This is a genomic window from Fertoeibacter niger (genome assembly GCF_009380135.2).
In the GTDB taxonomy this organism is placed as follows: Bacteria; Pseudomonadota; Alphaproteobacteria; order Rhodobacterales; family Rhodobacteraceae; genus Fertoeibacter; species Fertoeibacter niger.
Genome location: NZ_WHUT02000008.1, coordinates 171,071 through 274,875, shown reverse-complemented (window position 1 = coordinate 274,875; position 103,805 = coordinate 171,071). Strand labels below are relative to the sequence as shown.

The window sequence follows — 103,805 nt, the reverse complement described above, 5'->3', positions numbered from 1 at the left end:
GGCCACGAAAGCCGCACTCTGCCTGATGATCGCCGTCGCGACAGTTGCTGCGCTGATCCGCCGGCTGGGCGCACGACGGCGGCGACCAGACAGAGGCTGATCCCCCTTGCGCCAACCGGCGGGCTGATAGCCGTCACCGACATTGCGGATCCAGGCGCTTCCAGTGACTGCGTATCGGTCAGCGCCAGCACCGCCGCGACGCGTGGCCCGGGTGGCGATGTCGTCATCGCCCTGATTGATAGAGCGTGTGATGCTGCTGTCTTCGCTGTGTGGCCTCATGCGGCGGTGTCCCTTATCGGCCGCGCGGCGTAGCGGTTGGCAAACCGGTTCCAGAACCGCGCGCCTTTGTGGGTCACGTCAATGTCAGGCAAGGGCCGCCTCGGCACAACTGCGGCGCAAGCCGCCTGGCACCGCCAGAAGGGCCGCAAACCCGCAGTTGCCCTTGGTCAGATCCTCAAGCGTGACCGTGTCCAGCGCATGATGGAACGCTTCAACAGCGCGGGCGACGTAGCCGCGCAGGCGACAGGTTTCTGGCAAAGGGCAGGTGTTTGTTTCCGGGTCGAAGCACTCGGCAAAGGGCGTGCCAGACTCGGGCACGCGAAAACCGCTGCGACTGCGGAGCGTTTCTATGAACCCCTGCGCCTGCAGCGCGTTGACCACCTTGAGCAGATGGTTCAGCGAAGCTTTGCAGGATCGCGCGATTTGGGCTGGCCTTGTCCTTTGCACCGCCGTCCACGCCGAAGTGCCGAACAAACTGTTGACCATTCTGACCGCGCCCGAAGTGCAGACCCGGCTGATGGCGATGGTTCTGACCATGAACGCGATGGCGGCCGGGGCAGAGGCTGAAACGGCAGGCCAACCACCCCGGGATGCAAGCCCGCAAGGTTTGGTGAAAATGATGAGGAAAAGAGCGGCCTGTAGGTTCAGGTCTGCGCCATCTACCTGACCGGCAAGGGGGCGAACACGTCTGTGCTGCTGGAGGGCGCGACCGCCGCCGCATCCGATGCCATGGGGGCCGCAATCGTGGCGCCTGGCACCAGCGTGATGAGCTTTTGATGAACCCTTTCCTCCGGATTGGCCTCGGACGTCGGGGGCGCAACTCACAGCGACAGGCAGCGCAAAAATTCAAAACTTGGAATATGTTTGATCCAGATCAAAACACCGCCGCGAAACATGTGCGAGGAATTCAAGATATTCGAGGAGGAGAATCCATGACCCTGAAAGGTCTATCGACATCGCGCCGCGCATTTCTGGGCCTTGGCGTTGCAGGGCTGGCGGCAGCCAGCCTTGGCCTGCCCGCGCGTGCGGCGCGCGTGACGACAAAGGCGCGGATCGTCATCATCGGAGCGGGGGCTGCGGGCACCGCCCTGGTCAACCGCCTGGTCGAGCGGCTGGATGGGGCGGTGATCACCATCATCGACGCCCGTGCCGAGCATCTGTATCAGCCGGGGCTAAGTCTGGTTGCGGCGGGGCTGAAACCCGCGTCCTACACCGTGTCGCAGACCAGTGACTGGCTTCCGGCTGGCATCACACTGGTTTCCGAAAATGCCGCTGCCATTGATCCGATCACAAAGACCGTAGCAACCCCGGGCGGGCAATCCATCGCCTATGACTATCTGATCGTCGCGCCCGGCCTCGTTCTTGACCATGACGCCATCGAAGGCTTCTCGCTGGATATGGTCGGCCAGAATGGCATTGGTGCGTTGTATGCCGGGCCGCAATATGCCGCGAAAACCTGGGAGGCGGCGTCGAAATTCACGCAGGAAGGCGGCGTGGGTCTGTTCACGCGCCCGGGCACCGAGATGAAATGTGCTGGCGCGCCGTTGAAGCACACCTTCCTGATCGACGACATCGCAAGCCGGGGCGTCGGCGCGGGCAAATATGAAATCCACTACACCGCCCCGCAGCAGGCGTTGTTCTCTGTGCCCATCGTGCATGAAAAGTTGCGGATGCTGTTCGAGGAACGGGGTTTCAACAGCTATTACGGACGGGCGCTGAAATCGATCGATCCGGGCAGCAGACGCGCGACCTTTGTTGAAACCAAGGTCGATCCGGCCACCAAGGTCGAGACCAAGACCGACATCGAGATGCCCTACGACTATCTGCACGTCATCCCGCCACAGCGCGCGCCAGACGTGATCCGCCAGTCGGGCCTGTCCTGGGCCGACAAGTGGACGGATCAGGGCTGGGTCGAGGTCGACATGAAAACCCTTCGCCATTTGCGCTACCCCGACGTCTTTGCGCTTGGTGATGTGGCAGGCGTGCCCAAGGGCAAGACGGCGGCCAGTGTCAAATGGATGGTGCCGGTGGTGGAAGATCACCTGATCGCCGCCATCGAGGGCCGCGAGGGGACCGAGGCTTACGACGGCTATACCTCCTGCCCGATGATCACCCGGGTTGGTCGCGCGATGCTGATCGAGTTCGATTATCACAACAATCTTGTCCCCAGTTTTCCCGGTGTCATCGCCCCGCTGGAGGAGTTGTGGATCAGCTGGCTGATGAAGGAGGTGGCGCTGAAGGCCACCTACAACGCAATGCTGCGCGGCAAGGCATAGGGGAACCGCCATGAAAGAGCTGACATTCGGAACCCTGATCGCGGTGTTCGAGGAAATCTTTGGCCGGGGCCTGTTCTGGGCCATGGTCGCGGCGGCGGTGTTGGTAACGCTGGGATATATCTATGTGCTGGTGCGTGACCGCTCGGTGTCGTGGCGCAAGTTCCTGCTGGCGCAGGTGTCGATGCCTCTTGGCGCGGTGGCGGCGGTGCTTTTCGTGCAGGTGATGACCAACTCGCATCTGCGCGACGTTGGCGGGCCGGTCGATCTGATCGTGCTCTTGGGGGTGGCAGGACTGGGAGCCGTTGGCGCCGCCATCCTTATCTACACCGCGCAATCGCTGTTCTTCCGCAAGCCCAACCCCTGATCCACAGCGCGGCCCCACGATGTCGTTCAGGGGCCGCCCTTTTTAACAGGAGACTATGATGGCCAGACCAACTGATACATGGGGGCCGCAATACTTTCTCGCCTCGGTCGGGGCGGGGGGCCTGGCGGTCTCGTTCTTCTTGTGGCTTTACATGTGGGTGCCGCATCCGGGCCAGCAGGTGCCGGTGTTCGAGGATATTGCCAGCGCCTGGGGCAAGGGCGATCCGTTGCAGATGATCATGATCGCGGTTGCCATGACCGCGATTGCGGCAGCGGCCTTTGTGAACCTGAAACTGCTGATCTGGAACCTTGGCCGGTTTTCCTCGTTTCGACTTACCCCGGCATACGACCGGTTGCGCCAGACGAATGGCGAGGCGCAACTGACAGCCCTGCCGCTGGCGATCGCGATGGCGATCAACGTCGGCTTTGTTCTGGGGTTGGTGTTCGTGCCGGGGCTGTGGGGCGTGGTGGAATATCTGTTCCCGCTGGCGATTGCGGCGTTCCTTGTGACCGGGCTGCTGGCCTTGGCGCAACTGGGCACGTTTTATGGCCGGGTCTTTGGCACGGGCGGCTTTGACTGGGCAGGCAACAATTCCTTTTCGCAAGTGATGCCGGCCTTCGCGCTTGGCATGGTTGGTGTCGGACTGTCTGCGTCTGCGGCCATGTCGGCCAATCCGGTGACGGCGGGCGCGGCCATTGTGCTGGCGGTGGTGTTTCTGGTGATTTCGGCCTTGATCGCAATGTTGGCCGTGGTTCTGGGGCTGGTCTCGATGGCGCAGCATGGCACAAGCGTTGAAGGTGCGCCGTCCCTGACGATCATCGTGCCGTTGATGACGGTGCTGGGCATCCTGACCTTGCGCGTGACGCACGGGATGGGCGCGCATTTCGACGCCCACGCAGCGCCCGGTGACTATCTTTGGATGCTGTCCGCCTTTCTGGGCGTGCAAATCGCATTCCTGCTGTTCGGTGTGGCCGTGCTGAGGGCGCAGGGATATCTCGGTCGTTTTGTAACCGGACCCGAGGTATCGGCAGGCAGTTTCGGGCTGGTCTGCCCGGGCGTGGCGCTGGCTGTGATGCTGCAGTTTTTCATCAACAAGGGATTGGTCGGGGCCGGGCTGATCGACAAGTTCGGCACCGCTTACTGGGCCTTGTCCGCCCTCTCGGTTGCGGCGCAGATGAGTGCCGTCTGGATCGTGCTGGTCCTTTACCGCAAGCATTTCAGACCAGACCGGTCAGTGCCCGCGACAGCCGCCGAGTAGCACATTCCCAGCAAAAACCCGCGCGCCCTGCATGGGGCGCGCATCAGTAAAAGCCCACCTCACGCACGTCGATTTTGGCGGCATGGTTGCGACCGAAGGCCACGACGGCAACCGACCGAAGGCTGCTTTCACGCAGCACATCGCGCAGCATCACACCGGATGGCGCAAAAGCGGCAAACGGCAGACGCACCTCTGCCCACCCGTTGGTCACGTCAAAGCCCGCCTGATAGTATTGCCAGGGCAGGATCGTGCCACGGGTCCGCAGGTGCACGAAATAGGGCTGGTCATTGCCACGCACGATCAGGCGCACGCCAGTGGTGCCCTCGGGCGGGGATTCGCGCAGTTCCATCTGCATCTGGATGAAGCCGCCGTTGTTTTCCGTGCTGACACGGCCCGTCATGCGCGCAAATGCACCGTCAACGTCCCGAAGGAAAGTCACCTGCCCGCACGACACACCGCCCATCACAGTATCAGCGAAGAACCGCCACCGGGTTTCCGGCTGGATCTGAAAGTCTTCGATCATCGCCTCATCCGCAAGCAGCGGCCCAGCACCGCCCAAAGCAGGCATCGTCACCATGGCCGGTGGGTTCATCCCAGAACGCGGCAACAATGGGGGTGGTGGTCATCGCATGCTCCTTTTGGCTTGTGCGCCCGGCGGCAAGGGGGCCGGGCGCGTAGGGGGTTGTCGGGTGGGCTCAGAGCATCTTGGTGGTGAAATACCAGTCCACGGTGTTCAGGCCTTCGGCCATGCGCGCATCGGCCGCAGCGGAGGTCTGCGGTGTCGGCACGATCACAGGCTGGCCGGGATGCCAGTTTTCCGGGGTCGACACCTTGTGTTCGGCCGAGGTTTGCAAAGCCACTATCAGCCGGTGGAATTCATCCACCGAACGGCCATTGGTCATGGGGTAATAGACCATAGCCCGCAGCTTGCCTTCGGGGTCGATCACAAAGGTTGCGCGAACCGCCTGCGTATCCGACGCGCCCGGCATGATCATGCCATAGGCTTGCGCCACTTTCATGTCCAGATCGGCGATGATCGGGAAGGTGATGTCGACACCGAAGCTTTGCTTGATCGACCGCACCCAGGCAATGTGGGCGTAATGGCTGTCGATCGACAGACCCAGAAGTTCGGTGTTCAGGGCGGCGAAGTCATCGGCGCGCTTTGCAAAAGCGGTGAATTCAGTCGTGCAGACCGGCGTGAAATCGGCCGGATGCGAAAACAGGATCAGCCATTTCCCCTTGTAGTCCGACAGAGACTTCACGCCATGCGTGGTGAGCGCAGTGAAATCAGGTGCCGGTTCATTCATCCGGGGAAGGCCCGCCGGGGCTTGATGGGACGTGGTCGGGGTGATGGCGTTCATGGCATCCTCTTGGGGTTTGGTGTTGCGATGCGCCCGTGATACACCTGCTTTATAAATAGTATAAACTGATTGTTCGGCTTATAGTAATTGCTAAAATCTATTATACTACCCACATGACAACCCTGCGCCAGCTTCGCTTTCTTGTAGCCCTGTCCGAAACGCTGAACTTTTCGCGTGCGGCCGAGATCTGCCATGTGACCCAACCCACCCTTTCGGCAGGGCTGAAGGAACTGGAGGATCATCTTGGCGCACCTCTGGCCGAGCGATCAAAACGATCGGTGATGCTGACGCCGCTGGGGGCGGATATCGTGCGCCGCGCCCGGGTGGTCCTGAACGACATCGCCGATATCGAGGCGCTGGCCCATGCGCAGGCAGGCCATTTGCAGGGCGATCTGCGCCTGGGGGCCATTCCGACGGTGGGTCCGTTTCTGGTGCCTCGTGCGCTGCCCTTGTTGCGCAAGGCCTGGCCCGATCAACGCCTGTTCCTGCGCGAGGAGTTGACAGAGTCGCTGCTGGCGGGTCTTGCCGAGGGTCGGCTTGACCTTGTTCTGATTGCGCTGCCCCATGCGGTTGGCAACATCGCCACGGAACTGCTGTTCGAGGATGGCTATCAACTTGCCACGCCTGTTGGGCACCCCTTGTCGGGCTGCCCGGATGTGACCGGTGCCAAGCTGGCACAGGCCTCGCTGTTATTGCTGGAAAAAGGCCATTGTCTGCAACGTCACGCTCTGGAAGCCTATGCCGAGATGGGCACGCCGCCAGGCGACACCTTTGCCGCCACAAGCCTGCCCACCCTGATCTCGATGGTGGAAGAAAGCCTCGGCCTCACGCTTTTGCCGCAGCTTGCCGTTGATGCGGGTGTCGCGCGCGGCCATGCCATCGCACTTACGCCGCTACCCGGGGCATGCCCACGCCGGGTGGTCCTTGGCTGGCGAAAAACGTCGCCCCATGCGGAGCGCTTTCGCAAGATCGCCGCGTTGTTCCGTGATGCCCGTGCCAGCCTGGCCAAGGCGCCGCTTGGCTAGGCTGTTCGTGAGACGGCGGCGCCACCTCTCGCGAGCTTGAATTGCACGCGAACATTCGCCCTGCCCAGATCACGTGACCGCTTCCCGCAGCCGCAGATGTGCCCAGGTGGGTTTGCCAAGATCCGCAAAGAGGATGAAGGCGATCTGATGTTTGCCTTCATCGCCTGGCACCGCCACATCTGGGCGGTCTGCGGGCTCTGCGACGCTAGCCGAGGGCTGGGGTGCTTGGCGCTCTCAAACGCAGCAGGACTGCCTCGACATCGTCCAGCAGGTCTGTCCAGGCTCCCTCTTCATCAATCCCGTTGATGCGCATGAGAAAAAGACCCTCCACGGCCAGAAAGGCCACGCGCGCGGTTTGGGCATCCGGGCTTGATCCGGACAGGCGCGCGAATATGCCGTGATACCATTCGCGTGTTTCCTGAAGATTTGCCGGGTCTTCCAGATAGCTGACCAGCAACGCCGCCATCTTGGCGTTCATCGCCTGCTGCGAAACCCGCGTTGCCGCGATGTAGTGAAGGACGAAGCCGACCGGATCCGCCGCTGACTGTTCATTCAGCAGGGCGTCGAACTGGCTGGTCCAGCGGTCAATCAAAGCGCGCACAAGCGCGTCCTTGCTGGCAAAGGAATATTGCACCCCGCCCTTGGAAATGCCCGCCGCCTGTGCCAGCGCGCCGATGGTCAAGGCAGCGCCACCGCCGCTGCGCACGATCCCTTCGGCAAGATCCAGCAAGTTTTCGCGGCTGATCGTAGGTGCTCTGCCCATCTATCCCCCAAGATTCAGATCGCCATTGAATTCCATACGTATGTATTTATATCGGCGACAGCAACAGATTCGTCAGGTGAACCATGGCTATCCAAACCCCCGACCCGAAACGCTGGCTGGTGTTGCTGGCCGTCATGCTGGCATTCTTGCCTGTCGTGCTGGACATGACGATCCTGCATGTCGCAATGCCCACCCTGACACAGGCCCTGAACGCCTCGGGGACCGAGGTGCTGTGGATCATCGACATCTACCCCTTGCTGATGGCCGGGCTTCTGGTGCCGATGGGCACGTTGTCGGATCGGGTTGGCAACCGCAAGATCCTGCTGACCGGGTTGATCATTTTCGCTGCCGCGTCGGTCTTGGCAGCCTTTGCCCAAAGCGCGGCCACCCTGATCGGAGCCCGGGTATTGCTGGCGCTCGGGGGATCCATGATCATGCCCTGCGTTCTGGGCTTGATCCGCAAGACGTTCGAGGATGACGCCGAGCGCGCCATGGCACTGGGTCTTTGGGGCACGGTCGGGGCTGCGGGGGCTGCGGTCGGGCCGCTGGTTGGTGGCGCGCTTCTTGAACATTTCTGGTGGGGCTCGGTCTTTCTGATCAATGTGCCGGTCATGCTGGTTGTCGCACCGGTCTGTTGGTTTCTGCTGCCGCGCGCCGAGAAAACCACGCCGGGCAAATGGCCGATCGGTCAGGCATTGCTGCTGATCGCGGGGATGATCGCCGTTGTCTACGGCATCAAGGCCGGTTTCGGCGGCAAGCAATCCCTGGCGGTCACAGGCGTGGTGATTGCGTCTGGCATCGCGGTTCTGGCGCTGTTCGCGCATAAGCAACTTCATGCAGCCGAGCCGATGCTGGACCTTTCGCTGCTGTCACATCCTGCAATTGTCGCGGGCCTGATCATGGCGATTGTCGCCGCAGGATCGCTGGCGGGGGTAGAGCTGACGCTGGCGCAGGAACTGCAATATGTGCTGGGCAAGACGCCATTGCAGGCTGGCATTTTCATGGTGCCCATCATGGCTGCTGCCGCTGTGGGCGGGCCGGTTGCAGGCTATCTGTCCAATCGCTTCGGCCTGCGACTGGTCGCAAGCCTGTCGATGGCGATCGCATCGCTTGCATTGGCCTTGCTTGCGCAAAGCGATTTCAACAACCCGGGCTATCTGGTGCCGCTGGCGCTTGCGGTGCTGGGCCTGACGCTGAGCATCGGGCTGACGGCTTCGTCCATCGCCATCATGGGCGCGGTCGATGCCAGCAAGGGGGGTGCCGCCGGTTCGCTGGAGGCCACGGGATATGAGCTTGGCACCGGTCTGGGCATAACCTTGTTCGGTGTCTTCCTGTCGGGGGTGTTTCGTCGCGCGGTCGAGTTGCCCGACGGTCTGACGCCTGATCTGGCCGCCGAGGCCGCCCAAACCATCGGCGACACCTATATCGTTGCGACCCGGCTTGGCGGCGCGCAGGGCGAGGCACTGATCGCGGCTGGCAAGGCCGCCTTTACGCAGGCCCATGCCGTGCTGCTGACAACCTCGTCCGCAGTCATCATGGTGTTGGCGGTGGTGGTGTTCATCGCGCTTGCGCGACACCGCGCATCAGCCGCGACTTCGCACCATTGATCGCTGCCGGCCCAAGGCATTGTGCAAAGGTTCTGCGCCAAGCAACGCCTTGAGACAGAACGCCTGACCATGGCTGCGCTGAGCGCGCCACGCGCTTTGGGCAGAAGCCATTGGGCACCGGCTTGCCAGAAACACCCAGGTTCCCATGTCCGTCGGGCAGAACTCGGCCACCAGCACGCTGGAGGGTGGACCCCGGTGCGTCTTTGATACAATGGCCTGACACCCTCATTCTGTGCAGCTCAACCAGACCGTGACACACCTATTGAGGATGATCTCTTTCAAGGGCTGCGCGACACCGACGCTTGGGCTGCGGCACCATGCAACGGGTCCGTTCCAGGGGCGGGTCAGTTGGTCAGACCGCAATCCCAGACTATGCCTGCCATCAGCCGCAACGCCTGTTCTGCCATCGCCAGATCCATATGTTCGTCGCCCGAATGCTGGCCGCAGGCACGATGGGAATGGGGAATCCAGACCGTGGGCATTCCTGCGATATCTGCAAAGACATGGTTGGGCACCGATCCGCCAATATTGGGCAGTATCGCAGGGGCATTGCCCAGAGTCCGGGTGATCGAACCTGCCAGCCGGTCAACCCACGGGCTGCGAAGATCCGTCCGGGTAGCAGGTGACAAGCTGCCCGGCACCTCTGCCACCGTCACATCCGAAAATCCGGCAGCATCCAGATATCGGCGCAATGCGGGCACGATGTCATGTGCATCGGTGCCAACCACAAAACGCAACTGGCAGACCGCACGCGCGCTGGCCGCAATTGCCGCGACCGGGGCGGCATCGTTGCCCGCCGCCAAGGCCAGCACGCTGAGGCTGTTCCAGCCAAACACCCGCTCTGCCGGGGTCAGGCCAGGCTCGCCCCAATCCGGGTCGATCCGCCCTGCCACGTCGCCCAGTCCGCAATCGGCAATGGCGCGGCGTATGTCATCGGTCAGGCTGCCCGGACGCCATTCGGGCACGCGCAGGGCACCCCTTGCATCGGTCAGGCTGGCCAGCGCATGTGCCATACGGATCGCAGGATCGGTCAGCAACCCGCCCCAATGGCCAGAATGCTGCGGGCGATCACGCGGTGCGGCCGCCAATGTGAAGCGCAACGAGCCGCGCGCGCCCAGAAACAGCGTGGGCCTGCCCAGATCCAGCCGCGGCCCGTCGGATGCGATCAGCACATCGGCTTTGAAACGGTTGGGTTGAGTGCGCAACAAATCCGCCAGCCCCGGCGAGCCGCGCTCTTCGCCCATTTCGATCAGCAGGCGGCAATTGAACCCCAAGAAGCCACGCGTGGCGATCACCGCGCGCAGCGCTTCGATGTTGAGCGCGTGCTGACCCTTGTTGTCGGCGGTGCCCCGGCCATAAAGCCGCCCCTCGCGCTGGACAAGCTGGAACGGGTCCAAAGCCTGCGTCCAGCCGTCGCCGGCTGCAACCACATCGCCATGGCCATAGACCAGCACAGTGTCGAAAGCTGCGCTCTCTGTCCGCTCAGCCAGCAAGAAGGGCAGTTCTGGCGCGACCGGATTGTTCAGGACCGTGCAAGCAAAACCTAGCCCGCGCAGATCCGGGGCCAGAAGCTCCTCCAGATACTGCCGCATCACCTGCCCGCACTGCGGCGCTTGGCTGACCGTGGGCAAAGCGATCAGTTCGGCCAGCCGGGCCTGGAACTGGCCAGACGTTACCGTGTCGCCCGCACGATCAATGGCGGCCTGCCGCGCCTGCACAGTCTAGCCCCGCATGTGGCAGGCCACCATATGGCCTTGGCCACAGGGTTTCATCTCGGGCCGCTCTGTCGCGCACAGCGGAAGTTTGCGGATGGGGCAGCGGGAATGGAAATGGCATCCTGTCGGAGGGTTGATCGGGTTGGGCAACTCGCCGGACAGCTTGCGCCGCACCTTGTGGCGACCAGGTTCGGGAACCGGAATGGCCGACAGCAGCGCTTCCGTGTAGGGGTGCTGAGGCCCCGCATAAAGGGCAGAGGCATCGGCAATTTCCACCACTCGGCCCAGATACATCACCGCGATACGGTCGCTGACGTTTTCCACCACCGACAAGTCATGCGCGATGAACATGTACGCGAGCCCCAGATCATCCTGCAAATCCTTGAGCAGATTGACCACCTGCGCTTGGACCGAGACATCCAGCGCCGACACAGGCTCGTCACAGATGATCAGTTTGGGTTCCACCGCAAGAGCCCGCGCAATGCCCACCCGTTGCCGCTGGCCGCCGGAAAATTCATGCGGATAACGGCGCATGTGTTCGGGTTTCAGCCCCACCCGGTCCAGCAGCGCGGCAACCCGGACACGGCGATCGGCGGCATCGCGTCCCAGACCATGGATGGTCATTGCCTCGGCAATGATCGCGCCGATGGTCATGCGCGGATTAAGCGAGGCGAAGGGATCCTGAAAGATGATCTGCATGTCGCGCCGCAAGGCTTGTTGTCCGGCACCGTCCAGTGCGCGCACATCCTTGCCGTCAAAGGTCACACTTCCGCCCGTGGGCTCTATCAGACGCAGGATGCAGCGCCCGGTGGTTGACTTGCCGCAGCCGCTTTCGCCGACCACGCCCAGGGTCTGGCCCGCCCTCAGGTCGAAGCTGACCCGATCCACTGCGTGCACGGCCAGTTTGCTGCGACCGAACAACCCGGCCTGGATGGGAAAGCTCTTGCTCAGGTCACGAACCGAAAGCAGGGGGGCGGTCATGGCGCGATGGCCTCCGGGACGGAATGGAAACAGGCAAAATGATGATCGGCCGATGGGCTGGTCATCGGCGGTTGGGCGGCCAGACAATCTGCCTGCGCAAGCGGGCAGCGCGGGGCAAAGCGGCAACCCGGCGGATTTGCATATTGCGACGGGATCGATCCGGCAATCGTGTCCAGCCGCTTGTGCCGACCCTGTCCGCCGTCCAGTCGCGGTATCGACCGGATCAGACCGCGGGTGTAAGGATGCGCGGGGGCAGAGAACAGCCTATCCACCGTGCCTTCTTCGACCACACGTCCGGCATACATCACCACGGCGCGCTCGGCGGTTTCGGCCACCACCCCCATGTCATGGGTGATCAGCAGGATGGCCGTGCCCAGCCGTTCCTTCATGTCCTGCAGCATGTCCAGGATCTGCGCCTGAATGGTCACATCCAGCGCCGTTGTCGGCTCGTCCGCGATCAAGAGCTTCGGCTCGCAGGCCAGCGCCATGGCGATCATCACCCGCTGCCGCATCCCGCCGGAAAACTGGTGCGGGTAATCGCCCACGCGGCGCCGCGCGTCCGGTATGCCGACCATATCCAGCATTTCCACCGCCCGGTCCACTGCGGCTCGGCGGCCCAGGCCCATGTGCTGCCGGACCACCTCGGCAATCTGTTCTCCGACAGAATAGACCGGGTTCAGCGCCGTCATCGGTTCCTGAAACACGATGGCGATTTCGCGGGCTCGGATGCGGTTCATCTCGCGGATCGACAAAGGCACCAGATCGCGCCCCTGCCACAGGATCTGGCCGCTGGTGATCTGGCCCGGCGGCATCGGGATGAGTTTCAGCACTGAATGCGCGGTCACGGACTTGCCGCAGCCGCTTTCGCCCACAAGCGCCAGGGTCTCGCCCCGTGCCACGGTCAGGCTTACCCCGCGCACCGACCGGACAAGGCCTTCGTCGGTGTGAAAGCCGGTATGCAGATCGCGGATTTCCAGCAAGGGAGTTGTGGTCATGGGTCAGCGCACCTTGCGCGGGTCCAGCGCATCGCGCAGGCCGTCGCCAATGAAGTTGATGGACAGCACTGTAAGAAAGATCGCCAGGCCGGGAAACAGCGCCCAATGCGGGGCGATGCTGAGGAAGTCCTTCGCATCGAACAGGATGCGCCCCCAGGTCGGCGTATCGGGAGGAAAGCCCAGGCCAAGGAAGGATAGGGTGGATTCTGCGATGATCGCCTCGGCCACGCTGATGGTGCCTGCCACGATCACCGGCCCCAGAGCATTGGGCAGGATGTGCAGCACCACCTGCCGCAGGCGCGAGGCGCCCAGAGCGCGCGCAGCCTCGACAAACTCGCGTTCGCGGATGGTCAGGAACTGGGCCCGCACCAGCCGCGCCACCGGCATCCAGCGCAGGCCGCCGACGACCGCGATGATCAGCACGAACACCCCGACCTCGGGCCCGACCAGCCCCTTCAGCGCATCCCGGAACAGATAGATGATCAGCAGCAGCAGCGGCAGGGTGGGCAGCGCCAAGAACAGGTCGGTCAACCACATCAGAAAGGCATCCAGCGGTCCGCGTGACATGCCGGCCACCGCGCCGACCAGCGTCCCGATGACCACAGCAACCAGCATCGCGGCAAAGCCGACCGCCAGCGACACCCGCCCGCCATAGAGCAGCCGTGCCAGCAGATCCTGTCCCAGATCATCCGTGCCCAGCGGATGTGCCGCGGATGGCATGGCCAGCCGGGCGCGAAAGTCGATCTTGTCGATCGGCACGTTCCAGATCAGCGGTCCCAGCAGAACCAACGCCACCAGCAGGCCCAGCACCACGGTTCCCACCACTGCCATCCGGTGCTTGCGGAACCTCTGCCAGGACGTGGGCGCCCGGGGTTCGTCTGCCACGGTCAGTGTAGTTTGATGCGAGGGTCCAGCCATCGGTACAGCACATCCGCGATAAGGTTGAACAGGATGACGAGGCAGGCAAACACGAAGGTCACCGCCATGATGACAGGCGTGTCATTCGCCATGATCGACGAGATCAGCAGCGACCCGATCCCGGGCACGCGAAAGATCTGTTCGGTGACGATGGCCCCGCCAAAGACCACCGGCAATTCCAGTGCCACCATCGTCACCACCGGGATCAGCGCATTGCGCAGCACGTGCTTGACGATGACGACCCGTTCCGGCAGCCCCTTGGACCGCGCCGTCACGACGTAATCCAGCCGGATCACCTCCAGCACCGAAGACCTCACATAGCGCGTCCAGGACGCCGCCTGGAACAGCGCCAGCACCGTCACGGGCATGATCGACTGGCGCAGCTGCGCCCAGACCCAAGCGCCGCCGGTCTGTTCCAGATCCGCGCGGTAGATGAATGGCAACCAGTCCAACGTGATGCTGAACAACAGGATGAACAGCAGGCCCGTGAAGAAGGTTGGCAACGAGAACCCGATAAATGCCAATGTGCTGGCGATCTGGTCAAAGACCGAATAGGGCCGCATCGCCGCCAGCACGCCGACAGGCAGGGCAATGGCCAGTGCCAGCGCCTGTGCCGATCCAACCACCAGCAGCGTTGCCGGTATGCGTTGCCAGATCAGCGTGCCGACGTCGATCCGGTTGACAAGGGAATAGCCCCAGTCACCCTGCACCATCGCCAGCGCCCAGTTGACATAGCGAATGTGGATCGGCTGATCGAGGCCCAGCTTTTCGCGCATGTTGGCGATCACGTCGGGCGGGATGCCGGGGTTGCTGACCAGTTCGCCGAACACGTCGCCTGGGGCGAGGGCCAGCACGGCATACAGCACGACGCTGGCCCCTATGACCGACAACATGGCAATTGCCAGACGCCGTGCCAGAAACACCGCCATGTCAGTCCCCCTCGCCAGGTCGCAGGGTTACTGCCTCAGGCATCATAGTGCCAGTCCGACACGCGCCAAAGATAGCTGGTCCAGGTGCTGAGCGGGGCCTTCAGTCCCGTGCGAAGCCCGGCCGCCACCTTGCGGTAGATCAGCGGGATCACGACCACATCTTCGACGATCAGATCGTTCATGCGGATGAACATGGCAGCACGTTTCACCGGATCCATCTCGACCGAGGCCGCCGCCTCGAGTTCGTCGAACTCGGCGTTGCGCCAGCGGGTGACATTGCGCAACTGCCAGTTGTTCGCCTTTGCCGAGACTTCCGATGACAGGAACTGCTGCATGAACAGCCCCGGATCAGGTTCGCGCATGGGCGAGGTATACATCTGGATGTCACAGTAGAAATGCCCGAACGTGTCGGAGTTGCCCGGATCGGCCGAGAAAAAGATGCCAGGCGCCACGACCTTCAACTCCATGGCGATGCCGGCTTCCTCGCAGGCCTGTTTCACGACGGTCTGGGTTTTCTGGCGCTGGCCGGCCGTGGGCGACTGGAACACCAGCGACAGCTTCACCCCGTCCTTTTCGCGAATGCCGTCGCGCCCGCGGACCCAGCCGGCGGCATCAAGAAGGCCGTTCGCCTTGTCGATGTCGAACTCCCAGCTGGTGTTCTTTGAGGTAAAGCGGTCCGGGGTGTTGATAAAGTTGCCCGTCGCCTCGCCCGAGCGGCCATAGATGAACTCGGCGATTGCGGCACGGTCGACCAGCAGGGCCAGCGCATCTCGCACCGCCTTGTCCTTGAAAACGGGGTGCTGCGTGGTCACGCTGGCGCGTTCACCATCGACCTCGGTCCACGGGTCGGTGGTGTTCAGCTGCATGTGTTCGATGTTTGCGCCTGCGATCAGCCGCACCTCGCCCTGACCGCTTGCACCCATGCTGTCGAGGATCTCGTCCTCGACCGACAGGTTCCAGGCAAAGTCATATTCGCCCGTCTGCAAGACCGCCCGCGCGGCCGAGGCCGCATCGCCGCCGCCCTTCATTTCAATCGCGTCAAAGTAGGGGCGGTTCGGAACGTGATAGTTCGGGTTCGCCTTGGCCGAGATCAGGTCGCCCGGCACGAAATTGGTGATGATGAATGGCCCGGTGCCCACGGGGCGCAGGTTCATCGGGGCATCCTTGGCCCTGGCACCGCGATAGTCCTGATACAGGTGCTTGGGCAGGATCAGCCCACGGGTGCCGACGAAGGCGTCGGGCCAAAACGGCCTGGGTGTCTTGAAGACCAGCCGGATGGTGTGATCATCGATCTTTTCGAAGGTAACATCGCGGTAGGTGCCCATCGTATAGGCCAGCGTTTCAGGATCCGACGCGAATTCGGCCGTGAACAGGCAGTCATCGGCGGTAAATGGCGTGCCATCATGCCAGGTCACTCCGCGCTTCAGCTTCCATGTGACTGAGGTTCCGTCTTGCGATACGCCGCCGTTTTCCACGCTTGGCAGTTCCTCGGCCAGGATGGGGGTCAGGTTGCCCTCTTCATCCCAGCTGGCAAGAGGTTCGTAGAAAAGATAGATCGCATGCTGGTCAGCCGAACCCACCGCAAAATGCGGGTTCAACTGCGAAGCTGGCTGCCATTGCAACAGCTTGACCGTGCCACCACCGCCTGCCTTGGTGGGCGTGTAGTCGAAACTCGTCTGGGCATGGGCGATGCCGTTGTGTGCAAGCATGGTGGTTGCCAGCGGTGCAGTCAGGCCCACAGCCAGCATACGCTGCACAAAGTCGCGCCGCGACATTGCACCTTGCTTGACGCGGCCGATCAGGCCGCGAATTTCCTGTTCCTTCATGGCTTCATCCCTGTCTGGGTCTGGCCCTTCCCCCATGCGGTGGTGGGCTTGATTGCGGAATCGTCTGTCTGCGTTCCGATTACAGGCAGGTTACAGCAGGCTTCCGATGCGTCAAGATAAAATATAAGTTATCTCTTTAATTTCGTCTAACAGATAAAAGATACTTGTTTGAAGCGCTCCGGACGACTAGCCTTCGCCTCAACTGGTGCGTGCCACCTCGTCGAAGGCCGATTCCATGCTGAACACCAACACAGTCACCGAGGACGCACCGGCCTGCTGCGCCGCGCTTTTCCCGGTTACGCGCGACTGCGTCTATCTGGACACAGGCAGCGCCGGCCTTGCGCCGGCAGGCATGGGGGCGGCCGCCGCGCAGTTCTATGATGTTGCAAAGACGATGGGGTATAACGGCCGCGCCATCTGGCAGGACAGGGCCGCGCATGTGCGCGGCGCATTGGCGACATTCCTGGCGGTGGAGGGCCCCGAGATTGAGTTCTTGTCAGGCACGACCGATGCGCTGAACCTTGTCGCGCACAGCATGCCCTGGCAACCGGGGGACGAGGTGGTGTTCGCCGAGGATGACTTCCCATCGGTCCGGCTGGCATGGCTCGCGGCGGAACGGGCCGGCGCAACGCTGAAACCTGTGGCCATCCCCTCCGAAGCCGAGCGGACCGAGGCGCTGATCGCCGCCATCACCCCGCGCACCCGGCTGGTCGCCACGGCGCATGTGCAGTCGGCCAGCGGCACGAGAGTGGATCTGGACCGGATCGGCCAGGCCTGCCAAGCGCAGGGCGCGCTGTTCGTGGTGGATGGCATCCATGCGCTTGGGGCTACGCCGATCCCGCTTGACCATGTCGATGTCTTTGCGGCCGGTGTGTTCAAATGGATGCTGGCAGGCTTTGGCCTGTCGGTCTGTGTGTTAAGGCCGCGGGCCCGCGCGATGCTACGCCCGGCCTACCGCGGCTATCTTAACCCTGACGAGGGCGATGGCTTCCGGTTCGCCCATGTCAATTACCCCGGCCTCTTTGCGCTTGCGGCATCAATGGACCTGATGCAAGGGCTGGGGTGGGGCACGATCCACCGGCGCACATCGGCCCTTGTCGACTGGCTGGCGGAAGATCTGCAGGATCTGGGCATCGAACTTGCCGCGCCACCCTATGCCCGTGCCGGCGTCGCCAGCCTGCCGGTGCCCGATTCCGCTGCGGTTCAACGGGCGCTGGCGGCACAATCCATCCACGTGGCATCCAAGGGCCCGCTGTTGCGCGCCACGCCATTCTTCTACAACTCACGCGAGGATATCGCACGGTTCGTGCGGGCCCTGAAAGGAGCGCTGCGATGATCCCTGCCGCTGTTCTGGACGATCTGGTGGCCCTGCGCCGCGACATTCATGCCCATCCCGAACTGGGGATGGAGGAATTCCGCACTTCGGCAATGGTCGAGGACCGTTTGCGCAGCTGGGGGATCGAGACCGTGACAGGCATCGGCAAGACCGGGGTGGTGGGGATCATCCACGGTCGCCTTCCCGGTCAGCGGATGATCGGCTTGCGCGCCGACATGGATGCCCTGCCGATTGCAGAAACCACGGGCTTGCCCTGGGCCTCGACCACGCCGGGGGTCATGCATGCCTGCGGCCATGACGGACATACCACGATGCTGCTGGGTGCGGCCCGTCATCTGGCAGAGAACCGCGATTTTTCCGGCACTGTGATCCTGATCTTTCAGCCCGCCGAGGAAGGGCGCGGCGGCGCGCGCGCAATGGTTGCCGACGGTCTTTTCGACCGCTATCCCTGTGACGCGATTTACGGCATGCACAACTGGCCTGGCGCAGCGATCGGCAAGATCGCTGTGCGCCCCGGCCCTGTGGCGGCGGCGGGCGACCGTTGGCGCGTGACTTTCCGGGGCACCGGCGGACATGGTGGCGCAACGCCACACCTTGCCACCGATGTGACGGTGGCGGCAGGGCATTTCCTGCTGGGGGTGCAGACAATCGTCAGCCGCAATGTCGCCCCCCAGGAAACTGCCGTGGTGTCGGTCGGCCATGTTGCGGCCGGGGCGCTGGATGGGCCCAATATCATGCCGACGGAACTTCTGGTGGCCGGAGTCTGCCGCAGCTATCTGCCGCATGTTCGCGAAGTGCTGAAGGCACGCCTGACCACCCTCGCCGAAATGCACGCAGCTGCGCAGGGATGCACCGCCGAAGTCGCCTACTGGCGCAGCGGATATGCCGTGATCAATGCCGAAGCCCCGGCGCTCGCCGCACGCGCCGCAGCCATCGCGGCGGTGGGTGAGGAGAATTTTGTTCCAGACCGTCCGCCAAGCACCGGGGGCGAGGACTTTGCCGAAATGATGCAGGTGGTGCCGGGCTGCATGGCCCACATTGGCAACGGCGACGACAGCCTGAACCCTGCCCCGCGCTTGCATCGCCCGGATTACGACTTCAACGATGCCGCAATCCCGCATGGAGTCGCCTTTTGGGTTGAACTGGTGCAGCAAGAGCTTGGCGCGTTGCGACGATCACTGTAGCACGATGAATGTATAATGTATCCTTGATCCGGGCCGTGTTCGGTCCGGGCCCGCCGCAAAAGACAGGTATCTGCATGGGAAACGCCCCTATCCGCTCTGCCCGCCCGCCCGTCCATCTAAAACGCCAGACCATGGCGGGTCAGGTCGCCGAAGAACTGCGGCGCCGCATCCTGTCGGGCGACTATGCCGAGGGCGAGCAACTGCTGCAGGAGCAGCTGGCGCAGGAATTCGGCGTCAGCAAGGTTCCCGTCCGCGAGGCGCTGCACCTTCTCGAAGCCGAGGGGCTGATCTCGCAGCAGTTCCATCGCGGCGCCGTCGTCACCGGCATTTCTCCCCGGGATCTGATGGAGCTGTTCGAGCTGCGTGCCCAGATCGAGGGCTGGCTGCTGGGGCTGGCCATGCCGCGGGCAACCGAAGCCGACATCGGCGCGGCCAGCGCGCGCAACGCCCAGCTGCGTGCCACGACAGATGCGGTCGTGGGATGGGATCTGAACTGGCGCTTTCATGAAATGCTGTATGTGCCCGCGGGCAAGCCGTATATCCTGGATCACCTGCGTCAGTTGCACACCCGCACCGCCCGCTATGTGCGCGAGGTCTATGACACCGCGACAAGCCGCCAACAGGTTACCGAAGAGCATGAAGCCATCCTGCACGCCTATGCGCGTCAGGATCCGGGCACGGCTTCATTGGTGTCGGACCATATCCTGCGCGGCGCGCGCAAGCTGACCGACCGGCTGTCAGAGATCCAGTTGCAACCAACCGCTCCCTGATGGCTGGAGCGCTGGTTCCAGATAGAGCTCCGGCTTGGACGCAACTAAAGTATACTTTCTATTTCCGCTTATCGTACAGATCTTCCACGAGGTCACATGCTCAGAAGCCCCCGCATCGCCATCGTTGGCCTGCATCTCGAGGCCAATGGTTTTGCCCCGCCGACAACGAAACAGGATTTTCTGGCTGAGTGCTGGGAAGAAGGTGACGCGATCTCCGCCCGGGCCCGCCAGGTCAGCCATTTGCCGCTGGAACTGCGAGGGTTCTATGCCAGGATGGATGCCACCGGGCCATGGGAGCCGGTGCCGTTGATCGTGCTGGCAGCCCAGCCCGGCGGGCCTGTGGAACAGGCTGTGTTCGACGAATTCCTGTCGATTGCCGAAACCCGGTTGCGCGCGGCCGGGTCGGTGGATGCCGTCTATGTGTGCAGCCACGGCGGGTCGCTATCGACCGGCGATGATGACAACGACGGCACGCTGGTGCTGCGGATCCGCAATTTGGTGGGGCTGGATATCCCCATCGTCATCACCCATGACCTGCATTGCAACGTCTCGCGTCGCATGGTCGAGGCGGGGGATGCGCTGGTGGCTTATCGCACCAACCCGCATGTGGACCATCGTGAATGTGCAGCTGAGGCGGCTGACATCCTGCGTCGCATGACCGGACCGGAACGCCTGCGCACCGCCAAAGCGCATGTGCGGGTGCCGATTGTGCCCTGGCCGGCGACAACAATGCTGTCAAGCGAGGGGCCCTATGCAGACCTGCTGCACTTGGCGAGGCAACTTGGCGCAACCCCGGTTGTCAACATCTCGGTCACAGCGGGGTTCGTGTTATCGGACCTGCCGAAATGCGGGATCACGGTGAATGTAACGACCGAGGGCGACAAGGCACTTGCGGATGCTCTGGCCAATCGCATCGCGACCGCTGCCTGGGCCGATCGTCACAGATATTTCGCAGATCTGCTGTCGCTGGATCAGGCTGTAGGCATCGCGGCCGAGGCGGCCATGGGTAGGCGCGCGCCGCTGATCCTGGCGGATGTGGCAGACAATCCGGGAGGCGGTGGGCTGGGCAACACCACGTGGCTGCTGCGTGCCCTGCATGAAGCCCACGTGGGCGGCGTGATCCTGGGGTTGTTCTGCGACCCTGCACTATCTGCACAGGCCCATGCGGCAGGCGTCGGCGCGCGTTTTGACGCCTGCTTTGCCCCGGTCGAATCCGAGTTTACCCGCAGCTTCGCATGCCCCGTCACAGTGCGCGGGCTGCATGACGGGACGGTCGTCGGGCGCCGGGGCCGCGATGCAGGACGCGAAATCAGACTGGGACCGAGTGCGCTGGTGGAACTCGACAGTTCCGGCATCCGCGTCGTCGTCACCTCGCTGCGCGAACAGCCGGCCGACCCGATGCCGTTCGAGATGTTCGGCATTGACATAGCCCAAGCCCGCGTTGCCGTGCTGAAAAGCTGCGCCCACTTCCGGGCAGGCTTTGACGAATTCTTCACCCCTGACCGGATCCACGAGGTCGACGTGCCGGGCCTGACCAGCAACGTGCTGGAAAACTTTACCTTTCGCGGGCTGCAGCGGCCAATCTGGCCCCTTGACCGAAATTTTGAATGGGCACCGCCCTCCCCCTGAGATGCTTGGAGACTGCCATGGCTCGCTGGAGCTACCGTTACGAACTTTACCGCCATCTGCGCGCCAACGCGCAAACCATATTTGCCGAGGCGCGGGCAGCCGGCGCCGATCTGGGCATCACGCCCGAGACCCGCGGCACCGTCGGCCTGACCGGCGCGGTTTCGGCCATGCACGGTGCGCTGCGGCGCGAGGTGGCCGAGGCGATGGACGCCACAGCCTTCAAGCCCGTCTCCAGCGCGGCGCTGGACGAGGAAATCCGCCATCTGATCAAGCAGACCTATGGCGACGGCTACGATGCGGCGCTTGTCAACACCTGCGAAGCGGGATTGATGGTGGCCTTTGACGTGCTGTGCGCGCCGCCGACACTGGGCAGGGGCACACCCTATCGCGGGCGGTATCTGGCGCTGTATGAGCGGTTCATGCACCACCCGGGCGCCTATGGCCGCCCCTTTCCGCCGAAATACAAGGAATATCTGGCCGAACAGGGCGAAAGCTCGGGCGAATACGGCATTCAGGGAAAGCGCGTGGCAGATTTGGACGTCGCCATGGTGCGGATGGCCGGTGCCGATTACACGGCGCATGGCATCAAGCACCATCCGGCGCTCAACCTGCTGCACGTCGATGCGCCCGCAACAGTGGCGCGGCTGGAGGCAATGGCCGAACGCCATGCGGGATCGCTGGTTGGTCTTGCCTCGCTGGCCTATGATACTCCGGGCTACGGCTATGGGCAGAAAGGCCCTGACGGCACACCGCTGATCCAGTCCGGCATGGCGCGCATCGCGCAGGAATATGATGTGCCCTATATCGTCGATAACGCCTGGTCAGCGCCCATCGTCGGCGCCGACATCCGCAAACTGGGAGCCGATGTGATGGTTTACAGCATGGACAAAGTGACCGGCGCCCCCACCTGCGGCCTGATCATCGGCAAGGAAGAACCGATGATCCAGATCCGCCGGGCGCTTGGCATCCACGGCCCACGCGCCGGGGGCCTGTCGTCACATGGCAAGGCGTCGTTCAATGCGATTGATCCGGGCAAAGAGGCGCTGGTCGGCGCGCTTGCAGCCATGCGCATCTTGCGAGAGCGGCCCGGCGCGGTGCTGGGTGCGCTGGACCGGCTGCACGAACTGGTAGTCGAAGAATTCCAGACCATGCCCGAGCCTCTGCGCCAGGGGTGGACGATCTTCAAGTCGCGCAATTCGCTGGTGGTGGAACTGACCTACAACGGCACTTGGGGTGCGCCGGATGCGCATGGCAACACCGCCATGGGTATTCCAATCTTCACCGTCGAGGACATGTATGCTGGCACCAACCTGATCCAGGCCGGGCTGCAGCAGATGGGCCTGGCACCCACCATCACATTCGACGGCAATATCTGGGTGTCGAACGGGCTTGGCAACGTGGACGGCAATGGCAACCTGCTGGAGGCACCGACGCGCCTTGCCCTGCGCGGTCTGTTCCGCATGATCGAAATTGTCAGCCGCCACGCGGGGTATCCCGCATGACCACGGAACCGACCAGGCCACCCATGACCCGCTTTGACTTTGACCTTTACAGTGATACGAAAACCCGCCCGTCCCCCGGCATGCTGCGCGCGGTGCTGGAGGCCGAGGTTGGCGACGAACAGCATGGCGAGGATCCGACGGTTGACCGGTTGACGGCACGGGTCGCTGCGATGCTGGGCAAGGAGGCGGCGGTGTTCGTTCCCTCGGGCACCATGGCCAACGAAATCTCTATGCTGGTGCAGTGTCGCCCCGGCGACGAGATTCTGGCCCACCGCGACTCGCATCTGCTCAATTTCGAGGCTGGCGGCGCTGCGGCACTGGCAGGCGCGATGGTCCGCCCGCTGGACGGGCCACGCGGCATGTTCGATGCCGATACGGTGCGCGCCGCCTTGCGCCGCGTGGCACGCGTTCTGCCACACAGCCGGGTGGTGGTGTTTGAACAGACCACGAATCTGGGCGGCGGCGCTGTCTGGCCAATGGACCAGATGACCGAGATTGCCACACTGGCGCGCGATGCCGGGCTCGCGGTGCATATCGACGGCGCGCGACTGATGAACGCCTGTGTGGCCAGCGGGGTCGGGCCTGCGGTCTATGGGGCGCTGGCCGATACCGTCTACATGGACTTTACCAAGGGGCTCGGCGCGCCGTTTGGTGCCGTGCTGGCCGGCGACCGGGACACGATCAACGCGGCCTGGCGCTGGAAACAGCGGCTGGGCGGGTCCATGCGGCAGGCGGGCCTGATGGCGGCGGCCTGTCTTTATGCGCTGGATCACAACATCGACCGGCTGGCGATCGACCATGCCAATGCTCAGACGCTGGCCAGCGGGCTTGCCGCCTTGCCGGGGGTCGCGGTGCGCACGCCGGAAACCAACATGGTCTTTGCAGACCTGACGGATTCCGGGATGACGGCGGTCGAGTTCGACCGTGCCCTGTGGTCGGTCGGAGCGCGGGTCAGCATCCAAGGGCCAACCACGATCCGCGCCGTCACCCATTTGGATATCGATCGCAGCGGCATCGACCTTGTGGTTGAGGCCGCAGGCCGAATTCTTGCCGGGCGGGGGCCGCGGGCATGACGCATCCCTATTACAGCGCCCGTGCCCCGCAGATCGCGGCGGAGTTCCGAGACAGCCTGCGCCTTGCCGCGCCCGCCTTTGCACGTGCAGCGCCGCAGCTTGACATTGACGCCCTCTGGCCCGAGATCGCGACCCAATTGCAAGACGTGATCGCGGCGCTGCCCTGGGTCGGGGGCGATGGCGGGCGCATGACGGGATATTTCGAACAGAACGCCGGGGTGATCGCCCTGGGTCGGGTGCTTATCGCCCATGGTCTGCCCAAACCCGTCGCTGCCCACCTTTTGCAGCGCACATTTCTGGCCCGGCTTGGCGCAATGGACAGGGACGCACGTTCTGCGCTTGGTCATGCCTTCATGTCACCCGCCTCGCTTGACCGGTTGCGTTTCCTGGCCCTCGAAAGCCAGAACAAGGAAAACCCCGGCGATTTCGTCTACACTTTTGTCGAACCGGGCCAAGAGAATGGCGAAACCTTTGATTTTGGCCTGAATTATCAGGAGTGCGGTTTCTGCAAACTGTGCGGAAAAACCGGCGACACTGACATCTTGCCAATGATCTGTGGCATGGACGAAGAATCCTATGCGCTGCGCGGGGTGCGGCTGACCCGGACCCAGACCTTGGCCAGCGGTGCAACGCACTGCAACTTTCGCTATCGCCAGATGACTCCGGGCGAAATGCCTGATCCGGAAAGCTGAGGCCGCATGACCCAGATAACCACCCCCGATGCGCCGCGCGCCCTTGGTCCCTATTCCCAGGGGCGCTGCATTGGCAACCTGCTGTTCACCGCCGGGCAGATCGGGCTTGATCCCGCCACGCTGACCCTTCCCCGGGAGCCGGAGGCCCAGATCAGGCAGGTTTTTGCAAATCTGCGCGCCATCGTCACGGCGGCGGGTGGCGACACCGGCAGCATTCTGAAGTTGACCGTCTATCTGACGGATCTTGACCATTGGCCCCTCGTCAACAGCGTCATGGAATCGGAGTTTACCGCCCCCTACCCCGCCCGCACCGCCGTCGGCGTTGCGGCCCTGCCCTTGGGCGCCTTGGTTGAAGTCGAGGCGGTGGCCCAGATCTCAACCTTCTGACCACAGATCAGGGCTCACAGATCCGGGCCACCAGCGCAGCGTTGTTGCGGGTAGTCCTGTTGCCGCGCATGCCAGTCAGACAGACGGCGGCCCATCCCTTGCGCGGCATTGCACGGACAAGCGCGCACGCCTTGAAAACCGCCTGAGAGTTTTGGTTGCTAGTCTGGGATCGGGACGCCGCCTTCTTTCAGACAGCGAAGTGCGAAGCTTGACCGCGAATGGCGGATGCCCGGCACACGATAAAGCCGGTTTCGCAGGAACTCTTCATAGCCCCGCGTGCCATTCACCGCGACCTTGATGATGTAGTCATATTCCCCCGTTACCAGCCAGACCTCGATCACCTCGCGCATTTCCGCCATCTGGCGGCCAAAGGTTTCCAGCACGGCATCGTCGTGCCGGTCCATGGTCACTTCGATCAGCACGGTTTCGGACACGCCCAACCGGTCACGGTCCAGCCGCGCCGTATAGCCGAGGATGTAGCCTTCATCCTCCAGCCGCCTTGTGCGCTGCCAGCAAGGGCTGGGCGACAGGCCGACATGCTCTGCCAGTTGGGCATTCGTGATACGCCCGTCTTTTACCAGCTCGCGCAGAATGCGTCTGTCGATTGCATCCAGAGAGGTTGAAGAACTCATGCTGCCATTTCCGAATAATTCAAATGGATCATCTGCAAAATAGCAAAATTGCCAAAAGATCAAAAGAATATTTTCTGGTTTTGCAGTTAGGCTTTTCGTGACTTCCAGAAAGAGGCGCACTGTGCCAACCATCGAATTCCGCACCGCAGCCCCGCTTCAAGCCGTGCAAAGAGCACTGGACGAGCTGGCGCGGGCAGGTTTTGACCTGGCCCAACTTTCAGTCCTTTCCACGCAGACTGACGCTGCGGTCCGCCTTGCGTTTGTCGGGGCGGGCAGCGTTCCGCCACGCACCTATGCCCTTCGCGTGATGGGCATCCCTTGCATCCATGCCATGTCCCTGTCGGAAGACCTGCATCCATGACCCACACCGCCCTCAGCCTGCGTTTCGCGGCGCCTGATGTCCGGCCCGGCGCCGCCCCTGACTTCTCGCAGTTTCAGGTTCCGGTCGCGGGCGAGATGCCCCGCCCCGCCATAGACGCCACCCCCGAGACCCTGCGCGACCTGGCTTTCGGCATGATCCGGGTGCTGGATGACACGGGTCAGGCCGTGGGCCCCTGGGCCGACATGCCCGACCTGACCGACGACATGCGCCGCGAGGGTCTGCGCCACATGCTCAAGCTGCGGGCCTATGATGCGCGGATGCTGCTGGCGCAGCGCCAGCAAAAGCCCAGTTTTTACATGCAACACCTGGGCGAAGAGGCGGTCTCCTGCGCATTTCAACGCGCCCTGCGCCCCGGCGACATGAATTTTCCGACCTATCGGCAGGCGGGGCTGCTGATCGCCTCGGGCTATCCCGTCAAGACCATGATGTGCCAGGTTTATGGCAATGACGGCGACCCGGTGCGCGGGCGGCAGTTGCCGGTGTTCTATTCCTCCAAGGAACACGGTTTCTTTTCGATCTCGGGCAACCTTGGCACGCAATACATTCAGGCCGTGGGCTGGGCCATGGGATCGGCAATCGCGGGCGATGACAAGATCGCGGCAGCCTGGATCGGCGATGGCTCGACCGCTGAAAGCGATTTTCATGCGGCCATGGTCTTTGCCTCGACCTACCGGGCACCGGTCGTCTTGAACATCGTCAACAACCAATGGGCGATTTCCACGTTCCAGGGGCTGGCGCGGGGCGGGGCGGGGTCTTTTGCGGCGCGTGGCCATGGGTTTGGCATCCCTGCGTTGCGGGTGGATGGCAACGATTATCTGGCCGTGCTGGCCGTGGCCCGCTGGGCCACTGAACGCGCCCGTGCAAACCTCGGCCCCACGCTGATCGAACATGTCACCTACCGCGCGGCGGGCCATTCAACGTCAGATGATCCGTCTGCCTATCGCCCCTCGGACGAGGATGCCTGCTGGCCGCTGGGTGATCCGGTCCTGCGGCTGAAACAGCACTTGATCGCCCGCGGTGCCTGGAGCGCGGAACGCCACATCCAGGCCGAGGCCGAGGTCATGGCCGAGATTGCTGCTGCACAGAGAAAGGCAGAGGCCATCGGCACGCTGCACAGCGGTCGTCGCCCCAGCCCCGCCGAGATGTTCGATGATGTCTATGCCGAGATGCCCCCGCATCTGCGGCGCCAACGCCAGCAAGCGGGGTTCTGAAGGATGCCGTGCATGACGATGATCGAAGCCATCCGCGACGCGCTGGATGTGGCGCTTGCCCAAGACCCCGAAGTTACGGTCTTTGGCCAGGATGTGGGCTTTTTCGGCGGCGTCTTCCGCTGCACCGCAGGCTTGCAGAAGAAACACGGCGAGACGCGGTGTTTCGATACGCCGATCTCGGAGCTTGGCATCGTCGGGGCCGCCATCGGCATGGCCAGTTACGGCTTGAAACCCGTGGTCGAGATCCAGTTTGCCGACTACATGTATCCGGCCTATGACCAAATCGTGTCCGAGGCCGCGCGTCTGCGCTTTCGTTCGGCTGGCGAGTTTACCTGCCCCATGGTTATCCGCATGCCCACTGGTGGCGGCATCTTTGGCGCCCAGACCCACAGCCAGTCACCCGAGGCGTTGTTCACCCATGTGGCGGGGCTGAAAACCGTCGTGCCCTCGAACCCGCATGACGCCAAGGGGCTTTTGCTGGCAGCCATCGCCGATCCCGACCCGGTGATCTTTCTGGAGCCCAAGCGCATCTACAACGGGCCCTTTGATGGCCACCACAACCGCCCTGTCACCGCTTGGCGCAGTCATCCCTTGGGTGAAGTGCCCGAAGGCCCCTACACCCTGCCGCTGGGCCAGGCCGTGATCCGCCGCGAGGGGGCGGCGCTGACGGTTCTCGCCTATGGCACGATGGTGCATGTGGCCTTGGCCGCCGTGCAGGAAGGCGGCATTGACGCAGAGGTCATCGACCTGCGCACCCTTCTGCCGCTGGATCTTGAAACCATCACCACCTCGGTGCGCAAAACGCGCCGCTGTGTCGTGCTGCATGAGGCGACCCTCACCTCGGGCTTCGGCGCGGAACTCGCGGCCCTCGTTCAGGCGGAGTGCTTCTGGCACCTTGAGGCCCCGGTTGAGCGCGTGACGGGTTGGGACACGCCCTATCCTCATACCAACGAATGGGATTACTTCCCCGGCCCGGCCCGCGTGGCCGCCGCCTGTCACCGTGTGCTGGAGGTGAAGTGATGGGTATCCATATCATCCGCGTTCCCGACATCGGCGAAGGCATCGCAGAGACAGAAATTGCCGAATGGTTCGTGAAACCCGGCGACCTGGTGGCCGAGGATCAGCCTATCGCCGCGATGATGACCGACAAGGCCACGGTTGATGTGCCCACCCCCGTCGCTGGCCGCGTCATTGCCTTGGCGGCCGAGGTGGGGGCAACCCTCGCCGTGCGGGCCGAACTGATCCGTCTGGAAGTAGCGGGCGAGGGAAACCTTGGCACGGAACCGCAGGCGCATCCCGCCGCCGCGTTTGCTCCGGTGATCAAGGCCGATCCGGCCCTGCAGCCCTCTCGGCCCGCCGCCACCAAAGCCGCACCATCCCGCCACACGGGCGCGCCCCTGGCTGCGCCCTCGGTCCGGGCGCTGGCGCGCGATACCGGGGTTGACCTGCGCCTTGTCACGGGCTCTGGCCCCGAGGGGCGGATACTGCGCGAGGATGTCGCGAATTTTGACGCGCGCGCCCACTCTGACCGCGGCCCCCGCCTGAGGGACAGCGTCGAGGAGGTCCGCATCATCGGCCTGCGCAAACGCATCAGCCAGCGGATGCAGGAGGCAAGCCGCGTCCCCCATATCACAATCGTCGAGGAGGTGGACGCAAGCGCGCTGGAGATCCTGCGCCTGCGCCTGAACGACCGTGCCAGATCGCGCCCCGGCACGCCCAGGCTGACGCTGCTGCCCTTGATCACCCGCGCCATCGTGCAGGCGGTGGCCGATCAGCCGATGATGAACGCCCACCACGACCCGGACGCCGGCCTTGTCCGCCGCTTTGGTGCGGTGCATATCGGCATCGCGGCCCAGACGACGCAAGGTCTTGTCGTGCCCGTCTTGCGCCACGCCGAGGCCCTTGGCCTGACTGAAACGGCAAGCGAGATCGCCCGTCTGGCCGACGCGGCCCGAGGGGGCCGCGCCACTCGCGACGAGCTTTCGGGATCGACCATCACCATCACCTCGCTGGGCACCCTCGGGGCACTTGCCACCACGCCGATACTCAACGTGCCCGAGGTCGCCATCATCGGCATCAACCGCATGGCAACCCGGCCCTTCTGGACCGGATCGACCTTCGAGCCGCGCAAGATGATGAACATCTCCTGCAGCTTTGATCACCGGGTGGTCGATGGCTGGGATGCCGCTGTTTTCGTCCAGAAGATCAAGGATTTGCTGGAGACTCCTGCCCTCTTGTTCGTGGAGCCATGAGATGGACCAGATCACCTGCCGGATTTTGGTCATCGGTGGCGGCCCCGGCGGCTATGTCTGCGCCATCCGCGCCGGGCAACTAGGGCTTGATACCGTCCTCGTCGAAGAGGCGGCGCTTGGTGGCACCTGCCTGACCGTGGGCTGCATCCCCTCCAAGGCGCTGATCCATGTGGCCGAGGAATTCCACCGCCTGTCGCAACTGACCGCGGCCGCCGTGGCTGGTGTCCGCGCCGGGGGGGCGGCCCTCGACCTTGCGGCGACGATGGGCTGGAAGGATGGGATCGTGCAGCAGCTGTCGTCAGGCGTAAGCGGGCTTTTGCGGAAGGCCAAGGTCCGGGTCATCCAGGGCCGCGGCGAGTTGCGCGACGGCAAGACGGCGGATGTGGAGACTGCGGAGGGCCGGGTTTCGATCCGCTGCGAAACGCTGATCATCGCCACGGGGTCCGAGCCGGTAGCCTTGCCCCATCTGAACTTCGGTGGCGATATCCTGTCCTCGACCACCGCACTGGCGCTGAATGCGGTGCCTGCGACGCTGGCGGTGGTGGGCGGCGGCTATATCGGGCTGGAGCTGGGAATGGCCTATGCCAAGATGGGTGCCAAGGTCAGCGTGGTGGAGGCCGGACCGCGCATCCTGTCCGCCTGGGATGCCGAGTTGACCGCGCCGCTACGCCCCGCGCTGGAGGCTTTGGGGATCACCGTCCTGACCGAGGCAAAGGCCGGTGCCCATGCCGGGAAAATGCTGTCGGTCGAGCATGCCGGATCGGTCCTGAAAGTCCCGGCCGAAAAGGTTCTTGTCACCGTGGGCCGCAAGCCGCGCAGTCAGGCCAACGGCATCAAGGGCCTGCAACTGGACATGGCTGGTCCTTTCCTGAAGATCGACGCGCAATGCCGCACCTCGATGGCCGGGGTTTATGCCATCGGCGATGTGACGGGCGAACCCATGCTCGCGCACCGCGCCATGGCCCAGGGCGAGATGGTGGCAGAGCTTTTGGCCGGGCACCGCAAGGCATGGGACCGCCGCGCCATGCCCGCCGTCTGCTTCACCGATCCTGCAATAGTCTCGGTCGGCCTGCTGCCCGATCAGGCACCGCAAGGCGCAAAGGTCGCTACCTTTCCCTTTGCCGCCAATGGCAAATCGCTGACCGCCCATCGCACCGATGGCTTTGTCCGCGTCGTTGCCGATCCGGCAGGCCGCGAGATCCTGGGCATTCAAGCCGTGGGCGCGGGCGTTGCCGAATGTGCGGGCGAATTTGCGTTGGCGATCGAGATGGGCGCGACCCTGGCCGATGTGGCCGCGACCATCCACGCCCATCCCACCCGAGGCGAAGCCTTTCACGAGGCGAGCCTGCGGGCACTGGGGCGGGCCTTGCATCTGTGACGCCACCCGGATGGAGGAAAGGGCACGGGCCTTGAGTTGGACGGCCCCAAGACAGGCCGTTGTCTTTATTCGATTTCGTGTTTTGCCTTCACGGTTTGCGCGACATCGGGCAAGCGGACGGGTGGCAACCTTGCCCTAAACGCCGCCGATGGCCGCTACGCGTTGATCGACGCGATAGTCGTAGAGCCAGCTCATATGGTCGTAAAAGGCAGGGTTTGTCATGTTGGCGAATACGTCATCGCGCGCCGCCGCCGCCGCGCCGCCGGGGTGGAACACATTGTCCCCGATCAGCCGCGAGCCGATCTGAACACGGGCCGTCCGGGCCTGACGCTCGCGGGAATAGTCGGCTGCAATGCTGGCGGTGTTCCGGCCGGACTCTATCAGGCCAGCCAGGCAGACGGCATCCTCAATCGCCATGCAGGCGCCCTGGGCGAAGTATTGCAGCGTCGGATGCGCGGCATCCCCCAGCAGCAGCACGTTCCCGTCCGCCCAGGTCAGAACGGGGTCGCGGTCGCACAGCACCCACCTTTTCCAGTCTTCACCCGCCGTGATCGCGCGCAACACAGTGTCGGACAGATGGCCGAACACGCGCAGCACATGGTCATTGGCGACCGGCTCTCCCGCCACGGGGCGATCGTTCGCTTCGTGGACTGTTGCCACCAGATTGAACGACTTCCATCCCTTCAACGGGTAATGGACCACATGCACCTTGTGGCCCACCCAGATGGTCATCGAATCCCATCGCAGATCCTCGGGCATCTTCTCCAGCGGAATGACGGACCGGAATGTAGAATGCCCGGACACGCGCGGCGGGCCGTCGCCCAGCATTGCCTCGCGGATCGCCGACCGGATACCATCTGCCCCGATGATGAGGTCTGCCTCCAGATCAGGGCGCCCGGCCAGATGAAGACGGGCACGTTCGCCGGTGCGTGTATAGCCGGTCACCCGATGGTCGGTGCGGATGTCAACCAGCCCCGTCGCCTCGGCGTTCCGCAAAAGCGCCGTGTGAAGATCGGCACGGTGAACAACGGCATAGGGATAGCCGAAACGCGCGCGGAAGGGATCGGCCAGATCAAACTGGCGGATGCGCCCCCCGGTATCGGCATTCATCAGATCGAACGCCTTGACCGTCACGGCGTCCCGCAGCAGAAGATCAGTCAGCCCAAGGCTTTCCAGCGCGTGAAACGCGTTCGGGCCCAGCTGAATGCCGGCACCGATTTCGCCCAGAACAGGCGCGGCCTCAACCAGGGTGCTGGCAATACCGTGCCGCGCAAGTGCCAGGGCCAAAGCGACACCGCCGATGCCTCCGCCTACGATAAGAATATTCACAATGGCCCCCGTCCTGTTCCTGCCTGGGCATCTGGACCACCCTCGGCCCACGCGCCGCGAGAGGAGTCCCCAGAGACAAAAGACTGCATAATTTATCGTAATGCAAGAAAAATGTGTGGTTATGCATGCGCATCGCGTCGGAAAGCCTCGGCTCTCCCAAGGCCAGCAAGCGGACAGCGAGTGCCGAGCCAGCGCAAATACAAGACAAAATTATTGTAAAACGATAATTCATGTGTATCTTGAGCAAATCCCATGATTTGGAGAGTTGCCATGACACAGACCGAAATCGCGCCGTCCCGCCTTGAGGACTTCATGACCAGGCTGCCCCCGCTGGCGCTGGCGCCGCTCTGGGAAGTCTTGAAGGGGCTGGTCCCGCCGGAACCCAAGAGCAAGGCGCGCGCGCATTTCTGGCGTTACCCCGAGGTGCGCGAACTGCTGATGGAGGCGGGTGGCCTGCTGACCGCCGAAGAGGCGGAGCGGCGCGTGCTGGTGCTGGAAAACCCGGCCCTTGCCGGTCTGTCACGGATTTCCAACACGCTATACGCCGGGTTTCAACTGGTGCTGCCGGGTGAGGTGGCCCCCGCGCACAAGCACACCGCACAGGCGATGCGCTTCATCATCGAGGGCGAGGGCGGACATACGACCGTCGCGGGCGAGCGCACCTTCATGCAGCGCGGCGATTTCGTCGTGACGCCAAACGGCGCGTTCCACGATCATGGCACAGATGGCAAGACGCCGGTCATCTGGCTGGACGTGCTGGACGTGGTGATGGTCAACTTCTTCGAGGCCGCCTTCAGCGAGGAGTTGGGCGATCACGGCGTCCAGAATGTCCGCCTGTCACAGCATGCGTCGAACAACCGCTGGGGCAAGGGGATGCTTCCGATCCGCAAGGACGCGCCTTACGGCCTTGCCAGCCCGGTAATCTCATACCCTTATGACCGCAGCCGTTCGGCGCTGATGGGGGTCAGTCGCGACTGGGACATCGACGCGCATCACGGATTCCAGCTGAAATATGCCAACCCGAACGATGGCGGGTGGGTCATGCCGACGATGGCAACGTGGCTGACGCACCTGCCGGCCGGGTTCCAGACGAAGCCCAGCCGTTCGACCGATTCACAGATCGTGCTGGTGTCCGAAGGGTCAGTCACCTTGAAGATCGCCGAAACCGAGGTGACGCTGGAAGAGAATGACGTGGCCATCATTCCAAGCTGGAAGATGCGGCAGATGCAGGTCAAACAGGATACAATCCTGTTCTGCGCCTCGGATCGCGCGGCGCAAGAAAACCTTGGTTTCTGGCGCGAGGAGCTGGCCTGAGCCAGACGATCCGATCCCGGACACCGGCAGGGGCTGGATCGCCCGGCGACACGACTCAACTGCGGAAGGACAAGCCACCCATGGCCAAGCTGGCACTTTCGATGGCGTTGCACCCCTATGATCGCACACAGGCCATTCTGGATGGGACTGTCACGGTCGAAGGCTGCTCGGTCAACACGATCCCTCTCGGCGCGGAAGAGGCATTTGCCCGCGCCATCGGATCGCAGCAGTTTGATGTCACCGAGATGTCGCTTGGCAGTTACCTGGTGCAGAGCGCGTCAGGCACGGCAGAGTATCTGGCCATTCCCGTGTTCCTGTCACGCAGCTTCCGGCATGGGGCAATCTATGTCCGCGAGGGGAGTGGCATCGACAGCCCCGAAGACCTGCGGGGCCGCCGTGTCGGCGTGCCAGAGTATCAGATGACCGCAGCCCTTTGGGCACGCGGTCTTTTGCAGGACGATCACGGCATTTCGGCTGGCGATATCGCGTGGACAACGGGTGGGCTGGAGCAGGCCGGCCGGCACGAGAAGGCACCGCTGCGGCTGCCGGAAACGATCCGCGTCACATCGTGCGGACCGTCCGAAACGCTGACCGGACTGGCCCAGCAGGGTCAGATCGACGCGATCATCTCGGCCCGGGCACCATCTTCCGTGGGTCAGCCGGGCGGCATGCGGCATCTTTTCCCTGACCGTCGCGCGCGCGAAGAGGATTATTTTCGGCGCACCGGCATCTTTCCGATCATGCATGTGGTTGCCCTGCGCCGCAGCCTGGCCAAGGCCCATCCGTGGCTGGCCCAATCCCTGTTCAAGGCGTTCAGCGCTGCGAAGGCGCGGGCGATGGACGGGCTGCGCGAGGTGGGCGTCTTGCAAGTGATGTTGCCGTGGCTGGCCGATGATCTGGCCCGCACTCAGGCCGTGATGGGCAGCGACTTCTGGCCCTATGGGGTCGGACCAAACCGCGCCACACTGGAAACCGCCGTGCGGCATGCGCAGGAACAGGGGCTGACGCGGGAGCGTGTCCCGGTCGAGGCACTGTTCGCCCCCGGATCGGGGTCAGACGTGAAGATCTGAACCACGATCGCGGGTCAGTCAGCGGCCCCGGTCTGCACCGGGGCCTTGGCAGGATCCTAGCGCACGGTGACTTCCATCGTGCCGATGCCATCCATGCGGGCCACCATCGTATCGCCGGCCTTCACCTCGCCCACGCCTTCCGGCGTGCCGGTAAAGAGGATGTCGCCGGGGTGCAACGTATACCAGGAGCTTGCCATCTCGATCAGTTCGGCCACGCCCAATACCAGATCGCGGGTATGAGCCTTCTGCCTGACCACACCGTTCACCGTCAGTTCAAAGCCGAGGGCGCCCGGATCGGGGATCTCGTCCGCCGTGACCAGCCACGGCCCAATCACCGAATAGCTGTCCAGCGACTTGCGGAAGCTGCGGTCCTCCGGACCGCGCACCGTCATGTCAAGGCCGATGGCATAGGCCGCGACATGGGCCAACGCATCCGCCGATGACACGTTCTTGCAGGTCTTGCCGATCACCACCGCAAGCTCGATCTCGTGGTCGTTGCGGCGCTGCCCATCGCCAATGACAACCGGCGCATCGGGCCCGATCAGCGATGACGTGGCCTTGAGGAACAATCCGATCTCGCGGATCTGCTTCATATGGGCGGCATTGCCGTGGTTCAGGTCTGCCTGGTCCCGGACTTCCTCCAGGTGCCGCGCGTAATTCACCGGTGCGGCCACCAGCTTGCCCGGATTGCACAGCGGCAGCCGCAGTTGAACCTGGTCCATCGGTATTACCGGCTTTCCAGAAATGTCGATCCGCGTCACGATCTCTGCCAGACCCGCGATCATCACGTCATGGGCAGGATAGGGATAGGATGATCGGGGCAGGTCGGCGAATGCAGAGCTTACATCGACAACGCCCTCGGGCGTCACCACCCCGAACTTGCCCTCGTCATAGCGGCAGATTTTCATTTGATATCGGTCCCAGGCTGAGTTGATGGCCAACGCAGCAGGCTGCCCGGGCCGGATCGTCGCTCTCCCCGGCCCGCCCTGCATGCTGCGGATCTTGTGAGCCAATTTAGCACGACTTTTATCGTATAACAATAATTTTTATGCCATTTGGCGAATCTTGACCGTGCTATCGCATTGCGCATAGAGGGTGCGATACGATGCCCGGCAGGATCACCGCATCATCCAAGCGGCCTTACTGGCTGCGCCTCTGCGCGGCGTTGATGCGGGCGGTCGCCGCGATGACGAGATCCTTCAGCCGGGCGATGGTGGGGCCATCCATGTGTTCCGCTGTCGAGGCGAAGCCGAGGCTGCCAAGAACGGTATCGTCGGCGGCGATGATCGGGCTTGCGAGCCCGACAAGCCCAGGATCCAGCTCGCCATAGGTGACGGTTCCGCCCCCGCGCCGGATCACGCGCAAGGACTGCTTCACACCCTCCCAGTCATCGCCCAATCCCGCGGCTGCGAAACGCCCCGGATCCTGTTCGAAAAACCCCTTCACGATGCGCGAGGGCAAACCGGCCAGAATGACCTTTGACGCCGCCCCGCGGTGCAACGGCATCAGCCGGCCCCGCTCATAACTGACCATCAGCCCCGACTGGTTCACCTCTTCGGACAGAAGGCACATCACCTGATGGCGGAACAACCTGCACAGCAAAAAGACCCCGGGGATGGCAACCTGATCCTTGATGTCCTGAATGACCTCTGCGGCGGGCACGATCAGCGGGTCTGTCAACCGCATGCGCCGGTCCAGCATCACGATAGTCGGCCCAAGAACATACCGACCGGGACTGATCGCCGCCACAAGACCGGCCTCGTTCAGCGCGCGGAAATATGGATAGACGGTGCTGGCCGGAACACCCAGTTCGGCGGCCGCAGCCTCGACCGTCCATTCGACCCTATCACCGCCGAACAGGGCGAATGTCGCCATCAGTTTGTCGGCCGTACTCACGGACACTGTCTCCCGGCATCGCGTTCGGAAAAATCACCGGCTTCATTTCACGCAGCTCTGCCATGCCGGCCAGTGCCGCTCCAGTCTCTTCCAGAGAAAAACTACTAGAGATCATTGTGTCAAAGGGAAAGTCATTCCTGCGAAGGTCCAGAAAGACCATCGCCTGATAGAAGTGACGAGCCTCGGCCATGACCGGAAAGCTCATGCGGACTCCCTTGAACAAAAGCGCGCCCGGCATCCCGATCTCTGCCCCGCTGGACGACGCGATCTGCGACAGCCGCCCGCCCGGCCGACACATGCGCAGCGCCTCGACGATTGCTGCGCCGCTGGCGCAGTTGATGACGATATCCGCCCCGCGACCGCCGGTCTGGGCCAATACCCAATCCACACGCCGTCCCGCATCCGGCTCTTCGTCAAGGTTCAGCAGCCTATCGGCACCCCAGCCGCGCGCCACATCCAGTCGCCGCTCGGGCGCGCCAATCATCAGCTTCCTGCCAGCCCCCCGGTCGGCCGCGACGGCCAGCGCGTAAAGGCCAAGCGGCCCTGCCCCCAGCACAAGAACCGTCTCGTGGCTTTCGATCGCGCCAAGCTGCTCCATCGCATGCATCACCGTGCGCAGCGCGCAGCTACCAGATGCCGCAACCGCCGGGGATATGCCATCGGGCACGCGGATCAGGCTGGCGGACGGCGGCACGATCTGATGCCGCGCGCAGCCACCGCGCAACTGCTCGGGTTGCCAGTGGCCATAGCTGATCACCCCGGCGCAAAACGAGGTCTGCCGGGTCACGCGGCAGTAATAGCATTCGCCGCAGTGCCCATAAGACGATATGACGCGATCTCCGGGCCGCACCTCGGCGCCAAGGATGTCGCGCACCGGGCCAGCGGCTTCTTCCACCGTGCCGCAGATCTCGTGGCCGGGAACGAATGGCAGGTGCAGCGGCTTCAGGAACGCTTGATCCTTGCCGCCTTCACGCAGCGCCCCTTTCCATCGACCGATATCGGTCCCGCAAAGCGTTGCCGCATCCACCCGCAGCAGCGTGCTGCCCGTTTTCATCGGCGGTAGCGGAACATCCATCACTTCGGTCGGCTCGCCGAAGGCGGTGATCACGGCTGCCTGCGTCTGTTGCATCGCCGGTCTCTCTCAATCCGAAACAAAGGTCACAAGACCGGGGAATGTGCCGATGATCACCATGGCAACGATGAAGATCAGCACATAGGGCACCGCCGCGCGGAACAGGTCGGTCAACCGCACATCGGGCACGATGCCTTGCAGCACAAACAGAACATAGCCCGCCGGTGGCGCAATGGCGCCAAGGCTGATGTTGATCAGAAACAGCGTCCAGAACCAGAGCGGGTCGAACCCCAGCACGGGCAGAAGCGGCAGATAGATCGGGATCAGGATCAGCATGGTCGCGATCTCGTCCAGGAACATGCACAGGACAAAAGGGATCGCCAGAAGGATCAGAAGCATCAGCCCGCTGCTGAGATCGAGCCCGGCGATGAAATCGCGCAGGATCGTGCCGGTGCCGCTGAAAGCCAAAAGCTGCGAGAACAGCTGTGACGACAGCATGATGACCATGATCATGCCGCTGACCATGACTGTCGAGGCGGTTGCCTCGTAGATCATGCGCAGGCTCAGCTTGCCGAAAAGGGCCGCAACACCCATCGCGCCAATGGCACCGATGGCGGCAGATTCGCTCGGCGTGGCAAGACCAAGGACAATGCTGCCCATCACGACCGCGATCACCACCGAAAAGGGGACGAGCTGCCCGATGGCCACGACGACCTGGCGCCCGTCAGGCCGCTGCACCGGCGCGTCATCGGGTGCAAGCGCCGGGTTCAGGCGGATCCTGACATAGATATAGACGAGGAACATCCCTGCAAGCATCAGCCCCGGAACGATCCCCGCCGCGAACAGATCGCCGATCGACACCTGCGCCATTGTGCCCACGATGATCGCCATCACGCTGGGCGGAATGATCGGCGCAAGACAGGCACCGCCGATTGCGGCGCCAAGCGTCATCTGCCGGTCATAGCCACGCTCGGTCATCACCGGCACGACGGTGCGCCCCAGCATTGCAGCCGCCGCCATGGCGGATCCGGAAAGTGCCGCAAGGATCGTCGAGATCACGATGGTCAAAAAATACAGCCGCCCCGGAATGCGTCCGACCAGGGTGTTGACCGACCTCACAAGCTGATCCACCGCATTGGCACGGAACAGGACTTCGCCCATCAGGATGAACAAGGGCAGCGTGACAAGAGGAAGCGAGGTTGCCGTATCTGTCAGGCTGTTCACGAACATGCCGGTGCCAGCGGGCCCCACCAGCAGAAAGATCCCTGCGATGTTGCACAACAGAAAAGCCACATAGACCGGGACGCCGACGAAGAACAACACAAGCAGTGCCGTTACCAGCGCCGAGAAGGCAAGGATGGGGTCCATCAGACGGCGCTTTCCTGTTTCTGGTTAGGTCTGCCGGCACCGGCGTGAAGCAGATGGATCAAACAGCTGCCCAAAAGCCCGTGCAGGATGGCGGCCGTCAGCCACCATTTCGGAATGACAACGCCCGAGACGGTGGTGATGCCCTGGTCGATCTGCCGTTGCAGAACGATGACACACAAAACAGCGGCGATTGCACAGCCGATCCCGCTCAGCAGGTCTATGCCGCGATAGGTCATGCGCCGCGGACCTTGCGGAAGCGCGTCGACGACAAGGGTAATCGCGACATTTCCATTGCGCGCCGTGATGGCCGGAAATGCCGAGCCGACCATGAGGCAAAGAAGGTAGGCGCAGCTGTCCAGAACCCAGTAGGTCGGATGGCCGCTGCGCCGCATGACGATCTCGAACAGGGTAAGCAGCAGGATCATGCAGGTCGCCGCAACCGCGATCATGGTGCAGATCTGAATCCAGCGTGCGAAGATGCCTGACATGCTTGTTCCCCGGTTCAGTCGGTTATGCTCAGGGCGTCAGGCCAGCCGCGCGGGCAAGCTCGCGCAGCCGGTTGGACACCTCGGCATCGGTTTCGGACGCCGCGGAAAACAGCGTATCCGCCCAGATCTGGGGGATCTGCGCCGCCTTGTCTCCTCCGATCTCGACCACGGTCGATCCCGAAGCGATGAGGGCTGCTTCTTCTGCCTCCATGGCGGCCTGGAAATGCGGCTCTGACGCCAGTTCAAGGTCGGCCCCAACCCGCAGAAGTGCATCCTGCTGATCCGCCGGAAGCGCCTCGAACGTGTCCATGTTCATCAGCAGATAGTAGGTCGGCGTTCCAAACCGCGGCCGCACCAGATTGGTCGCGACCGAATTCCAGTCCAGCGACACCGCCCCCAGCAGGGGCCCGGCAGCACCCTGCACGACGCCCCGATCCAGCGCGGTATAGACCTCGCCGATAGGCATCACCACCGGTGCCCCGCCAAGTTCGCTGATCAGGCCGTGATAGACCTGGCTGCCCCGGATCGACATGCCGGTGAACTGCCCGTCCACCAGCGGGGCCGATGTCTGGATCTGGAATCCTAGCGGCACGGGCACCAGCGCAATCAGCTTCAGGCCCAGCGTATTGTAGTGGCGATCGACTTCGTCCCATATTCCGGCCTCGCGCCGCTCGGTGACCGTGCCGCCGATGGCATCCACCGCAAAGGCTCCGCGCGTCGTGCCATAGTGATAGGCCGTATGCGTGAACAGCAGCTGGAAGACACCGGCACGCACCGGTTCCATCTGTTCGAAAGGCGGGACCGATTCCGGCCCGAAGGCGGTAACGCTGTGGCCCGGAAGCGCCGCCTCGAACTGGGGAATGAACGTCTCGGCAACAAAGGCCGCGACCGGCTCGGTCGAGGTGTCCCAGCTGCTGAGCATTCTGTAGGTTTCGGCGCGCGCACCTGGTGCAAGGCCCGTCAGTGTCAGCACAAGTGCAAGTGTGACCGGTTTGAACATGGTCTTCATTCCATCCTCCCAGTGGAATGGCCCCGTGTGGGGCCGGTTATGTCAAGATTAGCCCCGAAGTGAAATGTTGATCGCCTTGGTCAGCGTGTAGCTGAACAGCTCCTCGATCGATTCCTCGTTGCCAACGCCGCTGTTCCTGTAGCCACCGAAGGGCACGGCGGGGTAGTGCGCGCTGACATCGTTGATCCAGACATGGCCCGACTGCACCTGCCGCGCCGTGCTCAGCGCGCGGTCAATGTCATGGGTCCAGATTGCGGCGGTCAGCCCGAATTCGGTGCTGTTGGCGATGGCGATCGCCTCCTCGACAGTGCGCCAGCGGATCACCGACAACACGGGGCCGAACACCTCTTGCTGGGCAATGCGCGCATTCGGCTCCACCCCCGCAAAGACGGTGGGGCGCACCCAGTAGCCGCGGGTGAAATCGCTGCCGGCGGGGCGCGCTCCGCCCGATACCAGACGTGCGCCGTCATCCTTGGCCATCTGGATCATCGACATGACGCGCCGGTATTGCCCTGCCGAATTGATCGGACCCATGTCCGTATCCTCGCTCATGGGGTCGCCCACCCGGATCGCATCGACCAGCGCGGCAACGCGGTCCACCACGGCGTCATGGAGGCTTTCATGCACCAGAAGACGGCTGGTCGACCCGCAGGATTGCCCTTGCCAGGTAAAGTTCATGCCCCGCACCGCCGCCTGCGCGATCTCGTCGGGATCGCAGTCGGGAAAGGCGATGAAAGGATTCTTGCCGCCCAGTTCCAGCGACACCCGTTTCACCGAAACCTCGGCCGCGGCGCGCTGGATCGCCATGCCCGTCGGAACCGAGCCGGTGAAGGCGATGCGCCGGATACCCGGGTGACGAACCAGGGCATCGCCAGCCTCGCCGCCAAGCCCGGTCACGATGTTGAACACCCCGGGCGGAAGCGTCTCGCGGGCAACTTCGGCCAGAAGGGCCGTTGACAGCGGGCTGGTTTCCGAGGGCTTGACGATCACCGTATTCCCCGCCGCCAGCGCCGCTGCCGTGCGTGACACGGCAAACATCAGCGGGTGGTTGAACGGCGTGATCCGCACGACAGCACCGTAAGGCTCGCGCAGGGTCAGATGCAGCCCGCTTGTCGACGCGGGGATCGTCTCACCCTTCAGCTCATATCCGAGGCCCGCATAGTAATCGAGGCTGTCGACAGAGTATTTCACGTCATGGCGCATCGGCCGCACGGTATTGCCCGTGTCCAACACCTCGATTCGCAGGAACTCTTCGGCCAGGTCGGAAATCCGTGCGGCGAAGGCGCGCATGGCTGTGGCGCGCTCTGCGACGGAGATCGCCGCCCAGGCAGGAAATGCTGCATTTGCCGCTTCGACCGCCCGTGCTGCATCTGCCGCAGATCCGCGCGGGACGCGGCCGATAACAGTTTCATCTGCTGGATTGATACTCTCGATCCAGGCACCGTCGATGGCTTCGACGAGCTCGCCTCCGATGAGCATACGCTCTGCCAGCGTTACTTTCGCCACGGAAAGCCCCCCCCCTGCACTTGCCTCGCGCTGACGACTGCCAACGCTCCCTTTGACCAAGGCTAATGCACTTTTTATGGATATGCAATAATTTTATTGCCTATTCTGTGGCGATCTTTCCAATCGCGAACATTGCACGCCCCTGGCGGCACCCAAGCGCCTGCGCATTCCTGACGCTCAAGCAACGGGGCCAATATGCCTGACCGCGCGGCAGAACGTCATGAGCGCGGGGTTCTGACACTATGCCCGACCCTGCCGTTTCATCGCCGCCAGAACTCGGCATGGCAGCAAGGACCCAAGTTTCAACCACGCGCCCCGGCCACGGCGTTGGCGTCTGCCGGTGAAGCCGGGATGTCGGGATCATCCTTATTCGATGGCTACTTGCCCTGCGTCTGCATCAGGCCGATGGAATGTCTGGTCGCCTGGCGGATGGTCGTCGCAACGACCCTTTTGAATGAGGGCAATCTGGCGCTGCGTGAGGCCGCAAGTCGCATCGGCCACCGATCGGCCAGCACAATCAAACCCGCCTTCCACCGGCATGTCGGCGTGCCCCCGGCTGCTCATGCACGCTGCCGGCCTTGTCAGCAAAGCGGCCGCAGAGCCGGGATGACGCTGCCTCGGGGTCAACGCACAGATCTGCGCAGCTTCCAGGGCATATGCCGCGATTCTGACGGCTGGCGACTTTGTCGTTCTCGGATATTAGTAGCTATTGCAGAACTTAAATTGATTAATGTGCATAATAGATGGATAATGCAGACCACTACCATACGTCATGTCGCCACCAAATAGCCCTGATAAGTTGCGCTTATCGCGCTTAATAGCCTTGCCAAAGGAATTCCTGCCCGGGATGCGGGGCTTTATGCCCTTGACCGCATGTGCTGTTGATCGCTTTGTTCGCAGCCGAGGGTCCGGCCCGATGCCTGCATCCCCCCGACCGGCCGTTCCTGCCTGCGTCTCGAAAAGACATGCGCACCTTTTCGGATTTGATCCGGAGGGAATTCGAAGCCTGCATCGCCGACATGCAGGATTTCCATGTTCATGTGTGATCCGTGTGCGCGCAGCACGGGGGCAAGACGCGTCATCACTTTTTCCATTGCCGCAGGGTCTGTTGCACAAATCAGCTGAGGGCCGAGGCTCCCCTTTCCCCAGACGGACTTATCCCACAGCTTCCGTGACAGGGATGCCGAGCGCAGTGAAGCCGTTCAGGACGGCAACGCGCAGTTGGAGTTCTGCGACCTGACGGTCGAAGTCCCGGGCGGACAGGCGCTGCCCCAGCAGTTTCACACAGTGCATCTTGGCCTCTGCACGGCTTCGTCGGTGATATAAGCTGGCCAGTCCCGGGTCTTGTGGGTCGCGGGTGTGGGTCTGCTCATGACGCCCAAGCTACCACGCTGGATTCACAAGATGAATCCCTCACGAGATTTGTGCAACAGAGCCCACCGTAGTTCCCCGCCCCATCGCACTGATCACCACGCTGTCGGCGGATGGCGTGCCCAATGCAAGATCGTTCAGCTTCTTCAACATCCTGACCCATGATCCCGCGATCATGGCCGTGAGCATTGAATACAAGCCCGACGGCACACCGAAGGACACGGCGGCGAATATACGGCATCGCCTTCCGGGCCGCGCCTCAAATCAACGTGCCGCAGGATCCGCCGCCACAGGTTCGGGTCCAGCGTGGCGAGCGCGCCGACGTCGCCGTTTCAGGCGATGCCTTTGAATTCGTCCGCAGCATCCGCGTGTTGCAAATCCAGTTCAGTCAACGCCAAAGCCGTGACGGCGACTGCATCATCTCGGACTCCACACACCTATCTTGGTGCCCACGAAACAAGCTGCCGCACAGAAAGCAAACGCTTGGCTAGACTCTGGCCCGCCTATCCCTTCAACAAAATCTGCCGTCTGCCCCAGAGAACAGTCTGGGCCCGTGTCGACCGAGTGCTCATGGGGCGTGATAAACACCCTTAACAAGGGCGCGGACAGCTGACTCGATCCGCGCCCAAGTTGCTTCGTCCCTGGTTTCAAGTCCGATGACACTACTCGATGTTCGACCGGCGAGAACAAAGTAGCTGATGCCAGAGACAATCAAGGCGTTGATTGCAGGGGCATCGACACCCTTTGGGGGCCGCAGGTCACCGCGGGCGCGGGCCATCCATGCACCGAGCGCCCGCGCGCGTGCCGCGGTGATCGCGGCGACAGGACTTGATGCATCGGTCAGTTCCCAGAGAGCACATTGCTGGGCCAGCGGTTCGCTGCGCATGATTTGAACCAACCTGAGGGCAAGAATTTCCATCAAATCGCCATAACTTTGTTGTGGCGTGGCCGGTGCATCCGCAAGCAGCTTGTTTTGCCACCACTCGGCCAGGCGTTCGCCAAGTGCCACAAGCAGCCCGTCGAGGCCCCCGAAGTAGCGATAGATCAACTGCTTGTCGACGCCCGCGGCCCGCGCCACGGCATTGACCCCGAAACCCGCCGACCCCTGCTCGGTCAGGATAGATTGGGCGGCATCAAGTATTCGCCGCTCGGTCGCGGCCCGATCACGGCTGCGATCCTTGACAAGTGCCGCGTCGTTTGGGGCTTCCGGGCTGCTTTCGTTGCCTTCCATGACGCTCTCCTGTCGTGTCACCGACTGGAGATAATCCGCTCGGCGCATTCGCGCAACCCGAGTGTGCAAATTTGTCTCCACATGGTGACTTTACATGTCACCGTATAGTGACGTATGCATGTCACCACACGGTGATAAGGGGAAGCGATGAGCGACACAGTGCTGAAGAACGCGGTGACACGTGATGTGGTCACACTCAAGTCCCCCCACCCGACCCGGAAACGGAACGCTTTAGTGTTCACGACAGAAATTCCAGCCGGGGCGGCCGGAAGTCCGCTGCACCGCCATTCCCATCTGACCGGGACCTTGGAGGTGCTGGAGGGCTGCGTGACGTTCCAGGTCGGCAAGACTGAACGTGTGCTTGCGGCTGGGGCCAGCATGTCGGTCCGCTCCAAAACCCTGCACGGCTTTTGCGACGCGTCGAACTCTCCTGCGGTCTTGCGCCGCACCGCTACCCCTGGTGTGGGGTTCGAGCAGTTTTTGCGCGGCATGCAGGCCTCGGCTGAAGCCGGACGCGCCAATGCCGCCGGGATGCCGCGCGATCCGCGGCGGCTGCCACGGTTGCTGCTGGACACCAATCTCCACTTTTCCGGCCTGCCGATGGGCTTGCAGCGCGTGCTGTTCAGCGCCTTCGCGGCACTGGCCCCCGACACAACTCATTGAATCCTTCATCCGAAAGCAACCATCATGACTGATCGTTCCCTCATTCTCGGCCTTTCTGCTATCGCAATGGCCATCGGATTTAACCTGCCATACGCCAATCTTGTCGCGATCTATGACTATCCCGACATTCTGCGCCGCCCGGCAGCCGAGGCTCTGTCACGCTTTGCCGACGGCGGCGCACCGCTGATCCTGACCTGGCATGCGTTTGCTTGGGCAGCCCTTCTGCTTGTGCCGCTATCCATCGCATTGGCACTGACACCTGCAAACCGTAGCACATCGGATCGTCTGGCGCTCTTCGCGGCGATCACTGGCGCCTTGTCAGGCGTGGCGCAGGCCATCGGGCTGTGGCGTTGGGTGTTCGTGATCCCCGGCCTTGCGCAGCGCCATGCAACTGGGGACGCAACCGCCAAGGCCGCCGCCGAAGGGGTGTTCGACATCCTGAACACTTGGGGCGGTGTGGCGATTGGCGAGCATCTGGGCCAATGGCTGCTGGTGTTTTTCGTGTTGGCCCTGTCGGCGCTGCAATGGCGTCAGGCTAAGCGCCTGACCGGCGGCATCGGTTTTGCCACCGCGATCACCATCGGAATCGGCACGGCCGAAGGGCTGGCCATCGCCCTGGGGCGTAACGGCGATCTCTTTTCGCTTTTCACCATCGCCGGGTTTCTCGGGCTGTCGCTGTGGCTGATCCTGATCGGTTTGCACCTGCTGGGCGCGCTGCGGCACCGCGCCGCCGCCTGACCCGAATCTTCACCCTTCACATTTGGGAACCCGTTCGATGACTTCGCTTCACCTAGTTCTTGGCAGCGGGCCGCTGGGCCTCGCCACCGCCCGTGCACTCCTTGCCCGAGACCACACCGTCCGCCTTGTCAACCGCCGCGGGGCTGTTGAAGGCCTGCCGAACGGGGCCACGGTGGTTACCGCCGACCTGTCTGATGCCGGTGCCATGCGCAATGCCGCCATGGGGGCAACTGCGATATACTTCTGCGTGCAGCCACCCTACCACCTTTGGCCCACCGAGTTTCCCGCCCTGCAGGACAACGCCATCCGGCTGGCCGAGGCGGCGCGGGCAAGGCTGGTCGTGGCCGAGAACCTCTATGGCTACGGGCCGGTCGACGGCCCGATGACGGAAAAGACGCCGTTGATCGCCAGAACGCGCAAGGGATCGACGCGCGCTGCCATGCACCGCGCACTGCTGGCCGCTTTTCAGGACGGGCGGATCGACATGGCCGTGGCGCGCGGCGCAGACTTCTTCGGCCCCGGCGTCACGCAGGCGGCCCTTGGAGCCGAGGTATTCACGGCGCTGCTTTCCGGCGCATACGTGCGGGTGCTGGGCAACCCTGACCTTCCCCACAGCTACACTTATGTGCCCGACTTCGGCACGGCGATGGCCATTCTGGGCACCGACCCGCGCGCCAGCGGCGGCGTGTTTCACGTGCCCAATGCCCCAGTGACAACCACCCGCGCGATGATCCGTGAGGCGGGCGAGATCGCCGGCCTTAACCCCCGGATTCAGGCCATCACGCCTTGGCAACTGCGGCTCTTGTCGCTGGCGATCAAGCCACTGCGTGAGATGGTCGAACTTTCGTATCAGGCGACCCGCCCTTTCGTGGCCGACCACGCAAAGTTCGTGGCGACCTTCGGCGACATCGTCACCCCGCGCACGCAGGCGCTTGCGGAAACGCTGGCGAGTCTGCGGCCTGCAGCAGACCTCAGACTGCGAATTCCCGTGCAATCCACCGCCGAATTCGGAGCCCGATGATGACCCATCTTCATATCAACGGGGCGAAGCTTTTCGTTCAGGACAGCGGCGGCCCGGGTGAGACGATCCTGTTCATCCACGGCCTGATGCTGCCCAGCACATCCTGGCATGCGCAGGTTGACCGCTTTCGCGCGACCCATCGCGTGATTGCCTATGACCTGCGCGGGCAGGGGCGATCCGAGATGACCCCGCATGGCCTTGACCTCGACAATCTGGCTGAGGATGCTGCCGCCTTGATCGAAACGCTGAGCTTGGACCGGGTGCATGTCGTCGCGTTTTCCATGGGCACCTTCATAGCCATGCGGCTTGCGGCGCGGCATCCGGCGCTTGTGCGCTCGCTGACGCTGATCGGGCCAAGCGCGGAGGCCGAAGAGAGGTCGAACCTGCCGCGCTACAAGGCGCTGATCGCCTTTGTGCAGTTGTTCGGGCCCGGCCTTGCCGCGGGCCCGCTGATGAAGATCCTGTTCGGCAATACCTTTCTGGCCGATCCTGCATCCCGGATGACACGCGAACACTGGCGCGGCGTGCTCCGCGGTCTGCCGAAAACCTTGTCCCGTGCGGCCGCCGCATCTGCCGGGCGGCAGGCCATCCGTGACCTTCTGTCCGCCATCACCGCGCCGACGCTGATCGTTTCGGGCACCGAAGACCGCCCGATATCGCCCGAAAGGGCGGCCCGTGTTCACCACGGCATCGCGGGATCCCGTTTTGTGCCGGTTCCCGCAACCGGCCATGCCGTCATGATCGAGCGGCCCGATGCCTTCAACACGATGCTCGACGGCTTTCTGCGCGAGGTTGAGGCCGGATGATCCCGCCAACCCCGCTTCCCCTAAATCAGACCATCCCCCCCTCTGGTGCCCGCACAGCGGCCCGAGCCTTCAAGGAAACACCATGCCGACTCTGAACCGATTGAACGCCGCTGCTGCCTTCGCACTGCTTGCCGCCCTTGCCGCCTGTGCGCCCAATTCTGGCGGCGTTCGCGGCTATACCGCCTTTGCCGCTACCGCCCAAGTCACGGAAATTGACGCCGATGTGCCGCTTCAGGGCTTTGCGAACTGTTTCCGCATGCGGGCAACCTTCTTGCCCTTCAGCACCTTTGTTCAGGGCGTCGATCGCTTTGTCTATCAGCTTCGGGCAGAGGATCTTTGGCTGGAAGAGATGATTGTCGCCCCGACCAAATCCGGCGGCATCACAGGTGAATTGCGCGTCTCGGGCATCTATGACGCCGGATGGCGCGAAATTCTGGAACGGGACCGCCTGCCCGCCCTGGCCGCCTGCCAGACCGAGGCAGGGATCGCACAGGTGTCGAAATGATCCGGAACTTCTCTTTCAAGCAGACCGCAGACGCCTTGGTTCTTGCTTTTGCCACGGCCCTTGTTATGCCCCAAGCGGCCTATGCCGATGGAGATCTGTCCGACTTCGCCCGCCCCGCAGGGATCCCGTTTCCGGCAGAAACCCCCTATACGCCGGAACGCGCCGCATTGGGTCAGCGGCTGTTCTTCGACCCGCAGCTTTCGGCCGATGGGGCGACCTCCTGCGCCTCGTGCCACCAGCCGGAAAAGGGGTTCGAGGACGGGCGCAAAACGGCTGCCGGGTTGCGTGGGCGCACCCTTGCCCGGCATACGCCGACACTATGGAACGTAGCCATCCAGACGGCGCTCTTCTGGGACGGGCGGTCCCACAGTTTGGAAGACCAGGCACTGCGTCCGGTTTCCTCCACGGTCGAAATGAACCTTGATCTCGGCCTGCTCGTCGCGCGGCTGTCGGCGGACAGAACCTATGTGGCGGCCTTTGCCGAGGCGTTTCCCGACGACCCCGCGATTTCCCCGGACACGGTGTCGCGGGCGATCGCAACTTATGAGCGAACCCTGATCTCCCCCCTGTCCCCCTTTGACCACTATGTGGCTGGCGACGAAAACGCCCTGTCCGAGGAGGCAAAGCGCGGCTTTGACCTGTTTACGGGCAAAGCCCGCTGCGCCACCTGCCACACCGGTTGGGCCTTCACCAATGGCGGTTTCCACGACATTGGCCTGACCGATGATGATCTAGGACGCGGTGCCCTGACCCTGCGCAAGTTCGACGAACACCGCTTCCGGACACCCACCTTGCGCGAGCTTCTGTCGCGTGCCCCCTACATGCATGATGGTTCGCTTGCGACGCTGGAGGCCGTAGTCGATCATTATGCCGACCACCGCAAACCCCGGCTATTCGCGCTTGGATCGGTCAAGCTGTCGCCGACCGAGCGTGCCGACATTGTGGCATTCCTTGAAAGCCTGAACGGCACGACACGATGATATGGGCACGGGCTGCAATGACGAAGGAGCCCCCCTGTTCTGTCCACTCCCCCGCCAGGCCGTTGCCGGGACGCCGCCACGGAGAACCATGGCGGCGTTGAGATGTGCATCACATAAAGCCGAAGTCATCGACAGTCAGGTTCAGGGCTGCGCCACCGGAATTGACGCGGGCCAGATCAATGCTGCCAGACAGACCAACCGCCGCCAGATTGAGCGACACAAGGCCGGTCGTGCCATTCCAGACAACAGCATCGGCGGCGGTTCCGCCTTTGCTTTGCAGGAATGTCACCAGATCCGCCGACAGGGCGATGCGGTCTTCGCCTTGGGCAAAACTGTCGATCTGGTCGATCCCGGTATTCAGATCGGCGCGGGCAAAGACAAAGACATCGGCACCCTGCCCTCCGTTCAGCGTGTCCTGGCCCGCGCCGCCGGTCAGGGTGTCATTGCCCTGGCCACCGTGCAACCAATCATTTCCGATGCCACCGAACAGCGCGTCATTGTCCTGATTGCCGAACAGGCTGTCATCCCCGGTATTGCCCATGAGCAGGTCGGCGCCTGTGCCGCCCATCACCGTGTCATCGCCAACCCCGCCATCCAGCGTGTCCAGCCCCGCCCCGCCATCCAGCAGATCATTGTCCTTTCCGCCATGGGCCCAATCGTTGCCGTCACCGCCAAAGAGCTGATCGTTCTGCTGACCGCCCAGCAGGCTGTCGTCCCCGAACCCGCCCACCAAAAGGTCTGCACCATCGCCGCCCGACAGCGTGTCGTTGCCCAGTCCGCCATCCAGCAGGTCATCCCCGGCATCCCCGGTCAGCATATCCGCGCCTTCGCGGCCCGACAGCAGGTCGTTGCCATCGCCGCCCGACAGGGTGTCGTTGCCGAGGCCCCCGTCCAGCGTATCTTGACCCGCGTCGCCAAGCAGCGAATCCGCCTCTGCACCACCCACCAGAAGGTCATCGCCCAGACCGCCGGACAAGGTGTTCTGCCCGTTGCCCCCCAGCAGGATGTCATCGCCAGCATCGCCTGCAAGCTGGTCATTGCCGTCACCGCCGGTCAGCAGGTCATTGCCGTCGCCGCCGAACAGGCTGTCGTTTCCGGCACCACCATAAAGCATGTCGTCTTCGCTCAGCCCAAAGAGCTGGTCGTTGCCGTCATTGCCATGCACCTCGTCAAGGCCCTGCCCGCCGTTGACGGTATCGTCACCGGCACCGCCCATCAGCGTGTCGTCATCCTTGCCGCCGTGGATCCAGTCATTGCCGGTGCCGGCGGTGATCAGGTCGCCGCCCTGACTGCCAAGGAGGCTGTCATTGCCATCGCCGCCATGGATCACGTCGGCACCAAGTCCGCCGGTCAGCGTGTCATCGCCATGGCTGCCGGTCAGCAGATCGTCATGCGCCGAACCGATGATGCCTTCGATGTGGCGCAGCACGTCGCCTTCGGCATCGCCGCCCTCGCCGGTTCCGGTCAGCAGATTTACCGCGACGGCAGCGCCAGATGCCTCGTAAGACACGGTGTCACGGCCCTGTCCGCCATCCATCGTGTCGGCCCCTGCACCCGCAAGGAACAGGTCGTTGCCATAGCCGCCTTCGATCTCGATGTTCTGCCCGTCAATCCCGCGCAGCGTGTCATTGGCACCTGTGCCGACGCGGATGGCCGTCACGGTCTGCGTGGTTTCCACCGTCGCCGCCGGATCGGGGTTCAGGGCCTGCGCAGCGCGCTGCATCGCGGCCGCCACATCGTCCAGAGATGTGACGAACAACAGTTGCGGGAAGTTGCCGACAAAGTCGAAGAGTGTGATGCGAACGTTGCCTTCCACCCGGTAAAACACCTCGGGCGTCGTGCTGGCCGCGACCAGCAGATCCACTGGCGGCACACGATAGTCGGGGCCGTCAACAAACAGACCCGTGCCGACTGTGATGCTGGGCACGGCCGATGTCACGGCCCCGCCCGCTGCGCTGTGCGGCACAAGCAGTTCGATGCGGTGAAGCCCGGGCGACAGGTCCAGCGCCGCCATTCCCGCTTCGTCGGGCATGACCAATACGCCGTCAACGCGCAGCATCATGCCTGCGGGCCCATCCAGGGTGATGATCGTCCTGTCATTCGGCCCACCCTTGTTGGTATCGATCAGGCCGGTGTAGCTGACAAGGAACGTGTCGGGTGCGGCGGTGGTGCCGAACAGCGATGCCGGATCAAGGTCATAGGCCACGCCTGCCGCGGCAACCCCGGGCTGGACGATCGGCGCAGGATCGGCATCGCCCACAAGCACGGTGTAGTTCAGCGCGCGTTCGTTCGGCTCCACAATGTCGATGCGGACGGTCTCGGTCACGCTGGTGCCAAAGCTGTCGGTCAGCGTGAAGGTGATGTCGCGCGTCGGCACAGGGGGCACGGCGGTGCTGGCAAAGGCGATGCTCTGGATCAGTTCGTCGATCATCGCCGCCGTGGCATTCGCGTTGAACGTGAACGCAATTCCGCCCGGCCCATAATTGACAAGGCCAACCTCGTTGCCGCTTGCACCGTGGCGAAGCACGTTGCCGATGCTGTCGGGCGTCTCCTGGAACCCTTCGGTCGGGCTGCTACCGTGCAGGATCGACAGCGAGTCACCCATGACCCCGCCGCGAACAAGCAGCGTTCCGCCGTCAAAGCTGCTGTCGGGGGCGGTAAAGGTCACATCGCTGTCGATGGCGCGCGGCGTGGCTGCATCGGCGGGCAGGATGCGGATGCTGTTGGCCAGATCGGCGATTTCCGGCGGGTTTGCCACGCGGACGGTGATCGTGCCGCTGGCCGTCTCGTTGTCGCTGTCGGTCGCGGTGATCGTCAGATCGCGGGTGACGGGCGCGCCCGGCCCGGCAAAGAAGATCAGGTTTTCGATCAGGCGCTCGATCAGGGCCGCGTCGGTTGCCCCGGTAAAGCTGATTTCGAAGGCCCCGTCCGGCGTCGTTCCCAGCGTGCCGATGGGATTGCCATTTTCCGTCAATGTCGAACCGTTAATGGCGAAAGGCGCGCCGCTGTCATGCCGGATCGAGATTATGTCGCCCGCCGCAGCGCCGCTTACGGTCAACGTGCCGCCGTCATAGTCACGGAATGGCGCGGCAAAGCTGACGTCGGCATCAAGCACCTGCGACATGGCGGCCTGCGCCGGGCTGAAGGTCACGGCCTCGGCAAGGCCGGTGATGACCGCACCGGGAGCATCCACCGTGACGGTGATCGTGTCGCGTGAAACCACGTTCGCGCCATTGGTCAGGGTGATGCCGAGGGTGCGCGACGGATCGGGATTCGTGGTGGAAAATCCCAGCGATTCAAGGATGGCTTCGACCGAGATTTGGCTGATATTGAACGATGCGTCCAGTTGCAGCACCAGATCAGCGCCATTGCCGCCAGTCCAGGTGCCCAGCCGGATAGTGCCTCCGAAAGTGCTCCTGTCAATGAAGCCACCATTTTCAATCACATCGCTGGGCACAAGCCGCAGATCGAAGGGGTTGAAATCCACAACGCCCAGACGGTCGCCCGTCTCCAGCCCCGAGACGGTGATGGTGGTGCCGTTGTAAGTGGCGGCGGGAATGGTGACATCGTCGTCGAGCCGCAGCAGGCTGTTGCCCAGGATGTAATCGGCCCGGTCGTTCAGCCCCTCGATCAGCGGCGGCGTAACCGTCACGGCGATCTTGGCCTCGGCGATAACCGTGGGTGTTGCGGTGTCGCGGCCAGCGATCAGGCTGAGCCTCAGGTCGCGGCCGGCCGGCGCGGGGTCTGTGCCCGTGGCAAGGCCGATGGCCTCGGCAATCGCCTCGACGGCGGCGACGGTGGCATTGCTGTTCAGCGTGACGACAAGCGGGGTCTCGATCAGTAGCTCTTGCACCCGTTGCGCTGTGCCGCCGAAAAATGTGCCAACGGCCAATCCATTGAAGAAGATTGTGTTTTCGATCGTGTTCAGCGCGCCGCCTTCCTCCAGCACAATGGAAAGCACCTCATTTTCCGTCGCAACCCCCCTGACCATCAGCGCCGCGCCGTTGAAATCCAGGCCCTCGGGGATGTTCAGCGTGATGTCGGAATCCAGCACGGTGGCGGTGATCCCGGCGGGGATCGTCACGGTCGGGGCGACATCGGTAAAGGTCGCGTCGCCGATGGTCACGGCCACAACGTTCTGCGACACGGTGGTGCCCGCGCCGTTGACCAGCGTGATGGTCAGGTCACGCTCGGCGGCAGGGGTTTCTGCGGTGTTGCGGAAGGTCAGGGCGTTCAGCACCGTTTCGACATTGCCGCGGCCTGTGCCGTTGTTGAAGGCAAAGACGATCTGCCCTTCTGACCGCGTGAAGGTGCCGATGCGGCTGCTGCCCAGCACCAGCGCATCGTCAATCAGCATGATGTTGCTGGAGGGCGGGGCATTCAGCCCGATCTCATCCCCCGCAACCAGCCCTGTCACCGTCAGCGAGCCGCCAAAGGTCGACAGCGGGTCGGTTTCGGGGATCGTCACGGTGGTGTCGATGTGCTGGGCGATGGCGGCCGTGGCGATGTCATAGCCCACCGCCTCTTTCAGTGTGTCCAGCCCGGCAACCAGGCTGATGCCGACTTCACGGCCGGCAACAGTGTGGCCCGTGGCGTCGTTGATCACGATTGTCAGGGGTGACGGCGCGCGCAGGTCGGCAGCCGCGTTCGCATACTGGATATGTTCGATCAGCGCCTCGATCACGGCGGCAGGAACCCCCGCGCCAAGCGTGACGACAAAGTTGCTGGGCGGGGCAATGCCGCTGGCCGAACCGGGCATATAGGTGCCAATCGCCTGCCCCTCATAGCGCAGGGTCGCGCCGTCCACCGCAAATTCGCCCGGTCCGTCGCCCTCCAGCCGCAGCGTCACCGCGTCACCCAACGCGAGGTTGCGCACCTGGATGGTGGCATCCTGGGTGTCAAATCCGTTCAGCCGCACGCTGACGTCACTGTCGATCACTTGCGGCTGGGTCGCGATGGACACGCTCCCAAACAGCGCCGAGGCTGACACACCGAAAAGCTGCACCGCACCGTCAGGCACGATATGCACATCGACGGTGCCGATAGTGTTCCCAAGGCCGTTGATTGACAGGGTCAATTGGCGCGTTTCATCCGGCGTCACAGCTGTGCTGCCGAAGGTCAGGTTCTGGATCAGGCTGTCGAGGGTAGCCTCGCGATCAACGTGAGACCCCAGATTTATTTCGACTCTGCCGGGTGCCGTGAAAATCTCAGCAACAAATGTGCCCGTTCCCGCATCCAGGATCTGATCGTTGACAACGGTGTAGGGGCTGCCCAGACCCTGATTGATGCCGATGAAATCCCCGTCACGCAGACCACTGATGCCAAGAAACGCGGACGGTGCTCCGACCGCCAGATAAAAATCAACATCTGCGTCGATGACCGCCCCGGTGGCCGCATCGGCAGGGCTGATGACCACTTCGGACACCAGGTTTTCCAGCGTGTAAGGATCAGACGACAGCACGGTCACGGTATCCATCCGCACCGGCCCGCCTGCGGTGCCGAGCGTGAAGGTCAGGTCTCTGCTGGGCGCTAGGGCCTCAGAGGTGAACAGCAAAGCTTCGATGACCCGTTCGACCAGCGCGGCATCCACGGGGTTCAGCGTGCCGAAATCGATCTGAAAGGTGAACAGCCCGCCGCCCGCGTCGACCCGCTGGTATGAGGCAAACGTCGCCCCATCAAATGCAAGTTCTCCGCTGGTCTCGTCAAACGGGATGTTGGTCAGGCCGTTGCCAGATGGGGAAACACTGTCGAATTCACCCAAACCTGAAACAGTAAGCTGACCATCCGCATAATCCCCGGCCTGAACAGGCGCTATATCGGTGTCGATCAGCACACTGATGTTTTGCGTGCTGCTGTCGACACGCAATATGTCCCGCAGCCCGTCGATGCCGGGCAGAATTCGCACGGTCGCGCTTTGCGCGTCAGACACGCCCAGGCTGTCGGTGACGGTAACGGTGATGTCCCGTGTCACGGGGCCGGTGCCGGTGGGGTTGGCGATGGTCAGGTTCTGGATCAGATTGTCGATCACCTCGACCCCCACGTCGCCGGGGAAAAAGACGGTCATGCTGCCCTGCGCGAACGACACATTCCCGACCACGATGGGCCGGGCACCCAGACTGTAGAAAAGGGTCGATCCGTCCAGCGAAAAGAGGCTGCTCGCGCCGGTAAAGATGCCTGCCACATCGCCCTCGGCCAGCCCCGAAAGCACAACCGAGCCATTCTGGAACGTGGCCGTGCTGACGGTGAAATCAACGCTGCCGTCTAGGATGACCGGGCTGCGCGCGGCATCTTCGCCGACCGTCAGGCCGTCAAGCCCGGCCAGATCAAAGCCGGGGTCGAAAATCGTGATCGTCGTGTCACCTGTTGCAGTGTTGACGGGTGTTTCCACCGTCAGCGTCAGATTGCGGGTCGCGGATGTGGCTCCATCGGTTGTCGAGAATGTCAGTGCCTCGATCAGTTGCTCCAGACGCAGGCCCACCGCCAGAAATCCCTGGTTGAAGCTGACAACGAATTGACCGTTGGCCTGCCCGACGCTGCCCAGGATCCCGAACTGGTCGCTCAGGACGCCATTGTTGACCGTCAGCGGCGACCCAGCGGCGAAACCGATCGTATCACCCGCCATCAACCCCGAGAGCGTGAGCAGGTTGACATCCGAAGGATCAAACCCCTGCGGCAGACTGATAGCCATGTCGATCACTGTCGGCGTTCCGCGATCAGCGAACGGGATGGACAGATCGTCGAAGTTCTGGATCTCAAACGGCATGGGACACTCTTTTCAAGGGTTCTGGTTGCAACGGATGCGGGAGGTTACGGCGGCGCAAAAGTTGAAGTTTCAGGGCGGGACAGGCATATTTTTTTGCCGGCTTTCTTGTTTTGTTTAACGAACAACCCTGAATTGCGCCGTCAGCTCTTTTGCTGCGAATTGGGGTGTTCGGACGAGACGGGTTGCAGACCGGAGCCATTCCTTCCGAGGCGCACAATAAAAAGGAACGGGCCACGAAAGTGGCTCGCGCCCTGCGCCTTTTGGCGCGTCATGTCAGGATGCAGACCTCTTGATCCCTCCGGCCTTGGGTGCTGACGGGGTTGGCTTTGTCATGTTCATCGGGTCACGACCCGGCTGTTCGCTGACTTGCTAGCGCGGCGAACAAAATTCTGTCAAATCAATACCGCTCTCTTGATCAACCGCCAAGTATCTGAAATAGAACAGGTATGTGCGAGTGTCATCAAGTTTGGTGCAGCCGTCATCGCCCCGTCTTTCAATAGTTTCCGGTGTGTCGTCTGGATTTCTGGCGTAACGCGGCCCGGCATGATGTCATGGAGTCTTTGGGTTGCAGAACGTTCGCAGTGCCATTCGCAAGGCAATGGGGTTTCATTTTTCCAGGGTTCTGGGAACAGCCGAGTTGCGCCAGATGGTGCGCAACAATTTCAGGCCCCGCGCCGATTTCGTGCAGGCGGCGCGGGCCTACAATACGCATCCCGTTCTGCTTTATTCCTACCTTTTGCCGCTGACGATGTTGTTCACCGGCATCATGAAACCGGAATACCCAGACTTGCAGGCTCCCGCCCTTGTCGGGCATCTGCTGACGACAATAAAGGTTGCCATGTTCTGGGCGTTCAGCTGGGGAACATTGGGGCATGTCGCATGGTTTGTCATGCAGCGCGGTTTGCCGTTTTTCGTCGCCCCTGTCGGGTTGTGGATGGTGGCGGTCACTCTCTCGCAGGTGATATCCCTTTTCGTCGTGCCGGATTTCACCTGGAGCGGCCCGCGCATTTTCCGTCAGGCCACGCTGACCCTGCCCGGAACCTTCGTCGCCGTTTACGCCTGCGCCCCCATGCTGCGCGAACGGCTGGGACACCTGCCAGAGCTTGTGCCGATATGGCGGGTGCAGGTGACGCTGAAGGTGCCGCTGTTGCTGAAGCTGCCAGCGGACCGCCGCGGCAGGCTGCGGCGCATGCATTCTGCCAACCAATATATCGAAGTCGTCACCGAAAAGGGCACGACGCTATTGCGGATGACCCTGCGGGACGCCGTGGCGATGGTGCCCGAAGCGATGGGCTGGCAGTGCCACCGTTCGCTGTGGATCCGCCGTGACGAGGTGGTTGCCCTCAGCTACCGGCAAGGCCAGGCGCAGATTACCGATCTGGATGGCCAGGTCTGGCCAGTCAGCCGCGCCAGCGCGCCCGAAATCCGCGACTGGCTGTCCGCGCACCCCAAGACCCCGCCCGCAGAGGATGCAGGGGAAACCACCAAAACAGATGCCGGCAGGATGGCATGAACACCAGGGTCGCCCGGGTTCATGATCAGGCACATGTGGTGCCCGGGCTGCGTCAAACTGGAAATCCGCTGGCAAAGGCGCGCACCAAACCCGGGACGCCGACAAATGAGGCGGCAGCGTCCGGCTTGCATTCCCAGTGTAGTGCGGCCATGGCAGACCGTGCCAAATCTCCATCGGGCGGTGCGTTGTCTGTATCGCCAGACACCGCCACGGCCTTGAGATTGGACATGATCCGAACATCCATTCCAGCCGTTCTGCTACGTGTTTGATCCCATGGTTTGTTGGTGCGATGGTTTCGAAGGAATGCAGGGAAGCACGGTGGGACAAGTTCGTCGCGGAAGCGCCACGACCACGCACGCCGTCAGAGCAGCAACACAGCGATCACAAGCTTCACACGCGGAACTGAGCCGGAAGCGGGGGATCAATCCCATGACGGTCGCGAAGCGGCGCAAGCGCGCCACGGTGCCGGACAGCGGCGCGTCCTGCGCGGCAAGGGGGGCGGCGCGTGCCGTGCTCAGGATCAGGGCGGCAAGGGCGCGGTTCATCGGTCTTTCCTTTCCGTTCAACTTGCCACCCTTCGGCATGATTCGTCCCAAATGCCCCCGCAACGGTGGCTGCACAAGTGCTGGCGGCTCGGGCCGGGCTGGTGGACCTGACGCCCGAGGCGCGGCGTCGCGGTGTCACGCTGGAGGTCACGGCCACATTGGTGCGGTCAGCGTTCTGAACGATCCGGCAGCGATAGCCTGCCGCGGCTGGCTGCCACAACTTCCGCCAGGCAAGTGCAGGGGTGGCAAAGGCTGGTGATCGCCGTTGCCGTCGCCGCCGAAGTGGTGAACTGGGGGCGGCAGTCCGGATCGGCAGGGCATTTCGCGCAAGCCGTGGCCGAGCACAGCCGCGACCTTTCATTCAAGCCGCTGTGGCCGCCGCCAACATGAGCAGATGCCGGGCAAAGGACGCGGGCCCCCGGACGTCGCGCAAGGATGGCTTGGATTTCCGTGCCTGTGTTGCGATGATGCCGGAACGGCGCAGCACGGAAAGGCGCAGGGATGATTGATCTGAACGCCGACCTTGGCGAAAGCTTTGGCCCCTGGGTGATGGGCGACGACGCGGCCATGCTGGATATGGTGACAAGCGCCAGTCTGGCCTGCGGCGGCCATGCGGGCGACCCTGAGACCATGTTCGCCACACTGGTCATGGCGCGTGACCGTGGCGTGACGGTGGGCGCGCATCCGGGCTATGCCGATCTGCCCGGGTTCGGGCGGCGGGTCATTCCGATGGCGCCGGATGCGGTGGGACGGATGGTGGCGGCACAGGTGGGCGCGCTGGTTGGCCTGGCCGCACTGGCGGGCACGGCGGTGCGCTATGTCAAGCCGCACGGGGCGCTGGCCAATCTGGCGGCGGATGACGTGGCGGTGGCTTCGGCCATTGTGGCGGCGGTGCAGGCACAGCCGGGGGGTCTTGCGCTGCTGGCGATTTCCGGCACCGTGCTGGAACAGGTGGCACGGGCCGCGGGCGTGCCGGTGTTTTCCGAAATCTTTGCCGACCGTGGCTATCAACCCGATGGCCGGCTGGTGCCGCGAAACCGGCCCGGGGCCCTGTTGCATGATCCTGAGGTGGCGGCGGACCGGCTTTTGTCCTTCCTCGACAGCGGGCTGATGGCGGTAGTGGATGGCGAGCCTGTTCCGCTGGCCGCCCAGTCGATCTGCCTGCATGGCGACAGTGCCGGGGCGGTGGCCATGGCGCGCGAACTGCGCAGCCGACTGACGGCGGCGGGTGTCACCCTTGCGCCGTTCCTTGCGCCGTGATGCCGGGTTTTCCCCGGTTCCGCCCCGTCGCGGATCACGCGCTGCTGGTGGAATTTGCCGACGTATCCAGCGAGACGGCTCATGCGGCGGTGTTGCGGCTGGACCGCGCGCTGGCTGCCCACCCGTTTGCCGGTTTTGCCGAGGCGGTCCCCGCCACAGTCAGCCTGCTGGTGGATTTCGATCCGGTTGTCACCGACCATGCGGCGGCCTGCGCGGCATTGCGCGCGCTTCTGGCCCAGCCCGCCGCACCCGGCGCAGAACAACAGCACCATCAAGTGCCCGTCTGCTATGACGGCGATTGCGCCGCCGATCTGGCCGAAGTGGCGCGGCTGACAGGGCATTCGCCCGATGCGGTGATCGCAGCACATCTGGCGGCGGAATACACCGTTGCGATGTATGGCTTTGCGCCCGGCTATGCCTATCTGGCCGGCGGGCCGCCCGCGCTGCACCTGCCGCGCAAACCGGCGGCCCTGCGCGGCATCGCGGCGGGCAGCGTGATCATCGCCGGGGCGCAATGCCTGATCACCACGCTGACCATGCCGACCGGCTGGTGGATCATCGGCCGCTCGCCCACCCGGGTCTTGACGGCCGAACCTGCGCGCCCGTTCCTGTTTGCCGTGGGCGACAGAGTGGCCTTCCGCCGCATCGGGCAGGCAGAGCTTGGCCCTGCGCTTGCCGCGCGCACCGGCAAGGGCGCAGCGGCGTGATGGCAGGGGCGCTGTTTCGCATACTGCATGCCGGGCCGCAGGTGTCGGTGCAGGATGGCGGTCGGCGCGGGCTGATGCGTTACGGCGTGCCCGCCTCGGGGCCGATGGACCGCGCGGCCCTTGCCATCGCCAACACCGCGCTGGGAAACCCGGCGGATGCCCCGGGGATCGAGGTGTCGCGGGGCGGTCTGACGCTGGAATGCCTGTCAGGCAGCGTGGGGTTTGCCGTTGCAGGCGGCGGTTTCATCCTCGAGGCTGGTGGCGCACGGCAAGGATCATGGCAGGTAGCGGCGATCAGCGCAGGGCAACGGCTGAGCCTGCGCCCCGGCCCCTGGGGCAGCTGGACCTATCTGGCCTTCGCAGGGAAACTCGAGGTGCCCGACTGGCTGGGAAGCGCCGCGACCCATGCGCTGTCGGGCCTTGGCGGCGGGATGCTGGCAACCGGCGGGCAGATCGCGCTGGCAACCGCTGAACGGCGCGCAGAACGCGAGGGTCCGATCCCCTGCCCTGTCAGCGCCCGGCCAAGGCACCGGCTGCATGTGGTCATCGGGCCGCAGGAACGGTTCTTCGGCGGCGACACGCTGACAACCTTTCTGACCCGGCCGTTTCATGTGACGGATGCAGCCGACCGCATGGGTGTTCGGCTGCGCGGCCCGACACTCGCACCGGATGCGACGCTGGACATGCCCTCGGAACCCGTGTTGCGCGGCTCGGTGCAGGTGGCGGGTGACGGCGTGGCCACGGTGCTGCTGGCCGATCACCAGACCACCGGCGGCTATCCCAAGATTGCCACGATCTTGTCGGCGGATCTGGACGGTTTCGTGCAACTGCGCCCGCAGGATACCGTATGGTTTCACGCCATCGGCCCCGAGGCTGCGGTGGCACTGGCACGGCGACGCCAACGCAGCCACGCGGAATATCTTGGCAGGCTGGCCCTGCGGCAGCCCCTGATGCCCGCGTTCAGGCCAAGTTGACAGGTCCGCTGATCTGCGCGGGAACATCAAGAAACTGAGTGGCGGTCTGCGGTCCGCGGCGGTCGATCGCGGCCATCACCGCGCGGGCCAGAAAGTCACCGGCGTGGCCGACATCCTCATGCACCACCAGCATGTCTGACCGGAACCGGCGCAGAAAGCGCACCGAATCCTTGGTGCCCACGTCAAAATCGCGCCCCAGCACCAACCCGTGCGATTCGCCACCCGTGACCAGCGCCATGGAGGCCGTGGCCGAACCGATCACCACGCCATCGGGCCAGTCGGCAGCGCCAAAAATCTGCTTTGCCACCTTTTCCACCCGCATTGCGCCGGTGTCGCTTGTCATGTCGTCCAGCAGACGGGCCTGAACGCCCAGCCGCGCGCATTCCTCGAAGAACCCCTTGGACATGTGCAGCGAATAGCTTTGCCCCAGTGGCGGGGCCAGGAGGGCCAGCCGCCGCCGCCCGCGCGCCACCATTTCGCGCACCATGATGCGGGCGAAAGCCTCGTTGTCGAAATCGAAAAACGGGTGGTCGATGCCCATGGCGGTGCGGCCATGGGTGGCAAAGGGAAAGCCGCGCTCGTGCATATAGCGCACGCGGGGGTCATCGGGCGTGGTCTGGTTGATGATCACGCCATCCGCCGACCCGGTTTCCACCAGATAGCGCACGGGTGCGATGACATCTTCCTCGGGGAAATAAGGCATCAGGATCATGTGATAGGCGGTGCCGCGCAGGGCGGTGGAAATGGCGCTGATCATCTGCGAGGTGTGGTTCATCACATCCTCCTCGGTCGAGCGGACCAGGGCTATCACGTTGGTCTTGCCCGTGCGCAGGCGCACCCCGGCCCGGTTGGGGCGATAACCCACGCGTTCAGCCACCTCGCGCACCCTGCGCTTTGTGTCCTCGCCGATGTCATCGGCATCCTTCAGCGCCCGGCCCACTGTGGCCACCGACAGCCCCGTCAGTGCCGCGATGCTTTTCAGCGTGGGGCGTGCAGGTTCGGACAGATCATGATTCGCGCTACTCATCGCTGTTTCCCGTCCCCGGTTCGTCGCTGGCCTGCGCGGAATGCGACATCGCAAAATCTGCGTAGCACTCCGCTTGCGGCACGAAAAGATGAAGCAGCACAAAGATTTGCCCGCCATGGTTGCAACGGCCTGACAGATGGGCAGGAGGAGCGTGACACATCGCAAAACAGCCTTTCGCCGCGACTGACGGTGTTCATTAAACCGCCCGAAAAAGATGCACCACAAGCGAAAAGAATGGCTTGATTGAAAAAACTATAACGTTATAGAGTCTGGCTATAACGTTATAGTCAGGGAGGACTAGAATGAATTCGGTGAAATTGGCGCTGGGGCTTTTGGCCTCTGTCGCCCTGCCTTCTGTTGCCTGCGCAACCGATCTTGAGGTCACTCACTGGTGGACCTCGGGCGGCGAAGCCGCTGCTGTCGCCGAACTTGCCAAGGCGTTCGACGCCACCGGCAACAAATGGGTCGATGGCGCAATCGCCGGTTCGGGCGACACCGCGCGCCCGATCATGGTCAGCCGCATCACGGGCGGCGACCCGATGGCCGCCACCCAGTTCAACCACGGCCGTCAGGCGCAGGAGCTGGTCGAGGCCGGGCTGATGCGCGACTTCACGGAACTGGCCGCGAAAGAAGGCTGGGCCGATATCGTGAATCCTCCCAGCCTGCTGGCCAACTGCACGCTGGATGGCAAGATTTACTGCGTTCCGGTAAACATCCATTCCTGGCAGTGGCTGTGGCTGTCGAACAAGGCCTTTGCCGATGCAGGCGTGCCGGTTCCGACCAACTGGGACGAATTCGTCGCCGCGGCGCCTGCGCTGGAGGCCAAGGGCATCACGCCGCTGGCCATGGGCCAGCAGGCCTGGCAGAACGCCGGCGCGTTCAACGTGCTGATGGTGGCCGTGGGCGGGCGCGACCTGTTCATGAAGGTTTACGGCGACAAGGACGAGGCCGTGGCAGGCGGGGCCGAACTGGGCCCGGTGTTCAAGGCGATTGACGACGCGCGCAAGATGGCCGCGAATTCCAAGGTGCAAGACTGGAACCAGGCCACCAACATGGTGATCACCGGCCAGGCCGGCGGGCAGATCATGGGCGACTGGGCGCAGGGCGAATTCCAGATCGCGGGCCAGGTGGCGGGCACCGATTACACCTGCCTGCCCGGTCTGGGCATGAACGAGATCATCTCGACCGGCGGTGATGCCTTCTACTTCCCGGTCCTCAGCGATCCGGAAGCCTCGGCAGCGCAGGAAGTGCTGGCCTCGACCATGATGGCGCAAGCCACACAGGTGGCCTTCAACCTGAAAAAGGGCTCGCTGCCGGTGCGCGGCGACATCGACCTGTCCACCGCCAATGACTGCATGCAGAAGGGCCTCGAAATCCTGGCGGCAGGCAATGTCATCCAGGGCTCGGACGAGCTGATCAGCCCGGACACCACCACCCAGATCAACGACCTGATGAGCGAGTTCTTCAACGATCCCGCCATCACCGTCGAAGATGCGCAGGCCCGTTTCGCCGACATCATCGCCACGGCCGAATGATCCTTATGCCCGTCGTGCCTGTCACGGCGGGCAACTCCTTGTGGTCCTGCCCGCGCTTGCGCAGCGGGGCCACGCTGATGCCGCGCTGCTGCGGCAGGCCCCATGCCCGGAAATCCCCGCATGTCCACCTCTCCGCGACCCTACCGCCTGTTGCGCAACCTGAATGCCAAGATTGCCTCGGTGCCGATGATCCTGACGGCGCTGGTGATCTTTGTCGGCGGCACCGCATGGACGGTGTTCTATTCCTTTACCGACTCCAAACTGCTGCCGCGCCTGCGGTTTGTCGGGCTGGATCAGTATGAACGGCTCTGGTCCACCGGCCGCTGGCTGACCTCGATCGAGAACCTGCTGATCTATGGCGTGCTGACGCTGATCTTCAGCCTGGTGATCGGCTTTTTGCTGGCCGTGCTGCTGGATCAGAAAATCCGGTTCGAGGATACGTTCCGCACGATATTCCTTTATCCCTTCGCCCTCAGCTTCATCGTGACCGGGCTGGTGTGGCAATGGATCCTGAACCCCGAGTTCGGCGTGCAGAATGTGGTGCGCAGCCTGGGCTTCACCGAATTCGTCTTTGACCCGCTCTATGACCCCGACATCGTGATCTACGGCGTGCTGATCGCCGGGCTGTGGCAGGGCACAGGCCTGATCATGTGCCTGATGCTGGCCGGTCTGCGCGGCATCGACGAGGATATCTGGAAAGCCGCGCGCATCGACGGCATTCCCACCTGGAAAACCTATATCTTCATCATCATCCCCATGATGCGCCCGGTGTTCGTGACCACGCTGGTCATCATCATGAGCGGCATCGTCAAGGTCTATGACCTGGTGGTGGCACAGACCGGGGGCGGGCCGGGTAATGCCTCGGAAGTGCCTGCGAAATACGTCTATGACTTCATGTTCGCCGCGCAGAATCTGGGGCAGGGCTTTGCCGCCTCGACCATGATGCTGCTGTCGGTCGTGATCATCGTTGTGCCCTGGGCCTATCTGGAATTCGGAGGCAAACGCCGTGGCTGACCTGACCAAAGGCCCGCGTGGCGCCAAGCCCCGCAAGATCCTGTCGCGCCGCAACATCATGCTTTATGGCATTTTGTTCGTGATCTCGGTCTATTACCTGCTGCCGCTGTATGTGATGGTTGTCACCTCGCTGAAGGGCATGCCCGAAATCCGGCTGGGCAACATCTTTTCCCCGCCGGTGGAGATCACCTTTCAACCCTGGGTCAAGGCCTGGGCGCAGGCCTGCACCGGGCTGAACTGTGACGGGCTGTCGCGCGGGTTCTGGAACTCGGTGCAGATCACGGTGCCTTCGGTGATCCTGTCCATCGCGGTGGCGGCGGTGAACGGCTATGCGCTGTCCTTGTGGAAATTCCGCGGGGCCGAGACTTTCTTTGCCATCCTGATCGTGGGGGCCTTCATTCCCTATCAGGTGATGATCTATCCCATCGTCATCATCCTGCGCGAGATCGGCATCTACGGCACGCTCTGGGGTCTGGTGCTGGTGCACACGATCTTTGGCATGCCCATCCTGACGCTGCTTTTCCGCAACTACTTCTCGTCAGTGCCGGAAGAGCTGTTCAAGGCCGCCCGGGTGGATGGCGCGGGGTTCTGGGGCATCTTCCTGCGCATCATGGTGCCGATGAGCCTGCCCATCTTCGTGGTGGCGCTGATCCTGCAAGTCACGGGGATCTGGAACGATTTCCTGTTCGGCGTGATCTACACCCGCCCCGACACCTATCCCATGACGGTGCAGCTGAACAACATCGTCAACTCGGTGCAGGGCGTCAAGGAATACAACGTCAACATGGCGGCCACGCTGCTGACCGGGTTGGTTCCGCTCATCATCTACTTCATCTCCGGCAAACTCTTCGTGCGCGGCATTGCCGCCGGCGCGGTCAAGGGCTGATCACATGCATTCCATTTCCGTTCGTGACCTGACGCTGAACTTCGGCAGCCATGCGGTCCTGAAAACCATGAACCTCGACGTGGCCGAGGGCGAGTTCATCGTGCTGCTGGGGCCGTCAGGCTGCGGCAAATCCACCCTGCTGAACTGCATCGCGGGCCTTCTGGACATTTCCGATGGCGAGATCTGGATCAAGGGCCAGAACGTGACCTGGGCCGAACCCAGCGAGCGCGGCATCGGCATGGTGTTTCAAAGCTATGCGCTTTATCCGCAGATGACGGTGCGCGGCAACCTGTCGTTCGGGCTGAAAAACGCCCGCATGCCCAAGGCCGAGATTGAAAGCCGCGTGGCCCGCGCCGCAAAAATCCTTCAGATCGAGCCGCTGCTTGACCGCAAGCCGGGTGCCCTTTCCGGCGGGCAGCGGCAGCGTGTGGCCATTGGCCGCGCGCTGGTGCGCGATGTCGATGTGTTCCTGTTTGATGAACCGCTGTCGAACCTTGACGCCAAACTGCGCGCCGAGCTGCGGGTGGAAATCAAGCGCCTGCACAGCCGCCTGAACAACACTATGGTCTATGTGACCCATGACCAGATCGAGGCGCTGACCCTGGCCGACCGGATTGCCGTGATGAAGGGCGGCGTGATCCAGCAGCTTGACGCGCCGCAGGTGATCTACAACCGCCCGGCCAACCTGTTTGTGGCGGGCTTCATCGGCTCGCCCGCGATGAATTTCCTGCCCGGCGCGGTGGTGGATGGCGGGCGCAGCTTCCGGCTGGGCGAGCACAGCATCGCGCTGGAGGGTTATGACGGGCGTGCGGTGGACCTGCCACGCGCCATCCTTGGCCTGCGCCCCGAACATATCGCCATCGCCACCGATCCGCGCCCGGGCACGTCGCTGCCCGCCGTGGTGGAACTGGACGAGCCGATGGGGGCCGACAGTCTGGTATGGCTGAAAGCGGCGGGACAACAGATGTCGGTGCGCGTGCCGGTAGAGCGGCGGCTGGAGCCGGGAACCCCGGTGTATCTGCATCTTGACCTGCCCAAAGCCTCGCTGTTCGACGCGGCGACGGAACAGCGGATCTGACACATGACCGATCTTTCCGGCCAATGGACGCTGACGGACGACAGCGGCGCATACCGCATCGTCTTTGCCCTGCCCGGCGATGCGATCTCGGCGCTGCATGATGCGGGCGTGATCCCCGACCCGTATTGGGGCCGCAACGAATATGACCTGCGCTGGATCGCTGATCGCGACTGGACGGCCACGCGCCAGTTCACCCATGATGGCAGCCCTTGCGATCTGGTGGTCGCGGGGCTGGATACCGTGGCCGAGGTGCGGCTGAACGGGGCGGTGGTGCTGAGCGCCGCCAACAGCTTCCGGCGGTTTCGCGTCCCGGCTGCGGGGCTGCGGGCGGGTGCGAATGACATTGCCATCACCTTCCGCTCCAACACCCGGGCGGCGGATGCGGCGCAGGCGGGCATGCCGTTTCCCATACCCTATTCCACCTCGAACTGCCCGATCCCCAACGGGAACATGCTGCGCAAGGTGCAATGCGATTTCGGCTGGGACTGGAACATCGCACTCGCCCCTTTCGGCCTTTATGGCCGCATCGCGCTGGAACCGCAGGGCGACCGGATTGCCGATGTTCTGGTGGCGCAGGCGCATGAGGGGGGTATCGCCTCGGTCACGGTCACGGTGCTGACCAATGCGGCCGAAGCCACAGCCACGCTTTGCGGCCAGACGCTGACGGCCACGGCGGTCAGGGGCGCGGTGCGGCTGGCGTTCAGTATCGCCCACCCCGACCTCTGGTGGCCCGCAGGCCTTGGCCCCCAGACCCTGCATGATCTTACCATCACCGCAGGCTGCGCCCACGCCACCCGGCGCATCGGGTTGCGCGATCTGGCGCTGGTCAGCGAGGATGACGCAGCGGGGCGCAGTTTCGCCTTCCGCGTCAATGGCCATATGGTATTCGCGCGCGGCTCGAACTGGATACCCGCCGACGCGCTGGCGGGCCGCATCACACCCGAAAAGACCCGCGCCCTGCTGCAATCGGCGGTCGATGCGCATCAGAACATGATCCGCGTCTGGGGCGGCGGGCGGTATGAACCCGACTGGTTCTACGACATCTGCGATGAGCTTGGCCTGATGGTCTGGCAGGATTTCATGTTTTCCTGCAACCTCTACCCCTCGACCCCCGCATTTCTGGCCGAGGTCGATGCCGAGGTGCGCGATGTGGTGGCCCGGCTGAACCACCACGCCTGTCTGGCGCTGTGGTGCGGCGACAACGAACTGATCGGCGCGCTGACATGGTTTCCCGAAAGCCGCAAGGACCGCGACCGGTATCTGGTAAGCTATGACCGGCTGAACCGCACGATCGAGGCGGCGCTGATGGATGTGACACCGGGCGCAAACTGGTGGCCATCTTCGCCCAGCCCCGGGCCGCTGAGTTTCGGCGACGCCTGGCATGATGACAGCGCGGGCGACATGCATTTCTGGTCGGTCTGGCACGAGGGCCGCGATTTCGACCATTACCGCGATGTATCGCCCCGCTTCTGTTCGGAATTCGGGTTCCAGTCCTACCCTTCGCTCAGCGCGATCCGCCGCTTTGCCGACCCGGCCGATTTCAACATCGCGGCCCCGGTGATCGAAAGCCACCAGAAGAACGCAGGCGGCAATGCGCGGATTGCCGAAACCATGTTCCGCTATTTCCGCTTTCCGGTGGATTTCGAGAATTTCGTCTATCTGTCGCAGGTGCAGCAGGGTCTGGCCATCAAGACCGCCGTGACCCATTGGCGCAGCCTGAAGCCGCATTGCATGGGCGCGCTTTACTGGCAACTGAACGATACCTGGCCAGTGTGCAGTTGGTCGTCGCTGGACCATGGCGGCAACTGGAAACTGCTGCACCACATGTCGGCGCAGTTCTTTGCCCCGGTGCTGGTCAGCGCCGTGCCGGGGGCCAATGGCATCGCCCTGCGCGCGGTGAACGACCGGCTGGCCCCAGTTGAGCTGACCGTCACCGCCCATGCCGCCGCCATGGATGGCAGCATGCGCGACCTTGACCACGCCACCGTCACCGTGCCCCCCGATGCCGCCATTCCTGTGCTGACCCTTCCCGCCGATGCACTGGGGCCGGGCGAGGTGCTGGCCTTCACCTGGGATGACGGCAGCGCCAGCCACAGCGACGTTTTCACACCGAAACCATGGAAGGCCTATGATCTGCTGCCCGCTGGCCTGTCGCAAACCGTGGCGCCCGAAGGTGACAATTGGCGCATCGCCCTGACCGCCCGCGCACTGGCCCCCTTTGTCGCGCTGGAGGCCGATGTGCCGGGCCGCTTTTCCGCCAATGCATTCGCGCTGTTTCCCGGCGATCCGGCCAGCATTGTCTTCACCCCGGCCGCACCCGGCCCGGCCCCCCGCTTCACCCTGCGCGACCTGCATTCCGCCACATACACCCCGAGGTCATGATGTTTTCCTATCAGCTCTACTCCTCCCGCAACTTTCCGCCGCTGGCCGATACGCTGGCGATGCTGGCCGCCGCCGGATACGAGGGCGTCGAAGGCTATGGCGCGCTTTATGCCGATGATGCACTGGTGGCCCAACTGGTCGCCCATCTGGGCGACAGCGGGCTGGTGATGCCCACCGGCCATTTCGGTCTGGCGCAGCTGGAATCCGACCCGGCCAAGGTGCTGGCGATTGCCCGCTCGCTGGGCATCAGCCGCATCTACTGCCCCTATCTGATGCCCGATGACCGCCCGCGCGATGCCGCAGGCTGGCATGCGTTCGGCACGCGTCTGCAAAAGGCGGGTGAGCCGTTCCGCGAGGCCGGCTTTGGCTTTGGCTGGCACAACCACGATTTTGAACTGGTTCCGCTGGCCGATGGCAGCATCCCGCAGGATCTGATCTTTGCCGGTGGCCCCGATCTCGAATGGGAGATTGACGTGGCCTGGGTGATCCGTGGCGGTGCCGACCCGCTGGCCTGGATCAGCAAATACGGCCACCGCATCACCGCAGCACATGTCAAGGACATTGCCCCGGCAGGCGAGAACACCGCCGAGGATGGCTGGGCCGATGTGGGCCACGGCACGGTGGACTGGCCCGGCATCATGGCCGCGCTGCGGGCCACGCCCTGCACGAATTTCATCATGGAACATGACAACCCCGCCGACCACACCCGCTTTGCCACGCGGTCACTGGCGGCGGCGAAGGAGCTTTGATCTTGGAAAAACTGGGTATCGGCATTATCGGCTGCGGCAATATCTCGACCGCCTATCTGGGGCTTGCGCCCCTGTTCAAGGGGCTGGAGATTCGCGCCGTGGCGGATATGAACATGGCTGCGGCCGAGGCGCGGGCGGCGGAATATGGCGTGCAGGCGCAGTCTGTCGATGACCTGCTGGCCAACCCCGCGCTGGATGTGGTGATCAACCTGACCATCCCGGATGCGCATTTCGCGGTGTCGCAATCCATCCTTCAGGCGGGCAAGCATGTGTATTCGGAAAAGCCGCTGACGCTGGGGCTGGCCGACGGTCTGGCCCTGCGCGATCTGGCGGCGGCCAAGGGGCTGCGCGTGGGCTGCGCGCCTGACACATTTCTGGGCGGGGCGCATCAGCAGGCCCGCGCATTGATCGACGAGGGGCGGCTGGGCACGATCACCGCAGGCGGGGCGGCCGTCATGAGTCACGGGATGGAGCACTGGCACCCCAACCCCGATTTCTTTTTCCTGCCCGGCGGCGGCCCGATGCTGGACATGGGCCCCTATTACATTGCCAACCTGATCAACCTGATCGGCCCGGTGAAACGGGTGGCGGCGCTGACGTCATCGGCCAGCGCCACGCGCACCATCAGTTCCGAACCCCGCAAGGGCCAGACCATCCCGGTGAAAACCCCCACAAACATCCACGCCCTGCTGGAATTTGCCAATGGCGCTACGGTGAACCTGTCAACCAGTTGGGATGTCTGGTCGCACAAGCGGGTGAACATGGAACTTTACGGCACCGAAGGCTCATTGTTCGTGCCTGACCCGAACTTTTTTGGCGGCACGGTGGAATTTGCCGGGCCGGATGGCGTGATTGCCCCGGTGGAACCCTGGGATCACCCGTTCGGCCGCCCGAACTACACCACGCAACGCGGCGAGGCGATGGCGAATTACCGCGCCGCCGGTCTGGCCGACATGGCGGTGGCGCTGATCGAGGGGCGCGACCAGCGTTGCTCGCTGGAGCGCACGCTGCACGGGGTCGAGGTGATGGCGGCGGTGCTGACATCGGGCGAGACCGGCCAGTTCGTGACGCTTGAAACCACCTGCACCCGCCCCGCAGCCCTGTCGCCAGCCGAGGCGCAGGCGCTGCTGGTCTGAAAGCTCAACCCCACCGGAACGGGGCGGAATGCCGCCCTGTTTCCTTGCCCGCGCCGAAAGCGAACATGATCCAGAACCCCGTCCTGCCCGGTTTCAACCCCGATCCGTCGATCTGCCGGGTGGGGGGTGATTACTACATCGCCACCTCCACCTTCGAATGGTATCCAGGGGTGCAGATCCACCATTCCACCGATCTGGTGAACTGGCGGCTGGTGGCCCGCCCGCTGAACCGTGTCGACCTGTTGGACATGCGCGGCAACCCCGACAGTTGCGGCGTCTGGGCACCCTGCCTGTCTTATGCCGATGGCCGGTTCTGGTTGGTCTATACCGATGTCAAAAGGCTGGATGGCGCGTTCAAGGATGCGCACAATTACATCACCACCTGCGCGACCATCGACGGCGACTGGTCGCAGCGTATCCATGTCAATTCATCCGGTTTTGATCCGTCGCTGTTCCACGATGAGGACGGGCGCAAATGGTTTTTGAACATGCGCTGGAACCACCGGGGCAAGGGCACCGGCCTGAACCCCGCGCATGATGCCTTTGACGGCATCGAATTGCAGGAATGGCACCCCGATACCGGTCTTTCCGGCCCGGTCCACACCATCTTTGCCGGCAGCCCGCTGGGCCTGACCGAGGCACCGCATCTGTTCCGCCGTGGCGGCTGGTATTATCTGACCACCGCCGAGGGTGGCACCGGCTACGACCATGCCGTGACCATGGCCCGCTCGCGCCACATCACCGGCCCGTATGAACTGCACCCCCAGCAACATCTGCTGACCACATCCCGGGCCCCGGACAGCCCGATTCAGCGCGTGGGCCATGGGCAATACGTGGAGACGCCAGCGGGCGAGGCCTTCCACACATTTCTGATGGGCCGCCCCCTGCCCGGCCCCCGCGCCTGCCCGATGGGGCGCGAAACCGGCCTTGCCGCCTGCGAATGGCGCGATGACTGGCTGTGGCTGAAGGGCGGGGGGACGGTTCCCCCGGCCACGCTGCCCGGACCAACGGGCGCAATCCGCCTGCCAGATGCGCCGGTGGTCCGCGATTTCACCGGGTCTGCCCTGCCGACCGAATTCCAGTGGCTGCGCACGCCGCAACCCGAACGGCTGTTCACACTGACCGGCAGCGCGCTGCGCCTGCATGGCCGCGAAAGCCTGGGTTCGTGGTTTGAACAGGCGCTTGTCGCCCGGCGGCAGGAACATGCAGCCTACCGCGCCGTGACCGAAATCACCGCAAGCCCCGACGGCTGGCAACAGGCCGCCGGTCTGATCACCTATTACAACCGGCACAAGTTCCACGCGCTGCTGCTGACGCGCGAAATGGGCAGGCCTGTGCTGCGCGTGGTGTCCTGTCTGGGTGACTGGCCCGGCGAACGGCTGACCTATGCGGGCGACGCCATCGCCGTGCCCGAAGGGCCGCTGCGGCTGGAAGTGCATGTCGATGGCGCTGCGCAGCAGTTCTTCTGGGCCGGTGCAGGGCAGCCGATCAACCCCGCCGGTCCGCCGCTTGACGCCAGCATCATCTCGGATGAGGGCGGGCGCGGCGAGCACGCCTCGTTCACCGGGGCCTTTGTCGGCATGGTGGCCCATGATCTGACAGGGCAGGGATGGAGCGCGGATTTCACCCGGTTTGACTATCACCCCGGGGCTGACTGACCTGCGGAACTGGCATTAGTTGCAGCGCCGATCAGGGTGGCAGGTGATGATGGGGCCGGATGCCCGGCCCCATCACCCGGTCTGCGACCTTACTTGCCCCAGATCGCGGCATAGGCCTCGCGGTAGCCATTGCCCGGATCGAAGATGTTCGCATCGCCCCCATCAAAGCTGATGTTCGCCGCCGTGACCACATGCAGGGGCGAGGTGTAGCCCGACCATGCCTCGCCGCTGATGGCCCGGTTCAGCTCGTCCACCAGCTGCCAGCCTTGCAGGTTCAGCGGTTCCGCCACCGTCACCGCCTGATACTGTGCCGAACGGATGCGCTGATAGGCGCTTTCCGACCCGTCACCCGCCGCCACGGCCTTGGGTGCGCCATCGCCCGCGATGCCTGCCGCTGCCAGCGACGGCCCCATGAAATCGAAATAGATGTCATTGATCGCCAGCGCATGTGTCCAGCCTGCGCCGTATTTCTGCAACAGGGCGGTGGTCAGCGTGGGCATCCGGTTTGACGTGTCGGCAATGGGCGTATCAACATATTCCAGCACCGTGCCACCCAGCGCCTCGATGGTTTCCTTGATCTTGTCGGCCTTGGCGATGGCAATCGCATAGGTGCTGTCGGTGAAGATCACCACACCCGGCTTGCCGCCAGCATCGGCAAATGCCCACTTCGCCGCCGCCGCCGACACCTCCATCGCGTCAGTCGAGATGTTGGCGAACAGCCCGCTGGCCGGATCAGGCCCGATCACGGGCCCGGCGTGCCAGGCCACCATCGGAATGCCCGCCGCCTTGGCCTGTTCCAGCGCCGCCTGCTGTTCCACCGCGTCAAATCCGTTGATGATGATGCCATCGGGCTGCAACGCCAGCGCCTGCCCGAACGCCGCCGCCCGTGCCTGCACCGAACCAGCACCGTCCAGCACATTGACGTTCCAGCCGATCTTGGCCGCGGCTTCGGTCACGCCATTTGCCACGCCCAGCACGCCGCCGTTCTTCATGTCGGCGGCCAGCACCACGATGGTCTTGCCCTCTGCCGCCTTTGGCCCGGTGGTCGGCCCGTCCCACACGGTTTTCTGGCCCGCGTATTTCTCGACATCCGCCATGGCATCCGACACGGCATCGGCAAAGGCGGGCATTGCTGCGGTCAGCGCCAGAAGCGAGATCGCAAAGGTTCTTCTCAGCATGGTTGGTATCCTCCCGTTTATATTGAATTACTTGGGCTTTGCGCCCTTCTTGCGTTGCGCATAGCCCGCGATGCCGATGGCGATCAGCAGCGTGGCGCCGTTGAACATCGGCTCCACCCAGAAACTGCCGCCGAATTGCTGGATGCCCGAAATCCCCACCGCAAGGATCATCACCCCCACGATGGTGCCCCAGACATTGACGCGCCCCGGCTTGATGGTGGTTGATCCCAGGAACGCACCCACAAGTGCCGGCAGCAGAAACTCCAGCCCCACAGACGCCTGCCCGATCCGCAGTTTTGACGCCAGCAGCACCCCCGCCAGCGCGGTCAGCAGGCCCGATGTCACAAAGGCTCCCACCACGAATTTCCGCGTGGGGATGCCGTTCAGTTCTGCCGCGCGCTGGTTGGCACCGATGGCATAGAGGTAACGGCCAACGGGCGTGTATTCCAACACCACCCAAAGGGTCACGGTTATCGCCAAAACGTAGAACGCCGTGATCGGCAGGCCAAAGATGAATGTGGTGCTGAGGGCGTAGAACTCCGGCGGCAGGGCACCCACCATCTGCCGCCCCCCGGTGTGCCACAGTGCCAAGGCATAAAGGATGGTGCCGGTGCCGAGGGTGGCGATGAAGCTGTCGATGCGGGCAACTTCCACCAGAATGCCGTTCAGCACCCCCGTCACGATGCCAAGGATCAGCACGATGCCCACCGCCACCGGCCAAGGCAGGCCATACATGGTTTGCAAACTGATCGCCAGAATGTGCCACAGAACAATGCCATAGCCCACGGTCAGGTCGATGCGCCCCGCCACCATCGGGATCATCGCGGCCAGTGACAGCAGGGCAATGATCGCCTTGTCCGACAGGATCGCGCGCACATTCAAGGCCGTGGGAAAGGTGTTGGGCAGCAGGACCGAGAACAGGATGATCAGCCCGAACATCAGGATGACAAGGCCATAAGTCGGCGCAAGGCGGATCATCCGCGCCATGGGCGACAGGCCGCGAAGCTCGTCCTTGGTGGGTTCGACAGCACTGGATTCGATGGATGGCATGGCAACCTCAGGCAGCTTCACCGGCCGAAGCGGCCTGGATCAGGGATTCGGTGGACAGTTCGACGCCCGACAGTTCGGCCACGGGCAGGCCCCGCGAAAACACAATGGCGCGGTGGCAGATGTTGGCGATTTCCTCAAAATCGGTGGACACGACCAGTACCCCCATCCCGCTGGCCAGCGCCTGATACAGCAGGTGGTAAATCTCGGCCTTGGCCCCCACATCGACGCCTGCTGTCGGGTCTTCGGTGATCAGCAGACGCCGGCCTGAACCGAGCCAGCGGCCCACCACCACCTTTTGCTGGTTGCCGCCCGACAGCGCCTCGATTGCCAGCGCGGGGTCATTGGGCGACAGGCCGACGCGTTGGCCAATACGGTGCACCGTTGCCGCCTCGCGCCCCGGGGTCATCAGCGACAGCAGGCCGCGCCCCGTGGCCGAGGGGTTCAGAAACGCATTCTCGCGGATGGAAAGGCCGGGCGCAATGCTTTCGCCCACCCTGTCCCGCGCCACCAGCCCGATGCCCGACTGCATGGCCGTCTGGGCCGAGGCCAGCACCGGCGCCTTGCCGTCCAGCGTCACCTGCCCGGCATGCGGCATCACCCCGAACAACGCACGGCCTATGTCTTCATGCCCCGCGCCGCGCAGACCGGCAAGGCCCAGCAATTCGCCCCGCCTTATGTCAAAACTGACCGGGCCGACCTGTGGCGTGGCCAGCCCCTCCACCCGCAGGATTGCCGGGCCGTCCTGCACGGCGGGGCGGTTGATCTCGCGCGCCTTGCGGCCCACGATCAGGCTGACCAGTTCCTCGGGCGTGGCATGGTCAATCGCGCGCATCCCCACCATCTGCCCGTCGCGCAGCACAGCCACCCGGTCGGCGATGCGAAAGATTTCGTCAAGCCGGTGGCTGACATAGATCATTCCCACACCGCGCGCCTTCAAGGGGCGCAGGGCGGCGAACAGGCGTTCCACCTCATCCGCCGGAAGGCTGGCCGTTGGTTCGTCCAGCACCAGAAAGTCACACTCTGCGGCCAGCGCGCGGGAAATCGCCACAAGGGATTTCTGCGTGCGCGTCAGGCTGGCAACGCGAACGGTGGCGGGAAACTCTTCCTCCACCAGCGCCAGGGCCGCGTCGGCGCGGGCCTCGGTCGCGGCCCAGTCGATGCGGCGGCCGCGACGCACATAGCCCAGGGCCAGCGCGATGTTCTCGGCCACGCTCATCCATTCGATCAGACCCAGATCCTGATGGATGAAGGCCACTTTCTGCCCGCCGCTGCGCCCCGCCTCGTGGGCATAGGCCGCGCCATCGATGAACACGCCGCCGCTGTCGGGGCGGTAGATGCCGCCAAGCGTCTTGATGAGGGTCGATTTGCCCGCGCCGTTTTCGCCCAGCAAGGCCACAATCTCGCCACGCGCCACTTTCAGCGACACGCCTTTCAACGCCTGCGTACCGCCAAAACTTTTGACGACGCGGTCAAAGAAAAGGCCTTCGGTGGCCGGTGTCATGGCGGGTCTCCTCCCCTGCCGACCCTGCTCTTGCGGCAGGTTTATCGGTAACGTAGCTTGATCCTGAACCGCAGGGGGCCGCGTTGTCAAGCGATAAAGTTAACGATAACATTCCACAGGGGGCAGCCCCCCCCGAGCGCCGTGGCAAGGCCAATCTGGAGGATATCGCCCGTGCCACCGGCGTGTCGAAAATGACGGTCAGCCGTGTGCTGCGCGGGGGATCGGGCTATTCCGACGGCACGCGCGACCGTGTGATGCAGGTGGCCAGCCGCCTTGGCTATGTGCCCAACAGGCTGGCGGCGGCGCTGGGGTCTGACGCCTCGACACTGGTGGGCATCTGTGTGCCGCGTCTGACCTCGGGCCTGTTCGGGCATGTGCTGGATGGCGTGGACCGCGCCCTGAGACGCCTTGGCTATCAGGTGATGATCGGCTGCAACAACCACGCGGCGGAAGAAGAAGAGGCATGGCTGCGGCAGGTCATCAGCTGGCGGCCCGCCGGGGTCATCCTGTCAGGGCGAAACCACACGCCCGGCACGGTGGATCTGCTGCGCAATGCGGGCATGCCAGTGGTGGAACTGTGGGATCTGAATACCAGCCCGATTGATATCTCTGTCGGGTTTTCGCATTTCGACTGCGGGGTCGAGATGGGCCAGTTCCTGATCCGCCGGGGCCGCCGCCGCGCAGGGTTCGTGGGGGCGCTGTCGCGGTCGGATGTGATGGGACAGGCGCGGCTGGAGGGGTTTGCGGCGGCACTTTCCCGCGCCGGGCACCCATTGGCCGACCGCGAGGTGCTGCACGACAGCCCCGGCTTTTACGCCGGTTTTTACGGGCTGGAGGTGCTGCTGGCCCGCAGCCCGCATCTGGATGTGGTGTATTTCCACAATGACGAGATGGCTATCGGCGGTCTGGCCTATTGCACCGCGCGCGGGGTCAATGTGCCGGGGGATCTGGGCATCGTGGGCTGGGGCGGGATGGAGGCGGCCTCGGTCCTGCCGCGCCGCCTGACCACCACGGTGGTGCCCACCACCGCCATCGGCAAGGCGGCGGCAGAGGCGCTGGTGGCCCGGCTGAAAGGCGAACCGGGGGCCGATGTCATCGCCGTGCCTACACGGCTGGTGCCGGGCGAGACGGGCTAGGCGACCATTCCTTTGCTGCAATGCACCCTATGGCCATTGCACCCCGCGACGGTTCAGGATCACGCTGTAGACGCTGGTGGTCGCCGTGATGAAAAGCTGATGTTTCGCGCGCCCGCCAAAGCACAGGTTCGACACGGTTTCAGGCAAGGGAATGCGGCCCAGCAGGTCGCCTTCGGGCGACAGGCAATGCACGCCATCGCCCGCCGATGTCCACAGGTTTCCGTCGCTGTCCACCCTTATGCCATCGGCGCAGCCGGGTGCTACGGTGTGAAAGATGCGGCTGTTGCGGGGGCGGCCATCCACCATGTCGAACACCCGGATATGCTGCGGGTCGCGGCTGAACATGCGGCCCGTGTCGGCCACATAGAGGCGGCTTTCGTCGGGGCTGAAGGCAAGACCATTGGGGCAGGCCATGTCGGTGATCACCGCCTCAATCCCGCCGTCCGGATCCACCCGGTAGACATGGCAGGGCTGTTCCTGTTCGGCCCGGAACCCCTCATAGTCGGTCATGATGCCGTAGTGCGGATCGGTGAACCAGATCGCGCCATCCGATGCCACCACCACATCATTGGGCGAATTCAGCGGCTTGCCCTGATGCGCATCGGCGATCACCGTGATGCCGCCATCCCATTCGGTGCGCGTCACCCGGCGCAGCCCGTGTTCGCAGCTGATCAGCCGCCCCTGCCGGTCGCGCGTGTGGCCATTGGCAAAATTCGAGGGCTGGCGGAAGGTGGTCATCCCCTCGGAAGTCCAGCGCATCACCCGGTTGCCGGGAATGTCGGAGAACAGCAGGCAGCCCGCATCGCCGAACCAGACCGGGCCCTCCACCCAGTCAAACCCGGTGGCGATGCGCTTGACCGGCGCATTGCCCATCACATAGCTGCCAAAACGCGGGTCGATGATGTCAAACTGCGGCATGCTGGCCTCCCTGCCCTGCGCTGCTGATCACGTCATATCATCCGTCACCGCGCAACGGCAGGCCTGAGGCGCAGGCGTCATGCAAAGCTGATCTGCGCCTTCATCGCTTGGCCCCGGTCCGATGCCAGACGGAACGCCTCTTCGGCCCGGTCCAGTGGCATTGTATGGGTGATCAGCGGTTTCACGTCGATCAGACCCTTTTGCATCAGCGCCACCGCCACCGCAAATTCGCTGTGAAAGCGGAATGAACCGCGCAGCTCCAGCTCCTTGGCGGTGATCGCCATCATCGGCAGGGTCATGTCGCCGCCCAGCCCCAGTTGCAGGATCACGCCGCGCGGGCGCAGGGCAGCAATGCCTGCGGCCAGCGCAGGCGCGGCACCGGAACATTCGTAATGCACGTCGAAATGCCCCTTGTCGGCGGCATAGCCCGACAGGCCATCGGCATCGGTGGCCATGTTGACCGTGCGGTCGGCCCCGGCCTGACGGGCCATCGCCAGCGTGAAATCCGACAGGTCGGTCGCCACGATCTCGGCCGCGCCCGCCCGTCGCGCCGCAAGTATCGCCAGCACGCCGATCGGTCCGCAGCCAGTGACCAGCACGCGCTTGCCCAGCATCCCGCCCGCGCGGGTGGTCGCGTGCAGGGCGACGGCCAGCGGTTCGGCCATCGCGGCCTCGCCCGGGGTCAGGCCGGTGGCGTCAACGCATTGGCTGGCATCGGCCACCAGCATCTCGCGGAACGCACCCTGAATGTGCGGGAACGGCATGGCCGAGCCGTAGAACCGCATGTGCAGGCACTGGTTCGGCAAGCCTTCCAGACAAAACCGGCAGGCCCCGCACGGGCGCGAGGGCGACACAGCCACCAGCTGCCCCTTGGCAAAACCGGTCACGCCGGGGCCAGTGCTTTCGACAAAGGCCGACACCTCATGCCCCAGGATCATTGGTTCGCGCAGCCGCACCGCGCCGAAACCGCCGTTGTGGTAATAATGCAGATCCGACCCGCAGACGCCGCCCGTGGCCAGACGCAGGCGCAACTGGCCATGGCCGGGGGTTTCTTCGGGGCGGTCTTCAAGGCGCAGGTCATGCGCGGCATGGATCACCAGCGCGCGCATCACAGCACCGGGGTGCGCAGCGGCTGGCCTGCGAAATGCGCCGTCAGGTTGTCACGTAACAGTTGGCCCATCGCCTTGCGCGTCTCGATGGTGCCCGAGGCGTGATGCGGTTGCAGCAGCACATTGGGCAGCGCCAGAAAGCGCGGGTTCAGCGCCGGTTCGCCGTCAAACACATCCAGCGCGGCTGACCCCAGCGCGCCGGTTTCCAGCGCGTCCAGCAAGGCCGCCTCATCAATGTTCGACGCGCGGCTGATGTTGATCAGCATACCCTCGGGCCCCAGCGCCGCGATCACATCACGGCCCACGGTATGCCGGGTGGCTGGCGATGCCGCCAGCGTCACGAACAGGAAATCAGACCGCGTGGCCAGCGCCACGGGATCGGCGATATAGTCCCACGGCACGTCCTTGGGCCGGGGGCCGCCATAGGCGATGTCCATCCCGAAACCTGCCAGCCGCGTGGCTACCGCCTGCCCGATGCGCCCCAGCCCCAGAATGCCCGCGCGCCGCCCCCAGACCTTGCGCTGCAAAGGATACAGGCCCTTGGCCGCCCATGACCCGTCACGCACCCAGCGTTCCGCCCCCAGCATGCCGCGCGCCTGCATCAGCATCATCGCGACGCCAAGGTCGGCCACGTCATTGGTCAGCACATCGGGGGTATTTGTCACACGGATGCCGCGCGCCCGGCAGGCCGCCAGATCGACGGCATCATAGCCAACGCCGTAAACGCTGATCACCTCCAGCAACGGGCAGGCGGCGATCATCGCGGCATTGGCCCCCAGTTCGCCCCGCGTTGCAATGGCGCGCACCTGCGGGCCAACAGTCGCAAGGAATGCCGCCTTGTCGGAGGCTGCAAAAAGACGGTGCATGGTAAAGGCCTGATCCAGCGGGCCTTGATCCCATTCCGGGTATGGCCCTACCTGAAGGATCTGCGGTTTTGTCATCCTCGGGGCTCCGTTCGCTTCGCGCTTGACAATGCGTGTTATCGTTAACATAAACGGGAGGGCAACAGCTTGTCGAGACAAAACTTGCAGGGGGCACCGATGGGGATCCAGCTTTTCGATCTGACGGGGCGGCGGGCGCTGATCACCGGATCGTCGCAGGGCATCGGCTTTGCACTGGCGCGCGGCCTGGCGGCGGCGGGGGCAGAGGTGGTGCTGAACGGGCGCGATGCGGGCAAGCTGGCAGCGGCGGCGGCGCAGATACCCGGCGCGGTGACGCTGCCCTTTGATGCCACCGACCATGCGGCGGTGCGCACGGCGGTGGACGGGTTCGAGGCCGATCACGGCGCCATCGACATTCTGGTCAACAACGCAGGCATGCAGCACCGCGGCCCGCTGGAGGATTTTCCGGCCGAGGCGTTTGAACGCCTGCTCCAGACCAACATCGCATCGGTGTTCCATGTCGGTCAGGCGGTGGCGCGCCACATGATCGGGCGCAATCGGGGCCGGATCATCAACATCGCCTCGGTGCAGACCGCCCTCGCCCGCCCCGGCATCGCGCCCTATACCGCGACCAAGGGCGCGGTGGGCAACCTGACCAAGGGCATGGCAACCGACTGGGCGCGCCACGGGCTCAACTGCAACGCCATCGCGCCGGGGTATTTCGTGACCCCGCTGAACGACGCGCTGGTCAATGACCCGGCCTTTACCACCTGGCTGGAAAAGCGCACGCCCGCAGGCCGCTGGGGGCAAGTGGATGAGCTGGTGGGGGCCTGCATCTTCCTTGCATCCGATGCCGCGAGTTTCGTCAACGGCCACATCCTTTATGTCGATGGCGGCATCACGGCCTCGCTGTGATGCGGATCGTGTTGATGGGGGTGGCGGGTTGCGGCAAATCCTCGGTGGGTGACGCTTTGGCGCTGCGGCTGGGCATTCCTTACCACGATGGTGATGATCTGCACCCGGCAGAGAATGTCGCAAAGATGCGGCAGGGCGTGCCCCTGACCGATGATGACCGCTGGCCATGGCTGGACCGGGTGGCGCAGGCCCTGGCCGCGCCGCCGGTGATCATCGGTTGCTCCGCGCTGAAACGCGCCTACCGCGAGCGGATCAGGGCGGGGGCGGGCGGGCCGGTGCGTTTCGTGCATCTGCACGGCAGCCGTGACCTGATCGCGGGCCGGATGGCGGCGCGGCAGGGGCATTACATGCCGCTGTCGCTGCTCGACAGCCAGTTCGCGGCGCTGGAACCGCCGGGCCCGGACGAGGCGCTGCGGATGGATATAGATCAGCCGCTGGATGCATTGGTGGCGCGGATCGTGGAGGGGGTGGCATGAACAGGCATATCGCGCTGATTGGCGCAGGGGCGATGGGCGGTGCCATCGGCGCACGGCTGGTGCAGACGGGCAGCCCACTGGTTGTCTTTGATCTGGACCCGGAAAAGGTGGCGGCGCTGGTGGCGCTTGGCGCGGTGGCGGCGGCCACGGCGGCAGAGGCCGCCAAAGGTGCGCAAGCTGTTATCCTCAGCCTGAACGCGGCGCGGATCGTGCGGCTGGCGGTGTTCGGGCCGGATGGTGTTGCCGAAGGCGCGCACGCGGGCACGCTGATCATCGACATGTCGTCGATCGACCCCGAGGCGACGCAGTCGCTGGCTGCGGATGCCGCCGCGCGTGGCCTGCGCTGGGTGGACAGCCCCTTGTCGGGTGGCATCCCCAAGGCCGCGACGGGTGCGTTGACGCTGATGCAGGGCGGCACCGCCGCAGATGTGGCCCAGGCGCAGGCGGTGCTGGCGCAGGTGGCCGCGAACCAGACGCATATGGGGCCTGCGGGCGCGGGCCAGACGACGAAGCTGATCAACCAGGTGCTGTGCGGGCTGAATTTTCTGGCCGTGGCCGAGGCGACGGCGCTGGCCGAGGCGGCGGGCGTGGATGTGGCGCGCATTCCGCAGGCGCTGAAAGGCGGGCGGGCGGATTCAGCGATCTTGCAGGAATACATGCCGCGCTTTGCCGCGCGCGATTACCGCCGCACGGGCCGCATCGACAACATGGTGAAGGATCTGAACGCCGCGCAGGATCTGGCCCGGCTGACCCACACCGCGATGCCCCTGACTGCGATCTGCGCCGAGGTGCACCGCATGCTGACCGCCGCAGGGCTTGGCGGCGAGGATCAGGCCGCGCTGATGGAGTTTTTCAAGGGCCCGCAGGCCGCAGCAAAGGATACCGCATGATCACACGATACGCCCTGTTCGAAGGCGCGGTCCACGAGGGCAAGACCGAAGCCTTCCGCGCCGCCGTGCTGGAAGAAATCCTGCCGAAGTGGAAGGCCTTTCCCGGTGCCTTGGCGGTCCGCGTCTGCTTTGCCGATGCCCGCGACGATGGCGCGCCGGAATACCCGCTGATCCTTGCAGTATCTTATCCCGACCTTGCGGCGGTGGATCTGGCGCTGGCCAGCCCGGCCCGTGCGGCGGGCAAGGCCGCGACCGAGGCGGTTCTGGCGCGGTTCTTTGCCGGGCGCATCCACCATCATGTGACCACGGCGCATGAATATGTGCTGTAACGCCGTGGCTTGAACTGGGCGGGGCTGCCGTGTTCAGTAGGGGAACGTTAACATTCCCGCTGAAAGCCCCGCCATGACCCGCAAACCACCCACCATGATCGACATTGCCCGGGTGGCGGGCGTGTCGCCCATGACGGTCAGCCGCGCGTTCAAAAGCGAAGGTTCGGTCAGTGAAACCACCCGCGCGGCCATCCTGCAGGCGGCCGAGGATCTGGGCTATGTGTTCGACAGCACCGCGTCCAACCTGCGCTCGCAGCGCAGCGATTTCGTGGCCGTCACCATCCCGTCGCTGAACAATGCCAACTTTGCCGATACGGTCGGCGGCCTGTCGGAAGGGCTGAAGGCACGGCAATTGCAGATATTGCTGGGCTATACGAACTACGACATCCTTGAGGAAGAGCGACTGATCGAGCAGTTGTTGCGCCGCAGGCCGGGGGCCATCGTGGTGACAGGCGGGCGGCACACGCCCCGCGCGCGGCGTCTGCTGGAAAACGCAGGCATTCCGGTTATCGAGACCTGGGATCTGCCCGAAGCCCCGATTGGCCATGTCGTCGGCTTTTCCAACGCGGCGGCGGTGCGCGGCATGGTGGATCATTTCGTGCGCCAGGGGCTGACCCGCATCGCGTTTATCGGCGGCGACGCCGACCGCGACACACGCGGTTCTGACCGGCGGGCGGGCTTTGTGGCCGCGATGCAGGCGCAGGGCCTGGCCGTGGACCGGCTGATCGCCGCAGGCCCGCCGCCGATCTCGATGCGCGAGGGGGCCACCGCCATGGGCCGCCTGATCGACACGATGCCCGACACCCAGGCGGTGATCTGCGTGTCGGATCTGTCAGCCTTTGGCGCGCTGACCGAATGCCAGCGCCGGGGGCTGGCGGTGCCGGGCCGCTATTCCATTGCAGGCTTTGGCGATTATGACATCGCGGCGGTCGCCGTGCCCAGCCTGACCACGATCAACCCGTTTTCCCGCGCCATCGGCACCAAGGCGGCGGCGCTGATCCTTGATGTGCTGGACGGGCGGCAGGATGGCCCGGCCCTGCTGCCGATCACCCCCGAATTGCTGATCCGCGAAAGCTCGCGCTAGCGCGGCCTGCCGCAGCGGCAGGCCGGCGCAACTTTCGGCAATCCGTCACATGACTGTCGCGTGGCCCGGTTAGGCACGGGCGCAGCCAGACCGGAATCGTGCCGGTGTCGGGGCCAGGGCCCTGACATTCCGCCACGAAACCCGTGCCATCCGCCACGCTGGTGCAGATGCCCCGCAGGGGGGCTGCACCGCGCCATGAAACAGCCCCCGGGGCCAGCCCGCACAACCATCCAAAGGAACCGCCCATGCGCCGCGTGATCTTGTCCACCCTTGCCGCCCTCAGCCTTTCGACCGCCGCCTTCGCCGAAGTGACCGGCAATCTGGTGCTTTACACCTCGCAGCCCAACGAGGATGCGCAGAAAACCGTCGATGCGTTCATGGCGGCCAACCCCGGCGTCACCGTGGAATGGGTGCGCGACGGCACCCCGAAGATCATGGCGAAATTCCGCGCTGAACTGGAGGCAGGTGCCCCGCAGGCCGATGTTCTGCTGATCGCCGACAGCGTGACGATGGAAGGGCTGAAGGCCGAGGGCCTGCTGATGGCGCATCCCGATGCCGATATCTCGGCCTATGAGCCGGGCATCATGGATGCAGACAAGTCCTGGTTCGCGACCAAGCTGATCACCACCGGCATCGTCTATAACACCAGCGCGCCGATGCAGCCGACATCCTACGCCGACCTGACTGCGCCCGAAGTGACGGCAGCCTTCATGATGCCCTCGCCCCTGGCGTCGGGTGCGGCCACCATCCACATGGTTGCCGTTACCGGCGTGGCCGATCTGGGCTGGGGCTTTTACGAGACGCTGGCCAATCAGGGTGCCGTGGCCGATGGTGCCAATGGCGGCGTGCTGAAGGCCGTGGCGGGCGGCGAGAAACTGTATGGTTTCCTGGTGGATTTCCTGGCGATCCGCGAGGCGGCCAACGGTGCGCCGATCCAGTTCGTGTTCCCGGTGGAAGGTGTGTCGGCGGTGTCTGAACCGGTGGCCATTCTGGCCAATACGCAGAACCCCGATGCGGCGAAAGCCTTTGTCGATTTCCTGATTTCGGAACCGGGCCAGCAGCTTGCCGCCGACATGGGTTATCTGCCCGCGCATCCGGGCGTCACACCGCCTGCCGGTTTCCCGGCGCGTGACACGATCAAGATCCTGCCCTTCGACCCGGCAAAGGCGCTGGCGGAAGAGACCGCGAACAAGGCCCGCTTCACCGAGATGTTCGGCGGCTGATCTGCACATGCCGTCTGATCTGCGCGCAGCCCCCGCCAAGGCGTCGGGGCTGCGCCGCCTTTTTGGTGAACCGCTGCTGCTGACGCTGCTGGTGCTGGCGGCCATTGGCCTGTTCATCCTGCCCCTTGCCGCTGTGGGCCGGCTGGCGCTGTTTGCCAGCGGTGGCGGGGTGGATGCCTTTGCTGCGGCGCTGTCCAGCCGGTCGGTGCAGCGCGCCCTGTGGCACAGCCTGGAAAGTGCCGCGCTGTCGGCGGCGCTGGCGGTTGTGGTGGGGGGCGGGCTTGGCCTGCTGATCGGCCTTTCGGATCTGCGCGGGCGGGTGGCGCTGTCTTTTGCCATTCTGATGCTGATGATGATCCCGCCGCATGTGACGGCGATTGCCTGGATGCAGATGCTGGGGCCGTCCAGCGTGCTGTTGCAGATGCTGGGGACAGCACCCCCGCCGGGCAGCACCAACCCGCTTTATTCGCGTGAAGGCGTGATCGCGTTGCTGGCGCTGCAACAGGTGCCCATCGTGTATCTGACGCTGCGCGCCGCCCTGCGCGCCCTGCCCCGCGATCTGGCCGAGGCGGCGCGGGTGAATGGCGCGGGGCCGTGGCTGCTGCTGCGCCGGGTGATCCTGCCGCTGATGGGGCCCGCGTTTCTGGCGGGCTTTGCCCTGGCCTTTGTGGCGGCGCTTGGCAATTTCGGCGTGCCCGCGCTGCTGGGCATTCCGGGGCGCTATGTGACGTTGCCGGTGCTGATGTGGCAGCGCCTTGCCTCCAGCGGGCCGAGTGTGCTGGCCGATCTGGCGGTGCTGGCCACGCTGATCGGGGGCATCGCGGTGCTGGCGGTCTGGGCGCAGATGCGGCTGGCGCGGGGCTGGGCGGTGGCGCTGATCGGCCCGGCGCAACAGCCGCTGCGGCTGAGCCTTGGCCGCGCGCGGCCTTTGGTGGAAGGCGGGCTGTGGGCATTGCTGGCGCTGCTGTTGCTGGCGCCGTTGCTGGCGATGCTCGCCACGGCGCTGGTGCCGACCTATGGCGTGCCGCTGAACGCCGCTACCGCCACCCTGCGCCATTTCCATGAGGTGATCTTTACCCAATCCGTCACCGCCCGCGCCTTTGCCAATTCGGCTGGGCTGGCGGTGCTGGCCGGGGCGCTGGTGGCCGGGCTGGCGCTGGCCACGGGCGCGCTCCTGCGCGGGCCAGCCGCTGCGGGTGCGCGGGGCATCGCCACACTGGCCGAGATTGCCTATGCCCTGCCGGGGCTGGTGATCTCGATCGCCTTCATCATCGCCTTCATCAAGCCGTTGCCGCTGATCGGCGTCTCGCTTTACGGCACGCATGCGATCATTCTGGGGGCCTATCTGGCGGCCTTTCTGGCCGTTGGGCTGAAACCCGTGGGCGTGGCCTTTGCCGCCCTTGACCCCGCGTTGCAAGAGGCGGCCCGCGTATCGGGTGCCGGGTTCTGGCGGCGGTTCTGGCGCATCGACGCACCGCTGGCCGCCCCTGCCGCCGCGTCGGGGGCCGTGCTGGTGATGCTGACCGCCTGGAACGAGGTGACGCTGTCGTCGATCCTGTGGACGCGCGGCACCGAAACGCTGGGCACGGTGATCTTCAACTATGAGGATGGCGGCTATTCCACGCTGGCCGCGGCGATGTCGGTGATCTCGGTGCTGGCAACGCTGCTGCTGATGCTGGCGCTGCACTGGCTGGGGCGCAACCTGCCGCCCGGCATCATTCCCTGGCGCGGCTAGAAAGGCCGGAACACATGTCGATCACGCTTGAAAACCTGACCCGCCGCTACGGGGCCTCGCATGCCGTGGACCGGTTGTCGGCGACCATTCCCACCGGCTGTTTCTTTACGGTGCTTGGACCGTCCGGCTGCGGCAAATCCACCCTCTTGCGCATGATCGCGGGGCTGGAGCCGCTGGACGAGGGCCGCATCATGCTGGAGGGCCGCGCGGTGGCCGGGCCGGGCCTGCACCTGCCCCCCGAGGCGCGGGGCGTGGGGGTGGTGTTCCAGTCCTATGCGCTGTGGCCGCATATGGATGTGCTGGGCAATGTGGCCTTTCCGATCGAGGCGGCAGGGGCCAGCCGCAGCGCCGCGCGGGCCGAGGCGCAGCAGCACCTGCACAGCGTGGACCTTGCCCGGTTCGCCGACCGGCGGCCTGCCGATCTGTCGGGCGGGCAGCGCCAGCGGGTTGCGCTGGCGCGCTGCCTTGCCGCACAGGCGCGCATCGTCTTGATGGATGAACCCCTGGCCAATCTTGACCCCCATCTGCGCGCCGCGATGGAGGAAGAGATGACGGCCTTTCACGCCCGCGCCGGGGCGACGACGCTGTTCATCACCCATGACCAGCGCGAGGCCATGGCTTTGTCTGATCTGGTCGCGGTGATGCGCGCCGGGCGGTTCGAGCAGATCGCCACCCCGCAGGATTTGCACGACCGACCCGCCACCGCCTTTGTAGCCGGTTTCATCGGGCGCGGGGTGGTGTTGCAATCCGAGGTCATGTCCAGCTCCCGCGGCGAGGCTGCCCTGCGACTGGCCACAGGTCTGCAAGTGGTGGCCCGGGCAGCCCAGGCACGCCCCGGCCCGGCCCAGGTGCTGCTGCGTCCCGGCGACCTGCGCGTCGATCCCGCAGGGGCATCCGCGCGGGTGCTGGCGTGCGCCTATCGCGGAGACCACTGGGAGGCGCGGGTGCAACTGGACGATCAGGCAGATGTGCTGCTGCTGAACCTGCCGCAGCGCGCGGCACCGGGTGAATCGCTGACAGTGGCCATCACCGGAGGCTGGGTTCTGCCGCAGGGCTGAAGGCGGCTGCCCGCGCCCCAGCAGTGGCAGATCAACAGCAACACGGCAGCCTGAGGGGGGAATTTGCCCAAGATCAACCCGCAGCACCAGCGCATCTTCCGGTTGTTGCGGCCTTGGGTGTCGCCATGCCGACATTGCGGGAAAATTCTGAAAATCCATTTTGCTTTCGTAAAAGAACTGGATGAAACTCCGCCCACAACTAGGAGATTAATCAAACCGCATTGGGGGATTGGATGAAATCGGTTTTTGATCGCGTATCGGCTGGCTCTGCCATGCTGTGTCTTGCAGCCTCGATGGCCGCATTCCCGCAGCAAGCCCGCGCAGGGATAGAGCCTTACATCGGCGACATTCTGGCAGTCGGCTACACCTATTGCCCTGATGGCTGGCTGAGTGCCGAAGGGCAGATTTTGTCCATCCAGCAGTATAGCGCGCTGTTCTCGCTGGTCGGTTTCGCCTACGGCGGCAACGGAAGCACGTCCTTCGGGTTGCCGGATCTGCGTGGCCGGGCTGCGATGGGCCAGGGCAGTGGCAACGGTCTGACGCCGCGTTCGCAGGGGCAGACACTCGGCTCGGAAAACCAGACCCTGACGGCCGACCAGATCCCCTTCCATACCCATGCGGTGAATGCCAACAATCTGGATGGCGACTTGCCCGGCCCGGGCGGCAAACTGCTGGCCGCGGCGCCGCCCAGCGGTGTCGGGTCTGAAACCATCTATTCCGATCAGCCCGCCGATCGCACGATGTCGGCTGCCATGATCGCATCCTCGGGGCAAAACGCACCGTTCAACGTGCAGGATCCCTATCTGGTGATGCGCTACTGTATTGCGACAGAGGGCTTGTACCCGCCCCGGCCCTGAGCCGTCAGCAGGCTGGGGTTGAAATGCACGGCTGCCAACGGGCAGAAACGCAATGACTATGATGGAGCATTCCATGAAATCTTTGGGACAAATGCTGTCCGCCGCCTGCGCAATCGGCCTTGGTCTGGCCGCGACGGGCACTCCCGACCGGGCCGAAGCCGGGGTCGAACCCTATCTGGGCGACATCATGATCGTGGGCTTTGGCTTTTGCCCGACGGGCTGGACTCAGGCGAGCGGGCAACTGGTTGGCATCGGGCAGAACCAGGCGCTGTTTGCGCTGCTGGGAACGCAGTTCGGCGGCGACGGCACCACAAATTTCGCCCTGCCCAACCTCAGTGGCCGCATTACCATCGGTCAGGGCAACGGGCCGAACCTGTCGCCTCATGTGGCAGGTCAGGTGGCCGGTTCCGAAACAAAGACCATGACACTGGCAACGATGGCCGCCCACAGCCATGTCGTGAACGTCAACAACGAGGACGGTGACTTGCCCGGCCCGGGCGGCAAGCTTCTGGCCGCTGCACCGACGGGGGGCAGCGGGAACGAGACGATCTATTCCCAACAGCCGCCGAATGTGACGATGAACCCTACGATGATCAGTGCAGCCGGTGGCAGCGCCCCGACGAATACGCAGGATCCGTTTCTGGTGCTGACCCATTGCATTGCGACCTCGGGCAGTTTCCCGCCCCGGCCCTGACAGCCCGCTGTTCAGTGGTGCCACAGCGCTGGCGTGCCGTGGCATCCCACCCGCATATGAAGAGAGTTTGGAGACAATCCATGACCTTCCTGACGAAGACCACCTCCTGCACATTGCCTGCGCTGATCCTCGCATTGGCCGGGCTGCTGACACCCGACCGCGCTGCGGCAGACGGCGAGCCCTATGTCGGCGAAATCGCAGCCACCGGCATTCTCGGCTACTGCCCCTCTGGCTGGGTTAGCGCCGAGGGCCAGCTCTTGCGGATAAGTGACAACAACGCCCTGTTTTCGCTGTTCTCGACCACATTCGGCGGCGATGGTGTCACGACATTTGGCATCCCCGATCTGCGCGGGCGCTTGCCGGTGGCCAGTGGCAGCGGCCCGGGCCTGACCCCGCGCTTTCTGGGCGAAACCGGCGGGCAGGAAAACGTGACGTTCACCGCCCAGCAGCTTGCCACGCACAACCATCTGGTGAATGCCACGAACAGCGACGGCAATTTCCCCGGGCCGGCCGGCAAACTGCTGGCTGCAGCCCCATCCGGCGGCAGCGGGCAGGAGACGATCTATTCCGACCAGCCGGCAAATGTGGTCATGTCATCCGAGATGATCGGCGCGACAGGCGGCTCACAACCGGTCAGTGTTCAGGATCCGTCACTGGTCATCCGCTATTGCGTCTCGCTTTTTGGTGTCTATCCGACACAGAACTGACCACCGCAGACCGGGCGTGACATGGCAGGGCCTGTCTCGCCCGGTCTGGGGTCAGACCACCGGATAGACATAGGCAGTAAGCCGTGGTGCCTCTTTGGGTGCAGGTGCCATCTCAAGCGTCTGATCGCGCAACGCCTGTTCAAGCGCCGACAGCAGGCCCGCCATTCCGGTGTCGCCGCGCGATGATGCCTCGGCTGTCAGCGCGGCCAGCAGCGCGCCTTGCGCCCCGTAAACCTGCGCGAACTCGCGGGCGCCGGTATCCAGTGCGGGCATGGCAGTCAGCAAACCCTGTGCCCCGGCTGGGCCGGCAGGGCCCGCATCCTCCAGCAGCGCCATGAAGCGTTGCAGGAATTCGGACTGTTCAATCGGCGGCAAATCGTGTTCTCCCCACCTTTTCGCGCAGACTTGCGGGCTGCGCGGATTTGCGCACCAGGAATCCGCCGATGGCCAGCAGGTCAAGATGCGTGTTCAGAAAACAGTCGATGGCATCTTTCGGTGAACATATGATCGGCTCACCACGCACGTTGAACGAGGTATTCAGCAGCATCGGGCAGCCGGTAAGCGCATGGAACGCCTGAAGGATCGCGCCCGCCCGTGCGCCCATCGCCGGATCGACCGTTTGCAGCCGCGCGCTGAAATCCACATGGGTCACGGCAGCGAACTGGCTGGTGATCGCATTTTGCAACTGCATCGGTGTGTGATGCCCCTGCGCGCGCGCCTTGCGCACGGCCTGCGGGCCACGAAACGCGGGTTTCAGATCGGCCACCAGCAGCATGTAGGGGCTTTCGGTGGGCTCTTCGAAATAGGTCGCCGCCTGATCGGCCAGAACGATCGGCGCAAAAGGCCGCCAGTCTTCGCGGAACTTGATCGAAAGGTTGACGCGGCTCAAGGTTTCCTTGCCGCGCGGGTCCGCCAGGATCGAACGGTTGCCAAGCGCGCGGGGGCCAAATTCCATCCGTCCATGAAAATGGCCCACGATCTGCTTTTCCGCCAGCGTTTGCGCAACACGCGCAGCATAGTCGGCGGCATCGGGCACATGTTCATGGATCAGCCCGGCATCGTCCAATGCGCGGCGAATCTCGGCATCGGAATATTCGGGCCCCAGAAAACCGCCCGCCATGGCATCCGGCGCCACAGGCTGCCGTGCGGGTGCGCCTTTGCGCGCCACCTCCAGCGCCGCGCCAAGTGCGCCGCCCGCATCGCCCGCGGCAGGCTGGATCCACAACCCGTCCAGCCCGTCTAAGTCGCGCCGCAAGCGCCGGTTGGCCACGCAATTCAGCGCCACGCCGCCCGCTAGGCACAGGTTGCGGCTGCCGCTGCGGTGCAGCGCAGTCGTTGCCAGCGCCAGCACCGCCTCTTCCAGCACCGCCTGGGCCGAGGCGGCCATGTTCATGTGAAACGGTGTGATCGGTGCAGACTCGCGCCGGTGCGGCTGTTCAAACAGCATCTCGAACAGGGGCGATGTGGTGCTGAGATCCCGGTCGAAACCGAAATACTCCATGTTCAGCGTGAACGAGCCATCACTGCCGATGTCTATCAGCTTGTCGCGGATCATGGTGCGGAACTGCGGTTCGCCGAACGGGGCCAGACCCATCAGCTTGTATTCACCCGAGTTCACCTTGAAGCCGCAGTATTGCGTGAAGGCGCTGTAGAACAGCCCAAGCGAATGCGGAAACCGGATTTCACCCTGCGCCCGCAGTCCACCGGCATCGCCGGACCACAGCGTTGTGGTGGAATATTCGCCCACCCCGTCCAGCACCAGAACCGCAGCTTCCTGAAACGGCGACGGGTAAAACGCCGAGGCCGCATGCGACCGGTGGTGCGGCACAAACATGATGCGGCCGGTGTCGCCCGCCACCGTGGCAAGCTGGCGCGGCAGATGTTCGGCCAGACATCTCAGTGTCTCGATCATCTGTGGCCAAAGCCGCGCACCCGATGGCAGCTTTTCCCGCGCCGTTTCCAGAATGCGCTGCACTTTCAGGCCGGGGTCTTCGTAATAGGCCAGATGGGCAACGCTTGCCCCGGCCGGCAGTTGCGACAGACAATACCGGATCGCGTGATCGGGAAAGCCCCAGTCGGCCTTTTTGCGGGTAAAGCGTTCTTCCTGCGCTGCCGCGATGATGCGGTCGCCCTGCACCAGTGCTGCGGCGGAATCGTGGAAATGTGCCGAAATCCCCAGCGTGTAACCGGCCCCGGTCATCGCGTGCCTCCAACCGGCAGAGCCTCGCAAAGAGTGGTCACAAGCGGCAGCAGACGCTGGGCAAACAGCCGGTTGGCCTGCATGTTCGGATGCGCATTCTGCGGCAGGAACGTGTGCTGCGGGTCATGGGGCGTGGAAATGTCATGCGCCTGGGCGAACCTGCCGCAAACTGCGGCGGAAAAATCAGCATCCTGCGCATCCAGCAGCACGAACATCAGCGGAACGCCCGCCGCCTCGGCGGTCTGGCGCACCAGATCAAGCACCGCGAGGGTGGCCATGGTGATCATCCAGTCATCGGGCAGAAACACCGTGAAATCTGCCGCGTTCATGGCCGGCTGCCACAGCGGCAGATAGACAATCCGCACCTGCCCCGTCGCATCCATCCGCGCCACCGGCACATGTTCGACGCCAAGGTGATACCATTCGGGGCTAAGATACTGCCGCATGCGCTGGGGATGGGGGATGTTGCGGAACCGATGATCGCTGATGATTGCAAACACCGCCGCATCGACAGCACCCGCTGCAATGTCACGGCGCAATTGCAGCAGGTTCTGCACCGTGCCGTGACCGCCGATGCCCCGGTTCAGAATGCGCAGCCCCGGCAGGTCGCGTTGCAGCAGCGCGGTATATGTCTCGTCATCCGCAAGCCCGGTGCCATAGGTAAAGGAGCAGCCATAAAACGCCAGACGCGGGCCCCGCGCCACGGTGGAGCCCGGCACATGCCGCCAGCCATCATCACCGATTGTCTGCATGATCGCATCACGAAACCTGACGCGGACAGAGGCCTGCGGTGTCAGCCGCCAGCCCAGCACGGCATCGGGGCGAAACAGCAACCGGGGCTTGCTGACGATCTTGGGCTGGGCTGGGCTGGCAAGGGGCATCATGGCCTGAGGTGTTGCGCCCACCAAGGGCAGAATAGGGTCAGGATCGCTTGTAACCCGCGCCTCTCTAAATTGAAAAGCATTCTTCGGACCAAGCATCCAGTCTGCCGGGGCCAGCACGCGCTTGCGCTCAGCCTGCCGCCAGCAAAGTGGCAACCGGCCGGTTGCGGAACACGCGCGGCGGCTGGCACATCACCCGTTTGAACGCGGTGCTGAACGCACTTTCGGATTCGTAGCCCAGATCAGGCGCGATCACCGACAGCGGATCGTCAGAGTTTTCCAACCGCTCGGCCGCCAGCAGCATGCGCCAGCGGGTGATGTATTCCATCGGCGTCTCGCCCAGCTTTTGCTTGAACCTGCCGGCAAAGACCGACCGCGACATGCCGACATGGCGGGCCAGATCCTGCAATGTCCAGCGCCGGGCCGGGTCGGCATGAATGGCGCTGATTGCGGTCGCCATCTGCGGGTCGGCCAACGCCGCGAACCAGCCCACATCGGTGCTGCCCTGATGTGCCAGATGCAGCCGCAGCGCCTGCACCAGCATCATATGCGCCAGATGCTGGGCAACCAGATGGCCCCCGGCCTGCGCCTCGCGCAGTTCCTGCCGCATCCGTTCCAACGACCATCGCAGGGCCGCCTGTTCCGCGTCGCCGCGGATATGCACGACGGGCGGCATCATGCCCAGCAACCTGCCCGCGTTCCGGCCGCTGACCGTGAAACGGCTGCCAACCAGAAACAGCCCGCCGCCGCCGTTGATGGTGACAATTCCGCCGGGGGTCGCCGGTGGAAAGGCGGTCTTGGCATCACTGGGCGGCAAGGCGACATCGCTGGTCAGCCGAAAGGGGCGGCCACCGGGCAGGACGAAACATTCCCCCGCCGTCAACCAAAGCGGAGCAAGGCCGTCAAGCACCAGCCAGCAACCACCCGACAGCACGGCATAGCATTTGATTACATCGTTGCGGATCGCGAAATGCAGTGACCAGTCGCCCCCGGCATCAAAGCCAGACGAGACATGGCTTTGCGGCTTCAGCAGCGAAAGAACTTCTGACAGCGGATCCATCACGCTCCATCAGGACGATAGCAAGGGTTTGAAGTATCCTATCGCAGTGATCGTGCAGCGGCAATGCCATGGGCTTGGCGCAGGCTTCGCAGGCAGAAAGACCAGGCCGGTGTTTTCGCAATCAACCGCCGCGCGCTGTTCAGCAGCGCAATCGTATTGCCGCAGTCAGGCAGGGGTGACAACCCCGCCACCCCTGCCTGACCGCGACGCTGGAATATGCAACCGGCCCAAGCAGCACCTGCGCAAATTGCTCGGGCGGGCCAGAGCGTAGCGCATAGCACGCTATGAAAGGCTCAAGAGTTATCACCACCGGGATGCCGATCGTGCCGCCCAAAAAACACGCGGCCGTGGCCATCAGCAAGGCCACCTTGCCCCGACCCTGCTGCGACACCGGATGCCCGCCCGCATGATCAGCGCTGTCGTCAGCCCAAGGCAGAACGTGATGGCAAACACCATCGGCATCGCAGAAAGCGCACCGACTTCGGGATGGCCCCGATCAGCATGCCCCGAAACACCTCCGAAAACAGAGCCACAGGTTTATGAACGACGGTTTTGTTTCAAGCCCGGCTGTTGTGTTGGACAGGAAATCCATCCGAAGGGCACCTTTGCAATGACAAGCGGCAGGCCCGAGACTATCAGCTACAGGCCGACGACCAGCGTGAACATTCCCGGCCCGATCTGCCGCAGGTTGCCGTCAGGTGTATCGTCTGTTTCATGTTTCCCCCGCCCGCGATCAGGCGGTGAAAGAACTGGGCGGCCACCAAGGAGCTTCGCCATATGGCCAGTGACAGGACCGGCTGTTGCGTGATGGCTTGCACCGCCAAGAAGACCTCTGGCGCGGCCGGTCGCGCAGCGTGGCGGTTGATGCTCAACTGGCGCAGGCACCGGTTGCGGCGCGGGGCAGCGCGCTGGTATGAAAGGCCAGTCTGCCTCGGCCCCCGGGCCGCTTGCGAAAGGGCCCTGCCTTGCGCCTTCCCCCCCTTGTTGCTGCGGTCTTGGCCGGTGTCGTGGTGCTGGCGGCGTTTGGCCTGTGGCAGGTGGCCAGCCCGCGCCTGCCGCAGGGGCCGGTGCCCGCCCTTGAGACGCAAAGCGCGGGCTCGGCCATCGCGGCGCTGCGCGAAGGGGCGGCGCTGCCGCCCGGGGCGCAACCCCTGTCGCTGGCCACAACGGGCCGTATTCTGCCCGATGGCCCGGGCTTTCGCCACCAGTGGCCAGCCGTGCAGGCCACCGCACGGTTCGAGGGGGATCAGGTGCTGGCGCTGTTTGACGACGCGCTGAACCGCTACCGCGTGACAGTGGGCGGCACCGTTCTGCTGCTGACCCGCCCGGGAAACGCGCAACTGCACATCAGCGGCCTTGGCCCCGGCCCGCATGACATCCTGCTGGAAAAGCTGAGCGAATCGCCCGGCCCGGCGCGGTTCGGCGGGTTCTTTCTGCCTTCGGGCGGGCAAGCCCTGCCGCCGCCTGCCCCGCTGGCGCGCAGCATCGCCTTCATCGGCGATTCCGATACCGTAGGCTACGGCAATACCGCCGCGTCGCGTGACTGCACGGCGGAACAGGTGTTTCTGACCACTGATACCGGCCAGTCCTTTGGCCCGCGCGTGGCGCGTCACTTTGGGGCAGAGTTCGGGGTTGTCGCGCGGTCGGGCGTCGGGCTGGTGCGCAATTATGACGGGGCCGAACCGGGCCGCAGCTTGCCCGACATCTATCCGCTGCTGCTGGAGGGCGGGCCGGTTGCAGCCGAAAGCACCGCAGGTGTCATCGTGCTGGGCATCGGATCGAATGATTTTTCAACCTCTCTGCGCACGGGGGAGGGCTGGGCCGATGTGGCGGCGCTGCGGGCCGACTTTCAGGCGACGCTGCTGTATTTCCTGCGCAGCCTGCGCGCCGCAAATCCCGACGCGCTGTTCGTGCTGCTGGCCTTTGGCGAGTATGGCGAGGATCTGCTGGCGGCGCATCGGGCGGCCCATGACGCCTTTCTGGCCGAGGGGGCGCGGGCCGAACTGCTGATCCTGCCGGAGCTGGGGCGTGGCGCCTGCCACTGGCATCCGGCGCTGGCCGATCATGCGCTTGTTGCTGAACGCCTGATTGCGGTCCTTGAGAGGCACGATGATCTGTGGGGCGACTAAGCCACCACTTTCCCTGCGCCGGGTTTTGCCCTAGCGTCAATTGCAATCAGGGCCTGCGGAGTTTGCTGCGTGTTGTCATTCCGACCCACTATCAACTGGTTGCTGCGGCTGGCCGGGCAAACGCCGCCTGATGTGATCACCGCAGCCGTTGACCGGTGGGAAATAACCCCGCGAGAAACCCGCCGCTTTCCGCCCGCCTTTGTGCTGCCCGCGCATTATGACCGGATCCGGGGCACTGAGTTTGCCACGCTGCCCGAGACGATCCATGCGCTGCGGGCCGACCATGACGTGCAGGTGCCGCCCACCATGGGTTATCTGCTGCGCGATGCCGATCTTGTGGATGGCGTGATCTATGCGAACGGGGCCGAGCGGCATCTGCGGCAGCAGCGCCGCAGCCTTGCCTTCCGCCGCCCCGAGGTCGAACTGTCGGGCGCGCTGTATGAAACCTGGGTGGGCAACCGCTGGTTCGGCAACTGGCTGGTGGACAATGGCATCACCTATCCGCTGGCCGCCGCCGCAGGCAACCCCGTGACCACCGCCCCGCCGGGAAAGGGCCATGTGCCGCGCTATGAAGAACTGCTGGGCATGGCGCCCCGCCGCATCACCGATGCGCATTTCCGCGAATTGATCCTGTTCGACGACATGCCGCAGAATACCGGCAAACAGGCGCGCGCCGCCGCGATGCGCGACATGCTGCTGGCGGGGCGCAACCCGGCCCCGGTGCCCGGCGTGTTTTTGCTGCGCGGGCGCACCGGCGACCAGCGTCTGCTGGAGAACGAGGATGAGATCGCCGGCCGGTTGCAGGCCGACCATGGTTTCACAATCATCGACGCCACGCAAAAGACGGTGGACGAATTGATGGACGCCTGCGGCAATGCGCGCGTCATCGCCGGGGTCGAGGGTAGCCAGCTGGTGCATGGCATGGCCGTTTCGCCCCCCGGATCAACCCTATTCACCATCCAGCCGCCCGACCGTGTCACGGCTGCGATGAAGCTGATGACAGACCGGCTGGACCAGAGCTTTGCCCTTGTCGTGGCCGAGGGCAACGCGCGGAATTTCCGCGCCGATTGGGGTGATGTCGCCCGCACGCTGGAGCTTTTGCGCTGAATGCGCGCTGTGGCACGAACCTGCCAGCGTGCCGCCGCGCGAAAGTCACGATTATGGATCAGTTTGGTCCACGGCCACTATGACTGGCCGATCCGGCCCGTCTTGGGCCGTGAAACCGCAGGAACGGAGCCGCCGGGTGTTGCAGGCATTGCGCGAAGACTACATACGCCATGGCCGGTCCCTGACCGAGCCTGCTTTCGTGTCGCTCGCCATCTACCGTTTTGGCCGGTGGGGGTTGTCGCGGCGCTACGCTGTGTCGCGCTGGCTGGCAAACAAGGTTTACGGCCTGCTGAAACTGTTGATCCTGAACGTCACGAAAGTATGGATTCCGCCACAGGTGACGATCGGCAGCGATTTTCACATCATCCATGCCGAAGGGTCGCTGTCGATCCACCCCGATGTGGTGATCGGCGACCGCTGCGGCGTGATGCACAATGTGACCATCGGAACCAACATGGGGCCGGGCGCGCCCATCATCGGCGACGATGTGTTCATCGGCGTAAATTCCACCGTGCTGGGCCGCATCCGCATCGGCGACCGGGTGCGCATCGGGGCCAATACCGCTGTCAGCACCAATGTGCCGTCGGATTCCATCGTGATCGGATCGCCCGCCAAAATCTATCCGCGCCTGCCGATCTTTGCCAAGAAACCCGCAGGGCCGGGGGCCGGGGCATGAACGGCGCAACCGTCTATCGCCTGCTGGCCGACAATCTGGCCGAACACGCGGACAAGACCGCGCTGGTGGATGCCGCCCGCAGCGTGACCTATGCCGAACTGGCTGCCGAGGCAGGCCGCGTGGCAGGCTGGCTGCTGGCGCGCGGTGTGCAACCCGGCGACCGCGTGATCGTGCATCTGCGCAAGGGGATCGACGAGGTGGCGGCCATGTTCGCCATCTGGCAGATCGGCGCGGTGGCGGTGAACGTCAACCTGCAATGGACCATGGCGCAACTGGCCTATGTGGCCACCGACTGCCGGGCCAGTGCGGCAATTCTGGGGCGCAATGTGCTGGGCGCGCTGGCCGGGGCCGATCTGCCTGCCACGCTGGCGCATCTGCTGGTGCGGGGCGCGGGCACCGTGCCGCCGGGTGCCGGTCTGTGGGATGAGCTGCCCGCCGCAACCGTGCCCGAGGCTGTGCCCGATACGCAGGCGCTGGCGATGATCATCTACACCTCGGGCTCCACCGGCCTGCCCAAGGGCGTGATGCTGAGCCACAGCAACATCCGCAATGGTGCTGCGGCGGTGGCAGAATATCTGGGGCTGGGGGCCGATGACCGCCTGCTGTCTGTCCTGCCCTACAGTTTCGATGCGGGGCTGAACCAGCTGACCACGATGATGCTGACCGGCGGCACCGTGGTGCATCAGCCGGTTTCGCTGGCGTCCGAGGTGATGCGCATGGCGCGAGATCAGGCCGTGACCGGACTGGCCGGGGTGCCGCCCCTGTGGAACCAGATCGTGCGCCTGTTGCGCGATGCGCCGATGGAGCTGCCCGCGCTGCGCCGCATCACCAACACCGGGGGCAAGATACCGCCCGACATCCTGCAAAGCATGCCCGATGTGTTTCCGGGGGTGGATATCTATCTGATGTATGGCCTGACCGAGGCGTTCCGGTCCACCTATCTGCCGCCCGCGCGGTTTGCCCGCAAGATGGGCTCCATCGGGCAGGGGATACCCCGGGCGCAGGTGTTCGTCATCAAGCACGGCATCGGCATTGCCGGGCCGGGCGAACAGGGCGAACTGGTGCATGCCGGGCCGCTGGTCAGTCTGGGCTATTGGGAACGGCCGGACCTGACGGCGCAGAAAATCCGGCCCTGCCCCGAACTTGCGCACTTGATCGGCGATACGCCCGTGGTCTGGTCCGGCGATCTGGTGCGGGTGGATGACGAGGGCGACTATTGGTTCATCGGCCGGATGGATGACATGATCAAGACACTGGGCTTTCGCCTGTCGCCCACCGAGGTGGAGGATCTGGTATCACAAAGCGGGCTGGCCGGTGACGTGGTGGCTTTCGCGGTGGAGGATGAGGAACATGGCCAGGTGGTGCATGTGGCGGCCTTCCTCTTGCCCGGCGCGACCGAGGCTGCACTCATGACGCACTGCCGCAAGACCATGGCGCATTACATGGTGCCGCGCCGCCTGCATTCTTGGCCCGGTGCCATGCCCCGAACCGCCAGCGGCAAGCTGGACCGCCCCGCCATCATCGCCGCCTGCAAGGCCGGCCTTTCCTGACCCCGAACCCGAAAGACACATGATGCTTTTGACAACCGCCGCCCTTATCGCCTTTCTGACCGACAGCCTGAATATCGACGCGCCAGTCGATGCCGACACCGAACTGTTTTCCACCGGCCTGCTGGATTCGGTAGCGATGATGAGCATCATCGCCTTTGTCGAGGAACAGGCCAAGATCGACGTGCGCCCCGCCGATGTGACGCTGGAAAACTTCGATACCGTGGGCCGCATCGCGGATTATGCCCTTGCCAATGCCTGACGCCACCGACCGGCTGCTGGCCGAGGCTGCCGCGCGGTTCGGCACGCCCGCCTATGTCTATTTCACCGACGCGGTGGAAGAGCGGCTGGCGCTGCTGCGCGCCACGTTCGGGCGCTGGTTCGCGCTGTCTTATGCGATGAAATGCAACCCCAACCCCGCGCTCCTCACCTGGCTTGAACCGCGTGTCGAACTGATCGACGTGTCATCAGGCGGCGAGTTTCAACTGGCCTGCGCCGCTGGCTGGGCCCCGGCCCGCGCCAGTTTCACCGGCCCCGCCAAGCAGGATGCCGAGCTTGAGGCGGCAATCGGCGGCGGCATCGGCGAGCTGGTGATCGAGAATGTGCGTGAGGCCAAAGCGGCCAGCCGCATCGCGGGCGAACGCGGCGTGGTGCAGGATGTGCTGATCCGCCTTGCCCCTGCCCGGGTGCCAAAGGGGTTCGGCGACCATATGGCGGGGCGTCCCAGCCCGTTCGGCATTGATGTCGAGACGGCGGGAGAGGAAATTCCCGCCATTTTGGGCCTGCCCCACCTGCGCGTCATCGGGCTGCATATCTATTCCGGCACGCAATGCCTGAAACCCGAGGCAATCTGCGAAAACTGGCAGATTTTCATGGATGTGTTCCGTGACATCTGCACCGCGCATGATCTGGTCCCGCAGAAACTGGTGTTCGGTTCGGGCCTTGGCATTCCCTATCACGCGGGGGATGCGGGGCTTGACCTGCCCGCCGTGGCAGCCGGCATCGGCCCCGCCCTGGATGCGTTCCGCGCCGAGCCGCGCTTTGCGGATGCCCGCCTGATCCTGGAACTGGGCCGCTATCTGGTGGGCGAGGCGGGGTATTTCGTGACGCGGGTGGTATCGGTCAAATCCTCGCGCGGCAGCAGGATTGCGATCTGTGACGGGGGCATGAACGCGCATCTGGCGGCGTCGGGACATTTCGGCATGGTGCTGCGGCGCAATTATGTGATGCACCGCGTGGGTGGCGGCGAGGGCGCGGAAAAGGTTGATATTTCCGGCCCGCTTTGCACATCCATCGACAAGCTGGCCTCGGGCGTCACGCTGCCCCCGCTGGCCGAGGGCGATCTGATTGCCGTGCATGCCAGCGGCGCCTATGGCCCCACCGCCAGCCCGCTGCACTTCATCAGCCACCCCACCCCACGCGAGGTGATGGCGACGGGGGGCCAGTTGACCGATGCCACGCGGATCTGGCCGCATCTGAACACCTGACCGCCGCAAGGGGCCAGACCTTCAGGCGGGCTCAGCCTTCGCTGCGGATGCTGCGCGCAACCTGCTGAAGCTGCTCAAACGCGGCAAAGCGGCTGGCATGGCGTTGGGCAATGGCACCGCCTGCGGGCGCAAAGCTGCGCTCCGGGGCCGACATTGCGGCCATCGCCCCCGCCAGCGCAGGGAACAGCCCGCCCGCCACCGCCCCCAGCATGGCCGACCCCAGCAGCACAGGTTCGGCCGCCGCCGTGGCCACCACCGGCAACCCCGTGGCGTCGGCAAGGATCTGGCGCACCAGATCGTGCTGCCCTGCCCCGCCACTGATCATGATGCGTTTCACCGGCGCGCCATGCGCCGCCTGCGTGGCGATGATCTGGCGCAGGCCATAGCCGATGCCACACAGCCCCGCGATGTAAAGCCGGATCAGGCTGTCACGGTCGCTGTCCATGCCCAACCCGGCAATGATGGCGCGGGCATGCGAATCGGCAAAAGGCGCGCGGTTGCCCAGAAATTCCGGCACCACATGCAGGCCACCGGCCAGTGCTGCGGCATCCGACAGACCCGTCACACGCGCCACCACCTGATCCGCCAGCCACACCGGCAGCGGCTGGCCCGCCGCCGCAGCGTCAACCCGGGCCGCAGGAGTGGCCGGGTGCAGCGCCAAAAGCTGGTCGATCGCCGCCCCCGCCGCCGATTGCCCGCCCTCGTTCAGCCAGGCCCCCGGCAGCATGGCTGCGAAATACGGCCCCCACACCCCGGGCACAAACACCGGATCCGCCGTGGTCGTCATGGTGCAGGAGGATGTGCCGAACACATAGCCCATGTTTTCCGTGGCATCCGCGCCCGTGGCCCCCACCGTGCCGATGCCCCCGGCATGGGCATCAATCATCCCCGCCGCCACCGGCGTGCCCGGGGCAAGGCCCAGATCGCCAGCAGCCCCAGCCGTAAGCCCGGCCCCCAGCGCGGTGCCGGGGTTCACCACTTCGCAGCCGATGCGGGCAAAGCGCTCATCCGCCAGTACGCCCAGCCCGATGGCATGGAAGTAACCCGCATCCCAGCGCGATTCATGCGCCAGATAGGTCCATTTGCAAGTGAGGGTGCAAACCGACCGCGCAAGCGAGCCACTGGCCCGCCACGTCAGGTAATCCGCCAGATCGAAGAATTGCCATGCGGCGTCAAACACCTGCGGGCGGTTCTCGCGCAGCCACAGCAGTTTCGGCGTCTCCATCTCGGGCGAGATCACACCGCCCACATAGGTCAGCACCGCATGCCCGGTGGCGTTGATCCGCGCGGCCTGATCGGTGGCGCGGTGATCCATCCAGACAATGATGTCACGCGCCGGATCTTCTGACGGGCCAACCGGCAGGGGTGTGCCCCCCGGCCCCAGCACGACCAGCGAGCATGTGGCATCAAACCCGATACCCGCCACCGCCGCCGGGTCAATGCCCGCATGCGCCACCGCTGCCCGCACCGACTGGCAGACCGCATCCCAGATCTGGGCCGAGGATTGTTCCACCATCGCCCCCGGCCCGTGCCAGATGGTGACATCGGCCTTGGCCGAGGCCAGCATCCGGCCCGCGCCATCGAACACGCCCGCCCGCGCGCTGCCGGTGCCCACATCGACGCCGATCAGATACCGCCCCGGCATCACAGATCCACACTGGCAGGCAGGATCACCAGATCGCGGATCGTCACGTTGCGCGAACGCGTCAGCATGAACAGCACCGCATCGGCCACCTCGCCCGGCTGCATCAGGCTGCCATTGGCCAGCGCCTCGTCCATTTTTGCCTTGGGCCAGTCATCCAGCAGCGCCGTCACCACCGGACCGGGGGCCACCGCCATCACGCGGATGCCATGCGGGGCCACCTGCCGCCGCACGGTGTGCACGAAAGCCTGCACCGCGAATTTCGACGCGGTATAAATCGGCTCCCACACCACCGGCACGATCCCGGCGATGGAGCTTGTGACCATCACATCACCCGATTTCTGCGCCGCCATATGCGGCAGCACGGCATGGACCGACCGGAACACCGCGTTGATGTTGAGGTTCAGCATCCGGTCCCAGGCATCGGGATCACCCTCCAGCACTGCGCCGCCCACATAGGAACCGGCATTGGCATGGAATATATCAAGGCCCCCCGCCCTGTCCAGAATGCCGGGCAGCATGCGCGCAACGCTGGCAGGGTCGGCCAGATCGACCACCAGCGGCAGCGCCCTTGGCCCCAGCCCCTCGCACAGCCGGGCAAGCCGGTCGGCGGCGCGGTCAATCAGCACCACCGTGGCCCCCGCGCCCAGCATCCGGCGCGCGCATTCAAGGCCGATCCCCGAGGCGGCACCCGTGATGGCCGCCACCTTGCCTGTCAGTTCATCCGACATCTTCGACACCCTTTCACGCGCGGCCATGGGACTGGCGGCTTTGCCGGGCCAGACTGTCAACGATCACGGCAATGGCCAGCACGCCGCCGGTGATCATGTAGCGCAGGGACGACGACAGGTTCAGCAGCGTCAGCCCGTTGGCAATCGACTGGATCACGATGATCCCCAAAAGCGCCGCCCAGGCGCTGCCCCGCCCGCCGAACAGGCTGGTGCCGCCGATTACCGCCGCCGCGATGGCATTCAGGTTCACGTCGCCCGTGCCCGCCTGCTGGCTGGCGCTGGCCA

At 64.3% G+C, this 103,805-nt stretch carries 97 protein-coding genes and 2 pseudogenes (1 of these 99 cut by a window edge); 59 read left to right on the top strand and 40 right to left on the bottom strand.

Features of this window, described 5'->3' with window-relative positions; translation table 11 throughout:
- Together GEU84_RS20970 and GEU84_RS14840 are read right to left on the bottom strand one after the other, a co-directional pair.
- Positions 1 to 279, bottom strand: a 279-nt coding sequence (locus tag GEU84_RS20970; RefSeq protein WP_217438582.1) for a hypothetical protein, incomplete at its 3' end; no start/stop codon positions are given.
- An 84-nt stretch (positions 280 to 363) separates the two neighbouring features.
- Positions 364 to 816 (bottom strand): RrF2 family transcriptional regulator, encoded by a 453-nt coding sequence (locus tag GEU84_RS14840; protein ID WP_174539897.1) that lies wholly within the window; start codon positions 814 to 816, stop codon positions 364 to 366.
- A gap of 395 nt (positions 817 to 1,211) precedes the next feature.
- On the opposite strand from GEU84_RS14840, the gene GEU84_RS14835 reads away from it, so the two are divergent.
- Genes GEU84_RS14835 through GEU84_RS14825 form a run of 3 tightly spaced genes read left to right on the top strand, consistent with a single transcriptional unit; the run spans position 1,212 to position 4,177 of the window.
- A complete protein-coding gene (locus GEU84_RS14835) occupies positions 1,212 to 2,555 on the top strand; it encodes an NAD(P)/FAD-dependent oxidoreductase (RefSeq protein WP_152827432.1) in 1,344 nt (447 codons plus the stop codon).
- Positions 2,556 to 2,565: 10 nt separating this feature from the next.
- Positions 2,566 to 2,919, top strand: coding sequence for a DUF5368 domain-containing protein (locus tag GEU84_RS14830; protein ID WP_152827430.1), 354 nt, complete (start codon positions 2,566 to 2,568; stop codon positions 2,917 to 2,919).
- Positions 2,920 to 2,977: 58 nt separating this feature from the next.
- On the top strand, positions 2,978 to 4,177 hold the full coding sequence (locus GEU84_RS14825) for a TsoY family (seleno)protein (protein WP_152827428.1): 1,200 nt from the start codon (positions 2,978 to 2,980) through the stop codon (positions 4,175 to 4,177).
- Between the two features lie 43 nt (positions 4,178 to 4,220).
- Here GEU84_RS14825 and GEU84_RS14820 read toward each other — a convergent pair whose 3' ends face one another.
- Together GEU84_RS14820 and GEU84_RS14815 are read right to left on the bottom strand one after the other, a co-directional pair.
- Positions 4,221 to 4,769, bottom strand: coding sequence for a CIA30 family protein (locus GEU84_RS14820; RefSeq protein ID WP_241427706.1), 549 nt, complete (start codon positions 4,767 to 4,769; stop codon positions 4,221 to 4,223).
- A 103-nt stretch (positions 4,770 to 4,872) separates the two neighbouring features.
- Positions 4,873 to 5,538 carry a peroxiredoxin gene (locus GEU84_RS14815; protein WP_152827426.1) on the bottom strand — a complete coding sequence of 222 codons (666 nt, stop codon included), beginning with the start codon at positions 5,536 to 5,538 and terminating at the stop codon, positions 4,873 to 4,875.
- A 113-nt stretch (positions 5,539 to 5,651) separates the two neighbouring features.
- On the opposite strand from GEU84_RS14815, the gene GEU84_RS14810 reads away from it, so the two are divergent.
- Positions 5,652 to 6,563, top strand: a complete 912-nt coding sequence (locus GEU84_RS14810; protein ID WP_152827424.1) for a hydrogen peroxide-inducible genes activator — start codon at positions 5,652 to 5,654, stop codon at positions 6,561 to 6,563.
- Positions 6,564 to 6,768: 205 nt separating this feature from the next.
- On the opposite strand, the gene GEU84_RS14805 is transcribed toward GEU84_RS14810, so the two are convergent.
- Positions 6,769 to 7,326, bottom strand: a complete 558-nt coding sequence (locus tag GEU84_RS14805) for a TetR/AcrR family transcriptional regulator (RefSeq protein WP_152827422.1) — start codon at positions 7,324 to 7,326, stop codon at positions 6,769 to 6,771.
- A gap of 83 nt (positions 7,327 to 7,409) precedes the next feature.
- Here GEU84_RS14805 and GEU84_RS14800 point away from each other — a divergent pair, with 83 nt between their 5' ends.
- The gene (locus GEU84_RS14800; protein ID WP_152827420.1) at positions 7,410 to 8,933 is read left to right on the top strand and encodes an MFS transporter; all 1,524 of its coding nucleotides are present in this window, start codon (positions 7,410 to 7,412) and stop codon (positions 8,931 to 8,933) included.
- Between the two features lie 344 nt (positions 8,934 to 9,277).
- Here GEU84_RS14800 and GEU84_RS14795 read toward each other — a convergent pair whose 3' ends face one another.
- From GEU84_RS14795 to GEU84_RS14770, 6 genes are read right to left on the bottom strand one after another with little or no spacing between them, the layout of a single operon-like run.
- Positions 9,278 to 10,651 carry a M20/M25/M40 family metallo-hydrolase gene (locus GEU84_RS14795; protein ID WP_174539896.1) on the bottom strand — a complete coding sequence of 458 codons (1,374 nt, stop codon included), beginning with the start codon at positions 10,649 to 10,651 and terminating at the stop codon, positions 9,278 to 9,280.
- Positions 10,652 to 10,654: 3 nt separating this feature from the next.
- Positions 10,655 to 11,629: an ABC transporter ATP-binding protein gene (locus GEU84_RS14790; protein WP_152827418.1), complete on the bottom strand. Its 975-nt coding sequence runs from the start codon at positions 11,627 to 11,629 to the stop codon at positions 10,655 to 10,657.
- Positions 11,626 to 12,624, bottom strand: coding sequence for an ABC transporter ATP-binding protein (locus GEU84_RS14785; RefSeq protein ID WP_152827416.1), 999 nt, complete (start codon positions 12,622 to 12,624; stop codon positions 11,626 to 11,628). Before GEU84_RS14785 ends, GEU84_RS14790 begins: the two co-directional genes overlap by 4 nt.
- A 3-nt stretch (positions 12,625 to 12,627) precedes the next feature.
- Positions 12,628 to 13,542 carry an ABC transporter permease gene (locus tag GEU84_RS14780; protein ID WP_152827414.1) on the bottom strand — a complete coding sequence of 305 codons (915 nt, stop codon included), beginning with the start codon at positions 13,540 to 13,542 and terminating at the stop codon, positions 12,628 to 12,630.
- Positions 13,512 to 14,471, bottom strand: a complete 960-nt coding sequence (locus GEU84_RS14775; protein ID WP_152827412.1) for an ABC transporter permease — start codon at positions 14,469 to 14,471, stop codon at positions 13,512 to 13,514. The genes GEU84_RS14780 and GEU84_RS14775 overlap by 31 nt, the downstream gene beginning before the upstream one ends.
- A gap of 35 nt (positions 14,472 to 14,506) precedes the next feature.
- Entirely contained in the window at positions 14,507 to 16,297 is a 1,791-nt protein-coding gene (locus GEU84_RS14770; protein ID WP_152827410.1) for a peptide ABC transporter substrate-binding protein, read from the bottom strand.
- A 235-nt stretch (positions 16,298 to 16,532) separates the two neighbouring features.
- Between GEU84_RS14770 and GEU84_RS14765 the strand changes: the two genes are divergently transcribed.
- The 8 genes from GEU84_RS14765 (at position 16,533) to GEU84_RS14730 (ending at position 24,870) form a co-directional block, all read left to right on the top strand.
- A complete protein-coding gene (locus tag GEU84_RS14765; protein WP_152827408.1) occupies positions 16,533 to 17,633 on the top strand; it encodes an aminotransferase class V-fold PLP-dependent enzyme in 1,101 nt (366 codons plus the stop codon).
- Positions 17,630 to 18,817 carry a M20 aminoacylase family protein gene (locus GEU84_RS14760; RefSeq protein WP_152827406.1) on the top strand — a complete coding sequence of 396 codons (1,188 nt, stop codon included), beginning with the start codon at positions 17,630 to 17,632 and terminating at the stop codon, positions 18,815 to 18,817. The genes GEU84_RS14765 and GEU84_RS14760 overlap by 4 nt, the downstream gene beginning before the upstream one ends.
- Positions 18,818 to 18,948: 131 nt before the next feature.
- A complete protein-coding gene (locus GEU84_RS14755; RefSeq protein ID WP_174539895.1) occupies positions 18,949 to 19,587 on the top strand; it encodes a GntR family transcriptional regulator in 639 nt (212 codons plus the stop codon).
- 96 nt (positions 19,588 to 19,683) lie between these two features.
- The gene (locus tag GEU84_RS14750; RefSeq protein ID WP_152827403.1) at positions 19,684 to 21,216 is read left to right on the top strand and encodes a M81 family metallopeptidase; all 1,533 of its coding nucleotides are present in this window, start codon (positions 19,684 to 19,686) and stop codon (positions 21,214 to 21,216) included.
- Between the two features lie 17 nt (positions 21,217 to 21,233).
- Entirely contained in the window at positions 21,234 to 22,718 is a 1,485-nt protein-coding gene (locus tag GEU84_RS14745) for a hypothetical protein (RefSeq protein ID WP_152827401.1), read from the top strand.
- A 23-nt stretch (positions 22,719 to 22,741) separates the two neighbouring features.
- Positions 22,742 to 23,791 (top strand): threonine aldolase family protein, encoded by a 1,050-nt coding sequence (locus GEU84_RS14740; RefSeq protein WP_217438581.1) that lies wholly within the window; start codon positions 22,742 to 22,744, stop codon positions 23,789 to 23,791.
- A complete protein-coding gene (locus GEU84_RS14735) occupies positions 23,788 to 24,483 on the top strand; it encodes an L-2-amino-thiazoline-4-carboxylic acid hydrolase (RefSeq protein WP_152827397.1) in 696 nt (231 codons plus the stop codon). Before GEU84_RS14740 ends, GEU84_RS14735 begins: the two co-directional genes overlap by 4 nt.
- A 6-nt stretch (positions 24,484 to 24,489) precedes the next feature.
- Entirely contained in the window at positions 24,490 to 24,870 is a 381-nt protein-coding gene (locus GEU84_RS14730; RefSeq protein WP_152827395.1) for a Rid family detoxifying hydrolase, read from the top strand.
- Positions 24,871 to 25,028: 158 nt separating this feature from the next.
- Here the strand turns inward: GEU84_RS14730 and GEU84_RS14725 are convergent, their stop codons facing one another.
- Positions 25,029 to 25,502 carry an Lrp/AsnC family transcriptional regulator gene (locus tag GEU84_RS14725; protein ID WP_152827393.1) on the bottom strand — a complete coding sequence of 158 codons (474 nt, stop codon included), beginning with the start codon at positions 25,500 to 25,502 and terminating at the stop codon, positions 25,029 to 25,031.
- Positions 25,503 to 25,623: 121 nt separating this feature from the next.
- On the opposite strand from GEU84_RS14725, the gene GEU84_RS14720 reads away from it, so the two are divergent.
- From GEU84_RS14720 to lpdA, 5 genes are read left to right on the top strand one after another with little or no spacing between them, the layout of a single operon-like run.
- On the top strand, positions 25,624 to 25,863 hold the full coding sequence (locus GEU84_RS14720) for a hypothetical protein (RefSeq protein WP_152827391.1): 240 nt from the start codon (positions 25,624 to 25,626) through the stop codon (positions 25,861 to 25,863).
- Positions 25,860 to 27,095: a thiamine pyrophosphate-dependent enzyme gene (locus GEU84_RS14715; RefSeq protein ID WP_152827389.1), complete on the top strand. Its 1,236-nt coding sequence runs from the start codon at positions 25,860 to 25,862 to the stop codon at positions 27,093 to 27,095. Before GEU84_RS14720 ends, GEU84_RS14715 begins: the two co-directional genes overlap by 4 nt.
- 3 nt (positions 27,096 to 27,098) lie before the next feature.
- The gene (locus GEU84_RS14710) at positions 27,099 to 28,115 is read left to right on the top strand and encodes an alpha-ketoacid dehydrogenase subunit beta (RefSeq protein WP_152827387.1); all 1,017 of its coding nucleotides are present in this window, start codon (positions 27,099 to 27,101) and stop codon (positions 28,113 to 28,115) included.
- Entirely contained in the window at positions 28,115 to 29,347 is a 1,233-nt protein-coding gene (locus GEU84_RS14705; protein WP_152827385.1) for a dihydrolipoamide acetyltransferase family protein, read from the top strand. The genes GEU84_RS14710 and GEU84_RS14705 overlap by 1 nt, the downstream gene beginning before the upstream one ends.
- A 1-nt stretch (position 29,348) precedes the next feature.
- Positions 29,349 to 30,725, top strand: coding sequence for a dihydrolipoyl dehydrogenase (gene lpdA / locus GEU84_RS14700; protein WP_152827383.1), 1,377 nt, complete (start codon positions 29,349 to 29,351; stop codon positions 30,723 to 30,725).
- A 135-nt stretch (positions 30,726 to 30,860) separates the two neighbouring features.
- Here the strand turns inward: lpdA and GEU84_RS14695 are convergent, their stop codons facing one another.
- On the bottom strand, positions 30,861 to 32,054 hold the full coding sequence (locus GEU84_RS14695; RefSeq protein ID WP_338144807.1) for an FAD-dependent monooxygenase: 1,194 nt from the start codon (positions 32,052 to 32,054) through the stop codon (positions 30,861 to 30,863).
- A 270-nt stretch (positions 32,055 to 32,324) separates the two neighbouring features.
- Here GEU84_RS14695 and GEU84_RS14690 point away from each other — a divergent pair, with 270 nt between their 5' ends.
- Complete coding sequence (locus GEU84_RS14690) at positions 32,325 to 33,368, top strand: cupin domain-containing protein (RefSeq protein WP_152827379.1); 1,044 nt, start codon at positions 32,325 to 32,327, stop codon at positions 33,366 to 33,368.
- Positions 33,369 to 33,448: 80 nt separating this feature from the next.
- Positions 33,449 to 34,438: an ABC transporter substrate-binding protein gene (locus GEU84_RS14685; RefSeq protein ID WP_152827377.1), complete on the top strand. Its 990-nt coding sequence runs from the start codon at positions 33,449 to 33,451 to the stop codon at positions 34,436 to 34,438.
- A 56-nt stretch (positions 34,439 to 34,494) separates the two neighbouring features.
- Here the strand turns inward: GEU84_RS14685 and GEU84_RS14680 are convergent, their stop codons facing one another.
- From GEU84_RS14680 to GEU84_RS21465, 10 genes and pseudogenes are all read right to left on the bottom strand, one after another.
- On the bottom strand, positions 34,495 to 35,346 hold the full coding sequence (locus tag GEU84_RS14680) for a fumarylacetoacetate hydrolase family protein (RefSeq protein WP_152827375.1): 852 nt from the start codon (positions 35,344 to 35,346) through the stop codon (positions 34,495 to 34,497).
- A gap of 232 nt (positions 35,347 to 35,578) precedes the next feature.
- A complete protein-coding gene (locus GEU84_RS21470; protein WP_152827373.1) occupies positions 35,579 to 36,334 on the bottom strand; it encodes an IclR family transcriptional regulator domain-containing protein in 756 nt (251 codons plus the stop codon).
- The gene (locus GEU84_RS14670) at positions 36,285 to 37,463 is read right to left on the bottom strand and encodes an alcohol dehydrogenase catalytic domain-containing protein (RefSeq protein WP_152827371.1); all 1,179 of its coding nucleotides are present in this window, start codon (positions 37,461 to 37,463) and stop codon (positions 36,285 to 36,287) included. Before GEU84_RS14670 ends, GEU84_RS21470 begins: the two co-directional genes overlap by 50 nt.
- Positions 37,464 to 37,475: 12 nt before the next feature.
- Complete coding sequence (locus GEU84_RS14665; RefSeq protein WP_152827369.1) at positions 37,476 to 38,774, bottom strand: TRAP transporter large permease; 1,299 nt, start codon at positions 38,772 to 38,774, stop codon at positions 37,476 to 37,478.
- Positions 38,774 to 39,262, bottom strand: coding sequence for a TRAP transporter small permease (locus GEU84_RS14660; protein ID WP_152827367.1), 489 nt, complete (start codon positions 39,260 to 39,262; stop codon positions 38,774 to 38,776). Before GEU84_RS14660 ends, GEU84_RS14665 begins: the two co-directional genes overlap by 1 nt.
- A gap of 28 nt (positions 39,263 to 39,290) precedes the next feature.
- Positions 39,291 to 40,271: a TRAP transporter substrate-binding protein DctP gene (gene dctP / locus GEU84_RS14655; RefSeq protein ID WP_152827365.1), complete on the bottom strand. Its 981-nt coding sequence runs from the start codon at positions 40,269 to 40,271 to the stop codon at positions 39,291 to 39,293.
- A 48-nt stretch (positions 40,272 to 40,319) separates the two neighbouring features.
- Entirely contained in the window at positions 40,320 to 41,777 is a 1,458-nt protein-coding gene (locus tag GEU84_RS14650; protein WP_217438580.1) for an aldehyde dehydrogenase family protein, read from the bottom strand.
- A gap of 857 nt (positions 41,778 to 42,634) precedes the next feature.
- On the bottom strand, positions 42,635 to 42,859 hold the full coding sequence (locus GEU84_RS14645; RefSeq protein ID WP_152827363.1) for a hypothetical protein: 225 nt from the start codon (positions 42,857 to 42,859) through the stop codon (positions 42,635 to 42,637).
- Between the two features lie 73 nt (positions 42,860 to 42,932).
- Positions 42,933 to 43,100: pseudogene (locus tag GEU84_RS14640) on the bottom strand (IS5/IS1182 family transposase); the annotation flags it as partial.
- Positions 43,101 to 43,190: 90 nt separating this feature from the next.
- A complete protein-coding gene (locus GEU84_RS21465) occupies positions 43,191 to 43,325 on the bottom strand; it encodes a hypothetical protein (RefSeq protein ID WP_338144810.1) in 135 nt (44 codons plus the stop codon).
- Between GEU84_RS21465 and GEU84_RS21145 the strand changes: the two genes are divergently transcribed.
- The gene (locus GEU84_RS21145; RefSeq protein WP_338144806.1) at positions 43,267 to 43,497 is read left to right on the top strand and encodes a hypothetical protein; all 231 of its coding nucleotides are present in this window, start codon (positions 43,267 to 43,269) and stop codon (positions 43,495 to 43,497) included. The genes GEU84_RS21465 and GEU84_RS21145 overlap by 59 nt on opposite strands.
- Before the next feature lie 219 nt (positions 43,498 to 43,716).
- Here GEU84_RS21145 and GEU84_RS14630 read toward each other — a convergent pair whose 3' ends face one another.
- Positions 43,717 to 44,379 carry a TetR/AcrR family transcriptional regulator gene (locus GEU84_RS14630; protein ID WP_174539894.1) on the bottom strand — a complete coding sequence of 221 codons (663 nt, stop codon included), beginning with the start codon at positions 44,377 to 44,379 and terminating at the stop codon, positions 43,717 to 43,719.
- Between the two features lie 147 nt (positions 44,380 to 44,526).
- Here GEU84_RS14630 and GEU84_RS14625 point away from each other — a divergent pair, with 147 nt between their 5' ends.
- The 6 genes from GEU84_RS14625 (at position 44,527) to GEU84_RS14600 (ending at position 49,092) form a co-directional block, all read left to right on the top strand.
- Positions 44,527 to 45,042, top strand: coding sequence for a cupin domain-containing protein (locus GEU84_RS14625; protein WP_152827360.1), 516 nt, complete (start codon positions 44,527 to 44,529; stop codon positions 45,040 to 45,042).
- A gap of 24 nt (positions 45,043 to 45,066) precedes the next feature.
- Entirely contained in the window at positions 45,067 to 45,780 is a 714-nt protein-coding gene (locus GEU84_RS14620; RefSeq protein WP_152827358.1) for a DUF4386 family protein, read from the top strand.
- A gap of 37 nt (positions 45,781 to 45,817) precedes the next feature.
- Positions 45,818 to 46,801: an NAD-dependent epimerase/dehydratase family protein gene (locus tag GEU84_RS14615; RefSeq protein WP_152827356.1), complete on the top strand. Its 984-nt coding sequence runs from the start codon at positions 45,818 to 45,820 to the stop codon at positions 46,799 to 46,801.
- Positions 46,801 to 47,607, top strand: coding sequence for an alpha/beta fold hydrolase (locus GEU84_RS14610; protein ID WP_174539892.1), 807 nt, complete (start codon positions 46,801 to 46,803; stop codon positions 47,605 to 47,607). The genes GEU84_RS14615 and GEU84_RS14610 overlap by 1 nt, the downstream gene beginning before the upstream one ends.
- An 82-nt stretch (positions 47,608 to 47,689) precedes the next feature.
- A complete protein-coding gene (locus GEU84_RS14605; protein WP_152827352.1) occupies positions 47,690 to 48,112 on the top strand; it encodes a hypothetical protein in 423 nt (140 codons plus the stop codon).
- A complete protein-coding gene (locus GEU84_RS14600) occupies positions 48,109 to 49,092 on the top strand; it encodes a cytochrome-c peroxidase (protein ID WP_174539891.1) in 984 nt (327 codons plus the stop codon). Before GEU84_RS14605 ends, GEU84_RS14600 begins: the two co-directional genes overlap by 4 nt.
- Before the next feature lie 109 nt (positions 49,093 to 49,201).
- Here GEU84_RS14600 and GEU84_RS14595 read toward each other — a convergent pair whose 3' ends face one another.
- On the bottom strand, positions 49,202 to 55,855 hold the full coding sequence (locus GEU84_RS14595) for a calcium-binding protein (protein ID WP_152827348.1): 6,654 nt from the start codon (positions 55,853 to 55,855) through the stop codon (positions 49,202 to 49,204).
- Between the two features lie 646 nt (positions 55,856 to 56,501).
- On the opposite strand from GEU84_RS14595, the gene GEU84_RS14590 reads away from it, so the two are divergent.
- From GEU84_RS14590 to GEU84_RS14570, 6 genes and pseudogenes are all read left to right on the top strand, one after another.
- Positions 56,502 to 57,368, top strand: a complete 867-nt coding sequence (locus tag GEU84_RS14590) for a LytTR family DNA-binding domain-containing protein (RefSeq protein WP_174539890.1) — start codon at positions 56,502 to 56,504, stop codon at positions 57,366 to 57,368.
- A gap of 318 nt (positions 57,369 to 57,686) precedes the next feature.
- Positions 57,687 to 57,839: pseudogene (locus tag GEU84_RS21460) on the top strand (IS481 family transposase); the annotation flags it as partial.
- 329 nt (positions 57,840 to 58,168) lie between these two features.
- The gene (locus GEU84_RS21370; protein WP_277604959.1) at positions 58,169 to 58,303 is read left to right on the top strand and encodes a hypothetical protein; all 135 of its coding nucleotides are present in this window, start codon (positions 58,169 to 58,171) and stop codon (positions 58,301 to 58,303) included.
- A gap of 111 nt (positions 58,304 to 58,414) precedes the next feature.
- Positions 58,415 to 59,173, top strand: coding sequence for a LamB/YcsF family protein (locus tag GEU84_RS14580; protein WP_152827345.1), 759 nt, complete (start codon positions 58,415 to 58,417; stop codon positions 59,171 to 59,173).
- Complete coding sequence (locus GEU84_RS14575; protein WP_152827343.1) at positions 59,173 to 59,880, top strand: 5-oxoprolinase subunit B family protein; 708 nt, start codon at positions 59,173 to 59,175, stop codon at positions 59,878 to 59,880. Before GEU84_RS14580 ends, GEU84_RS14575 begins: the two co-directional genes overlap by 1 nt.
- On the top strand, positions 59,880 to 60,854 hold the full coding sequence (locus GEU84_RS14570) for a 5-oxoprolinase subunit C family protein (RefSeq protein ID WP_152827341.1): 975 nt from the start codon (positions 59,880 to 59,882) through the stop codon (positions 60,852 to 60,854). Before GEU84_RS14575 ends, GEU84_RS14570 begins: the two co-directional genes overlap by 1 nt.
- Here the strand turns inward: GEU84_RS14570 and GEU84_RS14565 are convergent.
- Positions 60,841 to 61,881: a LacI family transcriptional regulator gene (locus GEU84_RS14565; protein ID WP_152827339.1), complete on the bottom strand. Its 1,041-nt coding sequence runs from the start codon at positions 61,879 to 61,881 to the stop codon at positions 60,841 to 60,843. The genes GEU84_RS14570 and GEU84_RS14565 overlap by 14 nt on opposite strands.
- A 302-nt stretch (positions 61,882 to 62,183) precedes the next feature.
- On the opposite strand from GEU84_RS14565, the gene GEU84_RS14560 reads away from it, so the two are divergent.
- From GEU84_RS14560 to GEU84_RS14525, 8 genes are all read left to right on the top strand, one after another.
- The gene (locus GEU84_RS14560) at positions 62,184 to 63,416 is read left to right on the top strand and encodes an ABC transporter substrate-binding protein (protein WP_152827337.1); all 1,233 of its coding nucleotides are present in this window, start codon (positions 62,184 to 62,186) and stop codon (positions 63,414 to 63,416) included.
- A gap of 120 nt (positions 63,417 to 63,536) precedes the next feature.
- Complete coding sequence (locus GEU84_RS14555) at positions 63,537 to 64,430, top strand: carbohydrate ABC transporter permease (RefSeq protein WP_152827335.1); 894 nt, start codon at positions 63,537 to 63,539, stop codon at positions 64,428 to 64,430.
- On the top strand, positions 64,423 to 65,316 hold the full coding sequence (locus GEU84_RS14550; protein ID WP_338144804.1) for a carbohydrate ABC transporter permease: 894 nt from the start codon (positions 64,423 to 64,425) through the stop codon (positions 65,314 to 65,316). The genes GEU84_RS14555 and GEU84_RS14550 overlap by 8 nt, the downstream gene beginning before the upstream one ends.
- A gap of 4 nt (positions 65,317 to 65,320) precedes the next feature.
- Positions 65,321 to 66,394, top strand: coding sequence for an ABC transporter ATP-binding protein (locus tag GEU84_RS14545; RefSeq protein WP_152827333.1), 1,074 nt, complete (start codon positions 65,321 to 65,323; stop codon positions 66,392 to 66,394).
- Positions 66,395 to 66,397: 3 nt separating this feature from the next.
- Complete coding sequence (locus tag GEU84_RS14540; protein ID WP_152827331.1) at positions 66,398 to 68,776, top strand: beta-mannosidase; 2,379 nt, start codon at positions 66,398 to 66,400, stop codon at positions 68,774 to 68,776.
- On the top strand, positions 68,773 to 69,525 hold the full coding sequence (locus GEU84_RS14535; protein WP_152827329.1) for a sugar phosphate isomerase/epimerase family protein: 753 nt from the start codon (positions 68,773 to 68,775) through the stop codon (positions 69,523 to 69,525). Before GEU84_RS14540 ends, GEU84_RS14535 begins: the two co-directional genes overlap by 4 nt.
- 2 nt (positions 69,526 to 69,527) lie before the next feature.
- Positions 69,528 to 70,661, top strand: coding sequence for a Gfo/Idh/MocA family protein (locus GEU84_RS14530; protein WP_217438579.1), 1,134 nt, complete (start codon positions 69,528 to 69,530; stop codon positions 70,659 to 70,661).
- Positions 70,662 to 70,726: 65 nt separating this feature from the next.
- The gene (locus GEU84_RS14525; RefSeq protein WP_152827325.1) at positions 70,727 to 72,319 is read left to right on the top strand and encodes a glycoside hydrolase family 43 protein; all 1,593 of its coding nucleotides are present in this window, start codon (positions 70,727 to 70,729) and stop codon (positions 72,317 to 72,319) included.
- Between the two features lie 89 nt (positions 72,320 to 72,408).
- On the opposite strand, the gene GEU84_RS14520 is transcribed toward GEU84_RS14525, so the two are convergent.
- The 3 genes from GEU84_RS14520 to GEU84_RS14510 are packed head-to-tail and all read right to left on the bottom strand — an operon-like array spanning position 72,409 to position 76,048.
- Positions 72,409 to 73,497 carry a substrate-binding domain-containing protein gene (locus tag GEU84_RS14520; protein WP_152827323.1) on the bottom strand — a complete coding sequence of 363 codons (1,089 nt, stop codon included), beginning with the start codon at positions 73,495 to 73,497 and terminating at the stop codon, positions 72,409 to 72,411.
- 27 nt (positions 73,498 to 73,524) lie between these two features.
- Positions 73,525 to 74,547 (bottom strand): ABC transporter permease, encoded by a 1,023-nt coding sequence (locus GEU84_RS14515; RefSeq protein ID WP_152827321.1) that lies wholly within the window; start codon positions 74,545 to 74,547, stop codon positions 73,525 to 73,527.
- Between the two features lie 7 nt (positions 74,548 to 74,554).
- Positions 74,555 to 76,048 (bottom strand): sugar ABC transporter ATP-binding protein, encoded by a 1,494-nt coding sequence (locus tag GEU84_RS14510; RefSeq protein ID WP_152827319.1) that lies wholly within the window; start codon positions 76,046 to 76,048, stop codon positions 74,555 to 74,557.
- 83 nt (positions 76,049 to 76,131) lie between these two features.
- On the opposite strand from GEU84_RS14510, the gene GEU84_RS14505 reads away from it, so the two are divergent.
- Positions 76,132 to 77,184 (top strand): LacI family DNA-binding transcriptional regulator, encoded by a 1,053-nt coding sequence (locus GEU84_RS14505; protein WP_217438578.1) that lies wholly within the window; start codon positions 76,132 to 76,134, stop codon positions 77,182 to 77,184.
- 27 nt (positions 77,185 to 77,211) lie between these two features.
- On the opposite strand, the gene GEU84_RS14500 is transcribed toward GEU84_RS14505, so the two are convergent.
- The 3 genes from GEU84_RS14500 to GEU84_RS14490 form a co-directional block, all read right to left on the bottom strand.
- Positions 77,212 to 78,102 (bottom strand): SMP-30/gluconolactonase/LRE family protein, encoded by an 891-nt coding sequence (locus tag GEU84_RS14500; protein WP_152827317.1) that lies wholly within the window; start codon positions 78,100 to 78,102, stop codon positions 77,212 to 77,214.
- 77 nt (positions 78,103 to 78,179) lie between these two features.
- Positions 78,180 to 79,211, bottom strand: coding sequence for an L-idonate 5-dehydrogenase (locus tag GEU84_RS14495; protein ID WP_152827315.1), 1,032 nt, complete (start codon positions 79,209 to 79,211; stop codon positions 78,180 to 78,182).
- Positions 79,211 to 80,152, bottom strand: coding sequence for a 2-hydroxyacid dehydrogenase (locus GEU84_RS14490; protein ID WP_152827313.1), 942 nt, complete (start codon positions 80,150 to 80,152; stop codon positions 79,211 to 79,213). The genes GEU84_RS14495 and GEU84_RS14490 overlap by 1 nt, the downstream gene beginning before the upstream one ends.
- Before the next feature lie 99 nt (positions 80,153 to 80,251).
- Here GEU84_RS14490 and GEU84_RS14485 point away from each other — a divergent pair, with 99 nt between their 5' ends.
- From GEU84_RS14485 to GEU84_RS14435, 11 genes are all read left to right on the top strand, one after another.
- Entirely contained in the window at positions 80,252 to 81,007 is a 756-nt protein-coding gene (locus GEU84_RS14485; protein ID WP_152827311.1) for an SDR family oxidoreductase, read from the top strand.
- Positions 81,007 to 81,483 carry a gluconokinase gene (locus tag GEU84_RS14480; protein ID WP_152827310.1) on the top strand — a complete coding sequence of 159 codons (477 nt, stop codon included), beginning with the start codon at positions 81,007 to 81,009 and terminating at the stop codon, positions 81,481 to 81,483. Before GEU84_RS14485 ends, GEU84_RS14480 begins: the two co-directional genes overlap by 1 nt.
- Positions 81,480 to 82,373, top strand: coding sequence for an NAD(P)-dependent oxidoreductase (locus GEU84_RS14475; RefSeq protein WP_152827308.1), 894 nt, complete (start codon positions 81,480 to 81,482; stop codon positions 82,371 to 82,373). Before GEU84_RS14480 ends, GEU84_RS14475 begins: the two co-directional genes overlap by 4 nt.
- Entirely contained in the window at positions 82,370 to 82,702 is a 333-nt protein-coding gene (locus GEU84_RS14470) for a hypothetical protein (protein WP_152827306.1), read from the top strand. Before GEU84_RS14475 ends, GEU84_RS14470 begins: the two co-directional genes overlap by 4 nt.
- A 73-nt stretch (positions 82,703 to 82,775) precedes the next feature.
- Positions 82,776 to 83,786: a LacI family DNA-binding transcriptional regulator gene (locus GEU84_RS14465; protein WP_241427703.1), complete on the top strand. Its 1,011-nt coding sequence runs from the start codon at positions 82,776 to 82,778 to the stop codon at positions 83,784 to 83,786.
- 245 nt (positions 83,787 to 84,031) lie between these two features.
- Positions 84,032 to 85,009, top strand: coding sequence for an ABC transporter substrate-binding protein (locus GEU84_RS14460; protein ID WP_152827304.1), 978 nt, complete (start codon positions 84,032 to 84,034; stop codon positions 85,007 to 85,009).
- A gap of 7 nt (positions 85,010 to 85,016) precedes the next feature.
- The gene (locus GEU84_RS14455) at positions 85,017 to 86,744 is read left to right on the top strand and encodes an ABC transporter permease (protein WP_152827302.1); all 1,728 of its coding nucleotides are present in this window, start codon (positions 85,017 to 85,019) and stop codon (positions 86,742 to 86,744) included.
- A 14-nt stretch (positions 86,745 to 86,758) separates the two neighbouring features.
- Positions 86,759 to 87,802, top strand: a complete 1,044-nt coding sequence (locus tag GEU84_RS14450) for an ABC transporter ATP-binding protein (RefSeq protein ID WP_152827300.1) — start codon at positions 86,759 to 86,761, stop codon at positions 87,800 to 87,802.
- Positions 87,803 to 88,035: 233 nt separating this feature from the next.
- Positions 88,036 to 88,659 carry a phage tail protein gene (locus tag GEU84_RS14445; protein WP_241427702.1) on the top strand — a complete coding sequence of 208 codons (624 nt, stop codon included), beginning with the start codon at positions 88,036 to 88,038 and terminating at the stop codon, positions 88,657 to 88,659.
- Positions 88,660 to 88,732: 73 nt separating this feature from the next.
- Positions 88,733 to 89,353 (top strand): phage tail protein, encoded by a 621-nt coding sequence (locus GEU84_RS14440; protein WP_152827298.1) that lies wholly within the window; start codon positions 88,733 to 88,735, stop codon positions 89,351 to 89,353.
- Positions 89,354 to 89,433: 80 nt separating this feature from the next.
- Positions 89,434 to 90,060, top strand: coding sequence for a phage tail protein (locus GEU84_RS14435; protein ID WP_152827296.1), 627 nt, complete (start codon positions 89,434 to 89,436; stop codon positions 90,058 to 90,060).
- A 51-nt stretch (positions 90,061 to 90,111) separates the two neighbouring features.
- On the opposite strand, the gene GEU84_RS14430 is transcribed toward GEU84_RS14435, so the two are convergent.
- The 5 genes from GEU84_RS14430 to GEU84_RS21535 all read right to left on the bottom strand — a co-directional run bounded on the left by GEU84_RS14430 (position 90,112) and on the right by GEU84_RS21535 (position 94,592).
- Positions 90,112 to 90,435: a hypothetical protein gene (locus GEU84_RS14430; protein WP_152827294.1), complete on the bottom strand. Its 324-nt coding sequence runs from the start codon at positions 90,433 to 90,435 to the stop codon at positions 90,112 to 90,114.
- Positions 90,422 to 92,260 carry a carbamoyltransferase family protein gene (locus GEU84_RS14425; RefSeq protein WP_152827292.1) on the bottom strand — a complete coding sequence of 613 codons (1,839 nt, stop codon included), beginning with the start codon at positions 92,258 to 92,260 and terminating at the stop codon, positions 90,422 to 90,424. The genes GEU84_RS14430 and GEU84_RS14425 overlap by 14 nt, the downstream gene beginning before the upstream one ends.
- Positions 92,257 to 93,141 carry an SGNH/GDSL hydrolase family protein gene (locus GEU84_RS14420; RefSeq protein WP_152827290.1) on the bottom strand — a complete coding sequence of 295 codons (885 nt, stop codon included), beginning with the start codon at positions 93,139 to 93,141 and terminating at the stop codon, positions 92,257 to 92,259. The genes GEU84_RS14425 and GEU84_RS14420 overlap by 4 nt, the downstream gene beginning before the upstream one ends.
- A 130-nt stretch (positions 93,142 to 93,271) precedes the next feature.
- Complete coding sequence (locus GEU84_RS14415) at positions 93,272 to 94,201, bottom strand: AraC family transcriptional regulator (protein ID WP_152827288.1); 930 nt, start codon at positions 94,199 to 94,201, stop codon at positions 93,272 to 93,274.
- A 139-nt stretch (positions 94,202 to 94,340) separates the two neighbouring features.
- On the bottom strand, positions 94,341 to 94,592 hold the full coding sequence (locus GEU84_RS21535; RefSeq protein ID WP_174539887.1) for a tripartite tricarboxylate transporter permease: 252 nt from the start codon (positions 94,590 to 94,592) through the stop codon (positions 94,341 to 94,343).
- A gap of 574 nt (positions 94,593 to 95,166) precedes the next feature.
- Here GEU84_RS21535 and GEU84_RS14405 point away from each other — a divergent pair.
- The 6 genes from GEU84_RS14405 to GEU84_RS14380 all read left to right on the top strand — a co-directional run bounded on the left by GEU84_RS14405 (position 95,167) and on the right by GEU84_RS14380 (position 101,147).
- Complete coding sequence (locus tag GEU84_RS14405) at positions 95,167 to 96,330, top strand: SGNH/GDSL hydrolase family protein (RefSeq protein WP_152827284.1); 1,164 nt, start codon at positions 95,167 to 95,169, stop codon at positions 96,328 to 96,330.
- A 69-nt stretch (positions 96,331 to 96,399) separates the two neighbouring features.
- On the top strand, positions 96,400 to 97,437 hold the full coding sequence (locus GEU84_RS14400; protein ID WP_174539886.1) for a glycosyltransferase 61 family protein: 1,038 nt from the start codon (positions 96,400 to 96,402) through the stop codon (positions 97,435 to 97,437).
- Positions 97,438 to 97,516: 79 nt separating this feature from the next.
- Positions 97,517 to 98,113 carry a serine acetyltransferase gene (locus GEU84_RS14395; RefSeq protein WP_152827278.1) on the top strand — a complete coding sequence of 199 codons (597 nt, stop codon included), beginning with the start codon at positions 97,517 to 97,519 and terminating at the stop codon, positions 98,111 to 98,113.
- Positions 98,110 to 99,663: an AMP-binding protein gene (locus GEU84_RS14390; RefSeq protein ID WP_152827276.1), complete on the top strand. Its 1,554-nt coding sequence runs from the start codon at positions 98,110 to 98,112 to the stop codon at positions 99,661 to 99,663. The genes GEU84_RS14395 and GEU84_RS14390 overlap by 4 nt, the downstream gene beginning before the upstream one ends.
- 19 nt (positions 99,664 to 99,682) lie before the next feature.
- Positions 99,683 to 99,922, top strand: a complete 240-nt coding sequence (locus GEU84_RS14385) for an acyl carrier protein (protein ID WP_241427701.1) — start codon at positions 99,683 to 99,685, stop codon at positions 99,920 to 99,922.
- Positions 99,915 to 101,147: a type III PLP-dependent enzyme gene (locus GEU84_RS14380; RefSeq protein ID WP_241427700.1), complete on the top strand. Its 1,233-nt coding sequence runs from the start codon at positions 99,915 to 99,917 to the stop codon at positions 101,145 to 101,147. Before GEU84_RS14385 ends, GEU84_RS14380 begins: the two co-directional genes overlap by 8 nt.
- A 31-nt stretch (positions 101,148 to 101,178) precedes the next feature.
- Here the strand turns inward: GEU84_RS14380 and GEU84_RS14375 are convergent, their stop codons facing one another.
- The 3 genes in view from GEU84_RS14375 to GEU84_RS14365 are tightly spaced (at most 13 nt apart) and all read right to left on the bottom strand, a layout consistent with a single transcriptional unit that may run on beyond the window.
- Positions 101,179 to 102,792 (bottom strand): FGGY-family carbohydrate kinase, encoded by a 1,614-nt coding sequence (locus GEU84_RS14375; RefSeq protein WP_152827271.1) that lies wholly within the window; start codon positions 102,790 to 102,792, stop codon positions 101,179 to 101,181.
- Complete coding sequence (locus tag GEU84_RS14370; protein WP_152827464.1) at positions 102,792 to 103,520, bottom strand: SDR family oxidoreductase; 729 nt, start codon at positions 103,518 to 103,520, stop codon at positions 102,792 to 102,794. Before GEU84_RS14370 ends, GEU84_RS14375 begins: the two co-directional genes overlap by 1 nt.
- Positions 103,521 to 103,533: 13 nt before the next feature.
- Positions 103,534 to 103,805, bottom strand: the 3' portion of a protein-coding gene (locus tag GEU84_RS14365) for an ABC transporter permease subunit (RefSeq protein WP_174539885.1). It continues 967 nt past the right edge of the window; 272 of the gene's 1,239 nt are visible here — the last part of the coding sequence; the start codon falls outside the window, past its right edge; its stop codon occupies positions 103,534 to 103,536.

Bases quoted from the DNA above. Each gene is read 5' to 3' on its own strand.
- GEU84_RS14840 (WP_174539897.1), bottom strand. From the start codon at position 816: ATGGTCAGAACCATCGCCATCAGCCGGGTCTGCACTTCGGGCGCGGTC.
- GEU84_RS14835 (WP_152827432.1), top strand. From the start codon at position 1,212: ATGACCCTGAAAGGTCTATCGACATCGCGCCGCGCATTTCTGGGCCTT.
- GEU84_RS14830 (WP_152827430.1), top strand. From the start codon at position 2,566: ATGAAAGAGCTGACATTCGGAACCCTGATCGCGGTGTTCGAGGAAATC.
- GEU84_RS14825 (WP_152827428.1), top strand. From the start codon at position 2,978: ATGGCCAGACCAACTGATACATGGGGGCCGCAATACTTTCTCGCCTCG.
- GEU84_RS14820 (WP_241427706.1), bottom strand. From the start codon at position 4,769: ATGAACCCACCGGCCATGGTGACGATGCCTGCTTTGGGCGGTGCTGGG.
- GEU84_RS14815 (WP_152827426.1), bottom strand. From the start codon at position 5,538: ATGAACGCCATCACCCCGACCACGTCCCATCAAGCCCCGGCGGGCCTT.
- GEU84_RS14810 (WP_152827424.1), top strand. From the start codon at position 5,652: ATGACAACCCTGCGCCAGCTTCGCTTTCTTGTAGCCCTGTCCGAAACG.
- GEU84_RS14805 (WP_152827422.1), bottom strand. From the start codon at position 7,326: ATGGGCAGAGCACCTACGATCAGCCGCGAAAACTTGCTGGATCTTGCC.
- GEU84_RS14800 (WP_152827420.1), top strand. From the start codon at position 7,410: ATGGCTATCCAAACCCCCGACCCGAAACGCTGGCTGGTGTTGCTGGCC.
- GEU84_RS14790 (WP_152827418.1), bottom strand. From the start codon at position 11,629: ATGACCGCCCCCCTGCTTTCGGTTCGTGACCTGAGCAAGAGCTTTCCC.
- GEU84_RS14785 (WP_152827416.1), bottom strand. From the start codon at position 12,624: ATGACCACAACTCCCTTGCTGGAAATCCGCGATCTGCATACCGGCTTT.
- GEU84_RS14780 (WP_152827414.1), bottom strand. From the start codon at position 13,542: ATGGCTGGACCCTCGCATCAAACTACACTGACCGTGGCAGACGAACCC.
- GEU84_RS14775 (WP_152827412.1), bottom strand. From the start codon at position 14,471: ATGGCGGTGTTTCTGGCACGGCGTCTGGCAATTGCCATGTTGTCGGTC.
- GEU84_RS14770 (WP_152827410.1), bottom strand. From the start codon at position 16,297: ATGAAGGAACAGGAAATTCGCGGCCTGATCGGCCGCGTCAAGCAAGGT.
- GEU84_RS14765 (WP_152827408.1), top strand. From the start codon at position 16,533: ATGCTGAACACCAACACAGTCACCGAGGACGCACCGGCCTGCTGCGCC.
- GEU84_RS14760 (WP_152827406.1), top strand. From the start codon at position 17,630: ATGATCCCTGCCGCTGTTCTGGACGATCTGGTGGCCCTGCGCCGCGAC.
- GEU84_RS14755 (WP_174539895.1), top strand. From the start codon at position 18,949: ATGGCGGGTCAGGTCGCCGAAGAACTGCGGCGCCGCATCCTGTCGGGC.
- GEU84_RS14750 (WP_152827403.1), top strand. From the start codon at position 19,684: ATGCTCAGAAGCCCCCGCATCGCCATCGTTGGCCTGCATCTCGAGGCC.
- GEU84_RS14745 (WP_152827401.1), top strand. From the start codon at position 21,234: ATGGCTCGCTGGAGCTACCGTTACGAACTTTACCGCCATCTGCGCGCC.
- GEU84_RS14740 (WP_217438581.1), top strand. From the start codon at position 22,742: ATGACCCGCTTTGACTTTGACCTTTACAGTGATACGAAAACCCGCCCG.
- GEU84_RS14735 (WP_152827397.1), top strand. From the start codon at position 23,788: ATGACGCATCCCTATTACAGCGCCCGTGCCCCGCAGATCGCGGCGGAG.
- GEU84_RS14730 (WP_152827395.1), top strand. From the start codon at position 24,490: ATGACCCAGATAACCACCCCCGATGCGCCGCGCGCCCTTGGTCCCTAT.
- GEU84_RS14725 (WP_152827393.1), bottom strand. From the start codon at position 25,502: ATGAGTTCTTCAACCTCTCTGGATGCAATCGACAGACGCATTCTGCGC.
- GEU84_RS14715 (WP_152827389.1), top strand. From the start codon at position 25,860: ATGACCCACACCGCCCTCAGCCTGCGTTTCGCGGCGCCTGATGTCCGG.
- GEU84_RS14710 (WP_152827387.1), top strand. From the start codon at position 27,099: ATGCCGTGCATGACGATGATCGAAGCCATCCGCGACGCGCTGGATGTG.
- GEU84_RS14705 (WP_152827385.1), top strand. From the start codon at position 28,115: ATGGGTATCCATATCATCCGCGTTCCCGACATCGGCGAAGGCATCGCA.
- lpdA (WP_152827383.1), top strand. From the start codon at position 29,349: ATGGACCAGATCACCTGCCGGATTTTGGTCATCGGTGGCGGCCCCGGC.
- GEU84_RS14690 (WP_152827379.1), top strand. From the start codon at position 32,325: ATGACACAGACCGAAATCGCGCCGTCCCGCCTTGAGGACTTCATGACC.
- GEU84_RS14685 (WP_152827377.1), top strand. From the start codon at position 33,449: ATGGCCAAGCTGGCACTTTCGATGGCGTTGCACCCCTATGATCGCACA.
- GEU84_RS14680 (WP_152827375.1), bottom strand. From the start codon at position 35,346: ATGAAAATCTGCCGCTATGACGAGGGCAAGTTCGGGGTGGTGACGCCC.
- GEU84_RS14670 (WP_152827371.1), bottom strand. From the start codon at position 37,463: ATGCAACAGACGCAGGCAGCCGTGATCACCGCCTTCGGCGAGCCGACC.
- GEU84_RS14665 (WP_152827369.1), bottom strand. From the start codon at position 38,774: ATGGACCCCATCCTTGCCTTCTCGGCGCTGGTAACGGCACTGCTTGTG.
- GEU84_RS14660 (WP_152827367.1), bottom strand. From the start codon at position 39,262: ATGTCAGGCATCTTCGCACGCTGGATTCAGATCTGCACCATGATCGCG.
- dctP (WP_152827365.1), bottom strand. From the start codon at position 40,271: ATGAAGACCATGTTCAAACCGGTCACACTTGCACTTGTGCTGACACTG.
- GEU84_RS14645 (WP_152827363.1), bottom strand. From the start codon at position 42,859: ATGACGCGTCTTGCCCCCGTGCTGCGCGCACACGGATCACACATGAAC.
- GEU84_RS21465 (WP_338144810.1), bottom strand. From the start codon at position 43,325: ATGATCGCGGGATCATGGGTCAGGATGTTGAAGAAGCTGAACGATCTT.
- GEU84_RS14630 (WP_174539894.1), bottom strand. From the start codon at position 44,379: ATGGAAGGCAACGAAAGCAGCCCGGAAGCCCCAAACGACGCGGCACTT.
- GEU84_RS14625 (WP_152827360.1), top strand. From the start codon at position 44,527: ATGAGCGACACAGTGCTGAAGAACGCGGTGACACGTGATGTGGTCACA.
- GEU84_RS14620 (WP_152827358.1), top strand. From the start codon at position 45,067: ATGACTGATCGTTCCCTCATTCTCGGCCTTTCTGCTATCGCAATGGCC.
- GEU84_RS14615 (WP_152827356.1), top strand. From the start codon at position 45,818: ATGACTTCGCTTCACCTAGTTCTTGGCAGCGGGCCGCTGGGCCTCGCC.
- GEU84_RS14610 (WP_174539892.1), top strand. From the start codon at position 46,801: ATGACCCATCTTCATATCAACGGGGCGAAGCTTTTCGTTCAGGACAGC.
- GEU84_RS14605 (WP_152827352.1), top strand. From the start codon at position 47,690: ATGCCGACTCTGAACCGATTGAACGCCGCTGCTGCCTTCGCACTGCTT.
- GEU84_RS14600 (WP_174539891.1), top strand. From the start codon at position 48,109: ATGATCCGGAACTTCTCTTTCAAGCAGACCGCAGACGCCTTGGTTCTT.
- GEU84_RS14595 (WP_152827348.1), bottom strand. From the start codon at position 55,855: ATGCCGTTTGAGATCCAGAACTTCGACGATCTGTCCATCCCGTTCGCT.
- GEU84_RS14590 (WP_174539890.1), top strand. From the start codon at position 56,502: ATGGTGCGCAACAATTTCAGGCCCCGCGCCGATTTCGTGCAGGCGGCG.
- GEU84_RS14580 (WP_152827345.1), top strand. From the start codon at position 58,415: ATGATTGATCTGAACGCCGACCTTGGCGAAAGCTTTGGCCCCTGGGTG.
- GEU84_RS14575 (WP_152827343.1), top strand. From the start codon at position 59,173: ATGCCGGGTTTTCCCCGGTTCCGCCCCGTCGCGGATCACGCGCTGCTG.
- GEU84_RS14570 (WP_152827341.1), top strand. From the start codon at position 59,880: ATGGCAGGGGCGCTGTTTCGCATACTGCATGCCGGGCCGCAGGTGTCG.
- GEU84_RS14565 (WP_152827339.1), bottom strand. From the start codon at position 61,881: ATGAGTAGCGCGAATCATGATCTGTCCGAACCTGCACGCCCCACGCTG.
- GEU84_RS14560 (WP_152827337.1), top strand. From the start codon at position 62,184: ATGAATTCGGTGAAATTGGCGCTGGGGCTTTTGGCCTCTGTCGCCCTG.
- GEU84_RS14555 (WP_152827335.1), top strand. From the start codon at position 63,537: ATGTCCACCTCTCCGCGACCCTACCGCCTGTTGCGCAACCTGAATGCC.
- GEU84_RS14545 (WP_152827333.1), top strand. From the start codon at position 65,321: ATGCATTCCATTTCCGTTCGTGACCTGACGCTGAACTTCGGCAGCCAT.
- GEU84_RS14540 (WP_152827331.1), top strand. From the start codon at position 66,398: ATGACCGATCTTTCCGGCCAATGGACGCTGACGGACGACAGCGGCGCA.
- GEU84_RS14535 (WP_152827329.1), top strand. From the start codon at position 68,773: ATGATGTTTTCCTATCAGCTCTACTCCTCCCGCAACTTTCCGCCGCTG.
- GEU84_RS14525 (WP_152827325.1), top strand. From the start codon at position 70,727: ATGATCCAGAACCCCGTCCTGCCCGGTTTCAACCCCGATCCGTCGATC.
- GEU84_RS14520 (WP_152827323.1), bottom strand. From the start codon at position 73,497: ATGCTGAGAAGAACCTTTGCGATCTCGCTTCTGGCGCTGACCGCAGCA.
- GEU84_RS14515 (WP_152827321.1), bottom strand. From the start codon at position 74,547: ATGCCATCCATCGAATCCAGTGCTGTCGAACCCACCAAGGACGAGCTT.
- GEU84_RS14510 (WP_152827319.1), bottom strand. From the start codon at position 76,048: ATGACACCGGCCACCGAAGGCCTTTTCTTTGACCGCGTCGTCAAAAGT.
- GEU84_RS14500 (WP_152827317.1), bottom strand. From the start codon at position 78,102: ATGCCGCAGTTTGACATCATCGACCCGCGTTTTGGCAGCTATGTGATG.
- GEU84_RS14495 (WP_152827315.1), bottom strand. From the start codon at position 79,211: ATGCGCGCGCTGGTGATCCATGCCGCGCATGACCTGCGCCTTGAAGAC.
- GEU84_RS14490 (WP_152827313.1), bottom strand. From the start codon at position 80,152: ATGACAAAACCGCAGATCCTTCAGGTAGGGCCATACCCGGAATGGGAT.
- GEU84_RS14485 (WP_152827311.1), top strand. From the start codon at position 80,252: ATGGGGATCCAGCTTTTCGATCTGACGGGGCGGCGGGCGCTGATCACC.
- GEU84_RS14480 (WP_152827310.1), top strand. From the start codon at position 81,007: ATGCGGATCGTGTTGATGGGGGTGGCGGGTTGCGGCAAATCCTCGGTG.
- GEU84_RS14475 (WP_152827308.1), top strand. From the start codon at position 81,480: ATGAACAGGCATATCGCGCTGATTGGCGCAGGGGCGATGGGCGGTGCC.
- GEU84_RS14470 (WP_152827306.1), top strand. From the start codon at position 82,370: ATGATCACACGATACGCCCTGTTCGAAGGCGCGGTCCACGAGGGCAAG.
- GEU84_RS14465 (WP_241427703.1), top strand. From the start codon at position 82,776: ATGACCCGCAAACCACCCACCATGATCGACATTGCCCGGGTGGCGGGC.
- GEU84_RS14460 (WP_152827304.1), top strand. From the start codon at position 84,032: ATGCGCCGCGTGATCTTGTCCACCCTTGCCGCCCTCAGCCTTTCGACC.
- GEU84_RS14455 (WP_152827302.1), top strand. From the start codon at position 85,017: ATGCCGTCTGATCTGCGCGCAGCCCCCGCCAAGGCGTCGGGGCTGCGC.
- GEU84_RS14450 (WP_152827300.1), top strand. From the start codon at position 86,759: ATGTCGATCACGCTTGAAAACCTGACCCGCCGCTACGGGGCCTCGCAT.
- GEU84_RS14445 (WP_241427702.1), top strand. From the start codon at position 88,036: ATGAAATCGGTTTTTGATCGCGTATCGGCTGGCTCTGCCATGCTGTGT.
- GEU84_RS14440 (WP_152827298.1), top strand. From the start codon at position 88,733: ATGAAATCTTTGGGACAAATGCTGTCCGCCGCCTGCGCAATCGGCCTT.
- GEU84_RS14435 (WP_152827296.1), top strand. From the start codon at position 89,434: ATGACCTTCCTGACGAAGACCACCTCCTGCACATTGCCTGCGCTGATC.
- GEU84_RS14425 (WP_152827292.1), bottom strand. From the start codon at position 92,260: ATGACCGGGGCCGGTTACACGCTGGGGATTTCGGCACATTTCCACGAT.
- GEU84_RS14420 (WP_152827290.1), bottom strand. From the start codon at position 93,141: ATGCCCCTTGCCAGCCCAGCCCAGCCCAAGATCGTCAGCAAGCCCCGG.
- GEU84_RS14415 (WP_152827288.1), bottom strand. From the start codon at position 94,201: ATGGATCCGCTGTCAGAAGTTCTTTCGCTGCTGAAGCCGCAAAGCCAT.
- GEU84_RS14395 (WP_152827278.1), top strand. From the start codon at position 97,517: ATGACTGGCCGATCCGGCCCGTCTTGGGCCGTGAAACCGCAGGAACGG.
- GEU84_RS14390 (WP_152827276.1), top strand. From the start codon at position 98,110: ATGAACGGCGCAACCGTCTATCGCCTGCTGGCCGACAATCTGGCCGAA.
- GEU84_RS14385 (WP_241427701.1), top strand. From the start codon at position 99,683: ATGATGCTTTTGACAACCGCCGCCCTTATCGCCTTTCTGACCGACAGC.
- GEU84_RS14380 (WP_241427700.1), top strand. From the start codon at position 99,915: ATGCCTGACGCCACCGACCGGCTGCTGGCCGAGGCTGCCGCGCGGTTC.
- GEU84_RS14375 (WP_152827271.1), bottom strand. From the start codon at position 102,792: ATGCCGGGGCGGTATCTGATCGGCGTCGATGTGGGCACCGGCAGCGCG.
- GEU84_RS14370 (WP_152827464.1), bottom strand. From the start codon at position 103,520: ATGTCGGATGAACTGACAGGCAAGGTGGCGGCCATCACGGGTGCCGCC.